The 115,343-nt window shown below is 42.0% G+C and carries 117 protein-coding genes, 2 tRNA genes and 2 other annotated features (1 of these 121 running past the window's edge); of the genes, 108 read left to right on the plus strand and 11 right to left on the minus strand.

The genetic code is table 11. The annotated features are described in order from the left end of the window. From galE to NL111_RS03880, 4 genes are all read left to right on the plus strand, one after another. Positions 1 to 728: the 3' portion of a UDP-glucose 4-epimerase GalE gene (galE, locus tag NL111_RS03865; RefSeq protein WP_285110517.1), read on the plus strand. Its footprint begins 262 nt before the window's first position; 728 of the gene's 990 nt are visible here — the last part of the coding sequence; its start codon lies off the left edge, out of view; its stop codon occupies positions 726 to 728. A 14-nt stretch (positions 729 to 742) separates the two neighbouring features. Continuing rightward, positions 743 to 2,206, plus strand: a complete 1,464-nt coding sequence (locus NL111_RS03870) for a UDP-glucose--hexose-1-phosphate uridylyltransferase (protein WP_058120873.1) — start codon at positions 743 to 745, stop codon at positions 2,204 to 2,206. Positions 2,207 to 2,507: 301 nt separating this feature from the next. Further along, positions 2,508 to 3,182 carry a helix-turn-helix domain-containing protein gene (locus NL111_RS03875; RefSeq protein ID WP_004165838.1) on the plus strand — a complete coding sequence of 225 codons (675 nt, stop codon included), beginning with the start codon at positions 2,508 to 2,510 and terminating at the stop codon, positions 3,180 to 3,182. Beyond that, positions 3,179 to 4,072 (plus strand): IS3 family transposase, encoded by an 894-nt coding sequence (locus NL111_RS03880; RefSeq protein WP_128688300.1) that lies wholly within the window; start codon positions 3,179 to 3,181, stop codon positions 4,070 to 4,072. Before NL111_RS03875 ends, NL111_RS03880 begins: the two co-directional genes overlap by 4 nt. A gap of 123 nt (positions 4,073 to 4,195) precedes the next feature. Here the strand turns inward: NL111_RS03880 and NL111_RS03885 are convergent, their stop codons facing one another. Further along, on the minus strand, positions 4,196 to 4,534 hold the full coding sequence (locus NL111_RS03885; RefSeq protein WP_002831322.1) for a helix-turn-helix domain-containing protein: 339 nt from the start codon (positions 4,532 to 4,534) through the stop codon (positions 4,196 to 4,198). Positions 4,535 to 4,832: 298 nt separating this feature from the next. On the opposite strand from NL111_RS03885, the gene NL111_RS03890 reads away from it, so the two are divergent. The 7 genes from NL111_RS03890 (at position 4,833) to NL111_RS03915 (ending at position 12,430) form a co-directional block, all read left to right on the plus strand. Continuing rightward, on the plus strand, positions 4,833 to 6,278 hold the full coding sequence (locus tag NL111_RS03890) for an amino acid permease (RefSeq protein ID WP_002831323.1): 1,446 nt from the start codon (positions 4,833 to 4,835) through the stop codon (positions 6,276 to 6,278). Positions 6,279 to 6,498: 220 nt separating this feature from the next. After that, a complete protein-coding gene (locus NL111_RS10685) occupies positions 6,499 to 7,041 on the plus strand; it encodes a hypothetical protein (RefSeq protein ID WP_285110518.1) in 543 nt (180 codons plus the stop codon). 237 nt (positions 7,042 to 7,278) lie between these two features. Continuing rightward, positions 7,279 to 8,751, plus strand: a complete 1,473-nt coding sequence (locus NL111_RS03900; protein WP_285110519.1) for a Na+/H+ antiporter NhaC family protein — start codon at positions 7,279 to 7,281, stop codon at positions 8,749 to 8,751. Then, positions 8,744 to 9,100 carry an NAD(P)/FAD-dependent oxidoreductase gene (locus tag NL111_RS10660; protein WP_350355566.1) on the plus strand — a complete coding sequence of 119 codons (357 nt, stop codon included), beginning with the start codon at positions 8,744 to 8,746 and terminating at the stop codon, positions 9,098 to 9,100. Before NL111_RS03900 ends, NL111_RS10660 begins: the two co-directional genes overlap by 8 nt. Positions 9,101 to 9,102: 2 nt before the next feature. Continuing rightward, entirely contained in the window at positions 9,103 to 9,930 is an 828-nt protein-coding gene (locus tag NL111_RS03905) for an NAD(P)/FAD-dependent oxidoreductase (protein WP_350355568.1), read from the plus strand. An 11-nt stretch (positions 9,931 to 9,941) separates the two neighbouring features. After that, positions 9,942 to 11,753 carry a DUF6568 family protein gene (locus NL111_RS03910; protein WP_285110520.1) on the plus strand — a complete coding sequence of 604 codons (1,812 nt, stop codon included), beginning with the start codon at positions 9,942 to 9,944 and terminating at the stop codon, positions 11,751 to 11,753. Positions 11,754 to 11,776: 23 nt separating this feature from the next. Beyond that, entirely contained in the window at positions 11,777 to 12,430 is a 654-nt protein-coding gene (locus NL111_RS03915) for a Crp/Fnr family transcriptional regulator (RefSeq protein ID WP_002831329.1), read from the plus strand. Between the two features lie 317 nt (positions 12,431 to 12,747). Here the strand turns inward: NL111_RS03915 and NL111_RS03920 are convergent. Continuing rightward, positions 12,748 to 12,818: transfer RNA gene (locus tag NL111_RS03920), tRNA-Gly, on the minus strand. Between the two features lie 194 nt (positions 12,819 to 13,012). Here NL111_RS03920 and NL111_RS03925 point away from each other — a divergent pair. From NL111_RS03925 to NL111_RS03965, 9 genes are all read left to right on the plus strand, one after another. Then, positions 13,013 to 13,873 (plus strand): aldo/keto reductase, encoded by an 861-nt coding sequence (locus tag NL111_RS03925; RefSeq protein ID WP_220444174.1) that lies wholly within the window; start codon positions 13,013 to 13,015, stop codon positions 13,871 to 13,873. A 247-nt stretch (positions 13,874 to 14,120) separates the two neighbouring features. Next, positions 14,121 to 15,809 (plus strand): arginine--tRNA ligase, encoded by a 1,689-nt coding sequence (gene argS, locus NL111_RS03930; protein ID WP_004165274.1) that lies wholly within the window; start codon positions 14,121 to 14,123, stop codon positions 15,807 to 15,809. A 255-nt stretch (positions 15,810 to 16,064) separates the two neighbouring features. Beyond that, the gene (locus tag NL111_RS03935; protein WP_002831335.1) at positions 16,065 to 16,736 is read left to right on the plus strand and encodes a Crp/Fnr family transcriptional regulator; all 672 of its coding nucleotides are present in this window, start codon (positions 16,065 to 16,067) and stop codon (positions 16,734 to 16,736) included. Between the two features lie 19 nt (positions 16,737 to 16,755). Next, the gene (locus NL111_RS03940; RefSeq protein ID WP_004165273.1) at positions 16,756 to 17,220 is read left to right on the plus strand and encodes an arginine repressor; all 465 of its coding nucleotides are present in this window, start codon (positions 16,756 to 16,758) and stop codon (positions 17,218 to 17,220) included. Positions 17,221 to 17,432: 212 nt separating this feature from the next. Beyond that, positions 17,433 to 19,580 (plus strand): PBP1A family penicillin-binding protein, encoded by a 2,148-nt coding sequence (locus NL111_RS03945; protein ID WP_004165272.1) that lies wholly within the window; start codon positions 17,433 to 17,435, stop codon positions 19,578 to 19,580. Positions 19,581 to 19,643: 63 nt separating this feature from the next. Beyond that, positions 19,644 to 19,988 carry a YlbF/YmcA family competence regulator gene (locus NL111_RS03950; RefSeq protein ID WP_002831341.1) on the plus strand — a complete coding sequence of 115 codons (345 nt, stop codon included), beginning with the start codon at positions 19,644 to 19,646 and terminating at the stop codon, positions 19,986 to 19,988. A gap of 176 nt (positions 19,989 to 20,164) precedes the next feature. After that, positions 20,165 to 21,376 (plus strand): metallophosphoesterase family protein, encoded by a 1,212-nt coding sequence (locus NL111_RS03955; RefSeq protein ID WP_285110522.1) that lies wholly within the window; start codon positions 20,165 to 20,167, stop codon positions 21,374 to 21,376. A gap of 2 nt (positions 21,377 to 21,378) precedes the next feature. Further along, a complete protein-coding gene (locus tag NL111_RS03960) occupies positions 21,379 to 23,946 on the plus strand; it encodes an ATP-binding protein (protein WP_285110523.1) in 2,568 nt (855 codons plus the stop codon). Between the two features lie 15 nt (positions 23,947 to 23,961). Then, positions 23,962 to 24,909, plus strand: coding sequence for a 3'-5' exoribonuclease YhaM family protein (locus tag NL111_RS03965; protein WP_002831347.1), 948 nt, complete (start codon positions 23,962 to 23,964; stop codon positions 24,907 to 24,909). Positions 24,910 to 25,140: 231 nt separating this feature from the next. Here NL111_RS03965 and NL111_RS03970 read toward each other — a convergent pair whose 3' ends face one another. The 3 genes from NL111_RS03970 to NL111_RS03980 form a co-directional block, all read right to left on the minus strand. Further along, positions 25,141 to 26,034: a peptidylprolyl isomerase PrsA gene (locus tag NL111_RS03970; RefSeq protein WP_285110524.1), complete on the minus strand. Its 894-nt coding sequence runs from the start codon at positions 26,032 to 26,034 to the stop codon at positions 25,141 to 25,143. A gap of 106 nt (positions 26,035 to 26,140) precedes the next feature. After that, entirely contained in the window at positions 26,141 to 26,503 is a 363-nt protein-coding gene (locus NL111_RS03975; RefSeq protein WP_002831350.1) for a hypothetical protein, read from the minus strand. A 1-nt stretch (position 26,504) separates the two neighbouring features. Further along, entirely contained in the window at positions 26,505 to 26,936 is a 432-nt protein-coding gene (locus tag NL111_RS03980) for an HIT family protein (protein WP_002831352.1), read from the minus strand. Positions 26,937 to 27,078: 142 nt separating this feature from the next. On the opposite strand from NL111_RS03980, the gene NL111_RS03985 reads away from it, so the two are divergent. From NL111_RS03985 to trmB, 3 genes are read left to right on the plus strand one after another with little or no spacing between them, the layout of a single operon-like run. After that, a complete protein-coding gene (locus NL111_RS03985) occupies positions 27,079 to 27,816 on the plus strand; it encodes an ABC transporter ATP-binding protein (RefSeq protein WP_004165265.1) in 738 nt (245 codons plus the stop codon). Continuing rightward, positions 27,809 to 29,008 (plus strand): ABC transporter permease, encoded by a 1,200-nt coding sequence (locus tag NL111_RS03990; protein ID WP_285110525.1) that lies wholly within the window; start codon positions 27,809 to 27,811, stop codon positions 29,006 to 29,008. The genes NL111_RS03985 and NL111_RS03990 overlap by 8 nt, the downstream gene beginning before the upstream one ends. An 11-nt stretch (positions 29,009 to 29,019) precedes the next feature. Beyond that, positions 29,020 to 29,658, plus strand: coding sequence for a tRNA (guanosine(46)-N7)-methyltransferase TrmB (gene trmB / locus NL111_RS03995; protein ID WP_002831357.1), 639 nt, complete (start codon positions 29,020 to 29,022; stop codon positions 29,656 to 29,658). A 78-nt stretch (positions 29,659 to 29,736) separates the two neighbouring features. Here the strand turns inward: trmB and NL111_RS04000 are convergent, their stop codons facing one another. Beyond that, a complete protein-coding gene (locus NL111_RS04000; protein ID WP_002831359.1) occupies positions 29,737 to 30,063 on the minus strand; it encodes a PepSY domain-containing protein in 327 nt (108 codons plus the stop codon). Between the two features lie 81 nt (positions 30,064 to 30,144). Here NL111_RS04000 and ytpR point away from each other — a divergent pair, with 81 nt between their 5' ends. From ytpR to NL111_RS04165, 33 genes are all read left to right on the plus strand, one after another. Beyond that, entirely contained in the window at positions 30,145 to 30,780 is a 636-nt protein-coding gene (gene ytpR / locus NL111_RS04005; protein WP_058121355.1) for a YtpR family tRNA-binding protein, read from the plus strand. A gap of 16 nt (positions 30,781 to 30,796) precedes the next feature. Further along, positions 30,797 to 32,875 (plus strand): DNA translocase FtsK, encoded by a 2,079-nt coding sequence (locus tag NL111_RS04010; RefSeq protein ID WP_285110526.1) that lies wholly within the window; start codon positions 30,797 to 30,799, stop codon positions 32,873 to 32,875. A 43-nt stretch (positions 32,876 to 32,918) separates the two neighbouring features. Then, positions 32,919 to 34,235 carry a UDP-N-acetylmuramate--L-alanine ligase gene (gene murC / locus NL111_RS04015; RefSeq protein ID WP_162891421.1) on the plus strand — a complete coding sequence of 439 codons (1,317 nt, stop codon included), beginning with the start codon at positions 32,919 to 32,921 and terminating at the stop codon, positions 34,233 to 34,235. 14 nt (positions 34,236 to 34,249) lie between these two features. After that, entirely contained in the window at positions 34,250 to 35,020 is a 771-nt protein-coding gene (locus NL111_RS04020) for a Bax inhibitor-1/YccA family protein (RefSeq protein ID WP_002831365.1), read from the plus strand. 98 nt (positions 35,021 to 35,118) lie between these two features. After that, positions 35,119 to 37,776, plus strand: coding sequence for a DNA polymerase I (gene polA / locus NL111_RS04025; protein ID WP_285110527.1), 2,658 nt, complete (start codon positions 35,119 to 35,121; stop codon positions 37,774 to 37,776). Positions 37,777 to 37,791: 15 nt separating this feature from the next. After that, complete coding sequence (mutM, locus tag NL111_RS04030) at positions 37,792 to 38,631, plus strand: bifunctional DNA-formamidopyrimidine glycosylase/DNA-(apurinic or apyrimidinic site) lyase (protein ID WP_002831369.1); 840 nt, start codon at positions 37,792 to 37,794, stop codon at positions 38,629 to 38,631. Beyond that, entirely contained in the window at positions 38,624 to 39,244 is a 621-nt protein-coding gene (coaE, locus tag NL111_RS04035; protein ID WP_098040462.1) for a dephospho-CoA kinase, read from the plus strand. Before mutM ends, coaE begins: the two co-directional genes overlap by 8 nt. 1 nt (position 39,245) lies before the next feature. Continuing rightward, positions 39,246 to 39,722: a transcriptional regulator NrdR gene (gene nrdR / locus NL111_RS04040; protein WP_002831371.1), complete on the plus strand. Its 477-nt coding sequence runs from the start codon at positions 39,246 to 39,248 to the stop codon at positions 39,720 to 39,722. Further along, the gene (locus NL111_RS04045; protein ID WP_159207973.1) at positions 39,722 to 41,110 is read left to right on the plus strand and encodes a replication initiation and membrane attachment family protein; all 1,389 of its coding nucleotides are present in this window, start codon (positions 39,722 to 39,724) and stop codon (positions 41,108 to 41,110) included. Before nrdR ends, NL111_RS04045 begins: the two co-directional genes overlap by 1 nt. 3 nt (positions 41,111 to 41,113) lie before the next feature. Continuing rightward, complete coding sequence (gene dnaI, locus NL111_RS04050; protein ID WP_159207971.1) at positions 41,114 to 42,043, plus strand: primosomal protein DnaI; 930 nt, start codon at positions 41,114 to 41,116, stop codon at positions 42,041 to 42,043. 296 nt (positions 42,044 to 42,339) lie between these two features. Then, positions 42,340 to 44,283 (plus strand): threonine--tRNA ligase, encoded by a 1,944-nt coding sequence (gene thrS, locus NL111_RS04055; RefSeq protein WP_004165255.1) that lies wholly within the window; start codon positions 42,340 to 42,342, stop codon positions 44,281 to 44,283. Between the two features lie 161 nt (positions 44,284 to 44,444). Next, complete coding sequence (locus NL111_RS04060; RefSeq protein WP_004165254.1) at positions 44,445 to 46,190, plus strand: LytS/YhcK type 5TM receptor domain-containing protein; 1,746 nt, start codon at positions 44,445 to 44,447, stop codon at positions 46,188 to 46,190. Then, the gene (locus tag NL111_RS04065) at positions 46,190 to 46,924 is read left to right on the plus strand and encodes a LytR/AlgR family response regulator transcription factor (RefSeq protein ID WP_285110528.1); all 735 of its coding nucleotides are present in this window, start codon (positions 46,190 to 46,192) and stop codon (positions 46,922 to 46,924) included. The genes NL111_RS04060 and NL111_RS04065 overlap by 1 nt, the downstream gene beginning before the upstream one ends. A 287-nt stretch (positions 46,925 to 47,211) precedes the next feature. Further along, entirely contained in the window at positions 47,212 to 47,622 is a 411-nt protein-coding gene (locus NL111_RS04070) for a CidA/LrgA family protein (protein WP_063504270.1), read from the plus strand. Further along, a complete protein-coding gene (locus NL111_RS04075; RefSeq protein ID WP_002831378.1) occupies positions 47,622 to 48,350 on the plus strand; it encodes an LrgB family protein in 729 nt (242 codons plus the stop codon). Before NL111_RS04070 ends, NL111_RS04075 begins: the two co-directional genes overlap by 1 nt. A gap of 58 nt (positions 48,351 to 48,408) precedes the next feature. Next, positions 48,409 to 48,534, plus strand: a sequence feature (ribosomal protein L20 leader region). Positions 48,535 to 48,575: 41 nt separating this feature from the next. Continuing rightward, on the plus strand, positions 48,576 to 49,076 hold the full coding sequence (infC, locus tag NL111_RS04080; protein WP_002831380.1) for a translation initiation factor IF-3: 501 nt from the start codon (positions 48,576 to 48,578) through the stop codon (positions 49,074 to 49,076). A gap of 24 nt (positions 49,077 to 49,100) precedes the next feature. Next, on the plus strand, positions 49,101 to 49,301 hold the full coding sequence (gene rpmI, locus NL111_RS04085; RefSeq protein WP_002831382.1) for a 50S ribosomal protein L35: 201 nt from the start codon (positions 49,101 to 49,103) through the stop codon (positions 49,299 to 49,301). Positions 49,302 to 49,354: 53 nt separating this feature from the next. Then, entirely contained in the window at positions 49,355 to 49,708 is a 354-nt protein-coding gene (rplT, locus tag NL111_RS04090; RefSeq protein ID WP_002831385.1) for a 50S ribosomal protein L20, read from the plus strand. 249 nt (positions 49,709 to 49,957) lie between these two features. Continuing rightward, the gene (locus NL111_RS04095) at positions 49,958 to 50,482 is read left to right on the plus strand and encodes a YqeG family HAD IIIA-type phosphatase (protein ID WP_002831387.1); all 525 of its coding nucleotides are present in this window, start codon (positions 49,958 to 49,960) and stop codon (positions 50,480 to 50,482) included. A gap of 2 nt (positions 50,483 to 50,484) precedes the next feature. After that, complete coding sequence (gene yqeH, locus NL111_RS04100; protein WP_285110529.1) at positions 50,485 to 51,594, plus strand: ribosome biogenesis GTPase YqeH; 1,110 nt, start codon at positions 50,485 to 50,487, stop codon at positions 51,592 to 51,594. 48 nt (positions 51,595 to 51,642) lie between these two features. Beyond that, positions 51,643 to 51,954: a ribosome assembly RNA-binding protein YhbY gene (yhbY, locus tag NL111_RS04105; RefSeq protein WP_004165249.1), complete on the plus strand. Its 312-nt coding sequence runs from the start codon at positions 51,643 to 51,645 to the stop codon at positions 51,952 to 51,954. A 17-nt stretch (positions 51,955 to 51,971) separates the two neighbouring features. After that, the gene (locus NL111_RS04110) at positions 51,972 to 52,613 is read left to right on the plus strand and encodes a nicotinate-nucleotide adenylyltransferase (RefSeq protein WP_002831391.1); all 642 of its coding nucleotides are present in this window, start codon (positions 51,972 to 51,974) and stop codon (positions 52,611 to 52,613) included. Continuing rightward, positions 52,606 to 53,214 (plus strand): bis(5'-nucleosyl)-tetraphosphatase (symmetrical) YqeK, encoded by a 609-nt coding sequence (gene yqeK / locus NL111_RS04115; protein WP_004165682.1) that lies wholly within the window; start codon positions 52,606 to 52,608, stop codon positions 53,212 to 53,214. Before NL111_RS04110 ends, yqeK begins: the two co-directional genes overlap by 8 nt. Before the next feature lie 11 nt (positions 53,215 to 53,225). Then, the gene (gene rsfS / locus NL111_RS04120; protein ID WP_002831393.1) at positions 53,226 to 53,582 is read left to right on the plus strand and encodes a ribosome silencing factor; all 357 of its coding nucleotides are present in this window, start codon (positions 53,226 to 53,228) and stop codon (positions 53,580 to 53,582) included. Further along, the gene (locus NL111_RS04125; RefSeq protein ID WP_285110530.1) at positions 53,582 to 54,322 is read left to right on the plus strand and encodes a class I SAM-dependent DNA methyltransferase; all 741 of its coding nucleotides are present in this window, start codon (positions 53,582 to 53,584) and stop codon (positions 54,320 to 54,322) included. Before rsfS ends, NL111_RS04125 begins: the two co-directional genes overlap by 1 nt. 4 nt (positions 54,323 to 54,326) lie before the next feature. After that, complete coding sequence (locus NL111_RS04130; RefSeq protein ID WP_285110531.1) at positions 54,327 to 55,442, plus strand: tRNA(Met) cytidine acetate ligase; 1,116 nt, start codon at positions 54,327 to 54,329, stop codon at positions 55,440 to 55,442. 36 nt (positions 55,443 to 55,478) lie between these two features. After that, positions 55,479 to 56,018: a YceD family protein gene (locus NL111_RS04135; protein WP_002831396.1), complete on the plus strand. Its 540-nt coding sequence runs from the start codon at positions 55,479 to 55,481 to the stop codon at positions 56,016 to 56,018. Between the two features lie 51 nt (positions 56,019 to 56,069). Then, a complete protein-coding gene (gene rpmF, locus NL111_RS04140; RefSeq protein ID WP_002831400.1) occupies positions 56,070 to 56,252 on the plus strand; it encodes a 50S ribosomal protein L32 in 183 nt (60 codons plus the stop codon). Between the two features lie 128 nt (positions 56,253 to 56,380). Next, positions 56,381 to 57,799, plus strand: a complete 1,419-nt coding sequence (gnd, locus tag NL111_RS04145; RefSeq protein WP_002831401.1) for an NADP-dependent phosphogluconate dehydrogenase — start codon at positions 56,381 to 56,383, stop codon at positions 57,797 to 57,799. Positions 57,800 to 58,194: 395 nt separating this feature from the next. After that, positions 58,195 to 58,881: a response regulator transcription factor gene (locus tag NL111_RS04150; RefSeq protein WP_002831403.1), complete on the plus strand. Its 687-nt coding sequence runs from the start codon at positions 58,195 to 58,197 to the stop codon at positions 58,879 to 58,881. A 1-nt stretch (position 58,882) separates the two neighbouring features. Then, positions 58,883 to 60,358: a HAMP domain-containing sensor histidine kinase gene (locus tag NL111_RS04155; protein WP_159210706.1), complete on the plus strand. Its 1,476-nt coding sequence runs from the start codon at positions 58,883 to 58,885 to the stop codon at positions 60,356 to 60,358. Positions 60,359 to 60,616: 258 nt separating this feature from the next. After that, a complete protein-coding gene (locus NL111_RS04160) occupies positions 60,617 to 61,870 on the plus strand; it encodes an MFS transporter (RefSeq protein ID WP_285110532.1) in 1,254 nt (417 codons plus the stop codon). A 12-nt stretch (positions 61,871 to 61,882) separates the two neighbouring features. After that, the gene (locus NL111_RS04165; protein WP_285110533.1) at positions 61,883 to 63,844 is read left to right on the plus strand and encodes an alpha-L-rhamnosidase-related protein; all 1,962 of its coding nucleotides are present in this window, start codon (positions 61,883 to 61,885) and stop codon (positions 63,842 to 63,844) included. Positions 63,845 to 64,029: 185 nt separating this feature from the next. Here the strand turns inward: NL111_RS04165 and yidC are convergent, their stop codons facing one another. Together yidC and NL111_RS04175 are read right to left on the minus strand one after the other, a co-directional pair. Continuing rightward, on the minus strand, positions 64,030 to 65,004 hold the full coding sequence (gene yidC / locus NL111_RS04170; protein WP_285110534.1) for a membrane protein insertase YidC: 975 nt from the start codon (positions 65,002 to 65,004) through the stop codon (positions 64,030 to 64,032). An 88-nt stretch (positions 65,005 to 65,092) separates the two neighbouring features. Beyond that, positions 65,093 to 65,365, minus strand: a complete 273-nt coding sequence (locus NL111_RS04175; protein WP_002831410.1) for an acylphosphatase — start codon at positions 65,363 to 65,365, stop codon at positions 65,093 to 65,095. Positions 65,366 to 65,521: 156 nt separating this feature from the next. On the opposite strand from NL111_RS04175, the gene NL111_RS04180 reads away from it, so the two are divergent. The 9 genes from NL111_RS04180 to NL111_RS04220 all read left to right on the plus strand — a co-directional run bounded on the left by NL111_RS04180 (position 65,522) and on the right by NL111_RS04220 (position 75,061). Then, positions 65,522 to 66,292, plus strand: coding sequence for a TrmH family RNA methyltransferase (locus tag NL111_RS04180; protein ID WP_002831411.1), 771 nt, complete (start codon positions 65,522 to 65,524; stop codon positions 66,290 to 66,292). Between the two features lie 97 nt (positions 66,293 to 66,389). Continuing rightward, the gene (locus tag NL111_RS04185) at positions 66,390 to 66,899 is read left to right on the plus strand and encodes an HD domain-containing protein (RefSeq protein WP_002831412.1); all 510 of its coding nucleotides are present in this window, start codon (positions 66,390 to 66,392) and stop codon (positions 66,897 to 66,899) included. 17 nt (positions 66,900 to 66,916) lie between these two features. Next, on the plus strand, positions 66,917 to 67,249 hold the full coding sequence (locus NL111_RS04190) for a winged helix-turn-helix transcriptional regulator (RefSeq protein WP_004165232.1): 333 nt from the start codon (positions 66,917 to 66,919) through the stop codon (positions 67,247 to 67,249). 281 nt (positions 67,250 to 67,530) lie between these two features. After that, entirely contained in the window at positions 67,531 to 68,577 is a 1,047-nt protein-coding gene (pheS, locus tag NL111_RS04195; protein WP_285110535.1) for a phenylalanine--tRNA ligase subunit alpha, read from the plus strand. Positions 68,578 to 68,583: 6 nt separating this feature from the next. After that, positions 68,584 to 71,016 (plus strand): phenylalanine--tRNA ligase subunit beta, encoded by a 2,433-nt coding sequence (gene pheT / locus NL111_RS04200; RefSeq protein WP_285110536.1) that lies wholly within the window; start codon positions 68,584 to 68,586, stop codon positions 71,014 to 71,016. 84 nt (positions 71,017 to 71,100) lie between these two features. Then, entirely contained in the window at positions 71,101 to 72,267 is a 1,167-nt protein-coding gene (gene mltG, locus NL111_RS04205; protein ID WP_002831418.1) for an endolytic transglycosylase MltG, read from the plus strand. Positions 72,268 to 72,282: 15 nt separating this feature from the next. After that, positions 72,283 to 72,939 (plus strand): uridine kinase, encoded by a 657-nt coding sequence (gene udk / locus NL111_RS04210; protein ID WP_002831419.1) that lies wholly within the window; start codon positions 72,283 to 72,285, stop codon positions 72,937 to 72,939. 16 nt (positions 72,940 to 72,955) lie between these two features. Next, the gene (gene greA / locus NL111_RS04215; RefSeq protein ID WP_002831420.1) at positions 72,956 to 73,441 is read left to right on the plus strand and encodes a transcription elongation factor GreA; all 486 of its coding nucleotides are present in this window, start codon (positions 72,956 to 72,958) and stop codon (positions 73,439 to 73,441) included. Positions 73,442 to 73,633: 192 nt separating this feature from the next. Beyond that, positions 73,634 to 75,061: a putative glycosyltransferase family protein gene (locus NL111_RS04220; RefSeq protein ID WP_285110537.1), complete on the plus strand. Its 1,428-nt coding sequence runs from the start codon at positions 73,634 to 73,636 to the stop codon at positions 75,059 to 75,061. Between the two features lie 418 nt (positions 75,062 to 75,479). On the opposite strand, the gene NL111_RS04225 is transcribed toward NL111_RS04220, so the two are convergent. Further along, a complete protein-coding gene (locus NL111_RS04225) occupies positions 75,480 to 78,095 on the minus strand; it encodes a YfhO family protein (RefSeq protein WP_285110538.1) in 2,616 nt (871 codons plus the stop codon). 136 nt (positions 78,096 to 78,231) lie between these two features. On the opposite strand from NL111_RS04225, the gene NL111_RS04230 reads away from it, so the two are divergent. The 7 genes from NL111_RS04230 (at position 78,232) to NL111_RS04260 (ending at position 83,596) form a co-directional block, all read left to right on the plus strand. Then, the gene (locus NL111_RS04230) at positions 78,232 to 80,322 is read left to right on the plus strand and encodes a peptidoglycan D,D-transpeptidase FtsI family protein (RefSeq protein WP_285110539.1); all 2,091 of its coding nucleotides are present in this window, start codon (positions 78,232 to 78,234) and stop codon (positions 80,320 to 80,322) included. Positions 80,323 to 80,424: 102 nt separating this feature from the next. Further along, complete coding sequence (gene rpmG, locus NL111_RS04235) at positions 80,425 to 80,574, plus strand: 50S ribosomal protein L33 (RefSeq protein WP_004165222.1); 150 nt, start codon at positions 80,425 to 80,427, stop codon at positions 80,572 to 80,574. 79 nt (positions 80,575 to 80,653) lie between these two features. Then, complete coding sequence (locus NL111_RS04240; RefSeq protein WP_004165221.1) at positions 80,654 to 81,232, plus strand: 5-formyltetrahydrofolate cyclo-ligase; 579 nt, start codon at positions 80,654 to 80,656, stop codon at positions 81,230 to 81,232. 1 nt (position 81,233) lies between these two features. Next, positions 81,234 to 81,923: a rhomboid family intramembrane serine protease gene (locus NL111_RS04245; RefSeq protein WP_008841397.1), complete on the plus strand. Its 690-nt coding sequence runs from the start codon at positions 81,234 to 81,236 to the stop codon at positions 81,921 to 81,923. A 32-nt stretch (positions 81,924 to 81,955) separates the two neighbouring features. Continuing rightward, complete coding sequence (locus NL111_RS04250; RefSeq protein WP_002831428.1) at positions 81,956 to 82,186, plus strand: YqgQ family protein; 231 nt, start codon at positions 81,956 to 81,958, stop codon at positions 82,184 to 82,186. After that, the gene (locus NL111_RS04255; protein ID WP_002831430.1) at positions 82,186 to 83,148 is read left to right on the plus strand and encodes an ROK family glucokinase; all 963 of its coding nucleotides are present in this window, start codon (positions 82,186 to 82,188) and stop codon (positions 83,146 to 83,148) included. The genes NL111_RS04250 and NL111_RS04255 overlap by 1 nt, the downstream gene beginning before the upstream one ends. Before the next feature lie 28 nt (positions 83,149 to 83,176). Continuing rightward, positions 83,177 to 83,596 carry a rhodanese-like domain-containing protein gene (locus NL111_RS04260; RefSeq protein ID WP_002831431.1) on the plus strand — a complete coding sequence of 140 codons (420 nt, stop codon included), beginning with the start codon at positions 83,177 to 83,179 and terminating at the stop codon, positions 83,594 to 83,596. A gap of 85 nt (positions 83,597 to 83,681) precedes the next feature. Here NL111_RS04260 and NL111_RS04265 read toward each other — a convergent pair whose 3' ends face one another. Continuing rightward, positions 83,682 to 83,858: a DUF3042 family protein gene (locus tag NL111_RS04265; protein ID WP_002831433.1), complete on the minus strand. Its 177-nt coding sequence runs from the start codon at positions 83,856 to 83,858 to the stop codon at positions 83,682 to 83,684. An 81-nt stretch (positions 83,859 to 83,939) separates the two neighbouring features. On the opposite strand from NL111_RS04265, the gene NL111_RS04270 reads away from it, so the two are divergent. The 25 genes from NL111_RS04270 (at position 83,940) to recN (ending at position 102,804) form a co-directional block, all read left to right on the plus strand. Then, complete coding sequence (locus tag NL111_RS04270) at positions 83,940 to 84,674, plus strand: glycerophosphodiester phosphodiesterase (protein ID WP_285110540.1); 735 nt, start codon at positions 83,940 to 83,942, stop codon at positions 84,672 to 84,674. A gap of 1 nt (position 84,675) precedes the next feature. Next, a complete protein-coding gene (miaA, locus tag NL111_RS04275; RefSeq protein WP_285110541.1) occupies positions 84,676 to 85,593 on the plus strand; it encodes a tRNA (adenosine(37)-N6)-dimethylallyltransferase MiaA in 918 nt (305 codons plus the stop codon). Then, a complete protein-coding gene (locus NL111_RS04280) occupies positions 85,590 to 86,849 on the plus strand; it encodes a methionine gamma-lyase family protein (protein ID WP_128737001.1) in 1,260 nt (419 codons plus the stop codon). Before miaA ends, NL111_RS04280 begins: the two co-directional genes overlap by 4 nt. Before the next feature lie 79 nt (positions 86,850 to 86,928). Continuing rightward, entirely contained in the window at positions 86,929 to 87,294 is a 366-nt protein-coding gene (locus NL111_RS04285) for a MerR family transcriptional regulator (RefSeq protein WP_002831439.1), read from the plus strand. A gap of 30 nt (positions 87,295 to 87,324) precedes the next feature. After that, entirely contained in the window at positions 87,325 to 88,665 is a 1,341-nt protein-coding gene (glnA, locus tag NL111_RS04290) for a type I glutamate--ammonia ligase (RefSeq protein ID WP_002831440.1), read from the plus strand. A 325-nt stretch (positions 88,666 to 88,990) separates the two neighbouring features. After that, on the plus strand, positions 88,991 to 89,866 hold the full coding sequence (locus NL111_RS04295; protein ID WP_002831441.1) for a hypothetical protein: 876 nt from the start codon (positions 88,991 to 88,993) through the stop codon (positions 89,864 to 89,866). Next, positions 89,859 to 90,791 (plus strand): hypothetical protein, encoded by a 933-nt coding sequence (locus NL111_RS04300; RefSeq protein ID WP_063504279.1) that lies wholly within the window; start codon positions 89,859 to 89,861, stop codon positions 90,789 to 90,791. The genes NL111_RS04295 and NL111_RS04300 overlap by 8 nt, the downstream gene beginning before the upstream one ends. Before the next feature lie 13 nt (positions 90,792 to 90,804). Beyond that, positions 90,805 to 91,344: a dUTP diphosphatase gene (locus tag NL111_RS04305; RefSeq protein WP_002831443.1), complete on the plus strand. Its 540-nt coding sequence runs from the start codon at positions 90,805 to 90,807 to the stop codon at positions 91,342 to 91,344. A 142-nt stretch (positions 91,345 to 91,486) separates the two neighbouring features. Further along, positions 91,487 to 91,714 (plus strand): hypothetical protein, encoded by a 228-nt coding sequence (locus NL111_RS04310; protein WP_002831444.1) that lies wholly within the window; start codon positions 91,487 to 91,489, stop codon positions 91,712 to 91,714. Positions 91,715 to 91,833: 119 nt separating this feature from the next. Beyond that, a tRNA-Arg gene (locus NL111_RS04315) sits at positions 91,834 to 91,907 on the plus strand. A gap of 164 nt (positions 91,908 to 92,071) precedes the next feature. Next, on the plus strand, positions 92,072 to 92,584 hold the full coding sequence (locus tag NL111_RS04320; protein WP_002831445.1) for a hypothetical protein: 513 nt from the start codon (positions 92,072 to 92,074) through the stop codon (positions 92,582 to 92,584). Positions 92,585 to 93,125: 541 nt separating this feature from the next. Then, the gene (locus tag NL111_RS04325) at positions 93,126 to 93,755 is read left to right on the plus strand and encodes a TetR/AcrR family transcriptional regulator (RefSeq protein ID WP_002831447.1); all 630 of its coding nucleotides are present in this window, start codon (positions 93,126 to 93,128) and stop codon (positions 93,753 to 93,755) included. A 49-nt stretch (positions 93,756 to 93,804) separates the two neighbouring features. After that, positions 93,805 to 93,871, plus strand: a sequence feature (ribosomal protein L21 leader region). 14 nt (positions 93,872 to 93,885) lie between these two features. Continuing rightward, on the plus strand, positions 93,886 to 94,194 hold the full coding sequence (gene rplU, locus NL111_RS04330; RefSeq protein ID WP_002831448.1) for a 50S ribosomal protein L21: 309 nt from the start codon (positions 93,886 to 93,888) through the stop codon (positions 94,192 to 94,194). A gap of 22 nt (positions 94,195 to 94,216) precedes the next feature. Continuing rightward, the gene (locus tag NL111_RS04335; protein WP_002831449.1) at positions 94,217 to 94,543 is read left to right on the plus strand and encodes a ribosomal-processing cysteine protease Prp; all 327 of its coding nucleotides are present in this window, start codon (positions 94,217 to 94,219) and stop codon (positions 94,541 to 94,543) included. Positions 94,544 to 94,567: 24 nt separating this feature from the next. Continuing rightward, positions 94,568 to 94,855: a 50S ribosomal protein L27 gene (gene rpmA, locus NL111_RS04340; protein WP_002831450.1), complete on the plus strand. Its 288-nt coding sequence runs from the start codon at positions 94,568 to 94,570 to the stop codon at positions 94,853 to 94,855. A gap of 116 nt (positions 94,856 to 94,971) precedes the next feature. Next, complete coding sequence (gene efp, locus NL111_RS04345) at positions 94,972 to 95,535, plus strand: elongation factor P (protein WP_002831452.1); 564 nt, start codon at positions 94,972 to 94,974, stop codon at positions 95,533 to 95,535. A 19-nt stretch (positions 95,536 to 95,554) separates the two neighbouring features. Next, complete coding sequence (locus tag NL111_RS04350; protein ID WP_002831453.1) at positions 95,555 to 95,986, plus strand: Asp23/Gls24 family envelope stress response protein; 432 nt, start codon at positions 95,555 to 95,557, stop codon at positions 95,984 to 95,986. Continuing rightward, positions 95,983 to 96,387: a transcription antitermination factor NusB gene (gene nusB / locus NL111_RS04355; RefSeq protein ID WP_002831455.1), complete on the plus strand. Its 405-nt coding sequence runs from the start codon at positions 95,983 to 95,985 to the stop codon at positions 96,385 to 96,387. The genes NL111_RS04350 and nusB overlap by 4 nt, the downstream gene beginning before the upstream one ends. A 119-nt stretch (positions 96,388 to 96,506) precedes the next feature. Further along, positions 96,507 to 97,358 (plus strand): bifunctional methylenetetrahydrofolate dehydrogenase/methenyltetrahydrofolate cyclohydrolase FolD, encoded by an 852-nt coding sequence (gene folD, locus NL111_RS04360; RefSeq protein WP_004165709.1) that lies wholly within the window; start codon positions 96,507 to 96,509, stop codon positions 97,356 to 97,358. Then, on the plus strand, positions 97,358 to 98,701 hold the full coding sequence (gene xseA, locus NL111_RS04365) for an exodeoxyribonuclease VII large subunit (protein ID WP_285110542.1): 1,344 nt from the start codon (positions 97,358 to 97,360) through the stop codon (positions 98,699 to 98,701). Before folD ends, xseA begins: the two co-directional genes overlap by 1 nt. Beyond that, positions 98,701 to 98,937 (plus strand): exodeoxyribonuclease VII small subunit, encoded by a 237-nt coding sequence (locus NL111_RS04370; RefSeq protein ID WP_002831459.1) that lies wholly within the window; start codon positions 98,701 to 98,703, stop codon positions 98,935 to 98,937. Before xseA ends, NL111_RS04370 begins: the two co-directional genes overlap by 1 nt. Continuing rightward, the gene (locus NL111_RS04375; protein WP_235020682.1) at positions 98,921 to 99,814 is read left to right on the plus strand and encodes a polyprenyl synthetase family protein; all 894 of its coding nucleotides are present in this window, start codon (positions 98,921 to 98,923) and stop codon (positions 99,812 to 99,814) included. Before NL111_RS04370 ends, NL111_RS04375 begins: the two co-directional genes overlap by 17 nt. Positions 99,815 to 99,827: 13 nt before the next feature. Beyond that, positions 99,828 to 100,646, plus strand: coding sequence for a TlyA family RNA methyltransferase (locus NL111_RS04380; protein WP_285110543.1), 819 nt, complete (start codon positions 99,828 to 99,830; stop codon positions 100,644 to 100,646). An 8-nt stretch (positions 100,647 to 100,654) separates the two neighbouring features. After that, positions 100,655 to 101,113: an arginine repressor gene (locus NL111_RS04385; RefSeq protein ID WP_002831464.1), complete on the plus strand. Its 459-nt coding sequence runs from the start codon at positions 100,655 to 100,657 to the stop codon at positions 101,111 to 101,113. Positions 101,114 to 101,124: 11 nt separating this feature from the next. After that, complete coding sequence (gene recN, locus NL111_RS04390; RefSeq protein WP_285110544.1) at positions 101,125 to 102,804, plus strand: DNA repair protein RecN; 1,680 nt, start codon at positions 101,125 to 101,127, stop codon at positions 102,802 to 102,804. Positions 102,805 to 103,330: 526 nt separating this feature from the next. On the opposite strand, the gene NL111_RS04395 is transcribed toward recN, so the two are convergent. After that, a complete protein-coding gene (locus NL111_RS04395) occupies positions 103,331 to 103,666 on the minus strand; it encodes a hypothetical protein (protein WP_002831469.1) in 336 nt (111 codons plus the stop codon). Positions 103,667 to 103,852: 186 nt separating this feature from the next. Here NL111_RS04395 and gmk point away from each other — a divergent pair, with 186 nt between their 5' ends. The 11 genes from gmk to NL111_RS04450 all read left to right on the plus strand — a co-directional run bounded on the left by gmk (position 103,853) and on the right by NL111_RS04450 (position 115,294). After that, entirely contained in the window at positions 103,853 to 104,467 is a 615-nt protein-coding gene (gene gmk, locus NL111_RS04400) for a guanylate kinase (protein ID WP_002831470.1), read from the plus strand. A gap of 1 nt (position 104,468) precedes the next feature. Continuing rightward, entirely contained in the window at positions 104,469 to 104,678 is a 210-nt protein-coding gene (rpoZ, locus tag NL111_RS04405) for a DNA-directed RNA polymerase subunit omega (protein ID WP_002831471.1), read from the plus strand. A gap of 186 nt (positions 104,679 to 104,864) precedes the next feature. Continuing rightward, positions 104,865 to 106,055 (plus strand): bifunctional phosphopantothenoylcysteine decarboxylase/phosphopantothenate--cysteine ligase CoaBC, encoded by a 1,191-nt coding sequence (coaBC, locus tag NL111_RS04410; protein ID WP_024862408.1) that lies wholly within the window; start codon positions 104,865 to 104,867, stop codon positions 106,053 to 106,055. 13 nt (positions 106,056 to 106,068) lie between these two features. Further along, positions 106,069 to 108,489, plus strand: coding sequence for a primosomal protein N' (priA, locus tag NL111_RS04415; protein ID WP_024862407.1), 2,421 nt, complete (start codon positions 106,069 to 106,071; stop codon positions 108,487 to 108,489). A gap of 21 nt (positions 108,490 to 108,510) precedes the next feature. Beyond that, positions 108,511 to 109,476 (plus strand): methionyl-tRNA formyltransferase, encoded by a 966-nt coding sequence (fmt, locus tag NL111_RS04420; RefSeq protein ID WP_002831476.1) that lies wholly within the window; start codon positions 108,511 to 108,513, stop codon positions 109,474 to 109,476. Then, positions 109,457 to 110,791, plus strand: a complete 1,335-nt coding sequence (gene rsmB / locus NL111_RS04425) for a 16S rRNA (cytosine(967)-C(5))-methyltransferase RsmB (RefSeq protein ID WP_024862406.1) — start codon at positions 109,457 to 109,459, stop codon at positions 110,789 to 110,791. The genes fmt and rsmB overlap by 20 nt, the downstream gene beginning before the upstream one ends. 9 nt (positions 110,792 to 110,800) lie before the next feature. Continuing rightward, positions 110,801 to 111,544 (plus strand): Stp1/IreP family PP2C-type Ser/Thr phosphatase, encoded by a 744-nt coding sequence (locus tag NL111_RS04430; RefSeq protein WP_004165716.1) that lies wholly within the window; start codon positions 110,801 to 110,803, stop codon positions 111,542 to 111,544. Further along, positions 111,544 to 113,067 (plus strand): Stk1 family PASTA domain-containing Ser/Thr kinase, encoded by a 1,524-nt coding sequence (pknB, locus tag NL111_RS04435; RefSeq protein WP_004165717.1) that lies wholly within the window; start codon positions 111,544 to 111,546, stop codon positions 113,065 to 113,067. The genes NL111_RS04430 and pknB overlap by 1 nt, the downstream gene beginning before the upstream one ends. A gap of 12 nt (positions 113,068 to 113,079) precedes the next feature. Next, positions 113,080 to 114,009: a ribosome small subunit-dependent GTPase A gene (gene rsgA, locus NL111_RS04440; RefSeq protein ID WP_005916637.1), complete on the plus strand. Its 930-nt coding sequence runs from the start codon at positions 113,080 to 113,082 to the stop codon at positions 114,007 to 114,009. Continuing rightward, a complete protein-coding gene (gene rpe, locus NL111_RS04445; protein WP_002831483.1) occupies positions 114,006 to 114,653 on the plus strand; it encodes a ribulose-phosphate 3-epimerase in 648 nt (215 codons plus the stop codon). The genes rsgA and rpe overlap by 4 nt, the downstream gene beginning before the upstream one ends. After that, entirely contained in the window at positions 114,653 to 115,294 is a 642-nt protein-coding gene (locus NL111_RS04450; protein ID WP_004165719.1) for a thiamine diphosphokinase, read from the plus strand. Before rpe ends, NL111_RS04450 begins: the two co-directional genes overlap by 1 nt. The last annotated feature ends 49 nt before the right edge of the window (positions 115,295 to 115,343 follow it).

Here is a 115,343-nt window from a genome sequence, read left to right on the forward strand (position 1 = left end):
AATACTTCGATAACAATACTGCTGGAATGGTGAAGCTTCTCGAAGTAATGGCTAAGCACGGGGTGAAACGGATTGTATTTTCATCTACTGCGGCAACCTATGGTGAACCTAAGCGGGTGCCGATCCAAGAATCGGATCCCCAAGTGCCTACCAATCCATATGGTGAAAGTAAGTTAGCGATGGAAAAAATTATGCATTGGTCAGACATTGCCGACGGAATTAAGTTTGTCGCGTTACGCTACTTCAACGTGGCGGGGGCTAAACCAGACGGTAGCATTGGCGAAGACCACCATCCCGAGACCCACTTAGTACCAATTATTTTACAAGTGGCAGCTGGCGAACGCGACCAGTTACAAATCTTTGGGGACGATTACCCAACTGTTGACGGAACTAACGTGCGCGATTACGTTCACGTGGTTGACTTAGCAAATGCTCACATCTTGGCATTGGAATATCTCAAACAAGGTCATGATAGCGACGTATTTAACTTAGGATCGTCAACTGGTTTTTCAAATAAGCAGATGTTGGATGCCGCTCGTGAAGTAACCGGAAAAGAAATCCCTGCAGTTATGGCACCTAGACGTGCAGGTGACCCCAGCACCTTAGTAGCCGCTAGCGAAAAGGCCCGGAAAGTGCTCGGTTGGCAACCGCAATATGATGACGTTAAGGAAATTATTAAAACCGCTTGGAATTGGAAAGTAAGTCATCCCAAGGGTTACAATGATTGAGGAGGACAAGCATCATGAATAGTTTAGAACAATTTGTCCAAGCCGTAATTGATTCACCATCGCAGTACACCAACTTGGACCATATTTATGTTTATAATCGTGTTTTAGGTTTGGTTGGCGAAGGTGAATCAGCTGAAGCCGTTGATGGACAGTTGACGAGTTTGGTAGATGCGTTAGTTAAGACGGCTATCCAAAACGGTAAAATTGAGGATACTCAATCAGATAAGAGCATTTTAGCAGACCAACTAATGGACTTGGTGACGCCGTTGCCTTCCGTTTTAAACCAGCTTTTTTGGGATAAATATCAGGTGAGTCCTAAAGCGGCTACGGATTATTTCTTTAAATTAAGTAAAGATAACGACTACATTAAAACCCGGGCAATCGCTAAAAACGTATCTTTTCCGGCTAAGACGGACTTTGGGCAACTTGAAATTACCATTAACCTCTCGAAACCGGAAAAGGATCCTAAGGCGATTGCCGCGGCCCGTAACCAACCGCAAAATGGCTACCCTTTGTGTCAACTATGCATGCAAAATGAGGGCTATTTAGGTAGATTAGGTTACCCATCCCGCAGCAATCACCGGATTATTCGGATGACGGTAGGCGGCGAAACTTGGGGCTTCCAATACTCACCGTACGCGTACTTCAACGAACATTCGATTTTCTTAGATCAAGTTCACCGACCAATGGTGATTAACCGACAAACCTTTGCCAACTTATTGGAAATCGTTAAACAGTTACCACATTATTTTGTGGGCAGTAATGCTGATTTGCCAATTGTTGGGGGATCAATGTTGTCACATGAACACTATCAAGGTGGCCGACATGTATTTCCAATGATGAAGGCGCCGGTTGCTAGAACCATTGAATTAGGGGTGAATGGCGTAGAAGCTGGAATCGTGAAGTGGCCAATGTCGACCATTCGCTTGACCAGCAAAGATCCGGTTGCGCTGACGGATGCGGCCGTTAAAATCCATAATACTTGGATGAATTATTCCGATGAAAGTGTGGATGTCAGAGCGTATACCGATGGAACGCGTCATCATACAACTACTCCGATTGCCTATAAAGATGGGGAGAACTACGTGATGGACGTGGTATTGCGGGATAATCAGACTTCGGCAGCATTTCCAGACGGCATTTTCCATCCGCACCAAGACGTACAACACATTAAAAAAGAAAATATTGGCTTGATTGAAGTAATGGGGAGGGCAATTTTACCAGCTCGGTTAAAGACGGAATTGGTAGAAGTGGAAAAGTACCTGTTAAATCAAGACAACCAAATGGCAGAAATGCATAAAACTTGGGCTGATCAATTAAAAGAAACTAAGTCGATCACGCCCGCAAACGTTACTGAAGTGGTCAATACGGCCGTTGGTAATGTTTTCGCGCGGGTTTTAGCTGATGCCGGCGTTTTCAAATGGGATGAAGCTGGTAAGGCAGCCTTTGCTCGTTTCATTTCCGCAGTTAAGCAATAGGGCCAGAATGGGGATCGCTGAACACCTTGGTTTGAACATCCCCACGAATCTTTATACGCTTAGCGCGGTAAAGTCAATAAAATAAGAGGCTGGAAAAAATAAAGCAATATTTTCAAGGATAAAAAGATTCTTAACAAGCTATTTTGGCGGCAAGTAGGGTCAAAGCATGCGCCAAAATCCAGTCTGTTCCGTTTAACCAAAAAACGACCGTTACGCCAAATTCAGGCATAATGTGATAATCCCTTTATGGTTGTCAGATGAAATAACATAATTCATCTGATAATCATGGAGGGATTTTTGAATGTCTAGATCTAAGTACACAGCATTAGAAAAATTAAATTTTATAAATGAATTTAACCAATCGAATATTAGTCAAAGAGCATTTGCTAAATATCATGGTCTTCGAAGAAGCACTTTTAAGGATTGGTTAATACGCTACGAAACCTTTGGTATTAAAGGTCTGATGGAAGTTAAAAAAAATAATAAATATTCCACTGACTTTAAGTACACAGCGGTTATGGCATATTTGAATGGTGAAGGTACCCTTAGTGAATTAATGAGTAAATTTGGATTACGTTCATGTAAGCAACTAATTGACTGGATTAACAAGTATAATGAGGATAAAACTTTAACGGCTACGCCGTTTAGGAAGAAGGTCCCCGTTATGAGTCGTAAGACAACTTTTGAAGAGCGAATAGAAATTGTCGAGTGGATTACCAAAGGTAAACATTCGTATGCCGAAGCAGCTGAGCACTTTAAGGTATCATACCAACAAGTTCGCTCATGGGTTATCAAAGCTCAAACTGGTGGTTATGAAAGCCTCGCAGATAATCGTGGGCATCGTAAACCAACTACAGAATTAACCGAAACAGATAAATTAAAGCGCGAAAATCGGCAACTCAAGGCACAATTAGCTGAGAAAAAAATACTTGAAGAATTCGTAAAAAAATACATGGAACTTCAGCGCAGGGGGTGAAAAAGCAACATCGGTTGATTTATCAAGCAATTAAAGAAATCAGTCAATATCACTTTGGAGCAGTATCGCTTCTTTTGAGGAATGCAGGTTTAAGCCGACAGGCTTATTATAAATTTCTAAAACGCAAAGAAACGGATTGGGAACGGCAAGATCAACAATTAAATAACCGTGTACAATATTGGTTTGATTTTCATCATCAAGGTATTGGCGCTGGAAATATATTAGTTAATTTAGAAAAAGATAAGCTGATTGATTTCCCTGTGACCACTAAAATGGTCCGTCGTGTAATGCGTAAATTGCGTATTAGATGTCAGATTCGACCGAAGAAACATAATCGAAACAAACAAAACGAACAATATATCCAAGACAATTTATTAAATCAAAATTTTGAAGTAAACAAGCCAAACGAAGTTTGGTTAGCAGATTCAACTGAATTATCTTATGGAGTAAACAGTGAATATAAGGTACGCCTTAGTGGCGTACTAGATTTATACGGTCGAAAGTTACTTACATATACCTTAAGCGAAACAGAAACTAGCAAATCACAGGTACAACTATTTAAGCAGGCGTTTTCAATGGTAAGTTGTGTTCAACCGTTAATTCATACTGACCGTGGATCAGCCTACACCTCCGGAACATTTAACAATTTTCTTAATCAATTCAACATTAAACGAAGTATGTCACGTCCTGGAACTCCGTATGATAATGCTCCGATGGAGCGATGGTGGAATGAATTTAAACTACGTTGGATGGAACGGCATGAAACACCTAAAACTTATCAAGAGCTGATTAAGTTAGTTGAAAGTGGAATTGAATATTTTAATCATTATGATCGATCAACAAAAAGAAACGGCCTCACTCCAGATGAATACTGGAATGAAGCCGTTTAGTAAGCCGCCTAATTTTATATTATTTCATCTGTCAACTTGACAGGGCCTAGTACATAACGGTCGTTTTTGACTAGAGCAAACTACCCGACTTTTGGCGCACGCTACTTTTAGGCCGTGGTTAGATTAATCCTTCCGCAAATAGGCCTTCGCAATGGCTTTTAAACCACGTCGCTTAAAATCGGTAACCGGCTCGCCGTTAAAGTAGCGAATGCCGTCGACGGCTTCTTCAATAGTCATACTTACGGGGTGGTTTTGAATTTGGGAATCTTCCGAGCGTCCCATTAAGTAATCAAGGGACACGTCAAGAGCTTCCGCAACCTGAAGTAACTTGTCAGCTCGGGGAGCTTGCGTTTTCCAACGGTAAATACTATTAACCCCAATTCCAGCGTGTTGCGCGGTGGTTTTAAGATTCCAATTTTTCTTTAGCTTTGCGGTTAATTTGATCCGGTCGACGAGGTCCATCGAATTCCTCCATTCTAATTATCGAATTCAGTACTTTTAGCGATGACAAATTTTGCTAAAAGTCTGCAGAATAAATAAAAAAATTTTTGCGCGGGTTAAATCCCCAAATAACGGGCTTTTAGGGTGTTATTATGCCAAAATTATTTTACTGAATTCAGTACTTTTTTGTCAATTGGGTTATCTTAAGCGTTGCTAAAACAAATAAAATTAAAATTTAATTAACTTTTTAATGGAAATCTATTTATTTTTGCAGCGTTTTCTGGTGTAATAGGGTATAAATATTTAAGGAGGACAATTTATGGAAACTACGGGTAACAACCGCAATTTTCGTTGGTACAACATTGCTTTGATTTCGTTTACGGCCGTTTGGGGCTTGAACAACGTGGTCAATAACTTTGCTAATCAAGGCCTCGTGGTCATTGTTTCTTGGATATTGATCATGGCGCTATATTTTATCCCTTATACTTTAATGGTTGGTCAGTTGGGAGCTACTTTCCAAGATGCGGAAGGTGGCGTTTCTTCTTGGATGAAGGAACTCTCCACTAGTCGGTGGGCTTATTTAGCAGCTTGGACATATTGGATTGTGCACGTGCCTTACTTAGCCCAAAAACCACAGGCGATCCTAATTGGGTTTAGTTGGCTTTTCCAGAGTAACGGGAACTTTGTTAACCAAACCCCGTCATACGTTGTTCAAGCACTAAGTTTAGTAATATTCTTAATCTTCTTATGGATGGCTACTAAAGGTGTCACCACGCTTAATCGCGTGGGGAGTATTGCAGGGATTGGGATGTTTACCATGTCGATTCTCTTCATTATTTTAGGTTTAGCGGCGCCGTTTATTGCGCATTCATCGATTGCTACGGCACACATGGATCAAGTCAGCACTTATATGCCAAAATTTAATTTTAACTACTTCACCACGATTTCCATGTTAGTTTTCGCAGTTGGGGGAGCGGAAAAAATTTCCCCGTACGTTAATAAGACGCGAAATCCTTCCAAAGAATTTCCTCTAGGGATGATTTTACTTGCAATCATGGTGGCACTTTCTGCTGTCCTAGGTTCGTTTGCGATGGGGATGATTTTTGACGCCGACCACATTCCTAATGATTTGATGGCGAACGGGTCGTATACGGCTTTCCAAATTTTAGGAAATTACTTCCACGTGGGGAACTTGTTGACCTGGATTTTTGCAATTTCCAATATTTTATCGACTTCGGCAGCGCTTGCGATTTCAGTTGACGCTCCGTTACGAATCTTTTTAAATGACGCTGATAAAAACTTTGTGCCGGCAAGTTTGCGGCGGAAAAATAAGAACGGCATCGCGATTAACGGTTACAAATTAACTGGAATTTTGGTTTCGATCATTATTATCGTTCCTGCATTGGGAATCGGTGGAATGAATGATTTATATAACTGGTTAATGAACCTTAACTCGGTTGTAATGCCAATGCGCTATCTCTGGGTATTCGTAGCGTACATGCTATTGTCGAAGCAAATCAAGAAGTTCAACTCCGACTACGTCTTTGTTAAAAACTCGAAGATTGGCTTTGCTTTTGGATTATGGTGCTTCTTATTTACGGCATTTGCATGTATTTTAGGGGTGATTCCTAAGATTGACTACGCAGCAAATCCAACAACTTGGTGGTTCCAATTGGCAATGAATATCATCACGCCATTTGTTTTAATCGCATTAGGGGTCATTATGCCAATGATTGCCAAACGACAAGTTAAGGAAGAACTATAAAGATCACGGATAATTTAGGAATAAAGCTGGTGGTTATTGATAACTGTGTTAGCTTGGCGAAAGCTTTGGATTCGATTTTAAAATTAAGGGCTTCTCAAGAATTTTAGATTCTGAGAGGCCTTTTTTAGACTCAACGACCTTACTTTTAATGCTGAAAAATTTGACAAATACGAACGTACGTTTGTATAATTAACCCAATATATTAGTGAGGGTGATGGTTATGCAAAAGTTAAGCGGAATTATTACTTCGTCGATTAAAATCATTAGTTATTCGCCACTTTTAATGCGGTTTCAGCTGACGGATCGTCGGCAGCAAAAATACAATATGCTGATCCATACACACGCGCTACGGTTTTTCCAAGAAGCACGTCCTGGATTAGCGTTAACCGCACTGGTGCGGCCTAACCAACGTGGCCAATGGTGGTTCGCCAGTTTACAGTCTTCAACGCGGAAGTGCTGGTTTAAAATGAATGCGGATGCTAGGGTGATTTTACAGCGAATTCAACGGTATTTTAAAAAGATTCCGAACACATATTATGCAATTAACATTGTCGACGACCGGTTTGACGATTGTTATAACTTCTTTTTCATTGTTCATAAAAAGAATAGTCGGCCACATTCGATTCCTTTGCGGAGGGTGACCCCTTATGATCTTGAATCTTTGAAAGAAGTGGTACGTGAGGTTCGGAAAGTCTATCAATTAACGATTAAGTACACTGGATTTACAACGGAACAAATTCGATGGTTGCAGTCTCCTAAGTAGTGTGTGTTGGCGGACGATTTGCATTAGAGTAGCGGTAATCATCTTCAAAAATTATTCAATAATGAATTAATCTCTTCCCACTGTGGAAGGGATTTTTTAGTACAGGTATAAAAATAATTACTTTATTTGGGGAACTGTTGGGTACCGAACAGTTTTTTTAGCAGAATTTTGGTAAATTAATTGTGAAATAAATATCAAACTTTCGCTTGGATTTTATCGAAAAAGGGGGTTGGTGGAGTGGATAGTTTAAAAGGCGGTGAGCAAGGGTACGCAATTGAGTTTTATGGTGGCAAAAAAATGGGGATGGTTCCCATCGTGGTTTACATCATCATTAGTGCCGGGTTAGCAATCTTTTTCCAAGTGTATTCAATGAAAGGTTTGGCTGTAGCCTCGGTAATTGGTCTCTTTGCGGACTTTTTCTTTGTAAAGGAGAAGGCTAAGTATTGGAAAGTCATCATTAAAGGGTTAACGCAGTTTGGTAACTCTAAATTGATTTTTACCTTCATTTTAATTGGGTTATTTACCAAATTGCTAACGGTAGGCAACATTGGCAGTGGCTTTGTCTGGTTAAGTACCCAACTGGGAATTACCGGAAGCGGCTTCGTGGTTTTTACGTTTATCGCCTCCACAATTATTTCCATGGGAACCGGTGCTCCCATTGCGGCGGTATTTGCGGTAGTACCCATTTTTTATCCGCCAGGAATTATGTTAGGAGCCAAAGCAGCGGTTTTAGTAGGTGCAATTTTAAGCGGCGTTTTCTTCGGGGATGCAATGTCGCCCAGTTCGCAGGTGATTAATACCACCATTGATACACAGCATGACAAACAGACCCATAAGCCCGCTGATTTACAAGCCGTGATGAAAGCCCGGAGTCCGTACTTGGTGGGGGTTGCACTACTGAGCGCAATTTTGTTTTACATGTCTGGCGCGACGGGTGCGGTGATTAATCCAGCTAAATTGGCGATAATTAACCAAAATGCCGATGGAAAAGGTCTGTTCATGCTGATACCGATTGTAATTTTATTGGTGATTAGTTTTATTAAGAAAGATTTGTTTTTAGGGCTATCATACGCCACAGTGATTGGATTAATTTTAGGGGTCGTTTTAGGTAACTTTCAAATGAGGGACATTCTAATGGCTAATCGGCAACATGAACTCCTGGGAATTTTGACCACCGGGACCTTTAGCATGACTGATATTATTATTTCTTCCATATTATTGTTTGGCATGATTGCGGTGGCCGTGGAGTCGGGATGCTTGGACATGATGTGCGAATGGATTTTAAAAAAGAAGGTTATCCAATCTCCAATGGGGGCTGAGTTGGTTTTAGTGCTTAGTATTGGGGTAATCAATATTTTGCTTTCAGGCTGTGTTTTACCAGCCATTCTACTGTTTAGTAACGTGGCGGACCAAATCGGGCAGAGTGCGAATATTTCACCCAACAAGCGCTCGTATCTACTAACTGGGGCAGCAACGACGGTGACGGCGATCATTCCCGTTAATAGTGCATTTGTTATGGGTGCAGTTACGTTAATTAATCAAATTAAAGTAACCGGTTACGGCAAGGTAGCGGTTAATCCGTTTGAGATTTTTGCTTCCAGTTATTACTGCATCTTGCTAACCCTCGTTTGTTTCTTATGGGTCTTTAAACGAGAAAAGCAAAATAATACGGAAAAAGTAGGGATTAAAGGAGTATCGAGAAATGCGTAAAGAATATGATGTGCTAATTGTCGGTGGCGGGCCGGGTGGTTTAACGGCGGCAATCTATGCCGGACGCGCGGAACTAAAAACCCTTTTAATTGAAAAAAGTGGTTATGGCGGCCGAATTACCGAAACGGCTGAGGTTAAAAACTACCCTGGGGTCGAACTAGATTCAGGGAATCACCTAATGGAAACTTTTAAAAAGCACGCTGAAGATGCAGAGAGCGTGGAATTGAAACGTACCACGGTAACCAAGGTTCAGCCCGTTGAAGATGGATTTATTGTATCAACGAAACGGCGGGGCGATTTTACAGCTAAAACGGTGATCTTAGATCTGGGACTGTCCCGCGTGAATTAAACATTAGTGGTGAAAAAGAATTTGTCGGCCAAGGGGTTTCGTACTGCGCTACCTGCGACGCGGAATTTTTTAAGGACCAAGAAATTTTCGTGGTTGGAGCAGGGGACCAAGCCATCGAGGAATCCGAATATTTAGCTAAATTTGCTAAAAAAATTAACATTGTCGTGCTCCATGATGGAGGCATTTTGGATTGCAATGAGGTGGCTGCTAAGAATATTAAGAACAATCCGAAGGTTAGCTTTATTTGGAATTCAACGTTAGCGGAAATCAAAGGAGGCGAAAAAGTTGAAGAGGTAGTTGTTAAAAATGTAAAAACTGGAGCATTAACTACCCACACGACCAAGGGGGTGTTCTTCTTTATCGGAATGACGCCCCAAACCAGTCTGGTAAAGGGATTAGTTGAAATGAATGGACACGGATACATTCACGTAAATGAGAAGCAAGAAACTAACCTTCCAGGATTATACGCAATTGGGGATTGCACGGATAATTATTTAAAACAAGTAATTACAGCTTGCGGTGATGGCGCTTGCGCGGTGGTCGCAGCGGAACGCTACCTGACTGAAGAAAAACAGCTAGCTCAAATTTTAAACGATTTCGATGCGAAAGTGGCGTTCATCTTTTTCAATCCATACGAATCCCAGGACATTGACCAAGCAACCAAGTTTGAAAATGCCCTGGTAGAAAAATATAAAGTCTACCGTCAGGACGTTTCACACCAAACCGTCTTATTTAACCAATTGAAACTTAATCACACAGTGGTGGCAGCGCTATACGAACATGGACAGTTAACGAAAATTATTAATAGCATTGAAGAATTAGAAAAATAGGGGTGAATAAAATGGGACAACCTTCAGTATTTCCACACGGAACCACAATTTACAAACCAGAAAAATGTTTTAACGGTTACACAATCGTGCCGCTGATTAACGACGGGGTTTTACTATTTGACATGAACGGAAATGAGATTCGCCGTTGGAATATGCATGCGATGCCGCCTAAACTCTTTAAGGGTGGCTATGTAATGGGATCTTCGGGGAACCGCCACCCTGATTATGGAATGCAAGACGGAGTTAACTTGATTGAAATTGACTACGACGGCAACATTGTTTGGGAATTTGATAAACTTGAAAAAATTGACGATCCGGGCCGGGATCACCGCTGGATGGCGAGGTCACACCACGATTTTCAACGGGAAGGCAACCCGGTTGGCTATTACGTTCCGGGCCAAGAAGCAAAGCCACTTTCGGGCAATACGTTGATTTTAGGGCACCAAACGATCCATAACCCTAAAATTTCTGACAAGCGGTTGTTAGACGAAATTATGTATGAAGTGGATTGGCAAGGAAACATCGTTTGGCAGTGGTCCATTAACGAACATTTTGATGAACTAGGGTTTGATGAGGCTGCCAAAAACGTCTTGTTCCGCGACCCTAACATGCGTTCATCTGATGGGGGCGTGGGGGATTACCTGCACGTTAATTGCATGAGCTACTTAGGGCCAAACAAATGGTACGACGCTGGAGACGAGCGTTTCAAACCAACCAATATAATTTTTGATAGTCGGGAAGCAAATATCCTAGCCATTTTAGATAAGGATACGGGAAAGATTGTTTGGAGAATCGGTCCGGACTTTAATGCTTCACCAGAGCTAAAGAAGTTAGGGTGGATTATTGGGCAACATCACCTGCACATGATTCCTAGAGGACTACCTGGCGAAGGTAACTTACTAGTTTTTGATAACGGCGGTTGGGCAGGTTATGGCCTTCCTAATCCGGCTTCTCCAATTGGAACGAAGAACGCAACCCGGGATTATAGCCGGATTATCGAATTTGACCCAACTACTTTAAAGGTGGTTTGGGAAGTTACCCCTAAAGATTTTGGACACGCTATTCCAGTGGACGCAAGTAAATTTTATAGTCCGTACGTTTCTTCGGCACAACGGTTACCAAATGGGAACACGCTGATTGACGAAGGGTCGGATGGGCGCTTAATTGAAATTACAAACGAAAAAGAAATCGTGTGGGAATGGATTTCACCATACTATTCACATACCGAACCTGGCCAGCCTAAAAATAACATGATTTACCGTGCGTACCGCTATCCGTATGACTATGTACCGCAAGAACCAGTTCCTGAAGAAGTGGCGATTGAACCGATTGACAACCCGACTTACCGGGTTCCGGGAGCTGGCAAACTAGGTGCTAAGAAAGTTATCGATGTAGAAGGAACTTTGCCGTATTACGCTGACGTTGCTTTGTGTGTGGCTACGGATGACGAGGATGATACAATTAATAAGGAAAAAGTGTTTGACGTTGATAAAGACTTTTTTGCGCCCCTGACCACTGCTAACTTCGACGAAGCTGTCTTAGAAAACCAGGAGAAGCCGGTTCTAGTCCTATTCGGCGCAGAAAGATGTGTACACTGTAAGGCTCTGCATCCAGTTTTAGAAGAAGCGTTAAAAGAAGACTTTGCTGATGACTTTATAATTCACTACGTAGACGTGGATGCCGAAACTAAGTTGGCTGAACAGCATAAAATTGCGGGAATCCCGGTTGTAGCCATCTTTAAGGATGGAAAGGAATTACAACGCTTTAATGGTGAACGTGATTACGATGACGTTTGTGATTTTCTGGAAGATGCCCTGAAATAACTGATGGACAGGAGGGATTCCTGATGGAACAGCGCGATTTTGTGAAAAGTATTTTGCAGCATCCCTTAATTCGAAATCATTGTCGAATTGAAGAATACAAAAGAAATATTATCGTAAAGACCCCAGGGACCCTAATTACGGAGATTGGAATTGTACTTAAGGGTTATCTTAAAGCAATAATCTACTCTAGGTGCGGTAAAGAAATGTGTGAAACGATTTTCGGACCCAACAGCATTGTTTTAGAATATTTACATTTCTCGGGAGATAAACGGTCCACGTACAATTTAGGTTCAATTAACCAATGCCAGATTTGTTGGATCCCCATTGAAAATTTTTCAAAAGTAGTTCTTGAAGACCCCGAATTTTCTAAAATGTATATCCGCCAGTTAGCAAAACGGGGGTTGGAGAATCAACGTTTGATCACTTGCTTAGGTTATAAAACGGTGCGCGAGCGGATTGCTTACTGGATTATTAGCGGTGGCAACTCAGCGATGGAAAGTACCGAAGCAACTGAGCTCGAATTCCCAGTTTCACAAGAAGTGTTTTCGGAGATTTTACACGTGACCCGTTCATCTTTGAATCAAGAGCTCCAAAAAATGAGTGCTGACGGACTTTTTGCGGTGAAGCGAAACGTGTTGAAGAATATTGATTACGCTAAATTAGTTAACGAGATTTAAAAACAAAAGACAGTTATACGAAATACCTCCTGCCTAAAAAGCCCCCGATCTTTGTGGATCGGGGGGGTTATTGAAGTGCAAGTTTATAAATGTTTGTATTTGTTTTGGAAAAAGGTAAGATGCGACGTTAAAGGTATCCCAAACTGTTTTTACTTCAGGAATATTTGATATTTAGTTGTCAGCTTGGGAACAAAGGATTAATTTTTGTCAAGTTTCTCAAATAATTCTCCAAAAACAAAAGTGCCACAATCCCAGTATTACCAGAGGATTGTGACACTTTTGATTTATTTCCGTAAGGTTCCCAAAATATCTAAAAAAGCGAACGACGGGAATCGAACCCGCGACACAAGCTTGGGAAGCTTGGATTTTACCACTAAACTACGTTCGCAATTGCAAAATTCATTTTAGTCCAGTTTGGAAAAAATGTAAAGTAGAATTTAGTTAATTTACATGGTAAAACGGGTTAGCAAAAAGATTGATTATCTTGCTACTTCAACGGGTGCGAATTGGCTAGTTTTGGTGCCAATTTATTTTTTCGCGGTTATAATAGATTTGAAACCATCGCATTAACGGAGGAAAACAATGATAAAACAGACATTTGAATTTGATGATGAGTTACGGGTAAATCGTTTAGGATACGGAACGATGCAATTACCTGGACACGGTGTCTGGGGGCCCAGTGCCGATGAAGCCAATGCGGTTGCCGTAGCGAAGCGGGTGTTAGATAGTGAAGTTAACTTCATTGACACTGCGGATGCATACGGACCGTTTTATGCAAATTTATATCTCAAAGAAGCGTTAAGGGACTATCAAGGACCACATAAAATGATTGCCAGCAAAGTTGGGTTCACCCGACAAGGACCGGACGTGTGGACGGTGGTTGGCGACCCTAATTATTTGCGGCAACAGGTAGAATTGAACTTATGGTCTTTAGGACTGGACTCGATTGACTTGATGCAATTGCACCGGGTGGATCCCCGTTTTTCAATTGAAGAACAGGTCGGTGTCTTAGCAGACATGCAAAAAGAAGGTAAAATTAAGCACATTGGTTTGAGCCAAGTTTCAGTAGAAGAAATTAAACGTGCACAAGCGATAGCCAAGATTACTTCAGTACAAAACCGGTATAACCTGATTGACCGCCGTGACGAAGCAGTTCTCGATTATGCCGAATCCCAACACATGGCGTTTATTCCGTGGTTCCCGTTGGCAACTGGAAAGTTGGCTTCAGACCAAAATAGCATTTTGAACCAAATTGCCCAAAATCACTTGGCAACGCCGAGTCAAATTGCGTTAGCTTGGCTATTACAACGTTCGGAAGTGATTTTACCAATTCCTGGAACCTCAAATATTAAACACTTTGAAAGTAATATTCAAGCAGCGTACATTACGTTGGCGCCTAATGAATTTGAGGCCCTTAATCAATTAGCTGGAAAAGTTAATTAGCAAATCAAAACATACTCTGTTATAATGATTCAGTAATAAGTAGAATAGTAGTAATCTTCAGCGTTATCCTAGCGAGTCTGAGTTGATGGGAGTCAGATATAAGGCGGAGATGAAGGCGTGATTCTACGGATATTAAATTAAATAAATAAGTGGATTATTTTAATCAAGTAGAGTGGTACCGCGGGAAATCTCGTCTCTTACATTTAACGATGTAAGGGGCGTTTTTTTTCGCAGAAAGGACGGAAATATGGATTATAAGAATCAAGTTGTTGCAGCATTAAAACCAGTTTTAAACGAATACCTATCAGATAGCGAAATCTATGAAAAGATTGAAGTGCCTAAGGAAAGCAAGCTAGGTGATTTGGCTTTCCCAACCTTTACGCTAGCTAAGGTTTTGCGCAAAGCACCTCAAATGATCGCACAAGATTTAGTTGAAAAAATTGACCAAAGCGACTTCGAAAAAGTTGAAGTTGCGGGTCCTTACATCAACTTCTTCCTAGATAAGCAAGCCTTTGGTGAAGAAGTTTTAAGAACGGTTCTTGACCAAAAGTCAGCTTATGGTGATAACGACGATGGTCAAAATGGGAACGTCCCAATTGATATGTCATCGCCTAACATTGCTAAGCCGATTTCCATGGGTCACTTACGTTCGACCGTAATTGGTAATTCTTTAGCTCTAATTATGGAAAAAAATGGTTATCATCCAATTAAGATTAACCATTTAGGTGACTGGGGTACGCAATTTGGTAAATTGATTACCGCATACAAACTATGGGGTAGTGAAGAAGATGTAAAAGCTGATCCAATCAATAAACTTTTGGAATACTACGTTCGTTTCCATAAGGAAGATAAGGAAAAGCCTGAACTAGACGACATTGCTCGGGACTGGTTCAAGAAGCTGGAAGATGGTGACGAAGAAGCTACTAACCTATGGAAATGGTTCCGTGAAGTTTCGTTACAATCCTTCAAGCAAATTTACGATAAGTTAGGGATTACGTTTGATTCTTACAAAGGGGAAGCCTTCTATAACGATAAGATGGATGAAATTGTCCAAATTTTGGAAGACAAGGACCTCTTAAAGGAAAGCCGGGGAGCGCAAGTTGTCGACCTAGAAAAGTACAACTTGAATCCAGCCTTAATTAAGAAGACTGACGGAGCTACCCTGTACATTACTCGGGACTTAGCAGCAGCCCTTTACCGTTACCGGACTTACAACTTTGTACAATCGCTATACGTGGTTGGTGCCGAACAAACTAACCACTTTAAGCAATTAAAGGCTGTATTAAAAGAAATGGGCTATGATTGGTCTGACGACATCCACCATATTCAATTTGGTTTGATTACGCTGAACGGAAAGAAATTGTCTACTCGTTCAGGTCGGGTTGTTCTCTTGGATGAAGTCTTGAATGATGCGGTAACCTTAGCGAAGAAGCAAATCAACGAAAAGAACCCTGATTTAGCTAACGCTGACACAGTTGCAAAAGAAGTTGGGGTTGGCGCGGTAGTCTTCCACGATTTGAAGAACGAACGGACAAACTCCTTTGACTTTAACCTTGAAGATGTTGTTCGTTTTGAAGGGGAAACAGGCCCATACGTACAATATAGTCGGGCTCGGGCAGAAAGCATTCTTCGGAAGGCAGATACGGAAGTTACAACCGATCAATTGAAGATTACGGATGCCAATGCTTGGGATACCTTAAAAGCATTGCAAGAATTCCCAAGCGTGGTTCAACGAGCAGCTGCCCAATATGAACCATCAGTTATTGCGAAATACGCCTTAAGTTTGGCGAAATCCTTCAATAAGTACTACGCAAATTCTCGGATCTTGGCGGACGATGCTGAAAAGCCAGCACGCTTGGCATTGGTTAAGAGTGTTAGTTTAGTGCTTGAAGAAGCACTACGCTTACTTGGCGTTAAGGCACCGGACGAAATGTAAAATTAACCAACTGAAATTCAGTATAAAAACCAAGCGCGCAAGTGCTTGGTTTTTTTAGTGGAAGAAAACGAAGTAAAATTGGGCGGGTGCTCTTAATTAAAAGCACATCAATCTCACCAAAATTTAATATAATGGACAAACTACAGTTTTTTTAACAAAAATTGCGGATTTTAGTCTTTTACCGTCAAGTTACTGGGGTGGTATTTTTTTCTAACATAGTAGGCGTCAAATCAATTTAAAAAAAGGAGTTTTTATATGATTTCGCCAACTATCCAAACGGAAATCAAAAAATTTTATATGGCTCAACCAGATTTTGGGAACTTACCCATGCAGGAACTAGATCGACTAAGTGAAGCTACGCGTTTTAAACGGGTGCACCGGGGACAATGGATTTTTGATCAGGGGGATGAGCTTAGTAACGTGTATTTCTTAAAGGAAGGTCACGTAAAAGTTACGGCAATGAATGCGGAGGGAGACTTAACATATTTATCATTTTTAACGCCACAGGCAATTTTTCCACTGAGGGGCATTCTTAATGGGGAAGAATACTGTTATAATTCAATTGCGATCACTGATTTAGAAGTGTACATAGTTCCGGTAACGGAAATCCGACGGGTGATTATTCATAATTACGCTTGTCTAGTTTCGTTTATCCAGCGGATGGAAAGGCTAGTTGAACGTACAACTAGCTTAATTGAACAGACTACGAGTTCGAACGCCACCCAACGGGTTTGCCAGGTGTTAAGCGGCTTAAAGGCTGAATACGGACAAAAAAGAGGGGCGGTGCGTCAAATTCCGTTTCAAATTTTGTTAAAAGACTTAGCGGTGTTGAGTGGGACCACTACGGAAACGGTGACGACGGTTGTAAAACAACTTCAGCAACAAAATAAGATAAGGTATAATCGAAAATTGATTTCGTTTATTTGATTTAGGACGGGGATGAATTATGAAAAAAGACGTACGACGCGAGAAAATTTTAGATTTAATTAACGAAAAACCGATTTCTACGCAATTGGAATTATTGCAGGCACTGGCGGATGCGGGGATTAAGACAACCCAAGCAACCCTTTCGCGAGATATTAAAGAAATGCACTTAGTTAAGCAGGCCGACATTACGGGTGCACTAACGTACCGGGTGATGGACTCCAAAGAGCAAATTGAGCCGGACAATAGTCCTATTCGGGAAATTTTTCAAGAGAGCGTGACTAAAATTACGCAAGTCCAGTTCATCAACATTGTTAAAACTGAGCCTAACCACGGAAATCGGGTGGCAGCGGTGATTGACGATGCCGATATTGAAGAAATTCGGGGAACGCTTGCCGGATTTGATACGTTGGTAATTTTCAGTGCGGACGTTGACGAAGCTACCGTTTTAAATCAAAAATTAAACGCACTAATGCAAACTAACTAAGCAACGGGAAAACCTCTAAAATCCTTGAAATTAGCAAGCTTTAAGAGAATTTACTCTTAAGATGAAGATTCGGGCTAATTAATGGAATCAACGGGAGGCTTTCTCGTTTTTACTTATTAAGACCAGTTTAAAAACCTTCGGTAGGTAAAGGAAACCTTATAGAATATGATAAAATACCAACAGTATCGTAATCTGTAATGAGGTAATATTAAATGGAAAATTTTTGGAATACGATTAAAGTATTTCTGCAAAAAATTGGGGGCTTTTTTAGCTGGATTTGGCAAAAGATTCACCCATTTTTACACAAGTACTGGCATCGTTATCAATTAACCCGCTGGATTATCGTGATTGTTTTAGCGGTTATTTTTGTCACCAGTGCAGTTTTAACGTATCAAGCCAAAACTGCAAACGTTAAAAATTTAAAAGCGGCCTTATCGCAGCCAACGTTAGTTTACGACAAACATAATGAAAAAGCGGGGAGCTTATATTCCCAAAAGGGAACCTGGGTAGATTTAGATAAAATTTCACCCAACGTCCAAAATGCGGTAATTGCTACCGAAGATCGCAATTTTTATAAGGAATACGGTTTTTCGGTGAAAGGAATTGCCCGGGCCTTCGTGATGTACGGCATGAATAAGGTGTTGGGGCGCAATTACATTTCCGGTGGTGGGAGCACGTTAACCCAGCAGCTGGTAAAGAACGCCTTTTTGTCCCAACAGCAGACCTTTACGCGAAAGGCTAAAGAGTTATTTTTATCAATTGAAGTGGAAAATGTTTATACCAAAAAAGATATTTTGGCAATGTACTTGAATAACGCCTACTTTGGTAATGGCGTTTGGGGAGTGCAGGATGCGTCCGAACGTTACTTTGGGGAGAGCGCTGCCGAATTGACGGTTCCGCAAGCCGCCGTGTTAGCGGGAATGCTAACTAATCCTAGCGCGTACAACCCGGATGATCACCCTAAAAACGCTCTTTCTCGACGAAACGTGGTCTTAAACTTGATGGCGGAGACGGGAAAAATTTCGGATTCTCAAGCTAAAAGTTATGCGCAGACCCCGATTGTTACGTCTAATAACTATTCCAATGAAGACGGTTATAAGTATCCCTACTACTTTGATGCGGTGATTGACGAAGCAATTAACCGTTATGGCCTGACCGAATCGGACATCATGAACCGCGGTTACAAGATTTACACCTATCTGGATCAAGGTAGTCAAGCGGGAATGCAGGATACGTTTGATAACGCGAATAATTTCCCAAGCAATGCTACCGACGGTACTAAGGTTCAAGCCGCTTCGGTAGCGGTCAATGCTGATGATGGCGGAGTAGAAGCCATTGTTGGGGGGCGTGGCGAGCACGTCTTCCGAGGTTATAACCGGGCAACCCAAATTAAACGGCAACCGGGCTCGACGTTGAAACCAATCGCGGTGTATGCGCCGGCGCTCGCTAGTGGTTACCGGTACAGTTCGATTTTGGAAGATAAATTGCAATCGTACGGGACTAATCACTATAAACCGGAAAATTACAACAACCAGTATTCTGGAAAGATTCCGATGTATCAAGCACTTGAGCAAAGTAAAAATGCGCCGGCCGTTTGGCTATTGAATAAAATCGGGGTTGATAAGGGATACGATTACGTTAAGAAATTTGGCCTTAACCCGAGTGAGGGAGACAAAAACCTTGCCATGGCTCTTGGAGGGCTGACTAAAGGGGTCTCCCCAATTCAACTTGCTTCGGCATACACGGCCTTCGCTAACGATGGAAACATGTCTAAACCACGTTTTATCCGCAAAATCGTGGATGCTTCTGGAAAGACAATCGTTAATAACACCCCTGAAAAGAAACGGGTAATTTCCAAGAAGGTCGCTAATGAGATGACCAGCATGATGCTGGGGGTTTATGGTGATAGCGCTGGAACTGGGTACGGCGCGGAACCAAGCGGTTATACAATTGCTGGTAAGACTGGTAGTACCGAAGCCGATACCAGCGGAAATTCGGAAGCTACCCGGGATAAATGGATGGTTGGCTACACTAAGGACGTGGTGGTCGCTACTTGGGAAGGATTTGACGACACTAATAAAGACCATCATTTGGAAAATATAACTGGTGTAGGGATGAACAGCATGTTCAAAGCCGAAATGAGTGAAATTCTACCAAATACTAAGGGCACGTCGTTCCAAGTTAAATCTGCGTCATCGCTAGCTAACAATAATGGCAACAGTAATGCGGGAAATCTTTGGGATAATATTGAAGATGGAACTTCTTCCATTAAAGACAGTATTTCCAAAGGTGCTAGCGGTGTTAAAGAAAAGGCTGGCGAACTTTTCAAAGACGCGAAAAAGTTTATCATGGGGCAGTGATTCCAGTATTAAAAATTAGTTCTAAATGATATAATTGAACTGTTAAATCAGAGGAGGCGCACTATGACTGTAAACATTTATGATACCGCAAATAAAATGGAACAAGAGCTCCGTCTAACCAACGAATACCAAAATTTGAAACAATCTTTTGAAAAAGTTCAACAAGACGAGAACGCAAGTGCTTTGTATAAGAAGTTTCAAGATATTCAAAGTTCGCTTCAACAAAAACAAATGAACGGCGAAGAGTTAACCGAAGACGAAATTAAAAAGGTTCACGAAGTCGCTGGTGAAATCGAAAAAGTGGACTTGATTAAAGACTTGATGGACAAAGAGCGGAGTCTTAATCAGTTGATTAATGACGTTAATCAAATCATCATGAAGCCGATCCAAGAGTTGTATCAAGGATAATTCTGGGCCGGCGACGTGATGTTGTTCGTTCGGTAAATTGCTGCGTAAGTAGTAGGCCAATTTAAAATTGGTAAGGATAATAAAACGAAAAAGAGGCTGGAAAAGAAATTCCTTGATTAAGGATACTTTTTCCAGCCTTATTTTTGATAAAAGTAATGCTGATAAGGGGGATAAAAATGAAGTTTATGCACGTAGCGGACGTCCATTTAGGTAGCCCGTTTCGGGGCTTAAAAAACATACCGGAACGCTTACGTAAGGTAGTGGTTAATTCGACAAAATCGGCTTTTGCAAAGTTAGTGCAGACGGCCATCGAACAACGGGTTGACTTTGTTTGTGTTGTGGGTGATCTATTTGATAATCCTAGTCCCGATATTGATACGTTGAGTTTTGCGGTGGACCAGTTAGACATACTAAACCAAGCTAAAATACCAGTCTTTTTGAGTTACGGAAATCACGATTACCTTAACGCTAAAATCCCAACAACTATCTTTCCAGAAAACGTCACGATATTTGGTCCAGAAGTAGAAACTAAAAAATTAACGACGACGGACGGAACGATCGTGGGATTGACTGGTTTTAGCTACGCCAAACGGGCGGAAGTAACTTCGCGAATTGAAGAGTACCCAACTAATGACGGACAATTTGATTTCCAAATTGGTCTTTTACATGGGAGTATGGATGGGTTACACGCCAGTGAAGCAAGGTACGCGCCGTTTACCCTTAGCCAATTATTAGATAAAAATTACGATTACTGGGCTTTAGGACACATCCACAAGCGCCAGATTTTGCACGAGGATCCTGTAATCGCTTATGCTGGAAATACGCAGGGACGACACATTAATGAGCCTGGGGCGAAAGGTGCCAGCCTCGTTACTTTGGAATCTAACCAAAAGGCTAAGGTAGAATTTGTCCGTAGCGACGTGGTGGAATGGCAGAGTTTGACGGTGGCTGTTGAAGAGGGAGCGGACTTTCAAAGCGTATTGGGCAACATCTTACAAAAAGCCAATACCATTACGTCTCCCTCCTTTAAATTAATGAGTGTTAGTTTAGCCGGAAGTAACCATCTGGCACCCGAAGTTTTGGAAGAATTAAGTAATGGCCTGGGACTATCTCAGCTACAAAAGCAATTAGACTCCGCTGAAGAGTGGGTATACCGCATTTTACTGAAGGTTGATGAGCAAACGCCAGTATTTTCCGAATTGGACCGTACTTATTGGCAACAGGCCGCTGAACAGGTTTTTACTCCTAAAACGGTTCAAAAGCAACTAGGCCGGCTAATGGAGTTGGATTTTATCGCTGAAGCTTATCAAGCCGATTTTAATCCAGAAGAACTCCGCGAACGAGTTGAAATTATGCTACAACAACGCAATGCGCTGGGGGATGATTAACGATGAAAATTAAGCGAATTGAAATCTATGGATTTGGTAAATGGCAGAACGTGACGTTCGATTTACAAAACGATTTACAAGTGTTTTACGGGCTTAATGAAGCTGGTAAATCGACCCTGCGACAGTTCATTTACAGCGTTTTCTTTGGTTTTGCTCAAGGAAGGGGTAGTAACAAATATTTGAAATACGTACCCAAAAAAGGACGTGGTTCGGCTGGATATGGCGGGGCTATTGAAATTGACTACCAAAATCACCCGTATCGAATTGAGCGCGTGAAGGGAAAAAATGGCGGTACGGTAACCATCAAGGATTTACTTGATCAAAGTACGGTTACTAACGATTTCTTAAGTGAGATGTTGGGCCCAATTGACCAACATACATACGAACGTTTGCTAGGTTTTAACCAAAGTGACTTAGATGATTTTAACGACTTGGGAAACCGGGACGATTTACGTCGCCATATTTTACGCATGGGTGCCGTAGGTAGTGAAGAATGGATTCAATTTGAAAAAGATTTAAAAAAAGATGCTGATAAAATGCATACAGCTAGTTCACGGACCCGCGAGCTAGATAAAAAAATTAAGCATTATGAGAAAGCTAAACAGCATTTACAAGATGACCGTGATCAATTACCGGATTACCAAAGTGCAAAGGCTTTAGAAGATCAAAACCGCGCAGAATTACAAGAAATCCGGCAGCAAATTAGTCAATTATCCAAGCAAACTAGCCACCAGCAAAAATTATTAGATGCGTGGAGTAACTACCAAAAAATCACTACGTTACGGCAAAGAGTTCAAAAGGTATCTAAAGCTGATTTGCAATTGGATTTAGGACAAATTAGTCGACTAGCGGATCAAATTCGGAAAGTAGAGGAAAATTGCCAACGGACTCAGCAAAAGCTACAAAACTTGCCGCCTTTAGCGCAGAAAGCGGATGATTTAGATCAGTTAATGGATCTGCAAGCTAAGCTACCGGTAGCTAAGGTTAATCGAGATGAATTAGATAAAGCACAGCAGCAACAAACCGAATTAACCAACCAACTTGCCGAATTACAAGAGAATAATTCGGTCGACTTAGGTAGCGTGGAACCAATGGATTCTGCCACCCTTAAGCAAGTTAAACAACTTTTGCAAGAACAAGCTCAAGTGGCTGCCAAAGTTAACCAATTGAGAAGTGTGCCGTCGCGCCAAACTGCTTCAACAAACAAGTCGACCGACGGCAACCTGATTTGGGGCGTGGGAGTTGTTTTAGCAGCGGTTGATTTCTTCTTACCGATTAACGCAATTATTAAACTAATTTTACTAGCCGTAATTATTTTGGGGGCATATGCGGTGGTTAAGCAAGTTGATCAGCCTGCTCAACAAGCAGACAATGCGACGGATGATTTGCAAACCGCGGAAACAAATGGGCGAAAAATTGATGAAAAGCTTCGTCAAATCGGTGGTCAAACTGGATTTGACGTGGTTCCGGCAACGGAGTGGGTATTTTTACAAAACGAAGTGGTGAACTATCAGCAGTTAGGACAACGGTTGGCCGAACTGAAACAACGGCAAGCAGTTTTACGGGAGAAGCTTGCTGATTTTTGGCAAACGGCAAAACCAATCTTACAAATTGACGAAGCCCAGCCCCAACCATCGCTAAACGAACTTACCAAATGGGTGACCGAGCGAATTCAGCAAATTCAACAACAGCAAAGCCAAGTGCAGACTCAGAAAATTTTGACGCAAAACTTGGCCGAGCAGCAGGCGGAATTAAAACAATTACGAACTAAGTTTGCGCAATTTGCAATACCGCCACTGGATGATCACTTTGACGAATGGCTGGCGCAATTAACTGAAACACAGAAGCAAGCGGTCCGGTTACGTGATTTAGAAAAAACGGTGGATCCCGCAATTCAGACGGAATTGCAAAAGTATCCGGAACTTACCGAACTACAAGCGCAACAAAGCAAACTAACGGCCGAATTACAGCAATTAAGGGCCCAAGAACAAGCGCTAGTGGATGAACGAACCCAGCGAATCGGGGAATTAACCGGTTTAAAGAACCAAATTGATATTTTAAATGAACAACAAGCCCTTGCCGAAGAAGAAACTGAGCTAAAAGATTTAATTGACGAGTGGTTAACGCTACAATTAGGGGCAAAGTGGGTTGATGAAACCCTTGGAGTGGCTACCAAAGGACGGCTGCCCTTAATTATTCAACAAGCCAACGAGTACTTTGCTAAAATTACGAACCAACGTTATCATCAAATTGAATTTGATAATGACGATGCTATTCACGTGGTTGACCAAAATGGGCAAGCTTATGAATTAGGGGAACTGTCTAAAGGAACTTTGGAACAACTATATATTTCCATTCGTTTTGCGTTTATGCAGGCGTTTGCGGATACCGTGGATCTGCCAATTATTATCGATGACGCTTTTGTAGCCTTTGATGACCAACGTTTAGCAGAAACATTTGGTTTACTTAAGCAAATTGCTCAACAAACCCAGATTATTTACTTCTCGGCCAAAAAAGAAGTTTATCAACTGGTAGATCAACGTAACGTGGTTGATCTAAACGAAAAATAAGGGAGGAACGCAGGTTTGACTAAAAAATTAATTGATTTTCAGAATGACGAAGAAATGGAGCTTTTTGTCCTGATTAAAAATGCCGAAAAACGGGTGACCAAGACTGGCAAAGATTTTATTTCGCTCGTTTTCCAAGACCGTTCTGGTGAAATTCGGGGAAATTATTGGGATGCAACCGCCACTGATTTCGAACAATTTCAATCTGGGCGGGTGGTTCTTCTAAAGGGGAAACGTGAAACTTATAAGGGAGCTCCCCAGGTTAAAATTATGGCAATGCGTTTGGCAACCGAAGAAGAACCTGCCGACCCCACGGCGTACACTGAAAAAGCTCCGGTTTCGGTGACTGAATTGCGGGAAGCCTTTGCACAATTAGTGTTTGAAATTAGTAATCCGGATTGGAACCGGGTGGTCCGTTACTTGCTAAAGAAGTACGATCAGCAATTCTTTGATTTTCCGGCGGCTAAGTCAAATCACCACGCTTTTGAGGGAGGATTAGCTTTCCATACTTTATCAATCGTTAAATTGGCCAAGGCAGTTGCCCAACAATATGAAAATATTGATCAATCGTTATTAATTGCCGGTGCAATTCTGCATGATTTAGGTAAAACCATCGAACTTTCTGGGCCGGTTGCTACTCAATATACGGTGGAAGGGAATCTCTTAGGACACATTGTAATTATTGACGAAGAGGTAGTGGAGGCTGCCCAAGCACTGAAAATTGATCCAAATGGTGAATCTTTAGTGATATTACGTCATCTGTTAGTTTCTCACCATGGATTACGGGAATACGGGTCACCAATCGAGCCCCACATGCTTGAAGCAGTGGTGCTCCATTCGCTAGATGACTTAGATGCCCAAATCCAAATGGTCTCGGGAGCTTTGAAGAATACGGATGAGGGACATTTTAGTGAACGAATTTTTGGAATGAATGGCCGGCGGTTCTATAAACCAGAAACTAAGTAATTGGGTTATTTGATAGTACTGAGTTCATTAATTAAGATAGGCAGATCTAGAAGTTAAAAAACGCTTCTCAAGAAATTTAAAAATTCTTGAGAAGCGTTTTTAGTTTAGTAGATTAAGTTTCAATTCAGGCTCTTTAACCAAAAATCGGCACTATGCCAGATTTAGGTATAGTACCGATTCAGGTTAAGGTTCCCAAACTACCAAAGGTTTGGAACACACCTTGTATATAAACTATTTACTGCTTGTTGATGAGGATGAAGAGTTACCTAAATATTCATCTAAGACGTTCTTAAGGTCCTTATCCTTGATGGTAACGTTACCCTTCTTAAGTACCTTGGTGATCACTTTACGAAGAGTAGGAGCATCGCTCATGTCTTTGTTCCAAATTCGTTCTTTTAATTCTTTAGTATGATCGGACATTTTACCCTTAGCAGGCTTGTCGAGCATCTTAATTACTTGGTAACCGTATTGAGTCTTAACAGGTTTAGTAGTGTACTTGCCTTCGTCAAGTTTAAATGCAGCATCCTTAAAGTCAGAATCTAAAGTAGTGTTAGTGTCATCGAATGGGGCAATTTTACCGCCCTTATTATTACTTGAAGAATCTGTAGAATACTTCTTTGCTAATTTAGCAAAATCCTTGCCGTCGTTAAGTTGCTTAATAACGTCTTCAGCAGTTGATTTCTTAGAAACTAAGATTTGCGCTACGGTAACCTTTGGTTGGTATGACTTCCATTCTTTCTTAAGGTCTGAACTACTAATCTTATCGTTGTCCTTGACAGCTTCCTTTAGTAACGCATTAGAACGAATCTGCTTACGTAAAGAAGCTTCAGTCATACCGTTCGAAGCTAAAATGTCTTTAAATGAAGAGCCGTATTGATCTTTATAAGCATTGTACTGCTTATCGACAACCTTTTTAGTAACTTTGTCACCGTATTGCTTTTCAAGAACTTTGTTAACAATCATTTCTTGTAAAACTTGCTTACCGTTTGAAGTGTCCTTCAAACTGCTGTAATACTCATCCTGAGTAATTTTACCACCTGAAGTAGTGGCAACCGTCTTGCTACCACACGCAGCTAAGGTAAAAGCCATCGCAATGCTAGCGAATCCAAGTAAAACTTTTTTCATTAAATCCACACATCCTAACAATTAGTATTAGTTAAACTCAGCACCTATCATAACATAATTAAGGTTTCGATAAACTTTTTCGGATAATCTTAAGAAAAAATTTGGCTCATTTTCTTTTTTTAGCAACAACTTCCTTTTGCACCTGATTAAGCTCATTGCTAAGATGATTTTGCAACTCACTGATTTTTGCCATCCGAGGTTCTAGTTTGTATTGAAAACGGTCAACCGATTGCTGAATTTCGTTAAAGGTCTTTTCACTCTTTTTTATTTCAACCTTCATTTGAGCCGTGTTTAAACGTAGGCTTTGGAGAGCGTCTCCAAAGTCGCTAATGGCTTGAGCATAATTTTTTACCGAATGTTTTAAATCCCTTAAGAAGTGGGGGTGCTGGCTAACGTATTTAACCGTTTGCCAGCCTACCCAAGAACCTACAATTCCTTTTAGCCAAGGGTGCCGTTTGTTTTTTGCCATGTTATTCACCTAAATTATCTTTAATTTGATTTTGAATTTTGGTTAATTGAGCTTCGTCGTAGTGACTACTGTTGTCCACAAACCGCATGCCAAAATCATCATGGTCGGTATAGCGAGGAACGAGGTGGAAATGGGAATGGAAAACACTTTGGTAAGCAATTTTGCCATTATTGTTAATGATGTTCATTCCCTTAATATCTGGGTTACTGTCGCGAACGGCTCTAGCAATCTTAGGTATTCTGGAGAATACGTCGGCTGCAAGCTGAGGGTCGTAACTAAAGATATCCGGCACGTGTTTTTTGGGGATTACCAACGTGTGACCAGGGGTTCCTTGCGAAATATCTAGAAAAGCCTTTACCACGTCGTCTTCGTAGACGGTGTAACTAGGAATGTCACCAGTGATGATTTTACAAAATACGCAATTTTCGTCCATAAAATTACCTCCAATACAAAACTTGTCTTACACAGGCTAATTATACACGAAAATTGCGTAATTGTGCGGATTGGCGACCGGGTTTTCGAGTGGGATGTGGTATAATCGATGAGAGATTTTCAATACGATTGGGGATTATAAATTGACGCTAAAGATTGAGCATTTGACCGGCGGATACACGCAAACGCCAGTCATTAGAGATATAAATTTAGAAGTACACGAAGGCGAATTGGTTGGCTTGATTGGGTTAAACGGCGCCGGAAAGTCAACCACCATTAATCACGTAATTGGTTTGTTGCAACCCATGCAAGGAACTATTAGTTTGAATAATATCCAACTAAGGCAGCAACCGGCAGCTTACAAATCACAGTTGGCGTACATTCCCGAGATGCCGGTCTTGTACGACGAGTTAACGCTAAAAGAGCATTTAGAACTTACCATTAAAGCTTATGACCTGGATGAAAAGGCCGCGTGGAAGAATGCCATGGAACTTTTAGAAAAATTCCGTTTGGCAAACAAACTTGAATGGTTTCCTGCAAACTTCTCAAAAGGGATGCGCCAAAAGGTCATGATTGTTTGCGCGTTCATGACTGACGCCCAGCTTTTTGTGATTGACGAACCGTTTTTAGGGTTGGATCCGCTAGCCATTGATGACCTATTAGGAATTATTAACGAAAAGAAAAAACAGGGTGCGGCGGTACTAATGTCTACTCACGTGCTCGATACGGCAGAAAAATACTGTGACCGTTTTGCTTTGCTTAACGAAGGGCAGTTAAAGGCGGTTGGTACACTGGATGACTTCCAAACGCAGTTTAATGCTCCCACAGCTAGTTTGAACGATATTTATTTGTCGATTGCAAAGGGTGAGCGGCATGAATGAATTGTGGCAACAGCGAGCTAAAGCTTACCAATCTGAAATTCTCAAATATTTAAAATACGTATTAAATGATCATTTAGTTTTAGCCCTGTTATTTTTTGGGGGCGGCTTAGGGTTAGCGTACGCTAATTGGCTGAAGACTTTACAGCCTCTGCCAAATTATGGCCTGATTTTAGTGGCAGTAGTTAGTTTTTTACTAACTTTACCTGGTCAGCCAGTGCTATTGTTTAAAAATGCTGATTCCGTATTTTTAATGAGTCAGGAGAAAAATATTTCTGCTTATTTAAGGAAATCTTTACGTCGGACGTTAATTTCAGTTTTAATTCCGGTTGGCATCGGTAGCCTGTTGCTTTTTCCGTTGTTAGCTTTGGCTTACCACCAACTATTCTTGGTGGTGGGAGTTATCCTAACAGTTATATTAGGCAGTTTTACCAACGTATTAATTCGGTATCAAGGCTGTTACTTTGCAGGTCCGCGGTGGGACCGGAAAATCACGTTGCTCATTGACGCGATTATTGTTAGCTTAATCATAAGATTCCCTTTAATAGCCGCAGTGTTAATGTTGGGGTGGTTAGTATTAGAGTGGCAGCGCCTAAACCACCTCATGGAAAGTGGCATTTTCAATTGGCAGGCGGCGATCGATGCGGAACAAAAACGAATGGGACGGTTATACCGCTTCTTCAGCCTATTTACCACCGTGAAAAATTTGCCCGTTAAGGCTAAACGACGTCGCTATGCCGATGGTTTAGTAAAATTTTTGGCAGGAAAATCATCAATGTTTTCTTACCTATACTCAATTATGATTGTCCGGAGCGGTGACCTAGGAAGCTTGATGATTCGGCTCTTAATTGTGGGCATGCTAATTGTGGCGTACAGTGATCAGGAATGGTTGAAACTGATGGTGGGCGCGTTAACCACGTATTTAATCGTGATTCAATTAGTAGACGTTTACCGGCCCGTTCAGGCAAATTCAATGGTGCAAGTGTACCCAGTTGACGCAGAAATGGCACAAAAGGGCTTGTTATCCGTCTTAAAAAGAATCATACTATTAAGCGCGATTTTATTAACGCTGGCCGGCTGCGTGACTAATTGGTCATTCTCATTTTTAGGATGGGCAATCGTAGACCAAGCAATCACGGCTTGGTTGCTAACCCAGTGGTTAGTACCGCGTTATATTAAAAAAATAAACAGATAAAAGAGGTAATTATGCGAGTAAGAAATAAACCATGGGCTCCCAAGTTGATTGCGGAGCACCCTGAAATGGTTGTTGAAAATGGACAGGCTTATAAAGGAAAGTGGCATGAACGTTTTGCTAAGCAACAACCACTCTGGATCGAAGTGGGGACTGGTAAAGGACAGTTTATCATCAACATGGCTAAAAAATATCCCCAATACAATTTTATTGGGATTGAAATTCAAAAGACAGTGGTGGCGATTGCGCTAAAAAACGCCTTAGCAGAAGAACTCCCTAATTTACAATTTTTACATGCGGATGGCGCAGAATTAACCGATTATTTTGCAGATGGTGAAGTAGACCAGCTCTTTTTGAATTTTTCAGATCCATGGCCTAAAACCCGGCACGAAAAACGTCGATTAACCTATAAAAGCTTTTTGAAAGTTTACGAACAAATTTTAGTCGAACACGGTAAATTAGAGTTTAAAACGGACAACCAGGGGCTTTTTGAGTATTCATTGACTAGTCTCAATAATTACGGGATGATTTTTGAAGGAGTCTGGTTAGACTTACACAATAGTCCCGAAAACGAAGACAACGTTGAAACGGAATACGAGCATAAGTTTAGTGAAAAGGGCCAACCAATTTACAAGTTAGTTGCTCATTTTTAGATTAGGCAACTAAACCGGCAGAGACACAAAAATAGCCGAGAAAATTTTTCTCGGCTTGCTTTGGTTATGATTAAGAAATTAACGACGGTAAATGTCGATAATTGTGCCGGTGTAGGCGTCGGCAATGAACTCGTATTGAATTAGTTCGTTATTTTCGTATTTGGTGATGCCGCCGTAATATACGGAGGCCTTTAGACCATGCCGATTAAGGGGAGATGGCTTGGACTCGATCCAAGCGCCTTCAACGGGCCCCTCTTCTTCAAAAGAACGCCGGACACGCGCAAGGGCGGCTTGGGGACGAACTTTACGATGTCCCTTAATCTGAGTTGCCACCAACGTGCCTACGGCGAACGAAGCTAAAGCGGTGATGGTTAGTGCAGTTAACGCAGATGTTTTAGATGACATGAAAACACTTCCTTTTCCCTTAATTCTAACATTAATGGGAATGGTTTGAGAATTAAAAAGTAATATTTAAGGAGAATTGAGATGTTAGTAGCTAGTTATAATCCAAAAACAATGGGAGATATTTTAATTACCATGGTTAACCCTGACGCGGAAAAGCAGGCGGTGGAGCAAAAGGATAACGTAGTGCGGATTTTTGACGCCGATAGTAACGTTACCACCGGATATAATTTCTTAGAAGTTAGCAACGTGTTACCCGAGTTAGATGGCCACGGATCGGTTACCTTAACTGCCGCGCAAGTTACAAAGCTAAATGAACAGTTGCGGCAGGCAGGTTTTGCAGATGAATTGGTTGCTGACGAAAGTCCTAAGTTCGTGGTTGGGTACGTTAAAACGGTTAAGCCGCACCCCGATTCCGATCACCTTCAAATTACCGAAACCGAAGTTGACAATGGCGAAACACTTCAAATTGTTAGCGGCTCGCCGAACATGAAGGCTGATATTAAAGTTGTGGTGGCTAAGGTAGGCGCCATGATGCCAGATGGAATGATTATATGGCCTGGTGAACTGCGCGGTGTTTCTAGTGACGGGATGATTGCTTCCGGACGAGAACTGCACTTAAAAAATGCACCTCAGAAAAAGGGTGCCTTAATTTTACCAGATGATTTTGAAGTAGGAACGGCTTTTGATTTCGCAAAGGGAAATCATATTTTTGACTAATAAGGGAAGGATTTAAATGGTTAAATACGATGGACCGGCTTTTTTTCGCAAAAAAGGCCTCAAAATGGACGACCATTCGGTTAGAAAACCAACGGATTCAGCGAAGAGGTTGAAGTCGGATCATCCATTTACGCCCGCAATTCAGCAAAAATTGGCGCAAACGCAAGCCCCTGACACCGAAGCGAGTGATCTCAAAAGTACAGTTAGGTCTTCAGCACGTTTGGAATCCGATTCGACTAATTCGGTTGATAGTCGACCTGTACGTCGATTCCGGTTGCCAATTAGTAATTACGAATTAACTCGGCGACCTTTACCCAGATTGAATCAAGCCAAGCGCCAACTAACTAGTCGCCAAGAGTTAAACGACCCGGTACTTGATGAATCGGCGGCCAGCGATTCTAACACTACGACTTCGCGCGAGGAGCAAAGTCATTCATTAGCAAGCGCTGCTCCGGGAGCACCGGAAACTAAGCCGGTTACTCAATCGACCGCTCCGTCTGCAGCAATTCCGCCAGCTTCGGCGCAACAATTAGACGAACGTGCAAAAACGGCTAGTGGAACGTCGAAGAGTTTTACTCAGCCGGTGGAAGTACCTAAAAAAGTTACTAACCCAAAGCAAATGGCATGGGAACCCGCTCGTTCGGTTAAAGAACCACAAATTCCAGTAGCGCAAGAAACCACTAAACAAATGCTCGGGTACCATTTTCCGAGTTTAGACCTACTACCGGATCCTGTCGTTCAAAATGGAGATGAAGACCAATGGGTTGCTGACCAAGCGCAGCGGTTGGATGATGCGTTAAACGCCTTTGAAGTTACCGCTAAAGTAGTCAACTGGACGGTGGGGCCAACCGTCACCCAGTTTGAAATTGAACTTGGACGCGGAGTTAAAGTTAACAAAATCACTAATTTAACGGATGATTTAAAGCTGCAATTAGCGGCGCGGGATATTCGAATCGAGGCCCCAATTCCTGGGAAAAATACCGTTGGAATTGAGATTCCTAATCCGCATCCGCGGCCAGTTCCGCTTAGTGAAATTATTAAATCGCCTGTATTTCAAGAAAGTAAATCGCCACTTACGATCGCTCTAGGGGTCGATTTATTTGGTAAACCGCAAGTCTATGATTTACGGAAAATGCCGCACGGATTGATTGCTGGTGCCACTGGTTCTGGTAAAAGTGTGTTCATTAACAGTGTATTGGTATCCTTACTATATAAGGCAACTCCGCAAATGCTGAAGTTGTTGCTGATTGATCCGAAGGCCGTTGAAATGGCACCGTATAACCGGCTGCCGCATTTACTAGCACCGGTCATTTCGGATCCTCAAGCGGCAGCTGCCGCATTGAAGTGGGTTACCAACGAAATGGATCAACGTTACGAACGCTTGGCAGCTGCTGGAGCCCGTAACTTAGAACAATTTAATGAAAAGGCCCGTCGCGCAGGAGACGATGCTAACCAAATGCCATACATTGTGGTGATTATTGATGAATTAGCTGATTTAATGATGGTCTCGGCAGCTGAAGTGCAAGATTACATCGTGCGGATCACCCAGAAAGCACGGGCAGCGGGAATTCATTTGCTGATTGCTACCCAACGACCTAGCGTGGACGTGGTCACGGGGTTGATTAAAAACAACATTCCAACCCGGGTGGCGTTCATGGTTTCTAGTCAAGTAGATTCACGAACCATCTTGGATCAAAGTGGAGCGGAACGGTTACTTGGACGAGGAGACATGCTGTTCCTTGGTAACGGAAAGAGCAATCCGGTGCGTTTACAAGGAGCATTTATTAGTGACGCAATTGATGATATTGCTGATTTTGTTCGTGAACAGGCGGCGCCGCATTACGCATTCAACCCAACCGAACTGAAGGAAAAGAGTGCGGAGCTAAATAGCACGGACGAGTTGATGGATGACGTCCTTGAATACATTGCTCAAGAAGACACCATTTCAACTTCAAAATTACAACGGGTTTTCTCAATTGGATATAACCGGGCGGCAACGATCATTGACCAGTTAGAGGAATCAGGTTATATTTCGGCATCACGGGGTTCTAAGCCTCGCGAAGTTTTTTATCACCCAGAAGAAAATGATGATTAATATTGTGGTAAACTGAAAACAATTTATTATGGGAGTGGTAAAGGTGGATAAAGATACAATTTATTATTTTATTGGGATTAAAGGGTCCGGAATGAGCTCTTTAGCATTAATTTTACATGACGAAGGTTATCAAGTTGAGGGCTCTGACGTAGACGGCTACGTTTTTACCCAAGACGGTCTTGCTGCAGCAGGCATTAAGGTATTACCTTTCAACCCGGATAACTTACGTGAAGGTTTGACGGTGATTGCGGGAAACGCCTTTACTGATGACCATCCTGAAATAAAACGCGCTCACGAAATGGGCTTAAAGGTCGTTCGTTATCATGAATTTTTAGGACAATTATTAGCCGCATACACCAGTATTGGAGTGGCGGGGACTCATGGAAAAACCAGCACCACTGGTTTATTGGCTCACGTGCTTGGCGGAGTAGACAAGACTAGTTACTTAATTGGCGATGGTACTGGTAAAGGGGTTCCCGATGCCCGGTTTTTCGTGTTTGAAGCTGACGAATATCGTCGCCACTTCATCGCATACCATCCGGACTATATGATCATGACTAACGTTGATTTTGACCACCCCGACTACTATAAAGATTTGGCCGACGTTGAAAGTGCCTTCCAACAAGCAGCTAGTCAAGTTAAAAAGGGACTCTTTGCTTGGGGAGAAGATGCAAGCTTACGGAAATTACACGCTGATGTTCCGGTTTATTACTATGGAACTGCAGACAATGATGATTTTCAGGCGAAAAACATTGTTCGGACCACGACCGGATCAGAATTCGACGTGGAACACCGCGGTGAACCAATTGGACATTTTAAAATCAACCTTTTTGGCGAGCACAACGTTCTCAATACGTTAGCCGTAATTGCAGTAGCTTACTTTGAAAAGATTGATTTGGCACTAGTCCAAAAGGAATTACTATCGTACCAAGGAGTTAAACGCCGTTTTTCGAAATCTACGGTAGGTGATAACATCTTGATTGATGATTATGCTCACCACCCATCAGAAATTAAAGCGACCCTAGATGCGGCACGGCAAGAATTCCCAGATAAGAAAATTGTTGCAGTATTTCAGCCACATACTTATACCCGGACAGCCGCGCTGCTAGACGGCTTTGCTAAGAGCTTGAGCCTTGCCGATCAAGTTGTTTTGACCGAGATTTTTGGTTCAGTTCGTGAAGCAAACGGGAAAGTTTCGTCACAAGATTTGGCTAATTTAATTGGTCATGACACAAAGATTATCCATGAAGACGACCTATCTGCGTTAGCAGACCAACACAATGCGGTGCTAGTTTTCATGGGTGCTGGCGACATTTTAAAATACGAAGATGCTTATAAAGCCCTGGTTAAGGAAAAGTAAAAATTTGACCTTTCTTGACTTTGATTGATAGCCTTTTAATTGCTTTCCTGTTACAATATGGGAAAGATTTAAATGGGGGGATCAATTTGGATCAACAACCAAGAGTAATAAATAATACAATCGGCTTAAACCGATTTTTAACTAAAATGTACGGTTGGATGGCGGCCGCGGTTGCTTTTTCTGGAATCATTGCTTATTTAGGCGCTACAGTATGGCGCCCAGCGGTGATGACCTTTCTAAGCCAAGGGCGGATGGGAATCTGGCTGATTTTCATTGCGCTATTTCTTTTCATGATTTTTGGGCAGAAGACGGCGCTACAAAATCCAACGGTTAGTTTCTTAATGTTGTTTGCGTTCTCGGGATTCTTTGGAATCACGCTTTCAAGCGTGTTTATGCTCTTCAGCATTGGAACGATTGCGGGAGCGTTCTTCTCGGCAGCTGCCGTGTTCGTCGTGATGAGCGTGATCGGATTAACCACTAAACGCGATTTATCGCGGTTGGGGACGCATTTACTGGCTGCTTTAATCGCTATGGTGGTCGTTTCGGTGATTAACCTATTCTTCTTGCACAGCAGCGCAGTAACGTTCTTCTTTTCCTTGATTGGAATTGTAATTTTTGCTGGTTTGTCAATGTTTGATACGGCATCGATGAAGAATCTTTACTTGAGCTATGGCGACCGGGTTTCTGAAACGGGACTTGCCATTCAAGGAGCATTTAGTTTATACCTCGATTTCATTAACCTATTCCAGTACTTCTTAACCATTTTTGGTTGGAGTCGAGATTAATCAAAAATTTAATTTTCATTTAGAACCGAAGGTCAATCTTATTCACGTTGGCCTTCGGTTTTTGGTATGATTAAGGGAGATAGAAAACGGAGGAAGCTATGGCAAAAGATAAGTTATTGTTAATTGATGGGAACAGTATTGCATTTCGTTCTTTTTTCGCGTTGCATAATTCGCTAGAAAAGTTCAAGAATCCGGATGGACTGCACACTAACGCAATTTTTGGGTTCAATAAAATGTTGGACAGCATTTTAAAACAATACCAGCCCACGGCGGCATTGGTTGCTTTTGATGCTGGAAAAACGACTTTTCGGACGGAAATGTACGATGATTATAAGGGAGGTCGCTCAAAAACTCCGCCAGAGTTATCAGAGCAGATGCCTTATATCAAACAGTTGCTGACCGGATACGGTATCAAAACTTATGAATTACCTAATTATGAAGCTGACGACATTATCGGTACCCTATCGTTAGCAGCGGAACGTGACAATTACGAAGTGGTGGTGGTTACCGGAGACCGAGATTTAACGCAATTAAGTAGTGCAGAAACTACCGTTGCGGTAACTAAAAAAGGGGTTAGCGAGGTCGAAGAGTATACACCGCGCCACGTCAAAGAAAAGCTGGGTATCACTCCTGAGCAAATTATTGACTTAAAAGGTCTGGCAGGTGACACTTCCGATAATTATCCCGGGGTAACTAAGGTCGGTGAAAAGACCGCCCTCAAGTTATTGAAGCAATTTGGGACAATTGAGAATCTTTACGACAATTTGGATGATTTGAAACCAAGCAAAATGAAGGAACACTTGATTGAGGATCGGGATGCAGCCTTCACTTCGAAGACGTTGGCAACCATTAAGCGGGACGCTCCCGTAGAAATCGGATTGGCGGATTTAAAGTATGACGGAAAAAACATCACCTTTTTACAAGAGTTCTATCAAAAGATGAAGTTCCGGACTTTCTTAGCGGCGTTACAGCAAAATAAACCAACGGAAGAAAAGGTAAGTGAAAAATTAGCGTATCACGTATTAACGAAGGATACGTTACCGGACTTTACCAAATGGGGGAAAGAAATTAACTTCTATTTGGAAATGCCAGAGAAAAATTATCACCTATCTGAATTTTGCGGATTCGCAATTGGAACTGATAAAGAGCTTTGGGTAAGCGACGACGTTGAATTATTACGAGAACCCGCGTTATCTGAAATATTAGCGAACCAAAAGGTGGTCGTAAACGTCTTTGATGGGAAGCGTACTTACGTAGGATTACATCGACTAGGCGTGACCTTAAATAGCATTAACTACGATATTTTATTACAGTCCTACCTGTTAGATACCAACGATAATTCTAACGATTTGGGGCAACTTGCTCACGAACATGACATTGAAGACATTAAAACCGATGCAGAAGTTTACGGTACCGGAGCTAAACGGTCGGTGCCCGCAAAAGACGTTTTACTAGAGCACCTCGCCCACAAAATTGACGTAATTGGTGAACTAGGGCGGCGTTTGCAAGAAGAGTTGATTAACAACCAACAGGCCGATTTATATTGGAAAATTGAACTACCATTATCGATTGTGCTGGCAAAGATGGAAATTAGTGGGATTAAGGTTGACCGCGAGCGTTTAGGGGCTATGCAAAGCGAATTGACCGAACGGCTTAGTGAACTGGAAAGCCAGATTCATCAAGAGGCTGGGGAAGAGTTTAACATTAACTCGCCTAAACAATTGGGACACATTTTATTTGAAAAACTAGAATTTCCAGTAATTAAAAAGACCAAGACCGGATATTCGACAGCGGTGAACGTCTTAGAGAAATTGCGTGGCTACTCGCCAATTATTGATCACATTTTAGATTACCGAACGATCGCTAAAATTAAATCGACGTACGTGGACGGTTTGTTGAAGGTGATTCATTCTACGGATCAAAAGGTGCACACTACCTACCAACAAACCTTGACACAAACTGGGCGGTTGTCATCAACGGACCCGAATTTACAAAATATTCCAATTCGGATTGAAGAAGGCAAGAAGATTCGACAAGCCTTTGTTCCGTCACACGAAGGTTGGCATATTTTATCTTCTGATTATTCGCAAATTGAATTGCGCGTGTTAGCACACATTACGGGCGATCATCATTTACAAGAAGCGTTTAAGAAGGACGAAGATATTCACTCCAGTACCGCGGTGCGAATTTTTGGTTTGAAGGATGCTAGTGAAGTGACTCCTAACATTCGGCGCCAAGCCAAGGCGGTTAACTTCGGGATTGTCTATGGAATTAGTGATTACGGGCTTTCCCAAAATATTGGAATTTCTCGTAAGGATGCCAAACGGTTCATCGACACTTACTTTAAAGAATATCCGGGAGTAAAAAAATATGTAGATGGTTCGGTAGAAACTGCGCGCGAGAAGGGTTATGTAGAAACGATTGCCCACCGGCGCCGGTACTTACCTGACATCCACGCTTCGAACTTTAGCGTTCGGTCATTTGCAGAACGAACTGCGATGAACACCCCTATTCAAGGTAGTGCGGCCGACATTATTAAAATTGCAATGATTAACATGCAAAACGAGTTAGAAAAACGGCAGTTGAAAACCAGAATGTTGTTACAGGTGCACGATGAATTGATTTTTGAAGTACCTGATGAGGAAATGAGCGTTATTAAAGAATTAGTTCCTAAAGTGATGGATTCCGCAATTAAATTGGATGTTCCGTTAAAAGTAGAAACTTCATGGGGAAATAATTGGTACGACGCTAAATAACGGAGGAATGAATAAATGCCTGAGTTACCTGAAGTAGAAACGGTACGACGCGGATTGGTCGGTCTGGTAGAGGGTCGCACAATTCAACGGGTGGTGGTGCGATATCCTAAAATGGTCACCCCTGAAGCGGACCAGTTCGCGGCAGAATTAAAAAATAAAACAATTGAAACAATTCGCCGGCGAGGAAAGTACTTGATTTTTGATTTCAGTAATCAGCTTTCAATGGTTTCCCACCTCCGAATGGAAGGAAAGTATGCGGTGGTAGACCGCGACCAACCTTACAACAAACACGACCACGTTATTTTTGAATTAGATGATGGACAGGATTTACGCTATAATGACACCCGAAAATTTGGTCGAATGGTTTTAACCCCCACGGGGCAAGAAATGCAAGTCGGGGGATTGAAGACGATCGGACCCGAACCAACGCCAGAAACGCTGACGTTAGACTACCTTACGAAGGCCCTTCGAAGTCGTAAACGGGTGATGAAAAGCTTTCTTCTAGACCAGTCGTTAATTGCGGGATTGGGCAATATTTACGCAGATGAAGTTTTATGGCTAAGTAAAATTCATCCGCAGCGCCGGTCTAATTCACTTACCGATGCCGAAATTAAATTATTACGGGAAAGTATTTTTGCCGAATTAAACGAAGCCATTGCGGCAAAAGGAACCACCGTGTTTTCTTATTTAGATGCTACTGGACATGCCGGCAGTTTCCAAAACCAGCTGCACGTCTACCATCGCCAAGGATTACCGTGTCCACGCTGCCAAACTCCCATCGAACAAATTAAGGTAGCTCAGCGCAGTACTCATTTTTGCCCGCATTGCCAAGTTTTAACGCCAGAAAATGACTAAGATCCTTGGACTAACAGGTGGAATTGCGATGGGAAAGTCCACCATTAGTAATTTTTTGAGAGATAAAGGAATTCCAATTGTGGACGCTGACGAAATTGCCCACGCAGTTTTGGAATTTAAAGCGGTTAAGGTACAATTAGTTAAGGCATTTGGGACCCCAATTTTAAATGAACAAAAACAAGTTGACCGTAAGCAATTAGGTAAAATAGTTTTTGGGGAGTCAAAAAAACTAGGGGAGTTAAATCAAATTGTCCAACCCGTAATTCGCCAAGAGATCATCCGCCAGTTAAAAAGTTTTACGACGGAGCCCGTGGTCGTTTTAGATGCACCAGTTTTGTTTGAACAAGGATACGAGACTTTAGTCGATTGTATTATGGTGGTTTCAACAACTCCAGCAGAACAGCTCCGACGACTGATGGAACGGGATCATTTGACTCGTGAGGATGCTCAAAAACGAATTGACGCTCAGATGCCGATTGGAATTAAACAAAAAAAAGCGGATGTAACCATCGATAGTAGTGGTAGTATTGAAGCCACACAAAAGCAAGTGATAGAATGGCTTGTTAAACAAAATTTACTCCAGACATCCGGAAAGACCGGCGAGGTGAAATAATATGAAATGCCCACATTGTGGTAATAATGGCTCGAGAGTAGTAGACAGTCGACCAACTGATGAAGGCCGCGTAATTCGTCGTCGGCGTGAATGTGAAGACTGTGGTTTTCGTTTTACAACTTTTGAACGGGTGGAAGCCACCCCGTTATTAGTGATTAAGAAAAACGGTTCGCGGGAAGAATTTGATCGCGATAAGATTCTTAAAGGGATTGTCCGGGCAGCAGAAAAGCGACCGGTAAAAATGGAACAAATGACTGATATTGTGGACAAGGTTGAAAATAAAATTCGTTCATTGGGAGAAAGCGAAGTTTCTAGTCAAGTGATTGGAGAATACGTAATGAATATTCTCGTTGATTTAGATGAGATCGCTTATATTCGGTTTGCCAGCGTATACCGGCAATTTAAGGACATGAACGTTTTCTTGAACGAACTCCAGGATATGGTCAAAAAAGATGAAGAAGAAAAGGATCATAAGTAATGACGGAACCAATGGGTAACTTAGCACCAAACGATTCGTTTATTGTGAATACTGATCGACAAATGACCGACTACGAAAGTCGGGCATTAACGGCGCTGTATCGTCCGTTATTATCTTCGGATGCGTACAGTTTAGCAATGACGCTTTGGGAACTAAATGAAGAAGCGACGGTTTTAAATGAACAGTTTACCCATACAATATTACTGAATTGGCTGGGAATTGATTTACCAGCTATTATGGAAGCGCGAGGCCGGTTAGAAGCCTTGGGTTTGCTAAAAACTTTTCGTAAACAAGTTGATAATCGGGCGTTATTTTTGTACGTTTTGCAAGCACCAGCTGACCCGATTACCTTTTTCAAAGACGACACGCTAAGCGCATTGTTGCTTGGTGCGGTTGGTGAAAATGAATTTGAACGGTTAAGCCGGCGGTTAATTAAACGCCAGGTTGAGCACGCCGATTTTTATGATATCTCTAAAAATTTAGGCGACTATTTCCAAATTGGCAGCAGCGTGGTCGACAAGCCAAGGCCAATCTCTGCCGTGCAAAAGCAAATTCAGCCGGACGAGCCACAAACGGATTCAGAAACGCTCAATAATAATTTTGACTTTAACTTACTTACTCAAATGCTTAGCACTAGCTTTGTGGATCGTCAAAGCCTAGAAGAAAACCGCCACCTCATTATGGTGGAACAAACTATTTACGGAATTACGGAAAGTGAAATGGCGGAACTGATTAAGTCGGCCACTAATTTTCAAGATAATCGGATTGATAGCCGAACTTTGAAAACTCGGATCGCCCAAAAATACGCCAATGCTAATCAGCAAGGCGCGAAGAAAACGGCTAGTTCAGCGGTTATGCCAACATCGCCTACAAAGCTCAATTTAGAAGGGCTCACGGCCGAGGAGCAAACGGTGATTAAGTCAACGTATGCATTAGCTCCGGTAGACTTTATTGATCAGATTAAGCAAGAAACCGGGGGCTTTACCACCACGGCGGAAAAACGGGTAATTACCGGCATAGTGGAAACGGGTCAACTGCCGGTTAGCGTCGTTAATTTTTTGATTTTCTATGTCTTGGTTGATCAGGGCCGGGCGACGCTGAATAAAAATTTAGTTGAGGCAATCGCCAACGAGTGGATTAAAAATGGCGTAAAAACTCCGCAAAAGGCGTTAGAATTTGTGCGTGAACGCCAGGCTAAAAAGCAAAAACAAGCTACCAAGTCGTATGGAAGACGTAAGCCGGTCGTTCAGCGCGAAACCCTACCAGATTGGGCCAAAAAGGATGCTAAAACTACAACAAACAATGCTAATGATTCTCAAGCGGTGCCGACTACTGCAGAAATTAATGCAAAACTGAAAAAATTACGTGAACGGCGAAAGGAGGAGTAATAAATGGAAAATATTCGCGAAGCAATTGAGGGATTGATGAATAAACGGAAACTCGACCAACGTTTCCAGTCGGTGATGAAAAATGTTTATCAGGATCCCGAAGTTGTGGCCTTTTGCCAAACACACCAAGCGGAGTTAACTACGGAAGCTTTGGAGCGGGGAGCGGCCAAACTATACGAATTTGTTAACGAACGCAGGAAGATTGCGCGGCACGAGCCCTCCTTTTTGCCGGGTTACGAGCCCCAGTTAGTACTCAGCAATCACCTAATTGATATTGAGTACGTGCCTACTAAAGAAATGACAATGAGACGCCAGGCGGCCCAGCGGCAAGCGCTGGTGAAGTCAATTAGTATGCCAAAGATGATTCGGCGGGCTGATTTTAGTGATTACTACCAAGAGCCTGACCGGAATATTGCTTTAAGTAAGACGATGGATTTTGTGGCCGCTTATGATCAGGCACCGGACCAATTTCACCGAGGCTTATACTTAACCGGTAGCTTTGGGGTAGGAAAAACCTACTTGATGGGTGCAATGGCTAATGAATTAGCCAAACATAATTACTCGACAACCATCGTTCATTTTCCTAGTTTAGCGGTGGAATTAAAAAACACGATTGGGGATTCTAAAGAAATTCAAAGCAAGCTTGACGCGGTCAAGCAGGCGCCAATTTTAGTGATTGACGACATTGGTGCAGATAGTATTTCTGCATGGGTACGGGATGATATTTTAGGCGTAATCTTGGAATATCGCATGCAAGAAGAGTTACCAACGTTCTTCACCTCTAACTTTTCAATGGAGCAACTAGAAAAGGAACACTTAACGGTCAACCAACGCGGGGAGGCCGAGCCTTTAAAGGCCAAACGGTTAATGGAACGGATCAAATTTTTAAGTGAAGAGGTTACTTTAATCGGAAAAAATCATCGACAGGGTTGACAAGCAATTTTGAATGGATATAATGAAGTTGTAAATCAGAGTCAAACATGTAGTTTTTAACCTCAGGGAGCCGCGCCATGGACTGTAAGCAAAGCAACTAAAAACTTCCCACTTGACTAGAGACTGATCGAAATATCAGTTCGGGTTGCCACCGTTATCGGTTTAATTAAGTGGTGGATTACGTTCTAGTAGTCTGCAACGAGGGTGGAACCGCGTGAAATAACGTCTAACACGTCCCTGGTATGAAAATACCAGGGATTTTTTTATACTATTTTTTGTAAAGGGAGCGTGTAATTATGGCAGAGATTAAGATTGAATTTCCAGATGGCAGTGTAAAACCTTTTGGTGCTGGTGTCACCGTACTTGAAATTGCGAAGTCAATTGGTACAAGTTTGGCAAAAAACGCCGTTGCTGGAAAAGTTAATGATGAATTGGTTAATTTGGACCAACCACTTGACCAAGATGGAAAGGTTGAGATCATTACCAAGGATTCCGAAGATGGACAATTGGTAAACTGGAATTCAGCAGCTTTAGTATTGACAAGTGCAATCAAGAGTATTTATCCGGAAATCCGGATTGGGGAAATTGGTAACATCGAACACGGTTTTTATGCTGACACCGATAAGGAAGGTCAACAAATTTCGGTCGACGAACTCCCCGCTATTGAAGATAAAATGAAAGATATGATTCAAGCAAAGGTTGCTTTGAGTCATGAAATGTTAAGCGTTGAAGATGCTTTAGCTAAGGTTGATAGCGATCCTTACCAAGCTAAGCTAGTTAAGAAAAACGCTAAAGACGGCAAGGTTAACGTATACGACGTTGATGGCAGCTTAATTGTCAGTGACTGTGTTGCATTACCAGATGCTTCGGGATTGAAAGCCATCAAATTGCTATCCGTTGCGGGTGCTTATTGGGAAGGTAAGTCAAGTAATCCAATGTTACAACGGATTTACGGTACTTCGTTCTTCAACCAAAAAGACTTGGATGCTGAATTGGCACGCCAAAAGGAAGCTCGTGAACGTGACCATCGGGTAATTGGTAACGACCTCGACCTCTTCTTTGTTGATCCAGAAGTGGGCGCTGGATTACCATACTGGATGCCAAACGGGGCAACCATCCGTCGGACAATCGAACGTTACATCATCGACAAGGAAGTCCAACATGGTTACCAGCACGTATACACACCAGTATTAATGAACCTTGACGCGTACAAGACTTCTGGTCACTGGCAACACTATCGGGAAGATATGTTCCCACCAATGGACATGGGTGACGGCGAAATGCTTGAATTGCGGCCAATGAACTGCCCATCCCATATTCAAGTTTATAAGCACCACATCCGTTCGTATCGTGAATTACCATTACGGATTGCTGAACTTGGAATGATGCACCGTTACGAAAAATCTGGTGCCCTTTCTGGTTTGCAACGGGTACGTGAAATGACGTTGAACGATGGTCACACTTTCGTTGCGCCTGATCAAATTCAAGAAGAATTCAAGAAAGTTCTACAATTGATGGTTGAAGTTTATCGCGACTTTGACATTACGGATTACACATTCCGGCTTAGTTACCGTGATCCTGAAAATACTGAAAAGTACTTTGACGATGATGAGATGTGGAACCACTCACAATCAATGCTTAAAGCTGCGATGGATGACCTTGGTTTAGATTACGTTGAAGCAGAAGGCGAAGCTGCTTTCTACGGTCCAAAGCTTGACGTACAAACAAAGACGGCACTTGGTAACGAAGAAACTCTATCAACAATCCAATTAGACTTCATGTTGCCAAAACAATTCGACTTACATTACGTCGGAGCAGATGGTGAAGAACACCGCCCAGTTATGATTCACCGTGGGTTAGTTTCAACTATGGAACGCTTCACGGCTTACCTAATTGAAATGTACAAGGGTGCCTTCCCAACTTGGTTAGCACCAAAACAAGTAACGATTATCCCAGTTAAGGATGACTTGCATGGTGAATACGCAGATAAGTTGCGTGAACAAATGGCTGACCAAGACATCCGAGTTGAAGTTGACCACCGCAACGAAAAGATGGGTTACAAGATCCGTGAAGCACAAACCCAAAAGATTCCATACATCTTAGTAGTTGGGGACAACGAAATGGATTCTAACGCGGTTAGTGTTCGTCGCTATGGTGAAGACGACTCACAAACTGTTTCAGTAGATCAATTTATGCAAGATATTAAAGCTGACATTGATAGCTACAGTCGCAAAAATTAAAAACTTTTAGCTTTCGGGAGCTATGTAAATCCAGGTGGGTTTACATAGCTCTTTTTAGTTGCCCAAATGGCTTTGAAAGATCGATTTACGGCTAAGCAAGGAAAGGCGTTTCATGTATAATTGAAGGAAAGGAACTTCTTAAGCACGAAAGAAGGATTCAAATGCTAAATTTAACCTTACTAATGATTGAACGGGTGGGCCTGATTATTATTTTGGCCTTTTTTCTCGTTAATTTTCCGCCGTTTCGAAAATTACTCTTTCGACAGGACGGCGCCGCTAAATTTCAGTTGATAATCATCTTTGCTTTCTTTACGATTACGGCTAATTTGATTGGGATTGAGCTTTCGCCTGACAACTCTATCCACTTTAATCCGTTATTATTACGAATTCCAGCAGGCTATTCGGTGGCTAACATCCGTATTTTAACGGTTACCGTTTCTGGAATCATTGGCGGACCAATGGTTGGTGGGGTTGTCGGCGCAGTTGCTGGAGTTCATCGTGTTTTACAAGAATCCTTAACTAACGACGCACTTTTTTATATTCCAAGTTCAATTTTGATTGGAATTTTATCGGGATGGTTTTCTAATCAAAAGCAGCATCGGTTTGCGACTATGAAGCCGTGGCACGGTTTTTTGATTGGATTATTGATGGAAACCATCCAGATGACTTTTATCCTAATTTTTAGTCCCACGGGTTGGCGATTGGTAAGGTATATCGCGATTCCCATGATTACGGTCAGCGCACTAGGGACTTCGGTGTTTTTATCAATCGTTGCATTATATTTTCGTCAAGAAGTGGATGTACAAGCAACCCAAACTCGTTCAGTGCTCCAGTTAGCATTAAAAACGTTACCGGCATTTCGCCAGGGACTTAATTACAAATCGGCCCAAGAAGTTGCCAATTTAATGCTTAAGTACACTAATTTTGATGCAATCGGAATTACGGATAAGCAAAAAATCCTCGCCTTCGTCGGGGCGGGGAGCGACCATCACATTGCCGGGCAACCGATTCGAACCGATCTGTCTTTGAAGGCGATTCAATCCGGAGAGGTACAAATTGCCAATAATTTTCACGAAATTAATTGTTCAGAGCCCAAATGCCCGCTCCATTCGGCAATTGTGGTCCCGTTGTTTATTAAAGAACAGATTATTGGCAGCTTAAAAGTTTACTATAAAGAACAGTGGCGATTAAGCCCGGTAGAAATTCAATTAGGGATGGGGCTCGGAGAAATCTTGGCCATGCAGATTATGCTGGGTGATATGGAAAGGCAGACTGAGCTAGTTAAGGACGCAGAAATTAAATCGTTGCATGCCCAAGTGAACCCGCACTTCTTCTTTAACGCAATCAATACAATTGTCGCGGTGATGCGCCAAGACAGTGAAAAGGCACGGGAGTTGTTGATTCAATTAAGTACCTATTTCCGGGCTAACTTGATGGGGAGCCGGGAGGTGGTAATTCCATTATCACAAGAATTTAAACACGTAAGAGCATATTTATCTTTGGAACAGGCTCGTTTTCCAGGAAGGTACCGGGTGCTGTTCAGCAACGCGGTGTCCGAAAATGCCCTAGTCCCACCGTTTACAATCCAAATTTTAGTGGAAAATGCGGTTCGCCACGCTTTTAATCCCAAAATGAAGGATCAACAGATTAAGGTAGGGGTTAGTCAAGTTGCCAACGCGTTAAAAATCGTGGTTGCGGATAACGGGCACGGAATTGACCCCCATATTTTAAAACAGTTAGGACACCAGGTGGTTGATTCTCAAAGTGGTAGTGGAACGGCTTTACAAAATTTAACCGCCCGGTTTGCGGGACTTTACGGTGAGGCAGCAAATTTAGATATTCAATCAAGCTCTGAAGGAACGACAATCACCGTGAAAATACCATTTCAAGAAGGGAAGCAAAAGTGATGAAAGTATTGATTGTTGACGATGAGCCATTAGCTCGCCAAGAATTAAATTACTTATTGGAGGAAAACCCCATCGTTGACCAGGTTGCGGAAGCTGATGGAGTGGTGGAGGCCGACCAGTATGTAGCAAATGAACATCCCGATTTGGTATTTTTGGATATTAAGCTTGAAGATGGTAATGGAATGGCTTTGGCGAAAAAATGGAAGAAAATGGCGGTTTCACCATACGTGATCTTTGCCACGGCGTACGACCAATATGCTTTAGATGCGTTTAGTTCTGAGGCAGTGGACTACGTACTCAAACCCTTTGAGCAAAGTCGCATTAATGAAGCGCTTGACCGAATCAAAAAATTATTGGATCGGCAGCAACGCGATACCGCCAATTACCAGCAAAAATATCTTAATCCGCGACTGTCAATTACTAATGAAGAACGAACGATCGTGATTAAGAAAAATAACATCATTTATTTAGAAGCGCAGGGGGGTACGGTAATTATTCACGTGGCCAATTTACCATTAGTTACCAGCAAGCAGCCTCTCCGAAAACTATTGGCAGAATTGGATCCGCAAAAGTTTTTGCAAGTACATCGTAGTTACGTGGTTAACCTTGATTCAGTTTTTGAATTACAACCAAGTTTCAACCATACCTACCAATTGACGTTATCGAATGGAATTAAGATTCCGGTGAGCCGTTCGTACGTTAACGAAACCAAACGCCACTTAGGGATGAAGTGAGTAATAATTCGGGTGATTTAGTTGATGGAAATTAAAGTTATTCCATAAAGTTTTAGTTATCTTAATTTTTAAAAAGTGATCACAACTCTAGGTTAAATTGCTTAGAGAAGTGGTCACTTTTTACGTTGGAATTGTTAAGGGCATTTCATCTCGGGTAGTTGGTATTCTATCCAGAATTAGGGTCAATTGATTGTGAAAACGGTTACAAATCGATCAAAATCACTTAGAATTAATGGTGAGCAAGGGAAGAAAAGCCCTTGAATCAAGTGTTTTAAGGAGGAATTCTGATGAAAAAAGATCAAGAGAAAAAGAAGACGCCAATCCTTGTTCAAATGGCGATTTTTGCGGCGATTTTATTCGTTTCGCAAATCATTTCTCAGCTATTTCCCGCAAACATTGTGGTTCCCACTCCGTTAATTGGTATGATTATTTTATATATTTTATTGGCGACCCACATTGTTAAACTCGAACAAGTTGAAAAATTTGGTGACTTTATGATTGGCTTAATTGCTTTCTTATTCGTTCCATCGGGAATTCAATTAGCCGGTAGTTTGGATTTAATGAAAAGGGAAGGGCTCCAGGATATTATCGTGGTGGTCATTTCGACAATTATTCTCCTGGTCGTAATTGCATACGTAGGAGCATTTTTCATTCGAATTCACCAAAAAATTACGAGAAAAAAGGGGGACGATGAATAATGGATGCAGCTTTAGCAACACCGTTTACCGGAATTTTTATTTCTTTAGTAGTTTATCTAATTGGAATGTGGCTTTTTAAAGTTAGCAAAGGCTTCTTCCTATTTACCCCGTTATTAGTTGGAATGGTTTTAGGAATTGTAATCTTAGTTCTTTGGGGAAAGGGAATTGGTTCCACAACTGTCGCAGTTTATAAAAAGTACTATTTACCAGGCGGCAACATGATTTTTTGGTTTTTAAACCCGGCTACCGTGGCATTTGCGATTCCGCTATATCGACGGAACGATATTTTTAAGAAGTACTGGGTAGATGTATTCCTAACCTTGTTCGTCGGTGGTTTTATTTCCCTATTTGGTATTCACATGGTCTCCAAACTAATGGGGCTCTCCCGAGTTTCGATTGCGGCAATGCTGCCTCAAGCAGCAACTACCGCAATTGCCATGCCGATTGCAAAGGGAATCGGCGGGGATCCGGCAATTACGGCGATGGTCTGCATTATCAACGCCGTAATTATCTACGCGTTGGCCGAATTCTTAATTAAAATCTTTAAGCTCAAAAATATCTCTAAAGTGGGAACTGGATTAGGACTGGGAGTTTCCGGACACACCGTTGGTTCAGCCAAAGCGGTTCAATTAGGCTCAATTGAAGGTGCAATGGCATCCGTAGCGGTTGTAATCGTTTCACTAGCGATGGACATTCTAGTTCCAATCTACGTAAACCTCTTTATGTAAAAATAATTTTTTAGTTTAGTTGACAGAGACTGATTATTTTGGTATCTTAGTAAACGTTGAGAAAAAGCAGAGGCCACCGCTTCTCGCCTTGTAACTTAGAAGTTGCTGGGCTAAAGAACGTTGAATGGATGTTGAAGATCCAAAAAAAGCGGGTGGCGTGTGCCATCCGCTTTTCTGCATTCTCGATAATTTTCCTGGAGGTGAAGAACCATAGCAAAAGATACAATGGTAAATGAAACCATTCGGGCTCGTGAAGTCCGCTTGATTGGTGTTAATGGTGATCAATTAGGGGTTAAGTCAAAAGCAGAAGCAATCCAAATTGCTGAAGAAGCTAATCTTGACGTTGTCGTAGTTTCCCCAAAGGCAAAACCACCAGTAGCCAAGATTATGGATTATGGGAAATATCGTTTCGAGCAACAAAAGAAAAAACGTGAAGCTCGTAAAAAGCAAAAGACTGTCAGCATTAAAGAAATCCGTTTGAGTCCGACAATTGATACAAACGACTTTAACACTAAACTTAAGAACGCTAAGAAGTTCTTAGGCAAAGGAGATAAAGTTCGGGTATCAATTCGTTTTAAGGGTCGGGCAATTACCCATAAAGACATTGGTCGTAAAGTACTTGAACGGATGGCTGAGGAGACTTCTGACATCGCTCGGATCGAAGCTCGTCCAAAGATGGACGGTCGGAGCATGTTCTTGGTATTGGCTCCTAATGCTGATAAATAATTTAAATTTCTGGAGGAACAGATTATGCCTAAAATGAAGACAAACCGCGCTGCTGCAAAGCGTTTTAAGAAAACTGCTAATGGCGGTCTAAAGAGTGCAAATGCTTTTACAAGTCACCGTTTCCATGGAAAGACTAAGAAGCAACGTCGTCAATTACGTGGTACAGACATGATGGACAGTACTAACGTAAAACGTTATAAGAAGTTACTTTCAAACATCAAGTAATTAAATTAAACAGAAAAGTAAATGACCTGCGGGTGATTTAAGGAGGAATTATTATGCCACGAGTAAAGGGTGGAACAGTAACACGTCGCCGTCGTAAGCGCGTATTAAAACTTGCTAAAGGATATCGCGGAGCAAAACATATTCAATTTAAGGTTGCTAAAGACCAAGTAATGAAGTCTGGTTTGTACGCATTCCGTGACCGTCGTAACCGTAAGGGCGAATTCCGTCGTCTTTGGATTGCACGGATCAACGCTGCTGCAAGAATGAACGGTTTGAGCTACAGCAAGTTAATGCACGGTCTTAAGGAAGCTGGTATCGACATGAACCGTAAGATGCTTGCTGACCTTGCCGTAAACGATGCTGACGCATTTAAGGCTTTGGCTGAAGAAGCTAAAAAAGCTCTTTAATTAGATACTTAATTAAGTGACTACTAAAAAGGATCGTCCGCTCCATGGTGAGCGCGGTCCTTTTTATTTTGAAGTGAGTCAATTTGGATGAAAATGTGCCAACGCATTAAGTTGTCCAAGTAATCACCGCTTACTGTCTTAATTTAACGAAAAGTCCGGAATGGAAGTAGAATTAAGGTTGGCTTCTCTTTTCAAAAAGCATTCCTATCGTTTATAATTGAACAGACAGTAATCATGGGGAGAAAGATTATGAACATTTTTAAACCAACGTGGATGATTGAAAGAATTTACAATCTATCCGCTAAAGATTTAAAGGCCAAGGGGATCACCACCGTGTTAACCGACCTAGATAACACTTTAATTGCCTGGAACAATCCGGATGGCACGCCAGAATTAAAGCGGTGGATCAGTGAATTGAAACGGGAAGGTATTCGGGTAATTGTAGTTTCAAATAATAGCCACAGTCGGGTTTCCAAGGCGGTAGCTGGCTTTGGTTTAGAGTTTGATGCCCGAGCTTTAAAACCGTTAACGGTAGGTATTAAACGAGTTTTACGACAATATCGTCTAAAAAAGGCCGAGACCATCATGGTGGGAGACCAGCTCCTTACTGACATGGTAGCGGCCAATTTATCCGGAGTACGGGGAGTGCTAGTGAAGCCCTTAATTGAAACGGATGCTTGGAATACTAAGTTGAACCGTTTTTTAGAGCTATTCATTAAGCGGTCTTTGAAGAAAAAGTATCCGGAATTAGTTTGGCATAAGGAGTTATTATAAGAATGAACGAAGAAGAAATTCGGTGTATTGGGTGCGGGGCAACGTTACAAACGGAAGATGCTCAGCTTCCGGGGTACACGCCGGCGTCGGCCTTAAAAAAAGGTCTAGAAAGCGGACAATTATATTGTCAACGTTGCTTCCGGTTGCGTCATTATAATGAGATTGCACCAGTTAGCATTAGTGATGACGACTTTAGAAAGCTATTGAGTCAGATTAGTGATTCAGATTCGCTAGTGGTTTACGTGGTGGACATGTTTGACTTTAATGGTAGCTTAATTCCCGGACTGCACCGTTTTGTAGGGGACAATCCGGTTCTCTTAGTTGGTAATAAGGCGGATGTTTTCCCTAAATCGATCAAACGGCACCGGATGCGGGAATGGCTACGGCAACAAGCAAAGGCTAACGGAATTGAACCGGTAGACGTGATGATTACCAGTGCTAAACAACGTCCTGCGGTAGAACAATTGTTTGATAAGATTGAACAACTCCGCGATGGACGTGATGTTTACGTCGTAGGGGTTACCAACGTTGGTAAATCAACCTTAATTAACAGTTTGATTGCCTTACGCAACGGGATTAAAGACGTAATCACGACGTCCCGTTTTCCTGGAACTACGTTAGATCGGATTGAAATTCCATTTGACGATCACAGTAAAATGATTGATACACCGGGAATTGTGCATAACGATCAGATGGCACACGTGTTAACGGTGGAAGATCTTAAGTACATTTCGCCGAAAAAGACGATTAAACCGCGCGTTTATCAATTAGGTGATGAGCAAACTTTATTTGCGGGTGCTTTGGCGCGCTTTGACTACGAAAATTCAACGGGCTCAGTCACTGCCTATTTTGATAACAATCTAATGATTCATCGCACTAAGCTAGCTAATGCCGATCATTTTTATGAAAAACACGCTGGAGAACTTTTGACACCACCTGCGGCAGAAAATCTGGCCAATTTGCCTGAATTAGCACGCCACCATTTTAAGATTGAGGAAGATAGTGACGTGGTCTTTGAAGGTTTAGGCTGGATTGCAGTTCCCGCGGGAAGCGTGGTTACCGCTTGGGCACCAAAGGGTATTTCAGTAGTAATCCGGCGGGCTCTAATCTAAGAACGAGGTACCATCGCTGGTAAGTAACTAAATAAAGGGAGTATTGATTTGAAATTAAGAGGAAAACAAAAACGTTATTTACGTGCTCAAGCACACCATCTCCGACCCGTTTTTTCGGTTGGTAAAAACGGACTGACCAAGAGTTGGCTTGCTCAATTAGGCGGTGCGTTAGATAACCACGAATTATTAAAGATTAATTTACAGCAAAATACCGACGTAACGACTGCCGAGGTTAAGGAGTTTATTGAACAGCAAACCGACATCCAAGTCGTCCAAACGATCGGTCACGTTTTGGTTTTGTTTAAAGTTTCTGCAGACCCAGATAAAAGAGAGATTTCAGAAAACGTTCAAAAGATATAATGGTAAGGTGATTAATATTGATTTCGACAAAGTCAAAAAGTGTTTCGGGAGTTCAAGTAGAGGTGGTTGAAGAACCACTAACACAAGCAAAGGGCAAGAAAATTGGCATTTTAGGCGGAACGTTTAATCCGCCGCACCTCGCGCATTTAATGATTGCAGAACAGGTGGCTAGCCAATTAGGATTGGATAAAATTCTGTTTGTCCCAGATTATCTGCCACCTCACGTGGATAAAAAAGAAGCGATTGCTGCGGAGCACCGGGTTGAAATGGTTCGCTTGGCAATTCAGGGGAACCCTAACTTTGATTTAGATTTAATCGAAATTAATCGCGGGGGGACCAGTTATTCTTACGATACGGTCAAGGCATTAAAAGAAATGCACCCCGAAAACGACTACTACTTTATTATCGGTGGTGACATGGTCAACTACTTGCCAACTTGGCACGAAATCGATAAATTAGCCCGCATGGTTCATTTTGTGGGGGTCGATCGGCCAGAGTACGAGCGAGATGCGAAGTATCCGATTATTTGGGTTGACACTCCCCATTTTGATTTAAGTTCAACCATGATTAGGGAAAAGGTTAATAAAGGGTGCTCAATTAAATATTTAGTACCCGATGCTGTAGAAGATTATATAAGGGAGCATCATTTATATGAGTAAAGTAGAGTTGACTTACGAAAGTAATTATATTCCGATGAACCGAGAAGAATTGGTTGCGGCGGTACAAAAAAGCGTTCAAGGTCCCCGATTTGACCACATCTTACGCGTAGAACAAAAGGCCATTGAGTTAGCAAAACAAAATGACGCTGACGTGGAAAAAGCTAGTATTGCGGCTTTATTGCACGATTATGCTAAAAATCGGCCTGATAGTGAATTTATTGGTTACATTAATAAATTACAACTGGACCCAATTTTGTTAGATTATGGTAACGCGATTTGGCACGGAGTTGTCGGAGCAGAAATTGTCAAAAACGAATTAAAAATTCAAGATGAAGAAATCTTAAATGCAATTCGGCGACACACGGTTGGAGCACCATACATGACTTTAATTGACCAAATTGTCTTTATGGCCGATTATATTGAAGACGGCCGGGATTTTGACGGGGTGCAACAAGCGCGCATCATTACGGAACAAAGTTTACCAAAGGGCGTTGCGCTTCAGATGAAGAATACGCTGGCTTATTTAGTAGCCAACAACCGCCCGGTATTCCCCGCCACCATTGACAGTTACAACGCGTGGATTGCAAAACTTAACGACTAAGGAGAATGAAAGTGGATAACAAACAAAGCTTAGAATTAGTAGTAAAAGCAGCCGATAGTAAGCGTGCTGAGGGAATTATTGCCTTAGATGTACACGAAATTAGCACTTTGGCGGACTATTTCGTGATTACTAGCGCGGACTCAAATCGACAAGTAGCAGCGATTGCAGACGCAATTATTGAAAAAGCAAAAGAAAACGACGTAGAAATTCGTCGAATTGAAGGTTACCGGGCGGCCGAATGGATCCTCATTGACCTAGGTGACATCGTAATTAACGTTTTCCAAACTGACCAACGGAAGTTTTATAACTTGGAAAAGTTATGGTCAGAAGCTAAGAACGTAGAAATTGCGGATTGGATTACTGAATAATGATTTACCAGAGTTTTGCGGTACTTTATGACCAGTTGTTTGATGAAGAACAGTACCAAAATTGGTTTGAATATACCAAACAACAAGTTGATTTGAATCAAACCCACGAATGGCTAGAGTTAGCTTGTGGAGCCGGGCGCCTGGCGGTTAAGTTGGCAAAACAACGCCAAAAGGTGACCGGTTTTGATTTATCAAGTGAAATGTTGGCTTTGGCGGAACAACACGCGTATTCTGCAAAAGTTCCGTTAGAACTGGTCCAGGGGAATATGCTTGATTTAGCGGAATTACCCACCTATGACGTGATTTCTTGCTACGCCGATTCGTTTTGCTACTTAGCAAACGAAATTGAGTTATTGACGGCCTTTACGCAAGTGCATAACCACTTAAAGGAAGGTGGTCAATTTATTTTTGACGTGATTACTCCTTACCAAACGGGAGAAGTATATCCGGGATACATGTTTAATTATCAAGACGACCAGCAGGCTTTTCTTTGGACCAGCTATGCCGGCGAAGATCAATACCATGTTGAACATGATCTAACCTTCTTTACTAAGCAAGATCCAACGTCAGAGGCGTTTTACCGGACGGAAGAGACCCATTTTGAACGAACTTACGAATTATATACGTATGTTGGTTTATTACAGAAAGTGGGCTTTTCTGTGGTGAAGTACTTTGCAGATTTTGGTAACGCGCCGGTAGAGGAACAGACTACGCGCTGGTTTTTTAGCTGCAGGAGGTAGTAGAATGCAGGCTTGTGCGGTAATTGCGGAGTTTAATCCGTTTCATAATGGACACCAGTACTTGCTGAAAACGGCTCGGAAAACTTCCCAAGCCGACGTGATGATCGTGATAATGAGCGGCAATTTCGTGCAACGGGGAGAGCCGGCCTTAATAAACAAGTGGGAACGGGCAGCCGTGGCCTTGCAAAGTGGTGCCGATTTAGTAGTGGAAATGCCCACTGAGTACGCTGTGGCAGCCGCGCGGGATTTTGCCCAAGCGGGAGTTCAGATTGCCCAGTGGCTTCGAGCGGATGCGTTAGCATTTGGGTGTGAGACCCCTGGATTAGATTTTCAAGCACAAAGTCGGTTACTTGACCGGACTTTTAGCGAGCAAGATTATAATCAAAGTTTCGCCAGTCAGCTGTTTGCGGAAAGTTCGTTAAGCCGGTCTAACGATATTTTAGGGGTTAACTATGCTTATTGGCAGTTGCGGCTAGCACCTAAATTAACTTTATTGCCTGTGGAACGGTTGCAAGCGGGGCACCTAGACCAAGAAATCAAGGGCACGATTGCCAGCGCGACAGCCATTCGTCAGTCAATTCAACGGAATGATGCTCAGTATCAACAAGCGGTACCTGACCGAATGAAAAAGGTGTTAGAACGTCAAAAGCCGGTTGATTGGCAAGCATTTTGGCCCTTTTTAGAGTACCGGTTAAAAACAACTTCTGCTAAAGAATTACGCCAAATCCGCGGAATTAACGAAGGCATTGAAAATCGGATCCTTGCCCAAGCGGCACAAAGTAGTTCCTTTATGGAATTAATGACGAATTTAAAAACCAAGCGGTATAGCTATACTAGTTTACAGCGCAAATTAACCGCTATTTTATTAAACCTGCGGGTACTGAGTCCGTTGCAAAAGACTCGTCTGCTGGCGGTTAATGCTCAGGGGCAAGCCTATTTGCGGGAACACGATTTTCGTGAAGTGCTGATGACTAAGGTAACGAAAGCGGATTTTACTGCCAGTTATCAGCTAACTAAGCGCGCGGATGAGCTATATCAAATGGTGGCGCCTTACGAATGGGGAAGGACGCCGATTTTAGAAAAGAATGTCAAGGAAAAAACGTTGACAAAGAAATCCTAGATGGTATAATTATTTCTGTTGCATTGGAGGTTCACTATGGAATGGTATTTTACAGAATTGCGTAAGCATAAAGAACCGTTTCAGTTCGATGAGACAATGGATTTGGAACAATCTTTAATCGAACGCTTTCCAGATGTAGTTTTAAAATGCTCACCAATCAATTTTAAAGGCACCGTGACAAACGACCGGGATTCAGTTATGATTGATGCTGAGATCAGTTGTGATTTAACGGTTCCGTCGTCGCGTTCCTTAACACCTGTTCACTTAAAGCTTGATTTTTTTGTCAATGAAATTTACGTGGATAGTGCTAGTTTGATTGACACGTTCCCACAAGAAGAAGTGGTCATGTTAGTCAAGGATGACGTAATCGATGTCGATAAGTTGGTTGAAGACAACGTAGTTTTACAGGTTCCCATGCAGGTTTTAACCCCTGATGAAGAACAGAAGGGCACTATGCCTTCTGGTGCAGAATGGCAAGTGGTTTCGGAAGTAGCAGCGGAGTCGGAGCAAGATAAACAAGTTGATCCACGCCTTGCAAAGTTAAAAGATTTATTGAAAGATAATTCTGATCAGTAAGGCTTTAAATTAAGCGGGAGACCGTAATTCTCTTAAAGGAGGTGCTCATTGATGGCTGTTCCAGCAAGAAGAACATCAAAGACACGTAAGCGTAATCGTCGTGGACACATTAAGTTAACTACTCCAGGTTTGGCACCATGCCCAAACTGTGGTGAATTACGAGTTTCACATCGTGTTTGCCCAAGTTGTGGTTACTACAACGGCAAACAAGTTATTGACGTGAAAGCTAACTAATGATTAAAAAGCAACAAAAGGAGCCTAGGTCCTTTTGTTGCTTTTTTGTTTTAAACTTCTTTAATCAAAGTGATTTTTTTGGTAGTATTAATTCGACAGAGTCGTTGTCAAAGAGGAGGAATAGCAACATGGATAAACCACAAATTGGGGTCATTGGAATGGCCGTAATGGGAAAAAATCTCGCGTTGAACATTGAAAGCCGCGGATACACGGTTGCCATCTACAACCGGACGGCTGCTAAAACAAAACAAGTAATGGAAGATCATAGTGATAAGAAGTTAGTTCCTTCTTACACGATTGAAGATTTTGTTAATTCACTTGAAAAACCTCGTCGCATTATGATGATGGTTAAGGCTGGTAAGCCAACTGACGCAGTGATTGCTGAACTCTTGCCGCTTTTGGATAAGGGTGACGTGTTAATCGACGGTGGCAACACCTACTTTGAAGACACAATGCGCCGTAACAAGCAACTTGATGAATCTGGAATCAACTTTATCGGTACCGGAGTTTCTGGTGGTGAATTAGGGGCGTTACAAGGTCCTTCAATGATGCCAGGTGGTCAAAAGGAAGCTTACGACCTTGTTGCACCAATTTTTGAGCAAATTGCTGCAAAAGCTAAAGATGGTGAACCTTGCGTAACGTACATTGGGCCTAATGGGGCTGGTCATTACGTAAAGATGGTCCACAATGGAATTGAATACGGTGACGAACAGTTAATCGACGAAAGTTACGACTTAATGCGTAAAATGGTTGGTCTTTCTGTTGAAGAAATTGCTGACATCTTTGCAGAATGGAATAAGGGTGAATTGGATAGTTACCTAATTGATATTACTGCAGATATCTTAACCCGGAAAGACGATCTTGGCAGCGACAAACCAATTGTTGACATGATCATGGACAAGGGTGGTAACAAGGGAACTGGTAAGTGGAGTTCTCAAAATGCCCTTGAATTAGGGGTTCCACAATCATTGATTACGGAATCAGTTTATGCGCGTTACATCTCGGTTCTAAAAGACGAACGGGTTGCTGCAAGCAAAGAATTGACTGGTCCTAATCCAAAACTCGATGTGGACAAGCAGGAAATCGTTGAAAAGATTCGCCAAGCGCTTTACTTCAGTAAGATTATGAGCTACGCACAAGGATTTGAACAAATGCGGGTAGCTTCTAAGCACTACGACTGGAACCTTAACTTTGGTGAGATTGCTAAGATTTGGCGTGCTGGTTGCATTATCCGTGCCCAATTCTTGCAAAACATCACCGATGCATTTGACAAGAATCCGGAACTAAGCAACTTATTGATGGATGATTATTTCCAAGAAATTGCAAAGAAGTACCAAGATGCAGTTCGCGAAGTAGTTGCCCTTGCTGTTAAAGCAGGTATCCCGGTTCCCGCATTTTCAGCTGCGGTTGCTTACTACGACTCTTATCGCTCAGAAGTACTTCCCGCAAACTTATTACAAGCACAACGGGACTACTTCGGTGCACATACCTACGAACGGGTTGACCGTGACGGCATTTTCCATTACTCATGGTATGAAGAACAATAGACTTAGATAATTAAAAAGGACTGTCCGCGAGCCTTGACTTAGATATCCTTGAAGATTGGGAGTAAAAAGTTGGGGAATTTGCGAGCAGTAACTGGAAATCGATCGTTATGCCTCAATTGGGCATAAGGGTCGATTTTTGGTTAAGCGGGAAAAACTAATTTACGGCGCACGTTGTGATTTCATTAAAATTATCGCACAAATGTTTTTAGTCGCTGCTTAATTTTTGGGTCGGTTTTGAATAGGTGTATTCGCTATTGCGACGGCCAGAAATAAAAATGCATACCTCCAATAAAAACGCTTGTCAGCAACTTAGAGAACTGCTAGGCAAAGCCAGTTGACAATGTTAAAATTTAGAAGTATAGAGATTAAAATAATTTAATTTTGGAGCGGAAAAAATGAGTAAAATTTTGATAATTGAAGATGAAAAGAGTTTGGCTCGCTTTGTAGAGCTAGAACTACAACATGAAGGATACGAAACCGAAGTCCAAGGAAATGGTCGGACCGGTTTAGAAGCCGCCCTTTCAGAAGACTTTGACGCGATTTTATTGGACTTAATGTTGCCTGAAATTAACGGGATTGAAGTTTGTCGCCGGATTCGCCGGGAAAAGATTACCCCGATTATTATGATGACGGCACGCGATTCAATTATTGACCGGGTGTCCGGATTAGACCACGGTGCCGATGATTACATCGTTAAACCATTTGCCATCGAAGAATTGTTAGCTCGTTTGCGTGCGGTTCTTCGGCGGGTTGACCTCGAAGAACAGGATACTTCTTTCCACCAAACGACTGTAGAATTTAAAGACATCGTTATTGAAAAGGAAAATCGGGTCGTTAAGCGAAATAACGAGGTAATCAATTTAACCAAACGTGAATATGAACTCTTGCTACTTTTAATGGAGAACGTAAACGTGGTTCAGTCCCGGGAAACTTTGTTGAGTAAGGTTTGGGGTTTGGAAGATGGCGTGGAAACCAATGTAGTGGACGTTTACATCCGGTATTTACGGAATAAAATTGACGTGGCAGGGCAGCCTAGCTACATCCAAACGGTTCGGGGCACCGGCTACGTGATGAGGACCTAAGATGTTGAAGCAAGCAATTCGTAATCAACGGGTTTCCCTAAAATGGAAATGGGCGATCGGCACCGGTGTCGGAGTTTTGGTAATTTTTGGCCTGTTTTCATTTTTCTTGTTTAAAATTTTAACCGGCTCACTTTACTCCGTAGAACGGCATAACGTTGAAAATACAATTAGTCAGGTTAACGACCGGCTCCGCAGTGCTCAGGTTATCAATTATCAAACTACCAATATTTTTCGGCCTAATTTTAACGAAAAGTCTACGGAGCACCAACACCGGGTTTTTGACGATAATTTGCTAGCTAATTTGACGCGTAAGGATTTGGCAGTGACCGTATATGATTTAAAGGGGAAAACCGTTTTTTCTAACCAGCGAAATCCGTTGCAAATGAAAAAAGTCAGCCACCGGGTGGTTAAGCACCAAAAGTACCACGGGCAAAAAATTATTGTGGGGCAGGCTCCCATCATTAACCGAAATAAGCAAAAAATTGGCTATGTGGAAGTTGTCAACCTGCTTAGGGACTACGGACGCAATTACCACCGCTTAATTTGGTTGTTTGGGTTGACCTCGCTGCTGGTCTTTATGATTATTTCGATTTTCGGGTATGGCTTAGCGTCCTACCTGCTCCGGCCAATGCGCTCCATTAACGTCACGATGCGGGAATTAGAAAAGGATCCGCAAACGGAATCTCGGGTGCCGGTTTTGAACACTAATGATGAATTGGAGGACTTAAGTCAACAATTTAATAGCATGATTGATCGGATGCAACGCTATATTGACCAACAGCGACAGTTTGTTGAGGATGTTTCTCACGAATTGCGGACCCCCGTTGCCGTGGTGGAAGGCCACTTAAAGATGCTTAAACGATGGGGGAAAGACGATCCGCAGGTACTGGAAGAATCGATTGAGTCTTCATTGGAAGAAACTCAGCGCATGAAGAGTTTGGTCAGTGAAATGCTGGACTTAACGCGCGCAGACCAAATCGAAATTAATTACCCAAATGAAAAGACCAACGTGGCTCGGCTCGTCAACCAAGTTTTTAACGACTTTAAGATGATCCATCCGGAGTTTCAGTTTACGATGGACAACGAGTTGATTGGGGAGCCGATTGTACAAATTTATCGTAATCATTTGGAACAGATTCTGGTGATTTTACTAGATAATGCCGTAAAATACTCTCGAGAACGTAAGGAAATTCACTTATCGATTGCCAACACTAAGCAATTTGTTGAAATTGCGGTGCAAGACTTTGGCGAGGGGATCTCCGAAAAGGATTTAAAGCTTGTCTTTAACCGGTTTTACCGGATCGATAAGGCTCGAAGCCGGGATCAAGGCGGCAACGGCCTAGGACTGTCCATTGCTAAAAAACTGATTGAGGAATACCACGGAACGATTTCGTTAGAAAGTTCGGTGGGATCGGGTTCAGTATTTAAAATTGAATTGCCAATCCTACAAAACCCGGGCTACGACCAAAATTATTAAAAATGACGAACTAAGCACTTTTCCAGGATTTTACTAAAATCCTGGAAGGGTGCTTTTTTGTTGCAGTTTTTGGCTTTAATGAACCAACTAAGGGAACCTTGCGGGTAACTAAACCGCAAAATAGACCTGGAGTTTTGCAATCGAATAGCTGTGCCAACGATATTGTAAGCGTTATCAAACGGTCGCAGTATATAAACCATAGAAACGTTTCTAAGTCTTTTAAAAAACGGGTTAGATTTGATTGAGGAGTTGAAGAGTATGGGTGAACAAGTAACCCCAAAAATGGATTGTAAGACGTTTTCGTTGGTTTTAGTTGCGGGAACGGCGTCTTATTTGGACTCTAGTTTGCTAGTTAGTTTGGGAGTAGCTTTACCAATTTGGACTCGAATTATGCACTTAAGCCCGTTGTTATCCGGGTTAATTTCGACCTTGTTAACTTTGATGGTAGCGCTGGGTGCCGTAGTTGGTGGATGGCTAGCCGATCGGTTTGGTCGAGTCCGTGTGTTTAATTTAGATATTTTATTCGTGGCGGTGGGGGCAATCATTATTGCATTCGCCCCTAATTTACCAATTTTGCTAACGGGAACCATCGTTGCGGGAATAGCTTCGGGGGCGGACTTGCCCACCTCGTTAGCCGTAATTTCAGAACGAACTTCTGACTCAATGTATGGCCGAGCAATTACGATTACCCAAATCTTTTGGACGGTTGGCATTTTGTTATCGCAATTTTTAGGATTTTTAACTTCGGCAATGACGGTCGGTTCGGTGCGGGTAATCTTTAGCGTAATTGCTTTAGTTGCCCTGGTCAATTGGTCAGTTCGGGTCTTTTCTCCAAAATTTAAAAGAGTGGAAGATTCGTTGGTGGACGACCAAAAAGCGAATTTTAATTCGCAGAATGGTCAGCAACGGGTTAAACTAGGCGAAATTCTAAAGAATCCGGCTTACTTAAAGATTCTAGTGGCGTTAACGATGTTTTATTTATTTTGGAACCTGCCTGCTAATACGTGGGGTTCTTTCGTAAATTACTTTTTGGTGACGGTTTCGCACCGCACCCAAGCATTTGCAACCTTGGTTGCCTTAATTGCTAATGTATTTAATCTGGCATCGAATTCGATTTACGTGAAGGTTGCGGACACCAAGTACCGGTATCCAGTAATGGAAGGAGCTATTTTAATTGGGGCGGTATCTTTTTTCTGTGCGGGAGTTTGGAGCGACGTTTGGTGGGCCTTTGCAATTGCGTACGTTTGTTATTCCGCTACAAACACTTTGTGTGGCGAACCAATTTATAAAATTTGGACCCAGACGTTCTATCCGGTAGAAGTTCGCGCTTCAATTACCGGCTTTTCATATGGATTCGTGCGGGTATGCACGGCAATTTTTTCGCTTTTTACACCGACGTTAATGGCGTGGTCAGTACAAAATTTTTTATGGATAATTTTTGCTTGTGCGTTAATTTCAGGTGTCTTCGCAATTGGGATTGTTCAAATGCTACGACGCCGGAAAACGCGTTAGAAGGGAGATAAAATGAATCAAACTTATTGGATCTGGTATCCTGGAGATTTTGCAATTCACCAAGGAATGCTACAGAACTTTTCTCGTGAAGAACGGGGGATGCAATGGCCGGCATACTGGTACTTAGAGGATTGTTACCGGAACGTGAAGTTTTTAAAAACTTACCAGCTTAAAAACGCAACTAGTTTTATGGTGCGTAGCCATCAACCGGGATACGTAACGGTCAATGAACAGAAGTATTCGTTAAACGAACCAATTAATTTAACTGCAGGGGAACAGCAAATTGTTATCTACGTATTTAGTGCTAAAGACTTACCCTGTGTATACGTTGCGGGAGCGGAAATTTATTCCGATGCTAGTTGGGTTGCAAGTAATTATATTCAAGAGCGTCCAGTCGGGTGGAGTGCAATGTTTACTAGCAACACGGATGATCCTAATCAAATCCCATATCGATGTCGAGAAACTTTTCCAAAGCAAATTGTTGAGCGAGCAGGCGGAAAGTTAATTGATTTTGGTAGGGAAATTAATGCCACCGTTCGTTTTACTAAATTAAGCCACCCGATCCAAGTTTGCTATGGAGAGTCAGTAGCCGAAGCTTTAGATACCGTTAACTGTTATTATCAGCAACGCGATGTAAGGGAAAATGAAGAACTGCCTAAACGGGCGTTCCGTTACCTATTTATTCCAGACTATCCCGATGGACAACTAGAAGCTGTAGCGACTCAAATCGACTTACCAATGCAAAATCACGGCATTTTTAAATCGGACGACCCTTTGCTTAACCAAATTTGGCAAGTTTCGTTACGCACTTTCAAACTATGCAGCGATCTTTTCTTTATCGATGGCATTAAACGGGACCGCTGGATCTGGGGCGGAGATGCTTACCAAGATAACTTTATTAACCAATATTCCTTTTTTAACGAAGAGGTTGACCGACGAACCATTTTAGCGTTACGTGGCCATGACGAGGTTCGCCAGCACATTAATACCATCGTTGATTATTCGCTGTTGTGGATTATTAGCATTTACAACCATTACGAAATGTCTGGGGATCGTGATTTTTTGCAAATGATTATGCCCCGGATGGAGAAGATGATGGATTACTTACTAGCACAAACCAATTCCCTGGGCTTCATTATTGGCCGACCACAAGACTGGATCTTTGTGGATTGGTCGCCAATTGATAAAGAAGGACCGGTTGCTGCTGAACAGATGTTTTTATTGCAAGCGTTAAAAGCAATGACGGTAACTAAGAAGGTCTTGGGAAAAACCGCGGATGCTCAGCATTATCAGCAACGTTTTGACCAATTAAAACAAAATGTCTGGAAGTATTTTTGGGATGAAGCAAGCGGGGCGTTTATTGATAGTTATGAATCTAAACGGAGGCATGTAACTCGCCATGCTAATATTTTAGCGGTCCTTTTTGCGGTGGCCGATCACAGACAGCAGCAGTTAATTTTGGAACGCGTCCTCTTAAATGATCGGGTTAAGGCATTAACCACCCCGTACTTTAAATTTTTTGAACAAGACGCTTTGTGTAAGCTAGGACAATATGACCAAGTGTATCAAACCATTAAAGAATACTGGGGAGCAATGGTTGAAAAGGGGGCCACCACCGTTTGGGAAGAGTATGATCCGCAGGTATCGGGGGATGCCCAGTACGCAATGTATGGCGACCCTTTCGGAAAAAGTCTTTGTCATGCTTGGGGAGCAAGTCCAGTTTATCTACTGGGGCGCTATTTCTTTGGATTACGCCCCACCCAAGCGGGTTACGCAACTTTTGAAATCCAATCCCACCTAGCTTATTTTCAAAAATTACACGGCCAGTTGCCAATTAAAGACGGCCTCGTCCATTTTAAAGTAAACCGTGGTCAACTGACCATCACGTGCGATCGTAATGGGGGAACGGTAATTAGCCAAGGCAAACGAATTCCGTTGCTGGCCAATCAGCCCGTAGTAATTCCCATTGCGTGACGGAGGATTGCTAGCAAAAAAGGGGGGTTAAGGGGATTCTTAAAAGCTATTTGGTTAGTTTGGCTTTAATAGAGCCAAAGTCAGCTTGTTCCGTTTAACCAAAAAGGACCGTTATGCCCGAATCGGCATAACGGTCCCTTTTCAATTAATGCTTGCGAACTACCTGACTTCTTTTAAACATCCCATTAGTGATGATGCCGTTGTTTTCCAGCATTCCGCTGGTGATTAACGTTCTTTTTGGTTGAATTAGTAGTAGTCTTTGTCTTTGTGGTTTCAGTTTGCGGAGCAGTTTCGGTTGGCTTAGCTGCGTCCGAAGCGTCTGCATTATCCAAATCTACTGGACCAGCTGGTTTAATAATCTTTGGAGGATTCTTTTTCATCTCTTCATGAATTTGAGCCCGGATACGCGGACGGTAGAAGTTGATTAGTAATGTTTGGATACATGCGAATACTCCACCAACCGCAAAGTAAAGTCCTAACCCAGCAGGCGTAGAGAAGGTGAAGAACAAAATCATTAACGGACTAATGACCATCATTGACCGCATCGTCTTGCGTTGTTCTTCAGGAACCCCAAGTGTTCCAAGCCAGCCTTGCAGGAGGTAAACCAAGAATGAAATTATGGACAATAACAAACTTGATTTGGAAAGGTCAATTCCTAAGAAAATTCCCTGGTGCAATTCAGGAGAATATTGAATTGCGGCGTATAAAGCAGCAAATACTGGGAATTGAATTAACAGTGGCAAGCAACCGATCCCGCCAGTCATGCTAATGTTGTTATCCCGGTATAAAGCCATCATTTCTTGGCTGACCGCAGCTTTTTCTTCCGGCGTTTTAGCAGTTTGATTACGCTCTTGGAGTACTTTTAGCTGAGGTTGGATGTAAGACATCTTTTCTTGTTGAACGGTTGCCTTACGGGACTGGTTAACCATCAGTGGTAATAAAATCAACCGAACTACAAAGGTGATTAAGATGATTGCTAAACCATAACTCCCGCCAACTAAATGGGAGAGGTAGTCCATGAAGTGTTGCATTGGAACTGCTAAATTGTCATAGATAAAGCCATAAGGGCGGCCATGGCTGTCGCGTTGAACACAACCGCTTAAGACCAGTCCTAGCCCGGCAATTAAACTAATTGTCGAGATTCGTTTTATTTTTTTCATAATCTGCGTATGGTTCCCTTCTTACTTATAAATACTAGAAATACACAAGGGTAACTATACTTGATTTTGCCCGCTTTTTCAACGTACTTTAGTATTTAACTAAAAACTCGCGAGCCTGAAACGATGGAATTTCCTTGACTACTAATTTATCCACCCGCCCAGAAGGAGAAGGAGATGCTTTAACCCCTTGAATAAATTGCTTTAAGATCTCATTTGGTCCTTGAGCCTCAATTTCTACCGAACCGTCGAGGCTATTTTTGACCCAACCGGTAATTTTCAGTTGATCCGCAAGGTGTTTGGTCATAAAACGAAAACCGACTCCCTGAACGCGGCCGACCACGTGCATATGAACTGCTTGCATAACGTTCATCCCTTTCGTCGTTAACTTACAACTATAATTTTATCATTTTCAACTAGCTAAGCTAGTTATTAGCACGTATATCAATTTGCCAAGCTTAATGATAATATAAAAATGGCGTAAGTGTGTTATACTTACAATTGGTAAGGAGATTAGATAATGTTAGAAAAGATTTCTTCTGTAAAAAATTCCAAGGTAAAGGAATGGGTAAAGCTAAAGACTAATAATGGTCGCAAGAAGTACCGCCGTTTCTTTTTAGAAGGGCGTCATCCGGTAGAAACGGCGCTCGTTGAAGAACGTCAGTACGAGTATTTAATTGTGGAGGAGGGATTTGACCTAGCAAGCTTAGAAGCTAACGTTGACGAAGATAAGTTAATTGTGGTTACTAAAGAAGTGTCTAAGCACATTGCCGATACGGTACATGAGCAGGGAATCTTTTTGATTGGTTACGTGGAGGATGCGGTTTACGAAATGCCTAATGACACGACGGGGCAATGGCTGTTGTTAGATAACGTCCAAGATCCTGGAAACATTGGGACAATGGTGCGAACTGCTGACGCGGCCGGATTTACTGGCGTGATTTTTGGGAGCGGAACCGCTGACTTTTACAATCCGAAGATTCTACGGGCTATGCAAGGCAGCCAGTACCATTTACAATTAAAGCGGCTTAACCTACAAAAGTGGATTGAGGCTTGCCATCAAGCTCATCAAGCCGTTTACGGTTCTATTTTAGACGAGCACGCCCAAAGTTACCGAGACATCGATGCTCCAAAAGATTTTTCCTTAATCATGGGTAACGAGGGGAACGGGATGAGCCCTGAATTAGTTAAGGCTACCGATTGCAACCTTTACATTCCCATCAAGGGGAATGCTGAGTCCTTGAACGTGGCCGTAGCGGCGGGAGTTTTAATGTTTGGTTTAGTTAGTTAAGGTTTGGTTACATTTTCGGTTAATTTGCGTAAATGGCTTGATTAAAAAAAGTTTGCAGTTAATATTAGAGTAACTAACTAGCCAAAAGGAGCTTTAGATGAAGGTATTGGATTGGGAAAATGATGCACAATATTTAGATTTAGTCGGCGATTTACTTGAAACAGACGAAGTACAACGATTGAAAAACTATACGCAGCATCATAACGGAACCCGGTTGGATCATTGTATCCGGGTATCCTATGAAAGTTATTTATTGGCAAAAAAATTCCATTTAGACGTTCGCTCCACAGCGCGGGCGGGATTATTGCACGATCTGTTTTACTATGATTGGCGGACAACCAAGTTTACGCTTGGTACCCATGCATTTATCCATCCCCGGGTTGCTTTACGAAATGCCGAAAAAATTACTACTTTAAATGACAAAGAAAAAGACATTATTTTAAAGCATATGTGGGGAGCTACAATTGCTCGTCCTAAGTATGCAGAAAGCAGCATTGTCTCTCTTGTAGACGATGCCCAAGCAGTAAGTGAATATACGGACCACGTTCGGAAAAACTTGCGGCTTAAATTATTAGAGTATAAAAATAAAGTGATTAAGTTGATTTAGTTAAAGAGGTTTTTGATATGCAAAATGTACACCAAAAAACACCAACTGATTTTGAACTTTGTCCAAAGTTTGAACACCTATTTGATATTTTAGGAAAGAAATGGAACGGTTTGATTTTAGAAGTGCTGGCCAGTGCCGGTCCACAACGTTTTCGGGACCTATCACGTTCGGTAACGAAGTGCAGTGACCGGGTGTTGGTTGAGCGGTTAAAGAATTTGGAAGAAGAAGGATTGGTCGAACGATGTACCTATCAGGATTCTTCCTTAATTGAGTACCGCTTAACTGAAGAAGGCGAAGGACTCCGGCCAGTCTTAGAAGCCGCGCATAAATTTGCGGATTGTTGGTACTAATTGACTATTGACCTCGGCGAGGATTTTAGTTAAAGTAGCTAAGTGAATACAATATCAAGCTAGAAGAGTAGTAGCCGGTTGAGATTAGTAGCCAGAGAAGAAGGGAAAGCTGAGAACCTTCGATACTAGTTGCGGTGAATTCGCTTCATTTTAGAATAGGCGGGTCGGCCACCCTTATGGGGCTAACCAAGTGTGCAAGTAATTGCAAACAAGGGTGGTACCGCGTTTAAAACGTCCCTTTTTTAGGGGGCGTTTTTTCTTTGCAGAAAGGTGGAAAGATTATGGGTTTACAGGACAAGTTAAAAGAACTAGAAGAAAAGGGCCTACAAGAAATTAAGGTCACGGATGAGTTATCAAAGTTAAATAAAATCCGGGTTAACTTATTAGGAAAAAAGGGACCGTTGACGGAAATCTTACGGGGGATGCGCGATTTAAGTAAGGAAGAACGGCCTAAAGTGGGCCAATACGCTAACCAAATTCGTGATAACTTAAAGGAACAAATTGAAGCTCGAAAGGCGGAGTTAGAACAAGCAGCCCTCGACCGGCAATTAGCTAGCGAAACACTTGACGTAACTTTGCCAGGTTCACCCGTTCGCCAGGGCCAACCGCACGTTATCCAACAAATCATTGATAACTTGGAAGACCTCTTCTTAGGAATGGGTTACCAGATTGTGGAAGGTCCCGAAGTGGAATTGGATCGCTACAACTTTGAGATGTTAAATTTGCCTAAGGACCATCCGGCACGCGATATGCAGGATACTTTTTACCTCACTGACGAAGTCTTAATGCGTTCGCAAACTTCTCCAGTACAAGCCCGGACAATGGAAAAGCATGACTTTAGTAAGGAACCGCTAAAAATGATTTCTCCAGGCGTGGTTTACCGGCGGGATACGGACGATGCAACTCATTCGCATCAATTCCACCAAATTGAAGGATTGGTAATTGATAAAAACATTACCATGGGTGATTTGAAGGGGACATTGATTACGATGGCAAAGGAACTATTTGGCGATCGTTTTGAAGTTCGCCTGCGTCCTAGTTACTTCCCATTCACCGAACCATCGGTAGAAGCAGACGTAACGTGCTTTAACTGCATGGGCAAGGGTTGTTCAGTTTGCAAAAATACCGGTTGGATTGAAGTGCTCGGTGCCGGAATGGTTCATCCTAACGTGCTTAAGATGGCCGGCGTCGATCCTGAAGAATACGGTGGGTTTGCCTTTGGATTAGGTCCCGACCGATTTGCAATGTTGCGTTATGGAGTTGACGACATTCGGAACTTCTATTTAAACGACGTAAGATTTTTATCCCAGTTTGACAAGCGAGGTTAGTTAACAATGAAACTTTCATATCAATGGTTATCCAAGTACTTGGATTTAAGCAACATCGAACCGCAAGATTTAGCTGAAAAAATTGAGCGGACTGCCGTGGAAGTCGATTCGGTTACGCGGTTAGATTATAAATTAAAGAAAATTGTGGTGGGCCACACTTTGGAAGTGGTTGATCACCCAGATTCAGACCACTTACATATTTGCCAAGTTGACGTTGGCGAAGAAGAACCAATCCAAATTGTTTGTGGTGCGCCTAACATTGCTGCGGATCAAGACGTCATCGTGGCGTTACACGGTTCACGAATTAAAGACAACGTTAAAATCAAACGCAGTAAAATGCGGGGTGTCCCTTCAAACGGAATGATTTGCGCATTGCAAGAAATTGGTTTTCCGGATAGCGTGGTTCCTAAGAAGTACGTAGATGGCATTTACGTTTTCCCAGCTGATAGTAACGTTCATCCTGGTGATTCTGTCATGGAAGTTTTAGGGATGAATGATGACGTCATCGATACTTCTGTAACTCCTAACCGGGGGGACATGTTCAGTATGAACGGAAACGCGCATGAAATCGCGGCCATTTTAGACCAAACGGCTCAGTTTGAGGCGGTTCCCGAAGTAACCAGCGTGATGGATGCAAAACTAAGTGACCAAATTAAAGTTGAGATTGCTGATGATCAACTTGCTCCGGTATATAAAATGCGTGGTATTGACCAAGTAAAGGTAACTGACAGCCCATTTTGGCTCCAAACCCTTTTAATGAAGGTCGGTATTCGACCAATCAATAACGTAGTGGACGTTACTAACTACGTAATGTTGAAGTATGGTCAACCATTGCATGCATACGACCTCGACCAATTGCAAGGTAAGACGGTGGGCGTTGCTAAAGCTGAAGCGGACACCTCATTTACCACCCTTGATGGCGAAGAACGACAGCTCCGTGACGAAGATTTAGTAGTAACTGCAGATGGCCAACCAATTGCCTTAGCAGGGGTAATGGGCGGCTTGACTTCGGAAGTGGAACCTACTACCAGTCGGGTTGTGCTAGAAGCAGCTATTTTTGATCCGATCAAGGTTCGTAAGACCGCTCGTTTCCATAACTTGCACAGCGAAGCTTCGATGCGGTTTGAACGGGGAATTGATTACGGTGCCGTAACGGATGCGTTGAACGAGGCAGTTGCCTTGATTAATGAATTTGGTAAGGGCCAAGCCTATCCGGATGAAGTCGTGGGCGCTGCAACCACTAAAGAACCAGCCAAGGTAGCAATTACGTTGGCTAAAATTAACCGGGTGTTGGGAACTACTCTAACGATTAGTGAAGTCGAAGCAATTTTTGCACGGCTTGGTTTTGCCGTAACCACTGATGAAAATGCGGAAACGTTTGAAGTAACCGTGCCAGTACGCCGCTGGGACATTCATTTACAAGCTGATCTTCTAGAAGAAATCGCCCGGATTTACGGTTATGATAACTTGCCTGTAACGCTACCAACCGGAGCTCCAACGGTGGGTCAATTAACCGAAAAGCAAAAAATCATGCGGAATTCACGGCAGATTTTAGAAGGGCTTGGTTTAACTCAAGCAATGAGTTATGGCTTAACTACGGTTGCCAAGAGTCAAAACTTCTTAAAGCAAACGACTGAACCAGTTAAGGTAGCTTGGCCAATGACCTTGGATCACGAAGCTTTACGGATGAATTTAGTTAGTGGGCTGTTAGACGACGTTGCTTACAATCACGCGCGCTTTGTTGACGACGTGGCGCTATATGAACAAGGGCGGGTCTTTTATTCAGTTGAAGGACAAGCTCAACCGCGAGAAGTGGAACATTTAGCAGGAGCAATTACCGGATCCTTACAAGCAACGACTTGGAACCAACCGCAACAAAACGTTTCCTTCTTTGATGCCAAGGGAATTGTAGAAAAGTACCTCCAAAACATGGCGTTAGAAGGCCAGATTAAATACGTTGCTGACCAAGATCGCAAGGGAATGCACCCGGGTAGAACTGCGGACATTTACTTAGACGATCAGCTTATTGGATTTGTTGGTCAAGTTCACCCAACTACTGCGCAAGAATACAAGATCAACGAAACGTACGTATTTGAATTGAACTTAAGTAAAATTATTGATGCACCAAAGCAAATGCAACATTACGAAGTGATTTCCAAATATCCAGCAATTACCCGTGACGTGGCATTACTAGTGGCTGAAGAGGTTACTAACGAACAAGTATTGGACGTTATTCAAGGTACCAAGCAAAAATACCTAACGGACGTTAAATTATTTGACGTTTATGCTGGAAATCATTTAGATGCGGGAACTAAATCGCTCGCCTACCAATTGACCTATCAAGATCGAAATGCTACTTTACAAGAGGATACCGTTAACCAGGAATTTGCGAAGGTAGTTGAACAATTAGAAACCCAATTAGGAGCAACAATTCGCTAAGGATTACAACTTGGTGACTTTAATGCACATTAAGGGATAATTTTGTATAATTACCAGTATTGTAAACGATAGGAGAATGAAATCTTGAATAATAACAGCAACGATTCTAATCAAAGTCGGCGGAGGCGGACTGATAATAGTCACGCTAATAAAAACAGTCATCAAATTATCAAGTGGGTAATTAGTATTTTGGCGGTAGTAATTATTATTACTACCTTCATGGGCTACCGGTACTATAGCTCTTCACTTAAACCATTAAACCCGCAAAGTAATAAACAGATTGAAGTGAACATTCCTATTGGTTCAACCGCCCGGGAAGTTGGCTCAATCTTGGAGAAGAAGCAGGTGGTTAAAAGCGGAGCCGTCTTTAACTATTACACGAAAAAGCAAAAGTTGAATAATTTTCAAGCTGGCTACTACGTTTTAAAGCCTTCGATGACTTTAAAGCAAATCGCTACTAAACTTGAAAAGGGCGGAGCGGCTGAACCAATTGCGCTAAACGGACCGCGGATCTTAATTAAAGAAGGCGAAAACATTGATCAAATTGCCAATTCAATCGCCAAAGATTCGAAATACTTTACTAAAAAAGACTTCTTGAAGCTGATGAAGGATGAAAGTTTCATTAAGCAGTTAGCTAAGAAGTATCCTAAGTTGTTAGGTTCTGCAATGGATGCGCAGGGCGTTCGTTACCGTTTGGAAGGTTATCTTTTCCCGGCTAATTATTCAGTTAGCAAGGATACCAGTCTAAAAGACGTGGTCACCCAAATGGTTGCAAAAGAAGATGCCGTACTCCAACCTTACTACGGCAAAATCAAGGAAAAGGGCTTAACTGTCCAACAAACCTTGAGCATTGCGTCCTTAGTAGAAATGGAAGGTAGTAAAGCTAGCGACCGGACTAAGATTGCGGGCGTATTTTTGAACCGGATTAAACAAGGTGAAACACTCGGTTCTGACGTTTCGACCCGATATGCCGTAAAGAAATCGGCTACGGAAAATCTAACTGCATCGGATTTAGCAAACCCAAGCCCATATAACACCCGGGTAAGCACCGGTTACATGCCTGGTCCGGTTGATAATCCAGGCGAAAACTCGATTTTGTCAGTAATTAATGCTGATACTAAAGATGGATACCTATACTTCTTTGCGGTAACTAAGAAGACTGGTGGCCATAAAGTTGGCGACGTCTTGTTCTATAAGGACTTTGATAAGTTTAATAATGACGTGGCAAAATACAATCCGGAAGGTAAATAGTGAGGAATTAGATTAATGAGTACGAAAAATAGTCCAATTATTATTGGGGTAACCGGAGGATCTGGAAGCGGGAAAACAACCGTTAGTAAGAAAATTCTTGAACAACTTGATGGACACTCAATTTCAATTATCCAACAGGATTCTTATTATAAGGATCAAGCGGGAATGACTATGGAAGAGCGGCGTGCGGTTAACTATGACCATCCGTTAGCTTTTGATTCAGATTTGTTGTATCAACATTTGAAAATGCTCAAACAGCGACAAGCGATTGACGTTCCGGTTTACGATTATACGATTTCAACCCGAAGTCCCGAGGTGATTCATCAGGAACCTACGGACGTGGTCATCTTAGAAGGAATTTTGATTTTAAGTGACGAACGCATTCGTGATATGCTGGATATCAAGGTTTACGTCGATACGGATGACGACATTCGGATTATTCGGCGTATTGAGCGAGATACCCAGGAACGGGGGCGCTCCCTAGAATCAATCATTACCCAGTATTTAACCGGGGTTAAACCGATGTATCATCAATTCATTGAACCAACTAAACGCTATGCTGATCTTATCGTTCCCGAAGGTGGGGAAAATAGCGTAGCAATTGATTTGTTAGTAACCAAAGTTCGCGATATTCTTGCACATGCAGGTCGCGACCGACAATATAATAAATAATTTTTGAGGTGAAAGAATGGCAGACGAAAAAAGATATCCAATGACTTTGGATGGTAAGCAAAAGTTAGAAGAAGAGTTAGAAACTTTAAAAACGGAAACTCGGCCACAAGTAATCGAACGGATTAAGATCGCCCGTAGCTTTGGAGATTTATCTGAAAACTCAGAATATGAATCAGCTAAGGACGAACAAAGCATGGTGGAAAGCCGAATTAACACGATTGAACACATGCTTCACTATGCTGAAATTATCGATGACGAAGCGATTGATAGTAACGAAGTTTCCCTAGGCCGGGTTGTAGAGTTCCAAGAACTTCCTGATGAAGAACCCGAAGAATACACCATCGTGGGTGCTGCTGAAGCAGATCCGATGTCTGGTAAGATTTCAAATGATTCACCAATTGCTAAGGGATTGTTAGGTAAGAAGGTTGGCGACGTAGTCACAATCGCTACACCAGGCGGCGATATGAAGGTAAAGATTTTGACTGTTAAGAGTGCGGAATAGTTTTTAAACTTTCAATATATCAATGATAAAAAAGGACTAGATCTTGAGGTGTTACTCAGATTTAGTCCTTTTTTATCATAGATCACTGGAAAATTGAATTATTTGTTTCATTCAGCGTTGTTAGTTTTCTTTAACTATAGTAACATTTAAAATGTTTGTTAATAATCACAGATACACTAAAAGGAGTGAAAAATGACTAAAGTAGAACGAAAATTACGCAATCATTGGTATTTAATTGTTATTATGCTAATCGGAACGCTAATTACCTTACCCCAACTGAATCATCAGGCGACTATTATAGGCGCAGACGGGCTATTTCATTTTAACCGATTTTATGACGTAGCAATGCAAATTAAAAATCATAATTTTTCGTATTTTATGCAATTATATGGTTTCTTGAATTCGGGTCGAATAGTAACTGCAGTGTATAGCCCGCTGATCACATACATATTTGGATTGATCCTTTTATTGTGCAACAGCTTTTATAAATTTGAAATCTTCACTCGCTTTGCTTTTTTTATTTTATCGGGGTTATCAATGAAATACGCACTGAAGATGGCCCAAATTAAGAATCAATTCATGATCCAATTAGTCTGCGTGGTTTATGCATTTAGTCCGGCAGTGATTAGGTGGGATGCTTCGCAAAACTTTACGAGTATTGGCGCAATGTTGATCCCGCTGGTAGCTGGGTGTGGGATGCGCATGATTAACAATCAAGCTAAACCAATTAACTGGGTTCAGTTAGGTGTGATTATGGCTATAGTTGTACAAACTCATTTAGCAACGGCGATGCAGTCTATTTTGTTACTGACTGTTTACGCAGCAGTGGCACTAATTGAGAATCCTGAGGGACGAAAAGAGCTTTTAAAAAACGGAATTTACGCTGCCTTGCTTTGTACGATTTTGTCGTTAAATGTCGTTGCAGGAATGTTGGAACTTTATCGTGGCAATTACATCATTCCGATCGTTCAATTTGATTTTGCCGACGGGCATGGTATTTACCACCTAACGCAGATTTTCTCCGGGCAGTGGGTTAATCTGTTCTTCGTGCTGATTGTTTTTACAACGTTAATCTGCTTTTTTAGAAAATTATCGTTAGCAATGCGGGTAACCGGGTTACTTTCCTTAACCTTGTTCCTTGTGGCAACCGGAATTTTTATTGATTGGCCGGCCGTAATGGATGCAGTACCGCTCCTACGGATTGTGTTACAGTTTCCTGCGCGTTTAGTAGCACCCGCTGCAGTGCTTTCACTAATTACTGTTGCTAGTATTGGCGATTTTCCAATGGCTATGGGATTTCTAAAATTGCTGAGGTATGGTTTAACATATTTACTGATCTTTTTCCTATTAGTAAACATGCGTTCTAACTTTCGCTATAATCGTAGCGCTAGTAGCAACGTACTTGAATCAGAACGAACTACGATTCCGCGAGTTAAGCAGACGTCAGCATTAGCTGAACACGTAACTATGTTAATGAAGCGACCGCTAAATCATGAAGATATCGAATACCTTACTAAATCCACTTCCGATTATATGCCATCAAACCAATTGATGGATAACGCTGCTTATGGAGAATATCAGAATAAAATCATTCTACCGTCTAAAAGTGGTGATTTCTAAAAACAAGTTGGGTACCACAAGATAATCGTGACTTGGAAAAGCAATGGAGGCGATGTTAATATCCCGGTGGCGTATTACAGAAACACTCGTTTTAAGTTGAATGGCAGTTCGTTAGTTCCTAGAGTTGCGGAAGGAATTATTAAAGTCCCCAGAATAAAAAGTCACACTGGTAAAAATATTTTAGAAGTGACCTACCAGCCCGACAAAATCAGTACCGTCTTCCTAAAATCGGCAATTACTAGTTGGGTGTTATTACTAGGTGGAGCCATATTGGGACTTATTAAAAAATTACGTACGCAGTTTAAAAAATAAAAAAATTTAAAAAAGTGCATCTCAAGAAAAATTCTTGAGATGCACTTTTGACTTATTTACTTTATATAGTATTGAAAACCGTTAGTTTGCCCCTCCTAAAAAATTTTTACTTACGCCGCGACTTTTGCCACCACAGTTTGATTAGTAAACCTAACCAACCCAGAAGGGTGATGATAGTTCCCATTCCTAGTAAAGGAGGGTAATAAGTGAGTTTCCATTGGTGGGTGCCTGACGAAATTTTGTCTGCACTACCCAAGAAGTGGTTGGCAACTTTTTGGGTGGCAACCGCATGGCCATCTACTTTTAAGTGCCAGCCCGGACTATATGGGATCGAGGTAAACAGATACGGCCGCTTTGTAGTTGCCTTAAGCTTTCCCGTAACCACGTTGCCGTTAGCTTGTACATCCGTAAGCTGGTTATTTTGTGCAACGTGATCTAACTGTTTAAATTTAGCAAAATCAAGTTGATAAATTCCAAAATCAGACACTAATAGGGTCGATTTCTTTAGCACAATTTGAATTCGCACCCGCTTGCCGCGACTATGGTCGGCAACTGACAAAACAATTGGATGGTCGTAGTCAATGTCTTCGGTAATGCGTTGGTTATTAACGAAAATGTCGGCATTATGATAGTTCATCTGGCTGCCAGCGGTAATGTAGAGCGGATCGTCAGTTTGAGGAACCACTTCAAAAGTAACCGAGGCACCCTTATTTAGTTTTTGTTTATTAAGCACTGCGTTCCGGACGTCAGCCGAGGTGCTGACGTTGGAATAATAAATTTGTGCAGTGCTGGTGAGATCGTCAAAGAGGTTGACCTTACTTTGGCCACCCAACGCGGTCATAATTGTATTTTGGTACTCTAACGGACGGTAGGCTGGTAACTGGTTGGTAACTGGTTGTGAAGTCATCGCCCCTAAACTAATTGCGTAAGGGTTACGGTAATTATTCGCATACCGAGTTTTATCAAAGTAATCATAACGCTGTAAAATATCGTGCCGGACGCTCCGGGTTAAAAACGGATTTTTCTTAGGCTGGGCGTCAACGAGCGACCAGGAACGAAAATCTAAAAATGCGTCTGATAGTAAAGTTCCGTTCATATAGGTAATGTTTCCCGAAGTGGTCGGTTGGCCTAAATCCGCCATGGCCTCTAGGGAATTAGTTTCTAAGTTAGAATTAAAACTAGCTCCACTGTTAAAGCCTAACTGAATGGGATCGTTTTTTGCCCGAAAGTAATTAGTACCAATCCGCTGAAAATCTGCGGGATGTTTTTGGATTTGGCGGAGAGCTTTCCGCGCTGCGACACTATAAGTTTGAAATTCACTTTGACTAACGTAGCTGATGCGGTTTAAAGACCAAACGGCATTAATTCCAACGTCGAGGACCATTAATCCAAGCATAATCGAACGCAACGCCGGGTTGGAATTTGTACTCTGTAAGCCAACCCATAGTAGCAAAGCAGCTATGAAAAGAATTCCGCCTAAAATTAATTGGTCGTTAGATAAAAAGTCTTGCGATTTTGGCAAGAACTGGATACCTGCCAGTAGGATTAAACATAGTCCTAGTAGACTAGTGACCAGCGGGGCTAACAGCTTATTTTGGAGAGGATAAAGCATTCCCCAAAAAGCAAGTATCATCATCCAAAAGCTAAAGATAAAGCTGAATCGGTAAGCATACCACCACGGAAACTGCATTGCGTGCCAAAGTAAGTCTAGTGGTGACCAGCAAAATGACAGCAAGAAGATTGCGGTGATTGCCAAGGCACTTAGGCGTTGAGAAAGTTTAATTTGGCGGTTAAAGAAGTAGGCGATTACCGCAATTAAAATTACCATCCCGACGTAAATGTTTGGAAGTCCCTCGGACATTTGTTTAAAACTAAAGGTTCCTGGAAATAGCTTTAAAACCATCTTGAGCGGATTATATTCAAATTTCCACTGTAAAGTGTTTTCGGTGTAGTTAGCCTTTCCGTGCAAAAGTGCCCACAAAGTCGGCATCCAGGTCACCGCAGAAAAGATTCCCACTGCCAGCCAAGCCTGCACAAAGGACCATGCCTTACGCCAATTGAGGCGGGGACTGCGCCACAGAAAATACATCACCGTAAAAATTCCAATCATGTACGCAAAGTAATAGTTAATAATTACCATGGCGGTCATGCTAATTACAAACAATTTAAGCTTGCGATCGGCGATAATTTGGTCGATTCCCATAATAATCAGTGGCAATAAAATTGGGGCATCAAGCCAAAAAAGGTTGAGCTGGTTTGCAATTGAAAAGGCCATTAAACTATAGGAAGTAGCAAAACCTGCCACACTAAGTCGGTTGGGATTTCGTCCAAGGCTTCGTGCAAGGTGATGCAAATAAAGCGCTGCGGTTAAGCCTGCCAAAGCATACTTGACTAGGGTAACGATTAGGATTCCGGTAGTAATACTTTCCTTTTTAAAGAAAAGCAGTATTAAATTAGTTGGGCTTAATAAATAGTAGGCCCAGGTGCCGAACATATCACTCCCGAGGCCGTTGCTAAAGGAGTAAAAAAGTTGACCCGGGTGTCCTAAAATAGTTTGCCGAAAATATTCGTAAAAAGCGACGTATTGCTGGCCCATATCCACGGTTAGTAAGCTCGAGCTACCAAATGGAGCAAAGCCCCGGTAAATAAAGTAGGTGAGCATTACTAAAGCGGGAATACAGCTACTGAGCAATAAATCACGTTTTTGGTTATTAATTTGCATAAAGATCCCCCAAGCAATTTATTAATAGTATTAGGATAGCATAAAACATCTTTAAGACTTTACTAATCAGTTAGTGAAGTGGCATATTTTCTGGTAGAATAAACGAAGTGATTTAACTAAGGAGTAATATGTGGACATGAAAAATCCGAAGAAAAAATTTCGGCGGCAAAAAAGTGAATTACCGTTTCGGTTAAATTTAATCTTTTTTGGTGTCTTTGCGTTATTGTTATTATTGATTGGCCAATTAGGCTATTTACAAATTTTGTACGGCTCAAAGCTCCAAGCCGAGGTTAACCGTTCGGATAACATGGTAGAAACCGAAAATGTACAACGCGGGATGATTTACGATTCCACGGGTAAGGTTTTAGTGGGAAATAAGGCGCACCAAGCGGTTTCTTATACTAAGAATATGAACGTCCTACCGCAGGATATGTACGACGTAGCTAATAAGTTAAGCAAGTATTTAACGGTTGAAAAAAATGACCTTACTTCAACTGATATTGCGAACTATCTTTTAGCTGACAGTAAAAATAGTAAAGCGTACGCGCAAAAAATTCCTAACCGGGAAAACCTTTCTAGTAAGGCATTGCAAGAAAAAGAGATTGCCGCGGTCAAAAAGGATCACGTTGAACTGACTGCTCGGCAAAAGAATGCCGCGCGAATCTATAAAACCATTAGCGGAGCTTACCAGTTATCGACGGTTTACATTAAGGAGACTGATTTAACCAGCGAGGAACTATCTCAAATTGGGGAACACTTGTCAGAGATGCCGGGAGTTAAGATCACTACTAGTTGGACCCGAAACTATCCTGCTGGCGATGATGTAAAGTCGTTTGCCGGAACGGTTAGCAGCTCCAAAGTCGGACTTCCTAGCGATGAAGTGAACACCCTCTTGGCGGAAGGCTACGCCCGTAATGATCGTGTCGGGCAAAGTTACCTTGAAAAACGTTATGAACCAGTACTAAAAGGTACCAAGTCGCAGACTTCTGTGGAAGTTAGTTCGGGCAACCAAGTGGTGAAACGGGTGCAAAAGTACGCAGGTAAGAAGGGTGATAACCTAGTTTTATCAATCAACTCTAAGTTCCAAGAAGAAGTACAAAAGATCATGAAGGAAGCTTCCCAAAATGCGGGCGGTGAGTCAACCGGCGGTTACGCGGTGGTAATGAATCCGAAAACCGGGGCGGTAATTGCCTTGGCCGGAGTAGATCGCGATCCGTCAACCGGTAAAATCACCGATAACGCCCTCGGAACTATTAACGAGCCAATTGTAATGGGATCGGTGGTCAAAGGGGCCATGGTTTCCGGAGCCTTAATGGACGGGGTAATTACTCCAAAAGACAATACCATGATTGATAAGCCAATTAAGTTGGCGGGAACGGGCTCAAAGAGTTCGTGGTTCAACAGTACGGGTAGTGCGAACATGCCGGTTGACGTATCGACCGCGCTAGAAGTTTCTTCAAACTCCTACATGATGCAATTAGCCATGAAGGAGGGCGGTTTCAAGTACAAAGAAGGTGCAGGATTAGCTGGGATGAATCCGACCGTGTTTAACAAAATGCGGGGATACTTTGAACAGTTTGGTCTCGGAGTAAAGACTGGAATTGATATTCCAGGGGAATCGGCAGGTTATAAAGGACCTTCGAGTGCGGCAGACATTGGTAAGGCGTTAGACCTCTCCTTTGGGAACTACGATGCTTACACCACAATTCAAATTGCCCAGTACATGTCGACGATTGCTAACGGAGGGTATCGAATTGCTCCTCACGTGGTGGAACAAATCCGAAGCAGTCGTTCAAATGGTAAGCTAGGGGCAGTACAAAGCACCACCACCCCGCAAGTGTTGAATTACATCGACATGAGCAAGGAAGAAAAGAAAATGGTTACGGACGGACTATATAAGGTAGTGCACGGTACCAATAAATATAAAACCGGGGGACCGCTTGCAAGTATTTCACCAGGAATCTCGGCTAAAACTGGTACGGCGCAGACCACTACTAATGGGAAATCAACGGTAACGTTATCCTTAGCTTCTTTTGCACCTTCTAACGATCCGCAAGTCGTCGTGGCATTGGCATTGCCAGGGTTGAGTACCTCTAGTGAAGCTGATAACATGAACGCGGCTAAAAAGATTTACGAAGCTTACTGGAAAGACGTCCAATCGAAGTCTTCCTTAGAAAACCCAACGAAGGCGACTAAAGAATCGGCTGTGCAAAACTTAAATGGGTAATTTATTGAATTCATTATGGAAAAAATATGTAAATCGTGGTAGCATGTATAATGCTAGTGGATTTTAGAATTCAAATATATATAATTAATGGAGGTCATTCCAATGCGTGTACACATTACTTTAGAATGTACTGAATGCCATAACCGTCAATACTTGTCATCAAAGAACAAGCGTAACAATCCAGATCGTTTGGAATTAAACAAGTATTGCCCACGTGAACGCAAGGTTACATTACACAAAGAAACTAAATAATAATTAAGGCTAGGGGCCCCAAGTTGGAGGTTGCTGGTCTTTTTTATTACAAGTTCACCGAATCAGGAGGAAGAGGCCCGTGGATAAAAAACAATTTCGGCAACGTCAGATAGAACGGTTGCGACAGTTGTCTCCGGATGTTAAGGCTAAGCTAGAAGAGCAAATTATGGAACGGTTCTTTGAACAAACTGCGGTCAGCACGGCAAAAAACGTAGCAATTACGTTAAGTCAAAAATTTGAGCTAAACACGGCCCCCATTATCCGAAGCCTGCAAGAGCGCAAGATTTCAGTGTTGGTTCCTAAAACTTTTGAAAATCGACGGATGGAGTTTGTTCCGTTAACCTCCGAGACCCAGTTGGCGCCCCAGGCCTTTGGCATTTTAGAGCCCGTGGGCGGGGTTCCGGTTGCACCCACAGCTCTTGACTTGATTGTGGTCCCGGGGCTAGCTTACGAGCAAACAGGCGGTAATCGTTTAGGATTTGGCGGAGGATACTACGATCGTTATTTAAAACGGGCTCCGCAAGCACATAAAATTGTGTTAGCATTTAATCAGCAAGTTTATCCTGCTGCTCACTGGCCGGTAGATCAATTTGACGTAACGATGGATCTAATTATTACCGAGCAAGGGGTTCAATTTAAAAACGAACGGATAAGATAGAATGGACAAAACAAAAATTAATTTGAAAAACTTTTTTGCCGGACCTTTCGTGACGATTACTTTAGTTGCGTTGAACGTGTTAGTTTACCTATGGCTAACCTTAGCAGGCGGATCAACTGATCTGACGGTTTTGGTAACTCATGGAGCCATGGTGCCAGCCATGATTAAAGATGGTGCCGGATGGGCAAGCTTGTTTACTTCCATGTTTGTGCACATCGGTTTTGAGCACTTGTTATTTAACATGATCACGCTTTATTTTATTGGACGCTTACTGGAACAGGTAATTGGTCACGGACGTTTTCTATTAATTTATTTGCTTTCCGGAATTTTTGCCAACGTAGTTAGTTTAGCGTTTGCTGCACCAAATAGTATTTCAGCAGGGGCTAGCGGGGCCATTTTTGGGATTATTGGTGTCTGGATAATGATGGCTGAGCAATACCGAAACTATCCTTTTTTAGCCGGAATGGGCCGCCAAATGCTGATTTTTAGTGCGTTGGGAATCGTTAGCGGAATGTTTGGTACAAATATTGATATTTTCGCCCACCTAGGCGGGCTAGTCGCTGGCTTTCTACTAGGTTACGGGTTTAGCTTCCCCAATTTAGGCAAAGTACCCCTAAAGAAAAGACTTGGTAGCGGGGTCCTTCTACTAATTTTATTGGGAGTATTTGTGAAATTAGCGTTTACATTATAGCGATAATTTGGTAAATTAGTTGAGATGGTATTATGAAAACACTTTATGATGTGCAACAACTTTTAAAGCAATTTGGTGTCTTTGTTTACGTTGGTAAACGCAAGTGGGATATTGAATTGATGAGCATTGAACTGAAAAATTTGTATAAAGCGGGGGTAATTGACCAGCCGACTTTTGCAAAAGCTCAATTAGTTTTACGGCACGAGCACCATATTGAAGAAGTTAGAGATCATAAGCAAAAAAATGGAGGTTTTTTAGACTAATGGAACGGAAATTAATTGGGGTTGACCTTGGTGGAACAACAATCAAGTTTGCTATTTTAACTGAGGATGGCGAGATCCAACAAAAATGGAGCGTAGAAACGAACGTCCTTGATGAAGGTTCTCACATTGTCCCGGACATTATTGAATCCATTAATCACCACATTGATCTTTACAAGATGAGCAAGGATCAATTTATTGGAATCGGTATGGGTACTCCTGGAACCGTTGATCGTCAACGCGGAACGGTAATTGGTGCATTTAACCTAAATTGGAAAGAAACCCAAAACGTCAAGGAAGAAATTGAAAAAGGCACGGGCATTAAGTTTGCAATTGACAACGACGCAAACGTGGCTGGCTTGGGTGAACGCTGGAAAGGTGCCGGAGAAAACGGTGACGACGTGGCGTTTGTTACCCTTGGTACCGGAATTGGTGGCGGTTTGATCGCTGGTGGTCAACTGTTACATGGGAAGGCCGGCGCAGCTGGAGAAATCGGACATGTAACGGTTGATCCAGAAGGCTACTTATGTACTTGTGGTAAGCGCGGTTGCTTAGAACAATACGCTAGTGCTACTGGTGTTGTACATGTAGCTCGGGACATGGCCGAAGAATTTTCTGGCGATTCTGAATTGAAGCGCCAAACGGATGATGGGCAAGACATCACTTCTAAGCTAGTGTTTGATTTGGCAAAGGAAGGCGACGTTTTAGCATTGCGCGTAGTTGATCGCGTTTGCTACATGCTCGGTTTGGCACTTGGTAACTTAGCAAATACGCTAAATCCTGAAAGCATTGTAATTGGCGGTGGTGTTTCAGCAGCTGGTGAATTCTTGCTAGATCGGGTTCGCGATAACTTTGAAAAATTTGCATTCTCTACCGTGCGTTCTTCAACCCAATTGAAGCTTGCTCGTTTGGGTAACGACGCGGGGGTAATCGGCGCTGCTTCATTAGCGCGGGTATTTGCTTAATATATAGAATTTTGGAGATGAATAAAACATGGTAGCTGCAGCAGCAAGTAATTCGAGTGGATTTTGGATCAATACCGTAATCATTATCTTAATCATTGCCTACTTACTTTATCAACTATATATGTATTGGAAGCGGGGCAAGATTGCAACCCAATTGGATAATGAAGCTTTTCGAGCGGGGATGCGCAAGGCTCAAGTGATTGACGTGCGTGAAAAGAAAGAGTTTGATGCCGGTCATATTTTAGGTGCGCGGAACATCCCTTATTCCCAAATGAAAAGTCGGACGCAAGAGTTACGCCCTGATTTACCAGTTTATTTATACGATCAAGGCCGGACGTTTAGTGGACGGGCAGCAATGCTTTTGTCAAAACGCGGCTTTAAACAACTATATATTTTGAAATATGGTTACCAACGTTGGGATGGAAAAACTAAAAAGGCTAAATATTAAAAAGAGATTGGGTTAAAATGGAATTAACCCAATCTCTTTTTGTATACTGGTGCCAACTTAAGGTTAGCAATGTTTTTAAAACGAATTAACCGTTTTGGGCCGCGTGCCGTTTACGCTCTGCGCGTCGCCGATTTTCTTCAGCACGGTTTTCGATTTCTTCGACAGGCTCCACGACTACCTTATGAAAGGTGTACACTGCACCTGCAATGGCACCAAGAGTTGATACGGATCCAAAAAGGAATCCCTTAACAAATTTACCCATGTAATTCAGCTCCTTATTTAGGTTACCCTAATTATGCGCTGAATTGCCCAAAAATACCAGAAATAGATCTAGGAGAATGTTATGTTAACGCAAGTAATCGCCCACCGGGGCAGTAAGGGTGTTCGACCTGAAAATACACTAGCAGCCTTTAAAAAAGCAATTGAAGAGGGTGCTGATGGAATCGAAACGGACGTACATTTATCTAAAGATGGTGAAATGGTGATCATTCATGATGAGACTGTTGACCGCACCACTAACGGAACGGGCCGCGTATTTGACCATACTTTAGCTGAGTTAAAGCAGCTAAGCGCTGGAGGCTCCTTTAGCGGAAGGTACCAAAATGAGAAAATCCCTACATTGCAAGAAGTGGTCGACTTACTAATTGCGGAACGATATACCGGAATCTTTAATCTGGAACTGAAGACCGACAAATTTAAGTATCCTGGAATTGAACAAAAAGTGTTTAGCTTTTTTAAGGATCTCGACTACCCGTTCGAGTTAGTGTATTCGAGCTTTAACCCGGAAACATTAGTTACAATGCATACTTTACAGCCAGACGTAGAGATGGCTAGTTTGTTCAAGTTTAACGCGAAGGCGGCTCGCAAGTTGACGCACCGCAAGGTAATTCAAAATTGGCACCCTAGTATGGCTTGGGTTCGGGGGCATCGTTTTCTTCTAGGAAAACGGCGTTTGCGTCCTTGGACAATTAACGTGGAAAGTGATTTAAAATTTTGCTTTCAAAAGGGCTTTTTAGGCGTGATTACGGATTATCCGACCCGTGCATTACAAGTCCGAGCGACTATTCAAGGAGGATGAGATGCAAAAAGTTTTAGCAATTGTGGGTCCTACGGCAGTTGGCAAAACCAGCCTGTCCGTCGAGTTGGCTAAACGCTGGAATGGTGAAATTATTTCTGGTGATTCAATGCAGGTATACCAACGACTTGATATCGGTACGGCAAAGATTACCCCTGAAGAAATGCAGGGAATTCCTCACCATTTAATTAACGTGCGGACGGTTCAAGAGCATTTTACCGCTGCCGATTTTAAAAATGCGGCTTCGCAGTTAATTAAAGAAATTAACGGAAAAAACCGATTGCCGATTATTGTGGGGGGGACCGGGTTTTATTTGCAAGCGTTATTAAACGACTTACAGCTGGGGACCGCCAATGAAGATCGACAACAGGTTGAAAAAGTTCGGGCGGCATTAAATCAACAGGAGGACGATGCACTCCGGCAACAATTGAAAAAGGTCGACCCGACAAGTTACGTGAATATTGATTTAAATAATCGTCGACGGGTGATCAGGGCTTTGGAAGTCTACCAAACGACGGGGCAAAAATTTTCTGAACAGACTAAATCACGGGGTGAGTTAGCCTATGATGCATTCCTGATCGGGTTAAATACGGAACGGGCAAAGCTGTATGAACGGATTAACCAACGGGTGGAGATAATGTTGGAACAAGGTTTAGAAGCTGAAGCCCGCTGGTTGTTCGAACAGCCGGAGGTCCCTCAGGCGGTCAAGGGAATTGGTTATCGTGAATGGCCAGCATATTTTGCGGGTGAACAACCTTACTCAACTACGGTGGCTCAAATTCAAAAAGATTCGCGACATTACGCTAAACGACAATTAACCTGGTTCCGAAACCAGATGGACGTAAATTGGTTCGATATTATTCAAAACCCAAATGAAAAACAAATAATTAATCAAGAAATTGAGGAGTGGTTAGTGAAATGAAGAGTTGGAAAGACCAATATAAACCGGAAGTACAAAAATTAATTACCGAAGTTGAACAACAAATTCAGCCTAAATTAAATGAAATTGATGACCAAGTGACTTACAATCAGCAAAAAGTTTTGAACGCTTTTCAAAAAGAACGGGTTGCTGAGGAGAATTTAAACGGGGCTACCGGATACGGTTATAACGATATGGGTCGGGACGCTTTAGACCAGGTTTATGCAGACGTATTCCAGACCGAGGATGCCTTAGTCCGACCACAATTTGTTTCGGGAACCCACACAATTAGTACGACCTTTTTTGGAATGCTGCGACCTAATGATAAATTATTGTACTTAACTGGAATGCCTTATGACACCATTCAAGAAGTAATTGGAATTACTGGTGAAGCTGGCCGGGGTTCGTTGAAAGATTTTCAAATTGATTTTGATTACGTACCGTTGTTAGCTGACGGAAAAGTTGACTTTGAGGGAATGCGGTCGAAATTGACTCCCGATGTCAAAGTAGTGGCCATCCAACGTTCCCGGGGATACGATAGCCGAGCAAGTTTCACGGTTACCGAAATTGAAGCAATGGTTAAACAGGTTCGTAAAGTTGCTCCAGACGTAACCATCTTTGTAGATAACTGTTATGGGGAATTTTCTGAAACTATCGAGCCAACCGAAGTCGGGGTTGACGTAATGGTAGGATCGCTAATTAAAAATGCCGGTGGCGGCATCGCGCAAACTGGTGGATACGTAGTTGGGCGCAGGGACCTCATTGAAAAAATTGCTAGCCGTCTTACTAACGTTGGATCGGGCAAAGAAGAAGGGGCGACCTTAGAAAACTTGCGCCGGATGTTCCAAGGATTTTTCATGGCTCCAGCGGTCACTGGGGCAGCCATTAAAGGTGCTATTTTTGAAAGTGCCATTCTTGAAAAGTGTGGCCTCCAAGTGGATCCAAAGTGGAATGATGCGCGGACAGACTTGATTCAGACCATTAATTTTGGAAAGCCAGAACCAATGATCAAATTTGCTAAACAAATTCAAAAGAATTCCCCAATTGATTCTTACGTTGATCCAGAACCATCCGTAATGGCCGGCTACGAAGATAAAGTGATTATGGCAGCGGGAACCTTTGTACAGGGTGCTAGCATTGAATTTTCTGCAGATGGCCCGTTACGAGCGCCATATACGTTATATTTACAAGGTGGGTTAACCTACGCACACGTAAAAGTGGCGATTGCAAAGGCCGTGGAAGCAACTTTTTTTAGTTGATGTTAGAAAACCTGACATGATTCTTGACGGGCAGATTTTCAATTGGTAGAATAAGCTCAATATTAAAGGAGTTATTGGTATGAGTGAAAAAGAGCTCCGTCGTTCACTGTCAGTTTTACCAATTGGTACAGTTATGAAACTGACATCGCTAACTGCGCGACAAATTCGGTATTATGAACAACACCAACTGGTATTTCCGGACCGGAGCGAAGGCAATCGACGATTATTTTCCTTAAACGATGTGGATCGTTTGCTGGAAATTAAGGATTACCTAGCAGACGGTTTAAACATCGCTGAAGTAAAAGAGCAGTTTGCTCGGCAAGTCGAAGCGCGAAAACGTTCGATTTCGGATAGCCAGATGCGCAAAATTTTGCGCGACGAATTATTGCAAACGGGACGCTTGACCGACGATGATGGCCCAACTTTCCCAATTAAACGAATTTAATAAAAAAATAAGTGGGGCGGACATACAATTATGGCAAAGAAAAATTACACACCAGCAGATATACGACAGATGGCAAAGGATAACAACGTACAATTTTTGCGGTTAATGTTCACGGATCTCTTCGGGGTGATTAAAAACGTCGAAGTTCCAATTAGCCAGTTAGACAAATTGCTGGAAAATAAGTTAATGTTTGACGGCTCTTCAATTGATGGCTTTGTCCGGATTGAAGAAAGTGACATGTACTTGTACCCAGACCTTTCTACCTGGATGGTCTTTCCGTGGGGAAGTGAACACGGAAAAGTTGCTCGAATCATTTGCGAAGTGTATACAAGCGATCGTAAACCGTTTGCTGGGGATCCGCGTAATAACTTGATCCGCGCCCTCCAAGACATGAAGGACGAAGGGTTTACCGATTTTAACATCGGACCTGAACCAGAGTTCTTCCTCTTGAAGTTAGACGAAAATGGTAAACCAACGACGCACCTCAATGACCAAGGAAGTTACTTTGACTTGGCGCCGGTTGACTTAGGAGAAAACTGTCGGCGGGATATCGTGCTAGAACTTGAAAATATGGGATTTGATGTGGAAGCTTCCCATCACGAAGTGGCACCCGGCCAACACGAAATCGATTTTAAGTATGCCGATGCGCTAACTGCGGCAGATAACATTCAAACCTTCAAGTTAGTGGTTAAGACTGTCGCACGGAAGTATAATTTACACGCAACCTTCATGCCTAAACCACTCGACGGAATCAACGGTTCGGGAATGCATTTAAACATGTCGCTTTTCAATAAAGAAGGCAACGCCTTTTATGATGAAAAAGGTGAGTTGCAACTTTCCCAAAAAGCCTACTGGTTCTTAGGAGGGCTGTTAAAACATGCTCGGAGTTACACGGCAGTTTGCAACCCCATCGTTAATTCGTATAAACGTTTAGTACCTGGCTATGAAGCTCCCGTTTACGTGGCTTGGTCAGGTTCTAACCGCTCCCCATTGATTCGAGTTCCTTCCAGCAAGGGATTATCGACACGCTTTGAAGTGCGTAGCGTTGATCCGTCAGCTAACCCATATTTGGCGATTGCTGCCGTCCTCGAAGCGGGACTGGACGGAATTCGCAACCAAATTGAACCAGATGATTCGGTTGATCGAAACATCTACCGGATGAACGTTCAAGAACGTCACGAAGAACACATTCAAGATTTACCTTCTACATTGCATAACGCTCTTAAGGAATTTGAAAAGGACGATGTGATGAGAAAGGCGCTGGGCGACCATATTTTCCAAAGTTTCTTGGAAGCTAAGAAATTAGAATGGGCTTCGTATCGTCAAGAAGTTACCCAATGGGAACGGGATCAGTATTTGGAAATGTTCTAAAAATCAATTAAAATAACCGTTTGATTGCCATACCTGACTAATGGAACAAATTCAATGCGGAATCGCAGGCTTTAAGATAATTTGTAAACAGCATTCTGGCTTTTGCTTCATCGGTGATGAACTAAAAGATCGCCTAAGAATTCTTAAATTCTCGGGCGATTTTTTTATTTACTGCAATTTTCATTTTGGTTAAGGTACTGTTTTCGCGTATGAAACGGTTTTAAAACTTATTTTTGAAGTTTGTTTAAATTTGGTGACTAAACGCTTTATTTATTTGAAATTTTTTTGTAACATTAAGTCAGAAATAGAGAATGGAGCGGATATCATGGCAGATGAACGTAAGAACCACGGGCAATCTAGTGGGGAGATTTTAATTTCCCAACTAAGGGTAAAGGATCAATACATAAACGACTTAGCGCAAGCGATTGATCAACATGATGATTTACAGGTTTACCAACTTTTAGAGCCGGTACGTTATCGTGAGGAAATTGACCAGGGCTTCGATTTGAAGTATGGGGAGCATCCGTTTGAACTTGTTCGGGATCAACGTGCTGAACTAGCGCATTACCTAAGTGATAATTTAATTGATTACCTGATTCAAAAGTTTCCATTTTTCTACTATCGTGAGGTAGAAAAGGGGCAATTTATCGTCTTCTTTGGAAATTGGTGGGACCGGCGCCAAATTGGGACGCTCGATTCTTTAAACATTGAATTGGCACTGGATGAAGATAAGTTGAGTCAATTGGAAAAAGCGTTACAAGCTGAAGAAGCTGGCGAAAGTTTAAACGGTGACCAAATTGCTGAACTTTCTGCTGACAACGTTAGGTTACAAAAATTAATTGATGGCCAAGCTGAATTAGAGAAGAAAAAAGAAGAGTTGCTGCAACAACAAAGTGACCTGGCTGAAAAGGGTGGCTTATTTGAGTCAGCAAAGGTAAAAGAAGAGCGGCAACAATTAAAAGACGACTTAGCTAAGGTCGAAGAAGAAATTCAAACTGCTAACCAAGCTCCAAGTAAGATTCGGGAACAACAAAAACAAATTTTGGCATTGTCCAAAGAAGACACCATGCTTGGATTGGAGACGGCGGCTTTAAAGAAGAGCTTTACGAGTTTTAAAGAATTCCATGAATTAACGCAAAACCTTTACCATAACTACCTTATGGATCTATTAGACGAAGGGCAGGTAAAGTCTAATGGATAAGCAAAAAACACAACAAACCAATACCAAAGCCACTAACGAATTCAAACAGAACATGTTAAAGGTTCAAGACGAATTAAATGAAGGACTCAAGAAGGGTCAACACTATGCGGAGTTAATGCAAGTGTTAACTACCACTACCGATCCAGAAGAGCTACTGAGTGCAACTCGGCAATTAGCTAGTTTTGAAGTGGATACGGCAGCGGTGGTCTTTCCAAAAAAGTTTGCAGCTAGTGACTACTACCTGATTTTTATGTCACGGTTGCTTGAGCTAAACGGATTGACGAACCAATTTCGTTCCGTAATGACTGAGGCTGGTGGGCATCCGGTTATGCACCACCAATGGCCAGGTACTGAACAGACTTTCCGGTTTGAAAAAAATGGTGAGCACTTAGCGTATGTTGAACAAACTAGCCACCAAATTATTTTTAGGTTGGACTTAGAAAAGCAGACCATGAGCTTTGATACTGAAACCATTAATAATTTATACTTCTTATCCGGCTCTGAAACTGATCCGCAGTCCGCGTTGAAAAAACAGGTTGCTTCTTTTATCAAGTTTGGCCAACTACTTGAAAAGGATTATAATTTCCAAGTTGACTTCAACATGTTTGATGCTCGCAACGAAAAGACTTACGTTTTTGAAGGTACCGGTTTGGACAGTAGTATTCTTGATGAATTGTTTGTATCTGCGGCACAGAACCATTACATTTTATACAATGCGGATGAATTTTTAGGCGCATTCTTGCGTTTGAAATCTAACGTAATGCTAACTATTTTTGAAATGAGTGCCTCCGACCATCAGTGGGCGATGCGCGTTCAAGATCAAGAAGAGCAATATTCTTTATTTGATGTTTTGAAAGACTACGCCTTCTTAAATGATTGGTATGTTAATAACATTGGCGATTTAAAATTAAAAATGATACTTTAAGGTGATTAATAAGATGGATTGGGCAAAAATGTTACAGGCCTCGGTTAACCTTGACCGTGACATTCGGATTAAGCATAATTTACAAAACAGTTTGGCGGATCGAATCCAAGAAGCGTATATTTCATTGGACGTGGAATTGGCTGAAATCGCCAATGCTGCGGAATGGTTTAAAGTTTGGAAGACTCACCGCGGAAAGCGCGACGGAGAATTATCAGTTCATCAAACCGTTTTAAACGAGTTTGTGGATGCCATTGATTTCTTTTTGTTGATGGCTAATTTAAACCAGTGGAACCATTTAATTGTGATTGGTGATGAGCAATTAGCAAATTATCAAAGTGATCAGCGTGATTTGGACCTTTCTTTGATGTATTTAAATATTAAGAAAATGCTGTTTTCAACGTATTCTTATAATCGGGGGACGGATTTTCAACATGCTTGGCACTTATTCATAAAATTTGGGATACAAGGCTTAGGATTTACTCCTGAGGAATTGGAAAAGGCTTATTTTGCGAAAAACCAAATTAATTATCAACGTCAAGAAAACAATTATTGATGATTTGGGAGCGACGTTTAAGACGTATAGGCGCTTCAAAGAAGCAAGATATTTTACTAAAGGCTATGTTTGTGGAATAATGGTAACGTGAGGCCGAAGTACGTTTGGCGAATTTTGCGTTTATAAGGAAGCGATGTATGTAATGACGTATACTGATATCTATGGTTTTAAGCACGAAAATGCCACCATCGTCAGTAAAAAAGATGAGTTTCGACGTGTTTTCATTATTGAAGATGAAAAGCATCGCCGCTTCGAATGTTTGAAAGAGCATCCTGAATCTACTCATAAGGGATCTGCGCACTGGAAGTTAAGTTCTAAGGACACTCCACCAGATAACTATTGGGATGTTTTTGAGACGAGTGATAAGTAATGTGTAGGGCGAGGGGATTCTTGATGAATCTTCGCGCCCTTTTAATCTGGATAGATTAGGTTATCTGGCCTGAAAGTTTATTGACACATTGGGATTTTTTAAATATAATAAACAGGTACGGTTCGGTAGCTCAGCTGGATAGAGCATCCGCCTTCTAAGCGGACGGTCGTGAGTTCAAGTCTCACCCGAATCATACTGAACAAGGGCTGATGAGTAATCACCTTGAATGAAGAAGCAACTGCTAATATAGTGGTTGTTTTTTTTATTTTAAAAATCAGTTAAGGGCGCAAATTACTTTAATAAAAGTTAAATATCCGTTATCATTAGGTAAAATAAATCATTAGAGGGTGACGAACGATGAAAAAATTTTTTGCAATTTTGTTGTCATTAATTATGGTGACGGTCGTTTTAGGAGCTTGTACACATAACAAGGTTTACGGGACTGTAGTAGTCACACCTGAAAAATACAAACAGATCTCGGCGGATAAGACGATGATCGAAGACTCAATAAAGGGTTTGGAAAAATTTAATTCCGAGAATCCTGAATCAGAACAGAAGGTAATTAAAACCTTGAACACCCTTATTAAAAAGGGTCAACGACACCTTAATAAACAGGATCGAGCGCAGTTCAAACAACTATTAGGGGACACGCCTACTGGAGTTAAGGGAATTGTCAAAAATGCTTATGACCACCAGCGCGGCTTTGACGATGATCTAAGCGAGCGGATCCGCAATAATATGCTTAAAGCAATTAAACTTTTACCGCATGGGGTTACTAAACATCAGGATGAACAAAATAAAATTTATAAACAAATGTTAAAAGATACTCAGGCTGATCGGAAGTTATACCGGATTGGCGGTAACGAATAAGTGTTGATGTAGTGGGATTGTCTGATTGGGGATTCGGGGATCAAGTGAAACCCAAGGAATGACAATCTACGTTTTAATGCTATTAAAGGCGGAAAATCAAAAGTGTTTCTCAAGAATTTTAGTTTTTGAGGGGCACTTTTTTTAAATCTCAGTGTTGAAAAATGCATTAATTAGTTACCGAGAAATATCTTTATAAGTTGGGTCAATTAGTGTCAAGTATAACAACTGGTTATTTTTAAACGATGTAGCATCTTTTTTTTACACTAAAATAAAAGACGTTATTATTGATTGTTATCTTTATGGGGATAACTTAACTTGATACCGCTTTGGTGAGAGATGTTTGTGTACTATGCCACTTTTTTTAAAATAAGCGAAAAAAAGGAGACGGAAAACGGACTGTTAGCGGTTCATTTGTTGGGTTTGGTAAGCTATCATGAACATGTAGATGATAAAAGTTCGCTATTAATGTATGGTATAGAATATTAAGGGCAATACAAATTTTTGAATGACTAAATTTGCGAACTCTATGAGGTGCTTAATTATGAAAAATGATCCAAGAATTATTAAAACAATCAATAAACTGGAAAAGGCGTTTGTAATGTTATTAAAGACTTACGATGTTAGTGACATTAACGTCCGTCAAATTAGTGACGAAGCCGGGGTCACGCGGGGGGCTTTTTACTCTCATTTTTCAGACAAAAAAGAATTCCTTGAGTTTACTATGGAAAGCCTAATTCAAGAATTGCTAAAACCGTCCCTAAAGGACTCCGCGGATTATGTGGAAGAGACGAAGCACGAAAACGCCCATCAGGCAAATGTGCTTTCGTTGACTGAAATTTTTAACCACGTAGCTGAAAATTACCAAGCTTACACAGTAGTAATGGGAAGCGATCGACTACCTAGTTTCAACCAGACGTTAAAAAAACGCTTAATGGAAGAGTTTGAAAAGTTCGCAGATTATTACGATGACGAAATTGATTTAGGCGGGTTTCCCTTCGAAGTATTGAGCTCCTTTTATGTAAACGGAATTGTCGGAATGATCAAGGTTTGGTTGGAAAAAGGAATGATGTACACGCCGCATTACATGGCAAACGCAGCAAAACAAGTTCTTGATAGCAAAGAAAGTGTCAAGGCAAACAATTTAAAGTTGACTGATTTTTTTGTGGTTTAACGTTGACTAATTAACGATAATCAAGTATAGTACTAATGTTGGTGTGGTCTCCACGCTACAACCGCACAGAGTGAGTTTTAAGCATGGCACTTACTTTGGCGAGTCTGAGATGAATAAGGAGGTGCACGTTGTGTACGCAATTATTAAAACTGGTGGCAAGCAACTCAAGGTTGAAGAAGGACAATCTGTATACGTTGAGAAGCTAAACGCTGCTGAAGGCGAAAAGGTAACATTTGATCAAGTACTTTTTGTTGGTGGTGAATCAACAAAGATTGGTTCTCCAGTCGTTGAAGGTGCTTCAGTTGCAGGTACTGTTGAAAAACAAGGCAAGCAAAAGAAGATTACTACTTTCAAGTACAAGGCTAAGAAGGGTCAACACACTAAGAAGGGTCATCGTCAACCATATACAAAGGTTAAGATTGATTCAATCAACGCTTAGTCAGTTGGAAGGGTGAAGAGTGATGATACAAGCATGGATTTATCGGGAAGCCGACCGCATTAGCGGGTTCAAGCTGACCGGGCACGCGGATGCTGGTGAGTACGGCAAGGATATTGTTTGTGCCGCAGTTTCTGTTTTAGCTATTAATACCGTGAATAGTATCGAACAAATCGCCTCGGTAATGCCACTGGTTGATTCAGATGATGATAACGGTGGATTTTTATCAGTTAATGTCCCTGAAAGTAAGGATCGGGAAGCGGAACAAAAGGCGCAAGTCTTATTGGCTTCTTTTGAATTAGGATTACGGGATATTAGTAAAACCTATGACAAGTACTTAGTAATGAATTAACTTACATTCGGAGGTGTATTTACCATGGAAATGAACTTACAATTCTTCTCTCATCATAAAGGGGGAGGTTCCACATCCAATGGTCGTGACTCAGCTGGTCGTCGCCTTGGAACTAAGCGTGCTGACGGACAAGCTGCTAAGGCTGGTATGATTTTATATCGTCAACGTGGAACACATATTTACCCTGGTGTAAATGTTGGTCGCGGAAACGATGATACATTGTTCGCACTTGCAGACGGAATCGTTCGTTTCGAACGTAAAGGTCGCGACAAGCGTCAAGTTTCTGTATATCCAGTAGCAGATGCTGAATAAGCGATAAGCAATTCAGGTCGGGACAAATCATCTTGTTCCGGCCTTTTTTAATGAATTTCTTGTTAAATAGACGAGCGATTGATATTATGAACTTATAATAATTGGAGGAATCTTTTATGAGCACAATTTCAACGTCAGATTTTCATAATGGATTAACTATCGAAGTTGAAGATAACATTTGGCGGATTGTTGAATTTCAACATGTTAAGCCAGGTAAAGGTAGTGCATTTGTACGGACTAAGTTGAAAAACTTAAGAACTGGCGCGGTACAAGAAAAGACTTTCCGTGCTGGTGAAAAGATGGAACAAGCTAACATCGAAACTCGCAAGATGCAATACTTGTATAACGATGGGGCAAACTACGTATTCATGGATAACAATACGTATGAACAAGTTGAAATTCCAGAAGAACGTCTCGAAGAAGAGAAAAACTACTTAATTGAAAATATGGAAGTAAGCATTTCCTTCTTTGGTTCCGAAACTTTAGGGGTTGAACTACCAAAGAACATTGCTTTGAAGGTTGAATCGACTGAGCCAAGTATTAAGGGTAATACTGCAAGCGGTGGTTCAAAGCCAGCAACGATGGAAACAGGTTTAGTGGTACAAGTACCTTTCTTTGTAAACGAAGGAGATACCCTCAACATTAACACCCAAGACGGAACTTATATTTCACGGGCTTAATTTTTTGGGAGGCATAGTTATGGCAGATACGAAATACTTGGAATTGAAGGATTCCAGTTCAAAAAGCGGCGGAATCGCGATTGCACCTGACGTGGTTGAATCCATTGCGGGAATTACGGTCGATCAAATTGACGGTGTTCATTTGATTAGCAACAATATCTCAAAGGGCTTTAACACCATTTTAGGTCGTGACGCAGTTGGCGCTGGTACTAAGTTGATTGAAGATGAACGCGGATTGGTAATCAGGGTCAATGTGATGCTTGATTTTGGCGTATCTGTACCCCAAGTTGCCACCAAGATTCAGGATCGGATTCAACAACAACTACTATTTATGACCGGCATCGTTATTGATGAAGTTAACGTAGTAGTTAGTGGAATGGTTCCGGACAAAACCACGTCTGATATTGACCCTAACGATATTTTTTCAGAAAATAATGGTGATCAAAAGTGAGTTTAAATCGACATCAAATGCGGGAAAGCGCCTTTAAGATGATTTTTGCCCAGAGCGTAAATCCGGACGCGGATCCCGAAGAATTAAAAAAACAAGTTTTGGAAGAATTTCATGAAACCGACGTTGCTGATCCGTTTCTGGACAATCTAGTTACTGGAGTTCAAGAAAACGTTTCGTCAATTAATGAAACGATTGGTAAAGAACTTAAAGCTGGTTGGACGGTAAATCGTTTGGCAAACCCTGACCGGGTGATTTTACAAATTGGTACGTATGAAATTAAACATACTGAAGTGCCTAATAGCGTAGCAATTAATGAAGCACTTGAGTTAGCTAAGAAGTATACGGACGAAAAGGCACGTAAGTTTATTAACGGTGTTTTATCGAACGTTGCTAAAGACTAGGTTATGTAGAGTTACGGATGGAAACTGACATTCGTAACTCTTTTATTTTACAAATTATTTTATGAGGTCATGTGTTATCATTTAAAGTGTGTAATTATTCAAAACTGGAGGCGTTGTGCTTGGGACAAATCATTGATGGGAAAGCCTTAGCGGCTGAAATCGACTTACAGACTAAGGCAGAAGTTATGCAATTAAAGGAACGGGGAATCGTTCCGCATTTAGCAGTGGTACTAGTGGGTGATGATCCAGCTAGCCACATTTACGTTCGTAATAAAAAAAGACGGGCGGAAAAGCTTGGAATCCAATCGACGGTTTGCCAATTTCCAAGTAGCGTAACGGAAGCAACATTATTAAAAGAAATTGACCGCTTAAACCGCGATACCTCGGTTCACGCAATTTTGGTTCAGATGCCACTGCCGCCACAAATCGATGAATTTAAGGTGACGTTAGCAATTGATCCGCGAAAAGATGCAGACGGTTTTCATCCGGTGAATATGGGGCGGCTTTTACAAAATAAAACTGATTGTACCCCGGTGGCTTGTACCCCCCGAGGAATTATGCAAATGCTGCATAAATACAACATTAATCCAGAAGGTAAGAAAGCCGTGGTGATTGGACGGAGCATGATCGTCGGTAAGCCAATGGCTGCATTGTTACTAAACGCTAACGCAACGGTAACGGTAGCACATAGTCATACTAAAAATTTAAGCGAACTAACCAAGCAAGCCGATATTTTAGTTGTAGCTACGGGTATTGCGCACTTTATCAAAGCTGACCAAGTAAAGGATGGCGCCGTAGTAATCGACGTAGGGATGAACCGGGATCAAAATGGCAAATTAACTGGTGATGTTGATTTTGCGGAGGTATCTCCAAAAGCTTCGTTTATTACCCCGGTCCCGAAAGGGGTTGGTCCAATGACCATTACCATGCTAATGAGGCAAACAACTGATTTGACAAAGTGGAGTATTTAATGACAAATGATCAATATTTAACGGTTTCGGCGTTAACTCAATATATCAAACGAAAATTTGACGTTGATCCATATTTGCATCGGGTTTACGTGGTTGGTGAAATTTCTAATTTCCGTTTGCGCGTTAACGGCCACCAATATTTTAGTATTAAAGACGAACAGGCTAAAATTAACGTAATTATGTTTAAGTCGGCTTTTGCGAAGGTTAAATTTCAACCTGAAGAAGGAATGCGCGTTATTGTGAGCGGTCGGATTAGCGTCTATCCCGGAAACGGCAGTTATCAATTGTACGTCGATTCAATGCAACCGGACGGTGTGGGCGCTTTATATCAAGCTTACGAGCAGTTGAAGGCTAAACTAGATAAGGAAGGCTTATTTAAGGCCCCTAAACAGGCAATTCCCCGATTTCCGAAAAAAATTGCGGTAGTGACCAGTCGTTCGGGAGCGGTAATTCGCGATATTATTACTACGGTAAAGCGCCGTTATCCGATTGTACAGCTAGTGCTTTTTCCTGTAGCGGTGCAAGGTGACGAAGCTGCTCCTAATATTGCCGCCCAAATTAAATTCATTAACACTTTACCCGATTTTGATACCATCATTTTGGGTCGGGGCGGAGGTTCAATTGAAGATTTGTGGCCCTTTAATGAAGAAGTAGTGGCACGGGCAATTTTTGAAAGCCGAATCCCGACAATTTCATCGGTAGGTCACGAAACGGACACGACGATTGCTGATTTAGTTGCCGACGTTCGCGCGGCAACCCCAACTGCGGCGGCGGAACTGGCGACCCCAGTTTTGACGGATGTTTTGACAGATTTACAAAAAACGGAGCTAAGAGTTATCAACGCTTTCAAAAATATATTGAAAATTAAGCAACAACAAGCGCGTCAATTAGAAAATTCGTATATTTTTCAAGAACCTCAGCGACTTTATGAAGGCTACGTACAAAACGTTGATCAATTAACGGAGCGGTTACGTAATGCACAGAAACAGTATTTAGCTGACCGTTCTGCAGAATTAGTTAAATTACAGCACCGCTTGTTAGTAAACAATCCGCAAAATCAGGTTGACTTAGCTACGCAAAAGGTGGGATATTTGCGGGAACAATTGCTTAGCGTAATTACTAGGCGATTTACCCAATCACAAACACAAATGCAAAAATTAGTTGCGGCTTTAGATAACCTTAGTCCCTTACGGATTATGAGTCGAGGATATACTTACGTTACTAAAGACGAACAAGTGGTTAATTCCGTAGAAAAGTTATCCGTTAATGACGCAATTAAGTTGAACTTTAGCGACGGCAGTGCTGATGCCATAATTAAAACAATTAATAACGAGGAAAAATAATGGAAAAAGAAAAAACGTTTGAAGAAAATTTACAAGAATTACAAGATGTAGTAAATAACCTCGAACAGGGTGATATCCCTCTTGAAAAAGCATTGAGTGAATTTCAAAAAGGAATTCAATTGAGTTCACAATTACAAGATACTCTGAAAAATGCTGAAAAGACACTTACCAAAGTGATGAAAGACAATGGTGAAGAAAGTGATCTTGATTTAGAAACAGATGAAACTAATGAATAAAGAATTCAACGAGTTTGTTCGAAGAAGTACACCATTAATCAACGATCATTTTGCAGAACTGATGGAGAAGGTTGAAAAACACCAACCCCAGCTGGCGCGGATGATGGCGTATTCGTTCAACGCTGGAGGCAAGCGCGTCCGTCCGTTAATATTACTAGCCATTTTAGAGGCGCTGGGAGAGCCCATCAATCCCGATGTGTTAACGGTCGCAGTCGCGTTAGAAGCCGTACACACCTATTCGTTGATTCACGACGATTTACCGGCGATGGACAATGATGATCTTCGACGAGGCCGTCCAACTAGTCATAAACAATTCGGGGAAGCGGAAGCAATTTTGACGGGGGACGCCCTATTAACGATTGCTTTTCAATGGTTAGCAGCGACTGGGTTTACAGCTGAAGTCAAAGCCACAGTGATTGGTGACTTGGCGCAGGCAGCGGGACCAGAAGGGATGATTGCTGGGCAGCTACAAGACATTGAAGGCAATCACCAACGCTATACAATTGAGCAATTAAAAAAATTGCACGAATTAAAAACGGGACAAATGTTGATTTTTCCAGCTAAAGCAGCTTTACATATTGCTAAGTGCGAAACCACGGTGGCTACGGCAATATTACGGTTTGTACAAAATTTTGGCTTAGCTTTCCAAATTCATGATGATATCATTGACGTAACGGAAAGTAGTGTTGAACTAGGCAAAACGGCTGGTAAGGATCAAGCGCTAAATAAAAACACGTACGTTAATTTATTAGGACTGGATTCTGCAAAAGAACGGTTATCGACGGTTCTTAATGCATGCGAAGAGGCGTTGATCCCCTTAGTTGAACGGGGTTACGAAGTTTCACTGCTTCGCGGTTTTTTAGCGTATTTAAAATAATGGAGACAAGGTAATGGCAAAAGAACGAGTAGATGTTTTATTAGTTAAGCAAGGGTTATTTGACACCCGCGAAAAGGCCAAACGAGCAGTGATGGCTGGTGAAATTCTAGGAGATAATGAAGAACGGTTGGATAAACCAGGGGTTAAAATTGACCCGAACACTAAATTACACTTAAAGGGAAAACCGATGCCCTACGTGAGCCGGGGTGGTTTAAAACTTGCTAAGGCCCTAGATGTTTTTGACATTGACGTGAGTGGACTGGTAGTTTTAGACATTGGCTCTTCTACAGGCGGTTTTACCGATGTAATACTCCAAAATGGTGCTAAATTAAGTTATGCCCTTGATGTAGGAACTAACCAGCTGGTTTGGAAATTACGGGAAGACCCCCGAGTAGTAGTGATGGAAAATACTAATTTTCGCTATAGTAAGTTAGCAGACTTTACCAGTGGTCAACCAGAATTTGCCTCTATTGACGTTTCCTTCATTTCCTTAAAACTAATTTTACCGGTCCTTAAACAGATTTTAAAAACTGGAGGCTCGGTAGTTAGCTTGATCAAGCCACAATTCGAAGCAGGGCGTGAAAAGGTTGGTAAACATGGAATCGTCCGGGATCGTAAAGTGCATGAAGAAGTGCTTAAGAATGTTTTGACCATGGCTAATGCGGAAGGGTTCGACGTATTGGGGCTAGATTATTCGCCAATCAAGGGTGGCGAAGGTAATATTGAGTTCTTAGCATGGCTATCTAGTGCGGATGCTGAATTAGGCAGCATTAGTTCGAAGGTAAATATTAATGAAGTAATTGATCGAGCATATTCTAATTTAAATTCGTAGGTGAGATAATGCGTAAAAATCAACGACACGCCCTCATTAAACAAATCATCAATAATCATCAGGTTGGGCGCCAAGAAGATATTGTTGAAATTCTGCAAAAGCAAGGAATTCAAGTTACCCAAGCAACAATTTCTCGTGACATAAAGGAATTGCAGCTAGTTAAGGTCGCCACGGTGGATGGCCGTCTTCGCTATGCGTTACCAAAGACGGATAGTTCACAAATTGAACAGCGTTTCTTTAATTTACTAGCGACGTCTTTAATTACGATCAAGGCACAAGACCAATTAGTTTACATCGATTTAAAGCCCGGGAACGGTCCCAGCGTTGCGGCAACTTTGAAGCAAGTTAACTACAGTTTTGTGTTTGCTGTGATTGCTGATGATGACGGAGTGCTGGTAGTTTGCAAAGACAATGAGCGCGCTATACAGTTAAGAAAAAGGATCACCAAAGCGATAGCCTATACCTAGGAGAGATTATCATGTTATTGGAATTATCAATCAAGGATTTTGCAATTATCGAAAAACTAGATGCTAGTTTTCGGCAAGGGATGACCGTATTAACTGGGGAAACCGGTGCCGGAAAATCGATTATCATTGATGCCGTCGGACTGCTAGCTGGGGGTCGCGGATCCGTAGACTTTGTACGAACTGGCACGGATAAGGCCGTCTTGCAAGGCGTTTTTGATATTGCTGAAATTGCCAATACTAAGACGGTTTTAGAAGAATTAGGAATTGAACCGACTAACGACCTCGTGATTACTAGGGAATTACTTAAGACGGGGCGTAGCGTTTGTCGAGTTAACGGAACCATCGTTAATTTGAACAGTCTAAAAAAGATTGGGCAAACTTTAATTGATATTCACGGACAAAATGAACACCAAGAATTGATGGATAGCGATAAGCATTTACGCTTGTTAGAACAGTTTGATTACGCTGCGGTAGCCGACACCAAGCAACGGTACCAAGCTGCTTTTAAGGCGTACACTAAATTAAATCGGCGTTTAAACCAAAGTCTAAAAAATGAACATGAATGGAATCAGCGGGTAGATATGCTGCAGTTTCAAGTTGATGAAATTAAGGCTGCAAATCTTATCGAAGGTGAATATGAAGAGTTAGAAAAGCGGCGTGATCAGTTGGTTAATTTTCAAAGTATTTCAGATGCGTTAGCAACTAGTTTTCAAGTTTTGGAAAGTGAAGAAGGAGTTTCTGCAACCGACCAAATTGGAAACGTAATGCAAGAAATGCAAGGAATTGCTGACTATGATGAAGAATACGAGCAGATTGCCGATGAGGTTCAAAATGCCTACTATTCTTTAGAAGATGTTACTAATCGAGTTCGCTCGGCGATTGACTCGATGGAATGGAACCCTGCTGAACTGGATGAAGTCGAACAACGGTTAGAAACAATCCGGCAGTTAAAAAAGAAGTACGGCAATTCGATTACTGAAATTCTGAAATACTTATCGAGAATTGAAAATGAATTGGCAGAAATGACTGGGGCGGGCCAAAATCTAGATGATTTGGCTGTGGAAGTGGAAAAACGTTTGCAAGAAACCAAGCAATTAGGTACGCAGTTAACCAATTTACGCCAGAAAATGGCTTTGAAACTAGAACAAGCAGTTCGGGATCAGTTGGCGGGATTGTACATGGAAAAAACACAGTTTAAGGTACAGTTCAATTCTAAAAAGGTTCCGGAACTCGACGGACTTGATAACGTTGAATTTTTAATCCAACCCAATCCTGGTGAAGACTTGAAACCATTGGCAAAAATTGCGTCTGGTGGGGAGCTTTCACGGATCATGTTAGCTTTGAAAACTATTTTTGCTCGCAATGAGGGGGTTACCAGCATTATTTTTGACGAGGTTGACACCGGAGTCAGTGGTCGAGTAGCTCAGGCAATTGCGGATAAAATTCATGAAATTTCGAATCACTCGCAAGTATTATGTATTTCCCACCTTCCACAAGTAGCTGCCCGGGCAGACTACCAGTTGCACGTGGCTAAAAAAGTGGTTAAGGGACGGACGATGACTAATTTAACCGCTCTTGATGATGAGGGGCGGGTTAATGAAATCGCTAAAATGTTAGCTGGGGTAGACCTAACTGAATTGAGTTTAGAGCACGCACGCGAGCTGTTGCAGATGGAACACGAACAAGCCTGAGTAATAAGATACGTAAAAAGTGAGCGTGGGATAAAAGTTTGGTAATTTTTGAGCATTAACTAAGAAACTAATCATCATGCTTGGATTTGGCATAATGTAATAATCCCTCCATGACTGTCAGATGAATTATGATATTTCATTTGACAGTCATGGAGGGATTTTTGAATGTCTAGATTTAAGTACACAGCATTAGAAAAATTTAGCTTTTATAATTGAATTTAAACTACGTTGGCTGGAACGACATAGGATCCTTAAATCCTATCAAGTGCTAATTAAGTTAGTTAAAAATGGAATTGAATATTTTAATCAACAACAAGAAATGGCCTCATTCCTGATGAATACTGGAATGAAGCCGTTTAATAAGCTACCTAATTTTATATTATTTTGTCTGTCAACTTGACAGAGCCTAGTCCATGATGGTCGATTTTTAGTTTTTCTCAGTCGCGATTTTTAATGATTTTCGTGCTCCTACTACGACAAATAATGGATGGGGTTACAAGCTACGTTGAACTTGCAAAAGAAAATATTATATTAGCGCGATGCTGCGAATTTCTGCATCTTCTAATGTCTGGGTGGTATTTGAATTTTGGTCTTGAATACAAAGCCTTCCCGAACGGTTTAATAATAGGTGGCCACGTAGCTCGACCACCCGCGAAGCCGTTAAATTGATTTGCATCTGAACGGGAACTTGGTTTTGGATAGCAAACGCAATCGTATCGTTGATTTGAGTTAAGGACATCGCTTGGTCAACAATGTTAAGTCCGCGGTCTTCAGGAACCACGAATAAACTTTCATAAGTACTACGAATTGCTGCGAGCGAAAAGTTAAATAATTTAAGCGGACTTAGTTTACGACTTTCCATAATTGCCTCCATCGAACGTTTGTTTGTGTTTTTATTATACGAACAAACGTTCAGTTTTGCAAGTGGTTTTAAATAAAGGTGCTCAAAAGCGGAATTACTTTGCCTTGACATGCGGAATACAGTTGAAAAATAAGTAAAAAAAGTGCAAAATAGTAATTACATACATATATTTGAGGGAGTTTGGAAATGGCGAAAAGAGGAATGTTGATTGTTCTTTCGGGACCTTCCGGTGTAGGTAAGGGAACGGTTAGAAAAGCAATCTTTGATCAAGGTGGAAATGATTTCCAATATTCAGTGTCAATGACTACTAGAAAACCTCGTGAAGGTGAAGTTAATGGCGAGGATTATTACTTTGTTTCTAAAGCTGAATTTGAGAAAAACATCGAAGAAGGTCAAATGCTAGAGTATGCCAAATATGTTGACAATTACTACGGCACCCCGTTAAAATATGTCAACCAGACTTTAGACTCTGGTCGGGACGTTTTTTTAGAAATTGAAGTTAACGGAGCTCGTCAAGTCCGTGAAAAAATGCCGGACGGCGTCTTTTTGTTTTTAACGCCGCCAGATTTGATGGAATTAAAACAACGGATTATTAATCGGGGAACCGAAGACATTGAAACGATTAATAAACGAATGGAAAAGGCGGTCGATGAAATTAAAACGATGCATGATTATGATTATGCAATCGTTAATGATAAGGTCGAAAATGCCGTTGAATCAATTAAAAACATTATTAAGGGAGAACATTTACGCGTTTCACGCGTTTACCCTGAATACCAAGAAATGTTAGGAGAGTTGTAAAATGATTTTATATCCTTCAGTTGATAAACTGCTTGAACGAGTTGATTCTCGTTATTCATTAATTATGTTAGCAAGCAAACGCGCACACCAATTAGATGAGGGTGCACCAGAATTACTTGACCACTATAGTTCTCATAAAAACGTTGGGAAAGCTTTAGAAGAAATTGTTGCGGGCGACGTAGTTATTGATCCTAACGAAAAAGACCTATAATTAGTACTTAAGGTTAAGTAGAACCCGTCACTGGAAAATCTACCAAACGATACTAAGAGTAAAGCGAGGCTAGGAAAAATCTGAAATGATTTTTTCTAGCTTTTTTACGTGATTGTCATTCCATTATTTTAGATGGGATTAGGTACAGGAGACTGGTAGAATATAAAACTAGGAAGGTGTTTGCCAATGAAAATATTATTTGTAATTACCGGCGGAATTGCCGAATATAAGGTGGTTGAGGCGGTTCGATACCAGGTGAAGGCTGGTAACGCAGTAAAAGTTGTTATGACTAAGATGGCTGAAGAGTTCGTCACCCCATTGACGTTTGCCACGTTAATCAACGAACCGGTTTATGATGATTTTAAATCGGATCTGGGAAAGCCAGTTGCTCACGTAGCATTAGCTGACTGGGCGGATCAAGTCGTGGTGGCTCCGGCAACGGCAAACTTTATTGCAAAAATGGCACTTGGAATTGCGGACGATTTTGCGTCTACGGTAGTACTTGCGTCTTCAGCTAAGAAAAGGGTTCTGCCGGCGATGAACGTTAACATGTGGCAAAATCCAGCGGTTCAACGTAACCTGACCCAGCTCAAGGCGGATGGGGTAGAAATACTAGAGCCCGTAGTGGGAGAACTGGCGGAAGGCTACTCCGGAAAGGGCCGTTTTCCATCGGCGGAAGTGGTTAATCAGTTTATAAGTCAACCAGTTAGTAGTAGCCAGCAGTTGGCAGGCTATAAGGTGGTGGTCACTGCTGGAGGAACCCGCGAAGCAATTGATCCGGTCCGTTTCATTGGCAACCGTTCATCGGGAAAAATGGGTTTTGCACTTGCACAACAAGCTGCGGCAGCTGGAGCGACAGTGACTTTAATCACTGGACCAACTAACTTAAGCCTTGACACCCATTCTAAAATTAAAAGAATTGATATTGAAGACGTAGCGGAGTTAAAAGCAGCTTTAGATCAAGAGCTCAAAAATGCGGATGTGTTAATTATGGCAGCTGCGGTTTCTGATTATCGAGTTGCTAAAGTTAGCACGCATAAGTTGAAGAAACATGATTTTAAAAATGGCTTACAACTTGAACTAGTCGAAAACCCAGATATTTTAGCTACGTTGGACCGACCGGACCGGTTAAAATATGTCGTGGGTTTTGCGGCGGAGACGGATGATCTACTAGAAAATGCTACGGGAAAAATGCAGCGAAAAGGTCTGAATATGGTGGTGGCTAACGACGTGGGCAACCCCGAGATTGGTTTTAACGTTGACGATAATGCCGTAACCATTTTACGTCCGGATCGAAGAGCTAAGGTGATTGCCAAACAATCTAAAGTAAAGATTGCAGAAGCAATTTTAAAAATTGTTAGCGAAGAATTGAAGTAAAGGGGATTAGGGAATGACAAAAAAGTTTGATGTCATCGTCAACGTACCAGCTCTGCAAACGAACACACCATTTACTTACCGAGCAGACGCGGCAATTGAAAATGACATTAAAATCGGTTCACGCGTAATCGTTCCCTTTGGTCAAGCGGGACGACCGGTCCAAGGGTTTGTGATTGGAGAAAATCGGCAAGGTTCCCCGATGGAATTAAAAAATATTATTTCACTTCTCGAACCAGAGCCTTTCTTAAATCAGGAATTAATTGATTTATCAGCATGGTTGGCGGATAAAACCTTTTCCTTTAGGGTGACCTGTTTGAATGCAATGTTGCCTAATTTGGTTAAAATTAATACAAAACGGTTTGTGAAAGTCAATCGTCAACGAATTGATCCACAAAGGGTTGTTGAAGTATTGGGCGAGCAGCAGGTCGTCGATTTAAAGGTTAACGAGCTTGATTATCCGCAACAGCGTCAATTAAACCAGTGGGTTAAGGACGGTAGCGTTACTTTAGAGTACGCCACCGAAAATTCTGCTAGAAAAAAGATGATTAACTGGATTTGGCCGCTAGTGGATGCCGAACAAATCACTCAAATTACCAAGACGGTGCGACCTAACGCCCGTCAACAGTTGAAACTATTGCAGTTAATACCAGAAATAAGCGTTAAAGAAGGCCTTAGTCAAGCTTCCTTAATCAAGGATTATCAAATTAGTCGCGGAACGGTTGACCACGCGGTAGAGCAAGGGTGGTTAAAGCGTGACTTAGTAGAACAGTACCGGGACCCGTTTGCGCAAAGTGATCTGCAAACCGACCAAGAGCTCAACTTGAATGATGAACAAGCCTCCGCCTTTAAAAAAATTTCGGATGCTGTTCAAAACCGTCGTGCTAAGCCAATTCTGTTAGAGGGAGTAACTGGCTCAGGAAAAACGGAAGTCTATTTACAAAGCATTTCCCAGGTGCTCAACCAAGGCAGGACCGCAATCTTAATGGTTCCAGAAATTTCGCTAACTCCTTTGATGGTTAACCGCGTCCGGGCGCGGTTTGGCGACCAAGTGGCGGTCTTGCATAGCGCACTTTCTGATGGCGAAAAATTTGATGAATGGCGCCGAATTATGCGTAACGAGGTCAAAGTAGTGGTGGGTGCGCGTTCTGCGGTGTTTGCACCCCTGCATAATCTTGGTATTATTATTATGGATGAAGAGCACTCCGAAACATATAAGCAAACCGATGCTCCGCGATACCATGCGCGTGACGTTGCCATTTATCGGGCGCAAAATGCTAATTGCCCGGTGGTTTTAGGTAGTGCGACTCCAGCGCTGGAAAGTCGGGCGCGCGCAGAACGGGGGGTTTATGACTTTATCCAGATTCATAAACGCGCTAACCAACAGGCCTTGCCAGCAATAAGGGTAATTGATATGCGGCGGCACCTGGGCGACGGGTTTAACGAGAATTTTTCGGCACCCATGGTTAACGCGATTCAAGAACGACTCCTAAAGCATGAACAAGTAGTTTTAATGCTAAACCGACGGGGATTTTCGTCATTTGTGATGTGCCGTGATTGTGGATTTGTATTGAAATGTCCTAATTGTGATGTTTCGCTAACCATGCATCTGGATACTCACTCGATGCAGTGTCATTACTGTGGGCATGAAGAACCGATTCCGCGAAAATGTCAAAATTGCGGTAGTGACAAAATTCGGTTCTTTGGTACGGGAACCCAAAAAGTTGAGCAACAGCTGCAACAGATCTTACCGCAAGCACGGGTCTTACGAATGGACGTGGACACCACTCGGCGAAAAGGGGCTCACGAACGGCTACTGGCTTGTTTTGGTAACCATGACGCAGACATCCTTTTAGGAACCCAAATGATTGCAAAGGGGTTAGATTTCCCTGAGGTAACTCTTGTAGGGGTTTTGAATGCGGATACTTCCTTAGAACTGCCGGATTTAAGAGCCAGTGAACGAACTTTTCAATTGTTGACACAGGTTGCTGGACGAGCCGGACGGGCGCAAAAAGCTGGTGAAGTTCTTATCCAGACCTTTAATCCGGACCATTACGCGATTAAGTTGGCGCAAAAACAGGACTATGAAGACTTCTTTCAAAAAGAAATGTATCTGCGCCACCTAGGGAAATACCCTCCGTATTACTTTACGGTTTTAATCAACGTTGCGGCTTCCGACGAAGCTACTGCGCAAAAAAATGCGTACGAAGTGTTAAATAAAATTCAACCCCAGTTAAGCTCGCAAGCAATTGTTTTAGGGCCTACGCCTAAATCGGTTTCTAAAATCAAGCAAAAATATTATTACCAGATTTTAATTAAGTACCAAAAGGAGCCACGACTCCATGACGCCTTGTTAAAGGTGCTAAATGAATCACAAGAAAAGTTTCGACACGGGGTCCGAATCACAATTGATGCCGATCCGCAAAACTTTATGTAAGCATAGAAAGTAGGTTTTTTAATGAAATCAATTATTTTCATGGGAACGCCCCAATTTTCGGCGCCCATTTTACAAAGTTTAATTGACCATCCGGATTACAACGTAATTGGGGTGGTCACCCAGCCCGATCGCCGAGTTGGTAGAAAGCACGTTCTTACACCAAGTCCGGTTAAACAAGTAGCAACTAAGCACGATATTAAGGTTTATCAACCGGAGAAACTTAGTGGCAGTCCGGAAATGGAGGAGTTAATTAATTTAAACGCGGATCTTATCGTGACGGCAGCCTTTGGTCAATTTTTACCGATGAAATTAATTAACTCGGTTAAAATTGCGGCAATCAACGTGCATGCTTCGTTATTACCTAAATATCGGGGAGGAGCACCCGTACATTACGCAATCATGAATGGGGATGCAGAAACTGGGGTCACCATTATTTACATGGTTAAGAAAATGGACGCCGGGGATATGCTTGCCCAAGCTAAAATGCCAATTACCGACCAAGATGACGTTGGCAGCATGTTTGAAAAATTAAGTATTTTAGGCCGGGATACGCTTCTGGAAACCTTACCTAAGTTAATAAACGGAGAAATCACGCCGGTAGCGCAGGATGAAGAACAGGTTAGCTTTTCACCTAACATTGCCCCTGAACAAGAAGCGGTTGATATCAATTTACCAGCACGTTTAGTAGACGCTAAGGTTCGCGGATTGCGACCTTTCCCAGTTGCTTACGTGATCATGGAAGGACAGCGGACCAAGCTGTGGAAGACGGCGGTCGTTGATCAAAGTACTGATTTAGCACCTGGCCAGGTGGTTGAAAAGACCAAGCATGAATTGCTTGTGGCCACTGGTGACCATGGTGTAATCAGCATTTTAGAATTACAACCAGCTGGAAAACAAAAGATGTCCATTACAGATTATTTAAATGGGGTTGGCGATAATTTACACCCCGGAAAGCAAATTATAGACAATGACGGAATTGAAAAATAACCCCCGCGATTTAGCGGTTGACGCTTTAGAAAGTATTGACGAAGGCGCCTATTCAAATTTAGAGTTAAACCAGGTGATCCAGGATGCAGACTTATCAGAAGTCGATAAGCATTTACTGACCGAATTGGTTTATGGTGTTTTACAACACCGCTTGACCATTGATTTTTATTTAGCAAATTTCTTGCAGCGACCAGAACAGACCCCGCGGTGGGTAATCAACTTATTACGTACGGCCATTTTTCAAATGGAATTTTTGGATCGGGTCCCCACCTTTGCCATCTTTAATGAAACCATTGAAATTGCTAAACGGCGGGGAAGCGACGGTGTTCGTAAGATGGTAACCGGGGTGTTACGTTCTTATCAACGTCAAGGAACCCCAAGTTTAGACAGCATTCCGGATTTAACCCAGCGATTAGCAACCGAATATAGCGTTGCTTCGTGGATTGTGGACCAATTATTGTATGAATTAGGAGAAAATAAGTGCCGGAAGATACTAGATAGTATTAATCGGCCAGCTCATTTAAGTGTCAGGATGAACCCTATTCAACGTTCGACGGCGGCAATTCGCCAAAGCCTATCCGAAGAATATGACGTTCAAGAAAGTTTATTAGCAACGGACGGATTACGTTTACAAAATGGTCCTGGACTGGCGCAGTCCGCTAGTTTTCAAGCTGGCGAGGTGATTGCACAGGATGAGTCGGCAATGTTAGTTGGTGAAACCATGCAATTAGCAACGGGACAAAAAGTCTTAGATGCTTGCGCAGCACCAGGGGGTAAGACAACCCAGTTGGCCCAAAAAGTGGGACCTGATGGACAAGTAATTGCTTGGGATATTTATGAATCCCGTACCCGGCTAATTCAACAAAATGCACGGCGGATGCATTTAACGAACATCGTTACGGAAGTCCACGATGCCACGACTCCTTGTCCAGAATTAAAGGAAGAATTTGATCGTATTTTGGTTGACGCCCCGTGCTCGGGAATCGGTTTATTACGCCGAAAGCCTGAAACGCGGTACCTTAAGAGCAAAAAGGATAGCAGCGATTTACACCGCGTCCAGTTGGACATTTTAGATAACGTAGCGTCGATGCTTAAGGTGGGCGGAATTCTTACTTATAGCACTTGCACAATGCTCCGTAAGGAAAATCAGATGACAATCGATGAGTTTTTAACCCAGCACCCAGAATTTGAACTATTAAAAACGCAGACGGATAAAAAAGTTAAAGCAGACCGCACTGATCTGAGCCTAAATATTTACCCGGATGATTTTGGATCAGATGGTTTCTTCATTGCGAATATGAAAAAAGTGAAGTGATTGATAGATATGAAATATGCGTACCTATCGGACAAAGGGAAAGTCCGCAAAACAAACCAAGACTACGTGGGGATTTTTAAAAGTGATTCAGAATCGATTTTAACGATCGTCGCTGATGGCGTTGGCGGTAATCGGGGCGGTGACATTGCTTCTGAGATGGCGGTTTCCCACATTGGTTATTTATTTGAGACCTCCGACATCAACACCGTTGAAGACGCCAAAAACTGGTTAACCCACCAGTTGGCAATTGAAAACCGTAAGATTCTACAAGCTTCTAAGCACTACAAAAATTTAAATGGTATGGGAACTACCATTGTTTTGGCGTTATTTATTAATGATCAAGTGGTCGTAGCAAATCTAGGCGACAGTCGTTGTTACATATATAATCAGCAGGCCGGATTACGTCAATTATCAACCGACCATTCGTTAGTAAATGAATTGCTAAAAACTGGCCGGATTACTCCAGAGGAAGCCCGCAACCACCCGCAAAAAAACGTGATTACCAAAACGCTTGGTATTTCTGAGCAAGCCGAAGCGGAAATCAAGGTATTTAACGTGGCGGCTGGTGATATTTTATTACTCTGCACGGATGGGTTAACTAACTTAGTTCGTAATGATGTAATCCAACAAATCTTGGGAGACCAACAAAGTCTCGAAGCCAAAACGCGTAAGCTGGTTGATTTGGCTAACCACGCCGGCGGTTTTGATAACGTGACGGTGTTGATTGTGGAAACAGAAATGGGGGCGAGCTGATGACCCCGAATCAAACGCTAAACGGACGTTATAAGATTATTCGCCCCGTTGGTGAAGGTGGCATGGCTAGCGTTTATCTAGCTCACGATTTGATTTTAGACCGGGACGTGGCGGTTAAGCTAGTCCGTTTTGATATGCAAGACGATGCTTCGGCTGTACGCCGCTTCCAACGAGAAGCATTGTCGGCTACCGAGCTGGTTCACCCCAACATCGTTAGTGTTTATGACATTGGTGAAGAGCACGGGATGAATTATCTCGTAATGGAGTACGTAGAAGGAAAAGATTTAAAACGATATATCAAAGATGAGTTTCCGCTTCCGCTTCCACAAGTGGTCAATTTAATGGGGCAGATCTTGTGCGGAGTGCAAGCGGCCCACCGGCATGGGATTATTCATCGGGATTTAAAACCGCAAAACGTGCTGATTGATAAACATGGGAATGCTAAAATTACCGATTTTGGAATTGCAATTGCCAACCAGCAAAGTAGTTTTACCCGAACCAACACGGTGATTGGTTCAGTACAGTACCTCTCGCCGGAACAAGTCCGCGGGCACGTGGCTACGCAACAGTCGGACATTTATTCATTAGGAATTATTCTTTTTGAAATGCTAACTGGAAAGGTCCCGTTTGAAGGTGAGACGGCGGTATCAATTGCTATTAAACATTATCAAGATCAATTACCGTTAGTAACTGATTTTAATCACCAAATTCCACAAGCGTTGGAAAACGTGGTGCTTAAAGCAACTGCCAAGAACCCGACGGATCGCTACAAAAACGTTGCTGAAATGGCACTTGATTTAAAAACGACCCTAAGTCCGCAACGTGCACAAGAAAGCAAGTTCGTAGAGGATTCTTTAACTGAGCACACCATTGTTTTAGACCAAAAGGCGATTAACCGCCAATTGGATGAACCGGATAGCGAACAGACCCGCTCAATTAAGATGCAGGTAAACGAGAAACTTAAATCTATTAAGAAAAATCACCAGCCCGCAGCAAAAACAGAGGAAATGCACCGACCTAAACATCGGCACCCGCTGCGCAGGCGGGCGGCGTTTATGGCGTTTGCCATCTTGGCCTTCATTTTGGGAATTTTAATTGCCTTTAAGTTAAGCAGCCCGCAAATGGTTAGGGTTCCCAATTTGCATGGTTTGACGCAAAATCAAGCAACGACCAAATTATCTAAGGAAAATCTTGGAGTGGGTAAAATAACTAAGGTCGCTGATGATAAAACCGGTTATAATAAGGTGGTTAAGACCTTACCTGAGAATGGTAAAGCTGTTCAAGAAGGAATTAAGGTCAACGTGGTGATTAGTAAGGGACCAAATAGCTTTGATGTGGATAACTATGTAGGCAGTGATTATCCAAGCACTAAGCGGCAACTAGAAGCTAAGGGATTCACCATTAAGAAAAAAGAGGTGGTTACTAATCGTTTTGACAACAACCGCATTATTTCACAAGATGTGGTTGCTGGTCAGGTAGTCGTCCCGCGCTTGACAACGATTACGTTTACGATCGCTAAATAGATGGAGAAGTGCATGCATACTGGACAAATTATACAATTGTTAGCAGGATTTTATGATGTGCTAACTGAGCAACACGAAGTGATTCGCACCCGGGCACGGGGGAATTTTCGTAACCAACAAACTAAACCGTTGGTGGGAGATGTGGTCGATTTCAAAGAAAATTCGGACCAAACTGGCTACATCACTAGCATTCACCCCCGGAAAAACGAATTAGTACGCCCGCCGTTAGCCAACATTGACCAAGCGGTAGTGGTTACGGCAGCTACCCAGCCGGATTTCTCAGCTAATTTACTGGATCGGCAACTAGTGGCACTTGCCGAAAAAAAGATTAGCGCAGTGATCTATTTTTCCAAAACGGATTTATTGGATAACGAGGCTTACCAAGATTTAAAACAAATTGCCGACTATTACCAAAAAATTGGTTATCAAGTAGTTTTTCCTGTTCGCCAAAAAGACGATGCCGATGTGAAGGCGTTGCGCAAACTTTTTGCTGAGCGATTAACTATTTTTATGGGACAAACTGGAGCTGGTAAGTCGACGTTGTTAAACCGAATTGATCCGGATTTGAACATCCAGACCGGTGAAGTTTCTCAGGCACTAAATCGAGGAAAGCATACAACGCGGAAAGTTTCGTTAATGAACATTGACGGAGGATTAGTTGCGGATACGCCAGGTTTTTCCTCTTATGCGGTTTTTGAAATGGCGGATACGGAACTTAAAGAATGCTTTCTGGAGATAAAGCAAATCGGCCAAAATTGTCGTTTTCGCGAATGCTTACACCTTAACGAACCAGGATGCGCGGTGAAAGCTGCTGTAGAAAATGGAGAAATTTTGGCTAGTCGTTACGCTAATTATGAACAATTCATGGGGTTGATACGGTCCCAAAAACCAGATTATAAACGTAAAGGGTACCAGAAAAAAGATCGGAGGAAGAAGAAATGATTAAAGTAGCACCATCAATTTTAAGTGCAGATCCAGCAAATCTAATGAAGGATGTTGAACAGGTTCAAGGAGCTGACTACTTACACGTCGATGTAATGGACGGCAGTTTTGTTCCTAACTTAAGCTTTGGATTAAACACTGTTAAGGGCTTGGCACAAGACTGTGATATTAAGTTGGACGTACACCTAATGATTCAAAATCCGGAAAATTACGTGGAACAATTTGCCCAAGCGGGTGCTAGCATTATCGGAGTGCACGTAGAAAGCACCCAGCACATTGCCCGGGCTATCCAACTAATCAAACAAGCGGGTGCGCAAGCAGAAGTCGTTGTTAATCCAGGCACACCGCTAACTGAATTAGAAGAACTTTTACCAGAAGTGGATCAAGTATTAATCATGTCGGTTAACCCAGGATTTGGGGGACAAAAGTTCTTGGAAAGTTCGATTAGTAAAGTTAAACGTTTGTCAGCATTACGCCAAGCACGTGGTTTAGAATTTGACATCGAAATTGACGGCGGAATTAGTGACCAAAACGTTAAACAAGTGTACGACGCGGGAGTTGATGTGGCGGTTGCTGGATCATACATTTTTAACGCACCTGATTATACTAAACAAGTACAAACCTTAAAGGACCTTACTAAATAATGAAAATATTTAACCTATTAGTCGGCGGCGACCCGGCAAATTTACCAGAAAATTGGCAAGAATTAGATGGTGAATGGGTTGGCGTAGACCGCGGAGCATTACGTTTGGTAAATGAACAGCTTAAAGGTAGTTTGGCAATTGGCGATTTTGATTCGGTGAGCGAAGCAGAGTTTGCAAAGGTCGCAGCGGGATTTGATAGGGTGGTTAAATTAAACCCCATCAAAGATGATACGGACACCGAAGCGGCGCTAGCTAAGGTATTAAATATTGACGATCACGCACAGGTTCGCATTCTAGGCGTTAGCGGCGGGCGGATCGACCATTTGCTAGCAAACGTATTAATGGTGCTAGAAGCGCGCTTTCGGCGATTTGCTGAACAGATTACGTTGATTGACCGGCAAAATCGGATTACCTTTTTCAATTCTGGAAAACACACAATTAAAAAAGAAGCTGGTTTTAAATATTTGTCATTCATTCCGTTAACGCCCATCGACGCATTGACTTTGGATGATGAAAAATACCAACTGCATAATCACATGGTGCCCAATGCGCGGGCCTACGTAAGCAACGAGTTTATTGGTAGTACGGCTACCGTTTACTTAAGCAACGGATTAATTGCGGTTATTCAAAGCAAGGACTAAGTAAAACAAAAAAATGCTCTTAACAGCTAGATGATTATCTAACGGTTAA

Origin of the sequence: Pediococcus sp. AC40 (genome assembly GCF_030252485.1) — a bacterium.
Taxonomy (GTDB): Bacteria; Bacillota; Bacilli; order Lactobacillales; family Lactobacillaceae; genus Pediococcus; species Pediococcus acidilactici.

Coding starts and splice junctions, on each gene's coding strand:
- NL111_RS03870 (WP_058120873.1), top strand. CDS start 743: ATGAATAGTTTAGAACAATTTGTCCAAGCCGTAATTGATTCACCATCG.
- NL111_RS03875 (WP_004165838.1), top strand. CDS start 2,508: ATGTCTAGATCTAAGTACACAGCATTAGAAAAATTAAATTTTATAAAT.
- NL111_RS03885 (WP_002831322.1), bottom strand. CDS start 4,534: ATGGACCTCGTCGACCGGATCAAATTAACCGCAAAGCTAAAGAAAAAT.
- NL111_RS03890 (WP_002831323.1), top strand. CDS start 4,833: ATGGAAACTACGGGTAACAACCGCAATTTTCGTTGGTACAACATTGCT.
- NL111_RS10685 (WP_285110518.1), top strand. CDS start 6,499: ATGCAAAAGTTAAGCGGAATTATTACTTCGTCGATTAAAATCATTAGT.
- NL111_RS10660 (WP_350355566.1), top strand. CDS start 8,744: ATGCGTAAAGAATATGATGTGCTAATTGTCGGTGGCGGGCCGGGTGGT.
- NL111_RS03910 (WP_285110520.1), top strand. CDS start 9,942: ATGGGACAACCTTCAGTATTTCCACACGGAACCACAATTTACAAACCA.
- NL111_RS03915 (WP_002831329.1), top strand. CDS start 11,777: ATGGAACAGCGCGATTTTGTGAAAAGTATTTTGCAGCATCCCTTAATT.
- NL111_RS03925 (WP_220444174.1), top strand. CDS start 13,013: ATGATAAAACAGACATTTGAATTTGATGATGAGTTACGGGTAAATCGT.
- argS (WP_004165274.1), top strand. CDS start 14,121: ATGGATTATAAGAATCAAGTTGTTGCAGCATTAAAACCAGTTTTAAAC.
- NL111_RS03935 (WP_002831335.1), top strand. CDS start 16,065: ATGATTTCGCCAACTATCCAAACGGAAATCAAAAAATTTTATATGGCT.
- NL111_RS03940 (WP_004165273.1), top strand. CDS start 16,756: ATGAAAAAAGACGTACGACGCGAGAAAATTTTAGATTTAATTAACGAA.
- NL111_RS03945 (WP_004165272.1), top strand. CDS start 17,433: ATGGAAAATTTTTGGAATACGATTAAAGTATTTCTGCAAAAAATTGGG.
- NL111_RS03950 (WP_002831341.1), top strand. CDS start 19,644: ATGACTGTAAACATTTATGATACCGCAAATAAAATGGAACAAGAGCTC.
- NL111_RS03955 (WP_285110522.1), top strand. CDS start 20,165: ATGAAGTTTATGCACGTAGCGGACGTCCATTTAGGTAGCCCGTTTCGG.
- NL111_RS03960 (WP_285110523.1), top strand. CDS start 21,379: ATGAAAATTAAGCGAATTGAAATCTATGGATTTGGTAAATGGCAGAAC.
- NL111_RS03970 (WP_285110524.1), bottom strand. CDS start 26,034: ATGAAAAAAGTTTTACTTGGATTCGCTAGCATTGCGATGGCTTTTACC.
- NL111_RS03975 (WP_002831350.1), bottom strand. CDS start 26,503: ATGGCAAAAAACAAACGGCACCCTTGGCTAAAAGGAATTGTAGGTTCT.
- NL111_RS03980 (WP_002831352.1), bottom strand. CDS start 26,936: ATGGACGAAAATTGCGTATTTTGTAAAATCATCACTGGTGACATTCCT.
- NL111_RS03990 (WP_285110525.1), top strand. CDS start 27,809: ATGAATGAATTGTGGCAACAGCGAGCTAAAGCTTACCAATCTGAAATT.
- trmB (WP_002831357.1), top strand. CDS start 29,020: ATGCGAGTAAGAAATAAACCATGGGCTCCCAAGTTGATTGCGGAGCAC.
- NL111_RS04000 (WP_002831359.1), bottom strand. CDS start 30,063: ATGTCATCTAAAACATCTGCGTTAACTGCACTAACCATCACCGCTTTA.
- ytpR (WP_058121355.1), top strand. CDS start 30,145: ATGTTAGTAGCTAGTTATAATCCAAAAACAATGGGAGATATTTTAATT.
- NL111_RS04010 (WP_285110526.1), top strand. CDS start 30,797: ATGGTTAAATACGATGGACCGGCTTTTTTTCGCAAAAAAGGCCTCAAA.
- polA (WP_285110527.1), top strand. CDS start 35,119: ATGGCAAAAGATAAGTTATTGTTAATTGATGGGAACAGTATTGCATTT.
- mutM (WP_002831369.1), top strand. CDS start 37,792: ATGCCTGAGTTACCTGAAGTAGAAACGGTACGACGCGGATTGGTCGGT.
- coaE (WP_098040462.1), top strand. CDS start 38,624: ATGACTAAGATCCTTGGACTAACAGGTGGAATTGCGATGGGAAAGTCC.
- nrdR (WP_002831371.1), top strand. CDS start 39,246: ATGAAATGCCCACATTGTGGTAATAATGGCTCGAGAGTAGTAGACAGT.
- NL111_RS04045 (WP_159207973.1), top strand. CDS start 39,722: ATGACGGAACCAATGGGTAACTTAGCACCAAACGATTCGTTTATTGTG.
- dnaI (WP_159207971.1), top strand. CDS start 41,114: ATGGAAAATATTCGCGAAGCAATTGAGGGATTGATGAATAAACGGAAA.
- thrS (WP_004165255.1), top strand. CDS start 42,340: ATGGCAGAGATTAAGATTGAATTTCCAGATGGCAGTGTAAAACCTTTT.
- NL111_RS04060 (WP_004165254.1), top strand. CDS start 44,445: ATGCTAAATTTAACCTTACTAATGATTGAACGGGTGGGCCTGATTATT.
- NL111_RS04065 (WP_285110528.1), top strand. CDS start 46,190: ATGAAAGTATTGATTGTTGACGATGAGCCATTAGCTCGCCAAGAATTA.
- NL111_RS04070 (WP_063504270.1), top strand. CDS start 47,212: ATGAAAAAAGATCAAGAGAAAAAGAAGACGCCAATCCTTGTTCAAATG.
- NL111_RS04075 (WP_002831378.1), top strand. CDS start 47,622: ATGGATGCAGCTTTAGCAACACCGTTTACCGGAATTTTTATTTCTTTA.
- infC (WP_002831380.1), top strand. CDS start 48,576: ATGGTAAATGAAACCATTCGGGCTCGTGAAGTCCGCTTGATTGGTGTT.
- rpmI (WP_002831382.1), top strand. CDS start 49,101: ATGCCTAAAATGAAGACAAACCGCGCTGCTGCAAAGCGTTTTAAGAAA.
- rplT (WP_002831385.1), top strand. CDS start 49,355: ATGCCACGAGTAAAGGGTGGAACAGTAACACGTCGCCGTCGTAAGCGC.
- NL111_RS04095 (WP_002831387.1), top strand. CDS start 49,958: ATGAACATTTTTAAACCAACGTGGATGATTGAAAGAATTTACAATCTA.
- yqeH (WP_285110529.1), top strand. CDS start 50,485: ATGAACGAAGAAGAAATTCGGTGTATTGGGTGCGGGGCAACGTTACAA.
- yqeK (WP_004165682.1), top strand. CDS start 52,606: ATGAGTAAAGTAGAGTTGACTTACGAAAGTAATTATATTCCGATGAAC.
- NL111_RS04125 (WP_285110530.1), top strand. CDS start 53,582: ATGATTTACCAGAGTTTTGCGGTACTTTATGACCAGTTGTTTGATGAA.
- NL111_RS04130 (WP_285110531.1), top strand. CDS start 54,327: ATGCAGGCTTGTGCGGTAATTGCGGAGTTTAATCCGTTTCATAATGGA.
- NL111_RS04135 (WP_002831396.1), top strand. CDS start 55,479: ATGGAATGGTATTTTACAGAATTGCGTAAGCATAAAGAACCGTTTCAG.
- rpmF (WP_002831400.1), top strand. CDS start 56,070: ATGGCTGTTCCAGCAAGAAGAACATCAAAGACACGTAAGCGTAATCGT.
- gnd (WP_002831401.1), top strand. CDS start 56,381: ATGGATAAACCACAAATTGGGGTCATTGGAATGGCCGTAATGGGAAAA.
- NL111_RS04150 (WP_002831403.1), top strand. CDS start 58,195: ATGAGTAAAATTTTGATAATTGAAGATGAAAAGAGTTTGGCTCGCTTT.
- NL111_RS04155 (WP_159210706.1), top strand. CDS start 58,883: ATGTTGAAGCAAGCAATTCGTAATCAACGGGTTTCCCTAAAATGGAAA.
- NL111_RS04160 (WP_285110532.1), top strand. CDS start 60,617: ATGGGTGAACAAGTAACCCCAAAAATGGATTGTAAGACGTTTTCGTTG.
- NL111_RS04165 (WP_285110533.1), top strand. CDS start 61,883: ATGAATCAAACTTATTGGATCTGGTATCCTGGAGATTTTGCAATTCAC.
- yidC (WP_285110534.1), bottom strand. CDS start 65,004: ATGAAAAAAATAAAACGAATCTCGACAATTAGTTTAATTGCCGGGCTA.
- NL111_RS04175 (WP_002831410.1), bottom strand. CDS start 65,365: ATGCAAGCAGTTCATATGCACGTGGTCGGCCGCGTTCAGGGAGTCGGT.
- NL111_RS04180 (WP_002831411.1), top strand. CDS start 65,522: ATGTTAGAAAAGATTTCTTCTGTAAAAAATTCCAAGGTAAAGGAATGG.
- NL111_RS04185 (WP_002831412.1), top strand. CDS start 66,390: ATGAAGGTATTGGATTGGGAAAATGATGCACAATATTTAGATTTAGTC.
- NL111_RS04190 (WP_004165232.1), top strand. CDS start 66,917: ATGCAAAATGTACACCAAAAAACACCAACTGATTTTGAACTTTGTCCA.
- pheS (WP_285110535.1), top strand. CDS start 67,531: ATGGGTTTACAGGACAAGTTAAAAGAACTAGAAGAAAAGGGCCTACAA.
- pheT (WP_285110536.1), top strand. CDS start 68,584: ATGAAACTTTCATATCAATGGTTATCCAAGTACTTGGATTTAAGCAAC.
- udk (WP_002831419.1), top strand. CDS start 72,283: ATGAGTACGAAAAATAGTCCAATTATTATTGGGGTAACCGGAGGATCT.
- greA (WP_002831420.1), top strand. CDS start 72,956: ATGGCAGACGAAAAAAGATATCCAATGACTTTGGATGGTAAGCAAAAG.
- NL111_RS04220 (WP_285110537.1), top strand. CDS start 73,634: ATGACTAAAGTAGAACGAAAATTACGCAATCATTGGTATTTAATTGTT.
- NL111_RS04225 (WP_285110538.1), bottom strand. CDS start 78,095: ATGCAAATTAATAACCAAAAACGTGATTTATTGCTCAGTAGCTGTATT.
- NL111_RS04230 (WP_285110539.1), top strand. CDS start 78,232: ATGAAAAATCCGAAGAAAAAATTTCGGCGGCAAAAAAGTGAATTACCG.
- rpmG (WP_004165222.1), top strand. CDS start 80,425: ATGCGTGTACACATTACTTTAGAATGTACTGAATGCCATAACCGTCAA.
- NL111_RS04245 (WP_008841397.1), top strand. CDS start 81,234: ATGGACAAAACAAAAATTAATTTGAAAAACTTTTTTGCCGGACCTTTC.
- NL111_RS04250 (WP_002831428.1), top strand. CDS start 81,956: ATGAAAACACTTTATGATGTGCAACAACTTTTAAAGCAATTTGGTGTC.
- NL111_RS04255 (WP_002831430.1), top strand. CDS start 82,186: ATGGAACGGAAATTAATTGGGGTTGACCTTGGTGGAACAACAATCAAG.
- NL111_RS04260 (WP_002831431.1), top strand. CDS start 83,177: ATGGTAGCTGCAGCAGCAAGTAATTCGAGTGGATTTTGGATCAATACC.
- NL111_RS04265 (WP_002831433.1), bottom strand. CDS start 83,858: ATGGGTAAATTTGTTAAGGGATTCCTTTTTGGATCCGTATCAACTCTT.
- NL111_RS04270 (WP_285110540.1), top strand. CDS start 83,940: ATGTTAACGCAAGTAATCGCCCACCGGGGCAGTAAGGGTGTTCGACCT.
- miaA (WP_285110541.1), top strand. CDS start 84,676: ATGCAAAAAGTTTTAGCAATTGTGGGTCCTACGGCAGTTGGCAAAACC.
- NL111_RS04280 (WP_128737001.1), top strand. CDS start 85,590: ATGAAGAGTTGGAAAGACCAATATAAACCGGAAGTACAAAAATTAATT.
- NL111_RS04285 (WP_002831439.1), top strand. CDS start 86,929: ATGAGTGAAAAAGAGCTCCGTCGTTCACTGTCAGTTTTACCAATTGGT.
- glnA (WP_002831440.1), top strand. CDS start 87,325: ATGGCAAAGAAAAATTACACACCAGCAGATATACGACAGATGGCAAAG.
- NL111_RS04295 (WP_002831441.1), top strand. CDS start 88,991: ATGGCAGATGAACGTAAGAACCACGGGCAATCTAGTGGGGAGATTTTA.
- NL111_RS04300 (WP_063504279.1), top strand. CDS start 89,859: ATGGATAAGCAAAAAACACAACAAACCAATACCAAAGCCACTAACGAA.
- NL111_RS04305 (WP_002831443.1), top strand. CDS start 90,805: ATGGATTGGGCAAAAATGTTACAGGCCTCGGTTAACCTTGACCGTGAC.
- NL111_RS04310 (WP_002831444.1), top strand. CDS start 91,487: ATGACGTATACTGATATCTATGGTTTTAAGCACGAAAATGCCACCATC.
- NL111_RS04320 (WP_002831445.1), top strand. CDS start 92,072: ATGAAAAAATTTTTTGCAATTTTGTTGTCATTAATTATGGTGACGGTC.
- NL111_RS04325 (WP_002831447.1), top strand. CDS start 93,126: ATGAAAAATGATCCAAGAATTATTAAAACAATCAATAAACTGGAAAAG.
- NL111_RS04335 (WP_002831449.1), top strand. CDS start 94,217: ATGATACAAGCATGGATTTATCGGGAAGCCGACCGCATTAGCGGGTTC.
- rpmA (WP_002831450.1), top strand. CDS start 94,568: ATGGAAATGAACTTACAATTCTTCTCTCATCATAAAGGGGGAGGTTCC.
- efp (WP_002831452.1), top strand. CDS start 94,972: ATGAGCACAATTTCAACGTCAGATTTTCATAATGGATTAACTATCGAA.
- NL111_RS04350 (WP_002831453.1), top strand. CDS start 95,555: ATGGCAGATACGAAATACTTGGAATTGAAGGATTCCAGTTCAAAAAGC.
- xseA (WP_285110542.1), top strand. CDS start 97,358: ATGACAAATGATCAATATTTAACGGTTTCGGCGTTAACTCAATATATC.
- NL111_RS04370 (WP_002831459.1), top strand. CDS start 98,701: ATGGAAAAAGAAAAAACGTTTGAAGAAAATTTACAAGAATTACAAGAT.
- NL111_RS04375 (WP_235020682.1), top strand. CDS start 98,921: ATGAAACTAATGAATAAAGAATTCAACGAGTTTGTTCGAAGAAGTACA.
- NL111_RS04380 (WP_285110543.1), top strand. CDS start 99,828: ATGGCAAAAGAACGAGTAGATGTTTTATTAGTTAAGCAAGGGTTATTT.
- NL111_RS04385 (WP_002831464.1), top strand. CDS start 100,655: ATGCGTAAAAATCAACGACACGCCCTCATTAAACAAATCATCAATAAT.
- recN (WP_285110544.1), top strand. CDS start 101,125: ATGTTATTGGAATTATCAATCAAGGATTTTGCAATTATCGAAAAACTA.
- NL111_RS04395 (WP_002831469.1), bottom strand. CDS start 103,666: ATGGAAAGTCGTAAACTAAGTCCGCTTAAATTATTTAACTTTTCGCTC.
- gmk (WP_002831470.1), top strand. CDS start 103,853: ATGGCGAAAAGAGGAATGTTGATTGTTCTTTCGGGACCTTCCGGTGTA.
- rpoZ (WP_002831471.1), top strand. CDS start 104,469: ATGATTTTATATCCTTCAGTTGATAAACTGCTTGAACGAGTTGATTCT.
- coaBC (WP_024862408.1), top strand. CDS start 104,865: ATGAAAATATTATTTGTAATTACCGGCGGAATTGCCGAATATAAGGTG.
- priA (WP_024862407.1), top strand. CDS start 106,069: ATGACAAAAAAGTTTGATGTCATCGTCAACGTACCAGCTCTGCAAACG.
- fmt (WP_002831476.1), top strand. CDS start 108,511: ATGAAATCAATTATTTTCATGGGAACGCCCCAATTTTCGGCGCCCATT.
- rsmB (WP_024862406.1), top strand. CDS start 109,457: ATGACGGAATTGAAAAATAACCCCCGCGATTTAGCGGTTGACGCTTTA.
- NL111_RS04430 (WP_004165716.1), top strand. CDS start 110,801: ATGAAATATGCGTACCTATCGGACAAAGGGAAAGTCCGCAAAACAAAC.
- pknB (WP_004165717.1), top strand. CDS start 111,544: ATGACCCCGAATCAAACGCTAAACGGACGTTATAAGATTATTCGCCCC.
- rsgA (WP_005916637.1), top strand. CDS start 113,080: ATGCATACTGGACAAATTATACAATTGTTAGCAGGATTTTATGATGTG.
- rpe (WP_002831483.1), top strand. CDS start 114,006: ATGATTAAAGTAGCACCATCAATTTTAAGTGCAGATCCAGCAAATCTA.
- NL111_RS04450 (WP_004165719.1), top strand. CDS start 114,653: ATGAAAATATTTAACCTATTAGTCGGCGGCGACCCGGCAAATTTACCA.